The sequence below is a fragment of the Chitinophaga varians genome (assembly GCF_012641275.1).
GTDB lineage: Bacteria > Bacteroidota > Bacteroidia > Chitinophagales > Chitinophagaceae > Chitinophaga > Chitinophaga varians_A.
This window is the reverse complement of record NZ_JABAIA010000001.1, coordinates 1,038,084-1,153,426: the sequence shown is the minus strand read 5'-3', so window position 1 is coordinate 1,153,426 and position 115,343 is coordinate 1,038,084. Positions and strand designations below refer to the sequence as shown.

Here is a 115,343-nt window from a genome sequence, read left to right as displayed (position 1 = left end):
TCGTATTGCACGAGTTAGGCCACTTTATCCCCGCCAAATTGTTTAAAACAAGGGTAGAAAAGTTCTACCTGTTCTTCGACCCCTGGTTTTCTCTCTTTAAAATAAAAAAAGGGGAAACAGAATATGGTATTGGCTGGCTTCCGCTTGGCGGATATGTGAAAATATCCGGCATGATCGACGAAAGTATGGACAAAGAGGCGATGTCCCTTCCCCCGCAGCCATACGAATTCAGGTCCAAACCCGCCTGGCAGCGGCTGATCATTATGATTGGCGGCGTGACGGTGAACGTGATACTGGCCTTCTTTATTTATGCGATGATCCTGTGGCACTGGGGCGAGAAGTACCTGCCCACAGATGCCGTGAAATATGGTGTTACCGTAGATTCCCTCGGGCAGAGCATTGGTCTGCGCGACGGTGATAAAATCGTCAGCGTAAACCATCAGAAAGTAGAGCAGTTTGGCGCAATCACCGGACAGGTGATCCTGCATGAAGCCAAAAGCATTGAAGTGATACGTGACGGACAGGAACTGAGCATCCCTATTCCGGAAGGGTTTATCCGTTCCCTGCTGAAACAGAAGGAGCCTTTTGCCTACATCCGTTTTCCGTACTACATAGACCGGTTTGAGAAAGGTTCCCTGGCCGAAAAAAGCGGTCTCTTTAAACCCGGCGACCAGATGGTGTCTATCAATGGTCAGGTGCTGCCTTACTTCACCGACTTCGCCAAAGAAATGCGCAAGCATAAAAACGAAGAGGTAAAGATCGGCGTGGTAAGAGGCAAAGACTCGCTGGTGATCCCGGTCAAGCTGGATGAAACGGCCAAGCTGGGCATTTATCCACAGGACCCTGACAAATTCTTTGCTTACAAAACCAAGACCTACACCCTGCTGGAGGCCATCCCGGCCGGTTTCAGCATGAGCGTGGACAAACTGGTGAAATATGTACAGCAGCTGCGCCTGATCTTTGTTTCCAAAGAAGTGAAGGTGAGCGAATCGCTGGGTGGTTTCATGAGCATCGGTAACCTGTTCCCCGAAGCGTGGGACTGGCTGACCTTCTGGGAGATGACGGCTTTCCTGTCCATCATCCTGGCGTTTATGAACATCCTGCCTATTCCGGCGCTTGACGGCGGGCACGTGTTATTCCTCCTGTATGAAATTATTACCGGCCGCAAGCCCAGCGAGAAATTCCTGGAATATGCGCAGATTGCCGGTATGATCGTGCTGTTTGGCCTGCTGCTGCTGGCCAACGGTCTCGACTTCTGGCGGAACATTATCAGCAAATGGTTCTAAATCATATGATTTTATGAAGAGTATGGATTACGGGATTTCCGTAATCCATATTTTTTTCGTATATTTGTGGTTCTAAAAATCGGGGATGCCTGGTTTTGACAGCATAGGTCTTTGAAAGTGTAAGCATGTCGTGCGTTGGATAATTAGCACGTTAATCTGAATATTCAAACTTTAATTGGCGAATCTAACTACGCCATGGCTGCCTAATCAGCGATTAGACACCCATTATAGCCGCCTGGAGTTGTCGCCTTATGCGACTCCCGCCGCTGAATCATCAAACCCATAGGGATAGGTGCTCATGGTTTCTGTGAGTGAGTACTGAAGCTAAACGGATAAGGACAAGGTTGGTTCGTTGTGCCCCTGCCAAGTCCCGACAAATCAATGCATAAATAAGCATGTAGAAAGCTTTTGAGGAATATGTTTGGACGCGGGTTCGATTCCCGCCATCTCCACCGATAAGTGTAAAAGCCGCTATTATAGCGGCTTTTGCATTTTTATAACACGTTATAATTATCTTTCACTACGCTTCCGCGAGTACAGGAAGTGGTTGTGCTTCCACTGTGTCGTTCCTTTCCTCCTTCTCCCTCCATTTCGTCCTCACCAAAAACAAAAACGTAATCACCGCCACCATACCATAAGCCATGCCCAGGGTTGCCTGATTGGTAATGGAGATAGTGTTTACCATCAGAGAGCTTAATATTGAAGTCACCACAGCAAAACCGCCGCCTGTTAAACCGCTTGCCTTGCCTGCATATTGAGGGAAACGGATCAGGCAATATGACATCAGGTTGTTGAAGATAAAACCTGAGGTGCTGTGCAGCAGGAAGACGTAGGTCAACAGCGTATATAGATTGTGGTAGTTGCGTGTCAGCGGTACCATCATGGCTACTACCAACAATTGCGCTACACTGGCCACCATCAGTTTTTTACCCATTGGTTTGTTCACCAGTATTCTTGATATCGTGCCGCCGATCATTACTGATACGCCGGAGAACAACGAACAATACCCTGTTACCGCGGCGGAGAAATGCAACTGTTGTTCGATCAGAAACGGGCTGCACATGCCGTACAGTAATATCATGTCATAGGCCAGTCCGAGTATGATCATGCCAGATGTAAAGTCCGGTGTTTTGACCATGGTGCCATACGCTTGCGTCATTGACCGTAGGCTGAATGGCTGCGCGGCTTTCATCGATTCACCGCCAATGATCAGTTCAATCACAAAGAAGGCCAGGCCGAAATAACCCAGGAACATGAAATTGGAAGACCAGCCCCACGTTGTCTGGAAAAAGCCTCCCAGGAAAGGCGCTACGATTGGTGCAATGGCCCAGATCACCGAGAACATGCTGGTATATTTCTTTAGTGCTTCTCCTTTATAGAGGTCTATAAAAAACGCGCGCTTGCTGATGGCAATGACTGCGACTGTAAACCCTTGTAGTATGCGCATGGCGTAGATCATCTGCAGACTGGTGCTGTAGGCAATGATAAAGCTGGCCGCACTGAATGCCAGTATGGATATCATATTGGGCAGATAGCGGCCGTAGGCGTCAATCAGTCCGCCTACGATCAGTTGTGAGATACCATAGCTGATGATGAAGATTGAAAGTGTAAACTGAATTGAAGCGGGTGAGGCATGTAACTGCACCGCCATATCGGGCAGAGAGGGGATAAATATGTCCATGGCGAATCCTGATAACGGTATCAGGCATAGCGACATAATGGTATTCCAGCCTGCCCTTGATTCTTTGATCGTTCTCATAGTAGTTGCTTTAAATTAGCACTGTAAAGGTAGGACGGCAGGCGACTACCGCGATTACATGCATCAAAGGGATGGTTATATAAATCAAAGGTGGAGATTAGGAGAGCTTCGCGGACGCCGCCGTTTTTGTTCCGAGACGAAACTCCAGGGGTGTTTGGCTGGTGAATTGTTTAAAGTACTTATTGAAATGGGAGGGGTATTCAAAGCCCAGTGCATAGGCGATCTCTGAGATGTTCCAGTTTGTATTGCGCAGTAAGGTCCTTGCTTCGGTGATCACGCGTTCGTGGATAATTTCACGGGTGGTTTTATTTGTATGTTTTTTTACGACGCTGTTCAGATGGTTGACATGCACATGTAGCAGACCGGCGAAGTGGGCCGGTGTTAATAATTTGAGAGGAGCTTCGGGTGAATCTACCGGGAACTGTTGGTTCAGCAAGGCGAGGAAATCTTTCACCAGCCGGTCGCGCCCTGTGGCGGCCGGTGTTTCCCGGCTTTGCTGTAAACGGATGCCTTCGTGAATAACCAGTTGCAGGAGGTGGCGTATCATATCCCATTTTAGCGGATAGTCGGAGTCCTGCAGCATCTGCATTTGCGTAAAGTAGGTGCTTATCCGTTGCCTGTCTTCCTTTGTGATCGGTATCACCGGCATCAGAGAAGGATTGAACAACGGGGAGGCATATTGTACATCAGCGGGGATACATCCTTCGATAAAGGGCGTGTTGAACAGGCAATAAAAGCGGTTGAACGGAATGTTCACTTCTATGGAAGTGGCCACAGCAGGATTGGTAAAAATCAGGCAGCATTGATTGAGCGGTATTTCCTGGTCATTATACAGCAGTATGCCACTAGCCTTGGCCGGTGTCTGGCTCATGCATATTTTGAAATAGTCGCGTCGGTTGAAGGGTGTTTTGCGGGTGGCGGTAAAGGTTTCCCGGACATTAAAATAGGCTTTGCCATAATCGCGGAGAAGTTCTGATGGAATGTCCTGGCCGGTACGAGCGTAAAACTGCACCAGTGATTCAGTGGGAATGAGTTTGTCTGCCATCGTTTTCATCCTTATATAATTCAAAGGTAGCAAATTTAGTGCAGGTTATATACCCGAAAACAGGAACTGCTACCTCATTACCGCCATAAGCCGTAGTTTCAGTGAAGCAATTTTTATTATTTAACCCAAAATCTGTAGCATGAAACATTCTAATGGACTCCGCATTAGCGCTGCAACCTGTTTGGCAGCTTTAACCATCCTTTTTTCTTCCTGTTCAAAGAACGACAAAGACCTGAAAGACCCATCCCCGGTCCCTAATGCAAAAGAAGAGATGACCAATTACCTGGTAAGCCAGGGAGTTGATCAGCAACACATTGTCTTCGACAAAGACCGTGTTGTTATTGAAGGGGATATTATTATCACTGTTCCTGAGCTCAAAAAACGTGTTGAAGATTGGAAAGCGGCACAAAAGTCCGGCGTACCGCAAACAGAACAACGAAGAGGCACCTATATTGTAGGGAATGCCTATAATACCAATATCAAGTTCTTTCTCGATCCTGCTGTACCCACCGTGTGGAGAACAGCGATCCAGGGTGCGGTGAACAATTGGAACGCCGTGAACGGCACCCGTTTGGGAATGTCGATTGTAACCAATCAGGCCGATGCCAACACCCGGGTTTTTATGGGCTATGAAGATGCCAACTGGATCGCCAGGGCCTATCTGCCGGGATCAGACAGCAGACCAGGGGTAAGTGTTGAAATTAATTCCAAATACAACACTATGTCCGCCAGCCAGCAACTGTTTGCCATCACCCATGAATTTGGCCACACGATAGGGTTCCATCACACCAACCAGACCAATGGCACATGGATATCCGGAACACCTACTTCCGATCCGAATTCTGTGATGAATTCCACTGTACTTCCCTGGAACGGATTTACAGCAGGGGATATCAAGGCAACACAGATATTATATCCACAATAACGCAGGTGGGAAGAAGGTCTTTTAGGCTGGCTGAAATTGTTTTCAGCCAGCCTTTTAATTTTCAGATGAACCGCTTATTTCACGCTTTTAAAGAACGCGTCCACTTCCCCGGCCCATTTTGAAAGGTTTTATGGTGGACATACGGTCGTTTTTTTGCAGGTTGTGAATATGTGTTGATAGCTAAAAAAATGACAGTGAATGACAGAACGACTTGTTTCATAGTGATTTATGCTTAATGAAACAAAGATCTAACGGGGAGATGGCAACCTCATGTCAGCAGTAGCCGACCTCAAAAAATAAAAAATCTTTTTAGGAAAGATTAGTATTCCATATTAAAGTTCTGTTATCTGTATAATAAATTTCCCGGGATCCCATGTTGGTACTTATAATTTTCTTATCTTAATGTCCTGTTTGTTAGCTTAACCCTGCTTGCCCATAAACCGTTAATCCTTGTCAGGGAGGGAGCTATACCATATCAAACCGCATTCTTATGGCCTTGTATACCGTCACCACCGTATCTATTGAAGAAGAGCAATTCCGGCAATTCCACTCTTTCCGCCTTGAACAGACTATTTCCGGGCATCACCATTTTGAATTGAAAATAGGCTACGAATGGCTTTCCAAGTCAGGCAATAATCCTATTTCAGCCGGTAAATCATTGTTAGGCAAGGAAATCCGTATCTCCGTCCAACCGGTGGAAGCAGCCGGCGGTTTCCGACCGATGCTGTTTAACGGCATTATTACGGCAGTCAGTGCCGGAAAGGAAGACGACGGCACCAACGGCAGCTGCATCTTCAAAGGCAGCGGTCCGTCCGTATTACTGGACGCGGACCCGCACATCCGGGCATATGAGCAACAGGACCTTTCCGCCATCGTTAACACCGTGCTGAAAGCCTGTAACCCTTTTGCCAGCCGCCCGGAAGTAAAGCCCGCCACCAGCAGGCAGCTGAAGTACATCGTGCAGTATAAGGAAACGGGTTTCAACTTCCTGCATCGCCTGTCGCAGCGATACGGCGAATGGTTTTTCTACAACGGCCAGCAGCTGATCTTCGGACAGTATACCCCGCAGAAAACCACGCTGGTGCACCAGGTAGACCTGATCAGCTTTGATCTGGAACTGCAGATAAAGCCCAACAACCAGGCCACTAACGGGTACGATTACCGCCAGTACCAGATAGTAGACGACGGCACCCAGCAGAAGACGGCAGGTAAAACAGATCCGTATACAGATCATACACAGTCCCTGAGCGAGAAATTATACCATCAGGCGTCACTTTATAAAATACCATTTGCGTTTACCAGCAATGCGAAAGCAGAGATGGATGAACTCACCCTGCGTCAGAAAAAGGCACGGATGGCACAGATGGTGCGTATCAAAGGACGCAGCAAAAACACCAGCCTGCGGCTGGGCGATACCATCGAAATACAGGAAAGCGTGCTGTCCAGCGCTACACATGGCGAGTTTATGATCACTTCGCTGGAACATCACTGTAACGGCAACGGCGACTATTACAACCTGTTTGAGGGCATTCCTGCTGCGGCAGCGGCGCCCGACCTGGAACTGGGGTATGTGCCTTACTGTGAGGCCCAGAGCGCCGTGGTGACAGACAATTTCGATCCTAAAGGACTGGGCCGCATCAGGGTGCGGTTCAACTGGCAGAAAGGACAGACACCGTGGATACGCCTCATGCAGCCTCACGGCGGCGCCGATAAAGGGTTTTACTTTATCCCTGAAGTGGGAGAGGAGGTGTGGGTGGACTTCGAAAACGGTAACGCCGAAGCGCCTTATGCCATTGCAGCGGCCTATAACGGTAACGCCAAAACGGGCTACGGCGATGCGCAGAACAACCTCAAAGTCATCAAAACACGCAGCGGTCACACTATCCGGCTGGATGACACTACCGGACAGGAAAGCATCACCATCCTCGATAAAGGCGGCAACATTGTAGTGCTGGACACCAACGGCAGAAACATCACCATTACCGCCCCCGAAAATATTAAGATCAACGCCCGGAATATTATCATGGACGCCCGCGAACGCGTGGATGTAAACGCCGGCACCAATATGACACACGTCGCCGGTATGAACATGAGTCAGATAGCTGGTATGAACATCCTCCACAATGCCGGTGATTCCATGAACCAGTTTTCGGTAAATGACTATAAACTTACTGCTACCAATATCACCAAAATAGCCATGGAAGGGATGGATGTACAGGCAAAGAAAATTGAAAAAACAGCGGAACAGATAAAAGTGGAAAGTTCAAAAGATGAGATGACCTTTAATTCCGGTAAATCGGTAGAGGTAAAAAGCGCAGAGAAATCAAAATTGTTCTGATATCCCATCCACCATCTTTAAATTGAAAACCAATGGGAGAGAAAAATTCAGGTAACATCGTCCTGATCTCCAAAAAATATACGGAAAACGGCGAAGGCGTGCGCTGGAACAGCAGTGCGGAAACCACGCTCAACGCCGCCAAACACGTAAAAATGCACGGCCAGGAGTCTGGTGTGCGCTTCGGTACCTACGAGGCCACGCAGAAAAACACGCTGCTGGTGAAAAAAGTGGAAGGCCCCTTTGATGAAGACGGTAAACTGGTGACCGTGATGTACAAGGAAAAATGGTACACCTTTAAAGCATCACAATTCAGCCGCAAGCCTACTGAGAAGGAGCTGCAACAAGTGCAATGGTCCAAGCAACTGGACGACCAGCCTATTGCACATATCCACACCGGAGGGACCGTCAAAGACGGGACGGTGCAGATTCAGTATAAAGTCAACGCACATACGCCCGTACAGCAGACGAAGATATTTGCCTATTTCCAGCGGCCAACCAAGACCGTGAGTGTAGGCGCCACCGTTAAAGAGACGGAGCCGGTGATATTATTTGTGAACGGGTATTGGAACAAAGACGTGCCTTACGCCGGACCGGATGCCGGTGAGCAATACTGGGGCAGAGGGTTCCGGGCAGCCGCTAAAAAATACTTCACCGCCCAGAAAGAACTTTTTATCAACGGGTCCAATACCATGTTTTCTTCCGGAAAGCTGCGGTTCAACGAAGGGAGAAAACTTGCCCTCGAGAGATTTAATAATCCGAAGTCTAATTTTTACCAGGCTGTTTTTAAAGAGAAAGGAGGCGACGACCAGTTCCTGACGCCTGTGTGCGTGGTGTCGCATAGTATGGGCGCCGCTTACGCAGAAGGCATTGTGAGCGTGTTAAAAGAAAAAGGCGTGCCTGTAAAAAAGGTGGCGCACTTCTCTCCGGCCGATGCCAGCGACTTTTCTGTTAATATTCCCGCCCGAACCTTCCAGATCGATATCAGCGTAGATCCTGTACTGACATTTAAAAATATGAACGACAGCCTTTTTATAAAAGGCATCGTGCTGGCAGGTCAGGTAGAGAATCCCGCTAAGGATGTCTACGGACATATGTACACGAAAACAGCAGCTTACGTATGGGACTGGCTGGAAGACCTGGAAACGATACAGCTCAGCTATACCGGAATGGTAGAGGTGACAGAAGCGGTGCCCAGCCTGGGGGGCGGAGCTATGGCCGTTACACATCAAAAAAAGAAACAGTATCATGCCTCCAACAATAAAAAAGGCACCCAATTTCGGATATTGAAGACTAAAGATGGCCGATATAAACACTTTCAGGGAAATGATTATGTAAATTGGTAACTTATTGATCCATATCTGGTTTTAAAAAAGAAAGCATAATGGCCCTCCGCAAAAAGCATAAAATACTGATTTTCGTTTCCGTCCTCATTGTGGCAATTGTTGGCGTTTTATATTACTATGGTTTTGCTATCGTGTTGTGGATGTTTACGCCACCGGTAAGTAAGTTGCAGCCTAAAGAAAAACAATATATTGATTCGCTGCGTACTGTTTATAACTGTCGGTCTATTTGGAGGGAACCTAAATACTTTATGAATGATACTTCCAAAAAAGATGAATACTTTATTATTATGACGTTTGCTAAAAGCCCGGCCGGGCTGGAAACAGATAGTCTCCAACAAGACAGTCTCAGGCGGGAAGCATTTAAAATCGCTCATCATGCCTATTTCGATATAATGGACAAGAGCCCCAAGTTTCCCGGCTACGGTGTGAGTTTTTCTTATGGTGACCTCATGAGGAGTTATGATTTCGAATTCAAAACCGGAGAACTGGAAGATACTTCCAACAACCATATCGGTCATTAATGCTGTAAAAAAGTATGGCCTTCTTCTCTTTTAAAAAACCATTGGCTGATAGCCCAGGCTGGCAATTAACGCCGGCCCAGCCTCCCTGTATCCATGCCGTTACCATTGTCTTTGAAACAGCGCAGCCGCAGACGGTCCGGTACAATGCCACCGTACAGCGGATGAGCAATCCCAAAGACACCTCACAGGTTTTTTTCAGTATCACGCGAACGGATGTACTTATCAACGGTTCACCGGCAGATGATTACCTGGCCGGAGACCTGGCCGCCCAATGTGGCAGCGTGGTGTATCCGCTGCAGGTGAAGTTGGAGCATGGCGGCCGTATCGCCGCTGTGGCCAATTACAAGGAGATACTGCAACGATGGACCGTCAAAAAGGAAAAGCTGGAACAGTATTACACCGGGGAGATCGCAGAGTCTTATATACAACATACAGATGCCACGCTGCGCGATGCGGAAGCTTTGCGGAAAACCTTGTCCGGGGACATTTTCCTGGGCATGTATTTTCCCTTGTTGTTTGCCAACTATAAAACACAACGGGAGATGGAATATCCTGTGGTCCCTTTCTCCGCGCCGGTGACATTCGATATTCAACAGGAAAGAACGCCTTTCGGCAGTATACCGGATGTAATTACACAGAAAGGTATTTTGTCGGCCGGCGCATCGCCGGCATATAGCCGCGGCCTGATCGATGTGACCTGTACCCTGACACCTACCCGTAATTATGTGCAGCAGTTAAAAGGGAAATGGGAGATCAACGAAGGTACCCAACAACATCAGATATCTGTCAGTATTGTTTGTCTGGAAGAGCATACTGTCAACAAGAAATAAAATTGTTTGTAATTAATCAGGTAGTAACATGGCTGATAAACATTTTGTAGTGCAGGGAGCCACCTGTCGTTGTAAGTTTGGAAGCTCCATTGACAAATTGAAGGTGACCGGTAATGAAAAGGATTATATCAATGACAACGATGGTAATTCGAAACCTATTGCCAGCACCAAAGACCTGGGGAAACCTTTTGAGGCGGGGACCTTTGGTAACTGCTCTATCACCAAAGGGGCTTGCAGTCCAGGTGTTACTGCATGGAAAGATTTTTACGAAAAAGTAACCCTTACCAATGGCGGTAAAATCCTGACGGAAAGCAGTACCGCGGCCTGTGCTACCGGCGGCCCTGGTTCCATCACCATTGAACATCACGGACAGCAGGCTGCTGTATCACAGGCGCATTTCGACAAGGTGGAGGTAGAGAGCCTTTCTGTGCTGAACCCGATGGCGCCCAAGCCTGATTCCAAAAAAGAAAAGCCGCAGGTAAAACAGATCAAGGTAAAATTAGATAAGCGTATACCGCCTGAGCTGATGAGTGCTTCCGGGAAATCGGCCCCGGTGCCGGTGTTGCGCACCAGGCCTAATGAATCGCTGAAGTTTGAAGTAGTCAGTTACTATAACGCCGCCAAGGCGGATAAAGATAAAGTGGGATGGAAGGTAAGCGGCGGCAGTGCCCAGGTGTTTGAAGAGATAGGCCCTTCGTTCAGCATGAACTTCGATGAAACGGGCAGCTATCGTGTGATGGCTTTCGGCAATCCTGAGGCGCAGGATGATGTACGTTGTGCCATTGACGTGTCTGTGGTGCATAACCAGCTGGCAGAGGAACTGGAGCTGGGTGCAGGCATGGGCCGCGTCATTCCCGGTTTGCCGGGAAAAAATGCTAAACCGGAGCAATACCGTGTGCGTAGGGGCGTACCTGTTACTGTCAGCGCGAAGTATGAGATGTCACCGGCTACGGATGAAGAGAAAAAGCGTGTATTCATGAAGGTGACTGATGCGGCCGGCAATACCATTGCAGGCCCCACAGACCCCGGTACGGATACAATTACCTTTACGCCGGCCAATACCGCCGCTACCTATACCGTGACGGCCACTATGCTGCCTGCCACGGAAGAAGGATCTCCGCAGGAAGTCAGCAAGGAGATGGTATCTGAAGCCAATAGCGTGGTGAGCGTCACCAACGATCAGGGCACGCATGTGGTGCGCCCCGGCACGACCATGAGTTTTAAAGTAAGTAAGATGTCTTACGCCACGCCGGCGCAGGACTTTGAACAGGCGGCCATCAAATGGCAGCTCAACGGCAAGGAGGTGGGAAGTGGTGCATCGCTGTCGCTGGACGGCAACACTTATTTTGCCGCTCCCGGCAGTTATGTGGTGGAGGCATATGTATCCCATGCCGATGCGTGGGACAGTAAGAAGGGTAAGCCCAGCGCAGGCGCTGCCAAATCGGAAGATGACTGGTGTTTTGACGTAAAACACAACGAAATAACAGCTATCCGCGTTAAAAACGGGGATACCCAATGGGTGGTAGGTAAGCGCTATACGTTGACCGCCGATTTGCTGATGCCCTATGACCAGGCGAAGGACGGGCCCATTACCTGGGCGCCTGCCGGAGGAGACGGCGCTACCCGTGACGGCATCTACGCACCTGCTAAAGGAAAGTTCGTGGTAACCGCCCAACTGCGGGGATCTTCCAAGAAGCTCGATATCAATGCCGACCTAGCGGAGGTGACCCGTTGGTGTTTTACGGACGCGGAGGACAAGTATAAAGCGAAGGCCGGATGGAATGAAACCATCAAGGCGCTGATCGTCAGTCCACAGTCTGCCGGCGTATCGGTGAACCTGCATGTACTGGAATCCGACGGAGGAGATGATTTTAACTATATCAAGGACCTGGGCAACGTCGCTTTCGACGCTAAAGGAGAAGCCCGGCTGGATGTTAAAACCAACGACCTGAAGGAAAAACTGCAGGCATTATGGTGGCAGGGCGATTATTACAAAGTCCTCTTTGGTGTACTGCAAAAGCCCGACGGGATACAGTTCCAGGGGATGAAAACGATTGTCTCCGATGGAAAGAAGTTCTGGTTCCCGGTGAAGCCCAGCCGTCTCACCGATAATGAAAAAGGTAATTTTATTTATATCAACAAAAAACCGGAGATCGTTAGTGTGTCTTTCTTTGACAGTACCAACTATCCGGCGTACAAAGTTTACCCCTACGGAGAGAAAATAAGGATCCATATACAAACCAAAAACCTGGCGGGCGAAGAACTGATATTCCAGTTGTGGGAAAACAAGTATAAGGCAGAAGATAAGCTGGTGCAGCAGTCTAAGTTCAAGGTGAAAGACAACGAAACGCTGCCTATTGACCTTGATACAGCTAAACTGAAGTCAGGCGTGGCAGCACTGGATAATATGCTGCGTAATTTCTACGTGGTGCTGCGGCATGAAAAAAGCAAGGACAATGAAACGATAGTCAATTATATGTTTCCCGAAAAAGTGGCCGATGCCAATGCGTACAACCCGGGCGACGTGAATTTCTACCATCACATCAAATTGTCCGCCTTGCTGGCAGATAAACTGAACGATGCTGCCAGGCCCATAGCCCCGGCGGTGCTTGGGGAACCCATGGAAAGGGCCGTCACAGAGTGTCTCTGCAAAAAATATGACCTGGTATGGGGAAATAAGGTGAGTTGCGAATTCCGGAAGAAAGTGGTACAGATTGCAGCCAAGCTGGGCCTGCCAACCAAAGACAATGAAGGCGCCAACTGGCTGATGACGGTCATGGCGCTGGAAACGGGCAGGACTTTCAGCCCTACCTGCGGTACCTTTGCCAAACATAAAGATGACTCCAAAAACGGTTACGTGGGATTGGTGCAAATCGGTAAAGCGGCCGCCCAGGACCTTGGCGTGCTGCGTTCTGAGCTCATCAAGCTGACAGCAGAGCAGCAGCTCGACTATGTGGAGAAATTCCTCACCAAAAATAAAAGCAAGTTCAAATCCAAAACGGACCTCTATCTGGCCATCAACTATCCTGCTGCCTGCGGTCACGGTGATGAACCTGATTATGTGGTGTATGACAGCAGCAATGCCGCTTATGACGATAACCCGTTATTCAAACGGGAACCTACTGAGTACTGGATAGATAAAAAGGGAAAGAAACATTATTATACCGGTCAGCAGGGCTCCTCCAAAGTGTGGGAGTTTGAAGCGGCGATCAATGATATCTACAATGAAGGAAAGGCGCAAAAGGCCACAGACTTCAGCTGCCAGCAGAAGGCCAGTGCTTTTGAGGCCAAAGAGATCGTTACCTACCATATCTTTGCAGATGGCCGTCTGGAAAGGCATGTGCCCAAAGAGATCAAGGAGGAGTACAAGAAAAAGTACAAATATGTTTACCATGATAAAAATTCCAAGGAACATATTCTGGGATTATTTAACTTTAAAACCATTGACAATAATTACGGCGCCAATTACGGCGGTGCCACCGTTGATCTGATAGATATCAGGGAGTTGAAGGATTACGCCAGCGGTGATGTGAAATTCAAGTTAACGTTGAACACCGTACGTAATTTTGTGAATGATAAAACGCTCGGCAGCCTGCTGGGCGCTTTGCTGGAATGCGGTTATGAAGATTATACCTTCAACGGGTTTAGTCATGCAGATGGCAGCTCCGCACCCAGCGTATCACATAAAAACGGCTACAATGGCGACTTACGTTATCTTCGTACCGATAAGGCCATTGCCAGGCTGAACCTGTTTTCTGATTCCGAAACAGAAGGCTGGAAAGCACTGGATACAGACAGGCAAACCAAATTTAATGACGCATTGTACAAATTTGGCTGGAAGAGCATGTTGTCGCAGACATATAACGAGGACAAAATTTTGAATCATTGTTCTCCCGACCCGGACGGGCATCATAATGACCACTTACACGTACAAGAGTACAGCCCTAATTATAAAGAAGTAAAAGAATGAGAAAGTTACTATCGTTATTAATTCTCCTGTATGCCTGCAACGGAGCGGTGCAAAATAAAGCAGCTGCTGACAGTACGGTAACAACCGTAAAGACCGACAGTGCGGCTGTTGTGGCGGCTCCTGCCACTAAACAACTAAAAGTGGAAGTGACGGGCATTACCCAACAGGAGTTTGATCAATATAAGAGCGCCTACCATAACCAGATAGAATGTGATTCACTGAAGTTCCCGGTGGTAAATGGCCAGATCACCATTACCACAGATGGCGGAAAGGTGGTGTTAAAAAACAACCCGGGCGTGCCACATGATGAAGACCGCCTGGATTACCATTATGCCGGATATCTGCAACCATTGAACAGATACCTGGTGCAAGTGAACGGGTATGAACACGGTTATTGCCTCGCCATAGATAAAGCCACCGGAAAGCAGGACACGCTGAGCGATATGCCGGCAGTATCGCCAGACGGCAAATTGATATTATGCAGTAAGTCCAATCCATATGAGGAGTATGAGCATATTCCTCCGCCAACGCAGGATATCACCATCTATACAGTTGAAAACAACGTCATTAAAAAAGCATTTCTGCAGCCTTACCGCTGGCTGGAAAAGGAATTGTACTGGAAAGACAATCATACCGTTTATGTCAAATCCACCCGCGGCGAAGCGGCGAATGCCCCTGTGGATTATCTGCAGCTGGTGGTAACAACCGGAACGGATACACGTCCGGCAGCCGGGACGGCTGTCAGCGCCGCCTGGAAAGGCACTTATTCAACGGTACTGAACAAGGACAGCAAAGATTCCAGGGACCATATCAATGTGGAACTTAAAGTGGATGGCGATTCTGTGATCTATACAGAAAGCGGGTTTCAGGTATACAGTAAATACGCGCTTACCGGCACTGAAAAAGATGGCATGCTGTCATTCGCCTTTAAAAAAGTATTGGATGGTGGAAGTGCCGTGCTGGAAAAGGAAAACCGGTTTGGGTACGTACGGAAAGAAAACGGAAAATACGTTTTGGAGTGCCCTTATCTGGATGTAAGGACAGGCGCCACAAAAAAGGAGATTTATCCATTGGATAAGAAGTAGCGGACATACGGATAAAATATTTGTGAGAGTAATAGCATGTAAATATTCCTTATATTCACTCTATTCCTTTCAATCAAAATAACTATCTTTTATGTTACCCTATAATGCCATCTTCAAAACGCTACTGCTGTCTGTTTTCAGTGTACCGCTGTGTTCATTTGCGCAGCAACGTGATACCATCAGATACTCTCTCATTTTAACAGGAAATATCAAAGGTGAAAAAAAGGTGATTGAAACGTCGCCCGGAACGTTTGAAACCTGGTACCAGTACAATGATCGTGGCAGGGGTGACAGCCTGCATACTATCTATCGCCAGGATAATGAGGGTTTTCCTACCTACGTGCGTGCGGTCGGAAAAGACTACTATAAAAAGCCGATATCGGAAGACTTCCTGCTGGCAGACGGTGTGGCCAAATGGAAAAACACCGCTGAAAATGAAACCCAGGCAGTCTCCGGGAAGGCCTTCTATGTCTGCCTCAATGGTGAGAGCGGAAATATTATCAAGGCGATGAAAGCCAATCAAAACAAAGTTAAATTACTGCCCTTTGGGGAAGCCTCGATGGAAGTAGTGTTACAGCATAAGGCGGGCGACCGCCAACTGCAGCTTTGTAAAATTTCAGGACTGTCTTATACGCCGGAATATATCTGGGCGGACGACCACGACGAGACATTTGGATATATAGGGGATTGGTTTGCGATGGTCCCTAAGGGTTATGAAACATATGTAAAGGAGCTGTTGGCAGAACAGAAAAAAATTGAGCGGCAGCAGGACAACCGGCTGGCCAAAGAGATACCGGAGAAAGTGGCGGGAAATATTCTGATACGCAACGTGACGCTTTTTGATGCGGAAAAAGCCCGGCTGCTGCCACGTACAGATGTGCTGATAAGGGAAGGAAAGATCAGGGAGGTATCAGTAGGAAAAGCCATTAAGGCAAAAGCCGACAGGATCGTGGATGGCAGCGGGCAAACATTGCTGCCCGGTTTCTGGGACATGCACGTACATCTCGGCGACGGTCCTGAAGGCATTATGCACGTCGCTGCCGGCGTAACCCACGTGCGCGACATGGGCAACGATACCACCCTGTTGGACCTCAGAAAAGAAATTGACAACGGTGAACTGATAGGACCACACCTGGAAGTCATCAGCGGACTGATTGACGGCGCCGGTCCGATGGCGGCGCCTACCGGTATATTGATCAACAATGTTGAAGAAGGCAAACGGTTTATCCGCATGTTTGCCGACAAGGGGTATGACCAGATCAAGTTTTACAGTTCCATTAAGCCGGAATGGCTGAAGCCACTAATAGCGGAGGCAAAGAAGTACCATATGCGTGTATGTGGTCATATCCCTGCTTTTATGACGGCAGCGAAGGCCATAGATGCCGGCTATGATGAAGTGACGCATATGAACATGCTTCTGCTCAACTTCTTCGGTGATACCATCGACACCCGTACGCCGCAACGGTTTGCTATCCCAGCGCAAAGGGCGGCGTCATTGGATTTGAACAGCCCGCAGGTGAAACAGTTCATCGCCCTGATGAAAGCCCGTAATATCGCCTCTGACCCCACACTGGTGGCATTTGAGCCGATGTTGACCGGCAGGGAGGGCGTACTGGAAGAAAAAAATAAAGACATCATCACTCATTTCCCGTTGCAGGTGCAACGCAGCATGCGCGCAGGAGGCCAGGGCATACCTGTTCCGCCGGGCATGGACTCTACTTATATTCAGTCCTTCGCCGCCTTTTTGAAGCTGACGAAGCTGCTGTATGACAACGGCATCCGGATTGTTGCCGGTACAGACGGTACGGCGGGATTTGACTACCAGCGGGAGCTGGAACTATATGTGAAAGCAGGTATTCCGGCTGAGAAGGTATTACAGCTGGCCACCTTCGGCACGGCGGTATACACCGGGAAAAGTAAAGACCTGGGAAGCATTAAAGCGGGGAAAACAGCAGACATGGTACTTGTGGCCGGAGACCCGGTGAAGAATATCAGTAATGTCAGGAAAACGAAACTTGTTATCAAGAACGGCGTGATCTATGATCCTGCTAAGTTGTACAAAGCCATTTCGGTGGTGCCGTTTTAGTGTATGTTAAGGATACTTTTTTTCACCCCAAAAAAATATCTGAATGAAAAAGCTATTTTCAACTTCAACCAGAATCATCGCAATTATAGCGCTGGGCGCTATAGTATTTGCATCTTGTCAGAAAAGTATGATCAAACCGGAAGATGGCGCCACCACTAAAAAGCTGCCGGACGAAAAACCCGCTGTCGCTTTGACAGCAGGCACCATTAACTTCAGCGGCTATACGTGGACAGTGCGTGCTACTTCCTCCGGCACCCAGGGCCCGGGCCCTAACTACTGGAACAGCAATAATGCGTGGCTGGACGCAAATGGCTACCTTCACCTTAAAATGCAGAAGGATGCGCAGGGACGCTGGAGCTGCGCCGAGGTGACCAGCAACAATAACTTTGGTTACGGTACCTACCAGTGGAAAATTGAATGTGATCTGAATATTATTGACAGGAACATCGTATTGGGACTGTTTAACTACTCCGGACAAGATGGCTACGATGAACAGGATGTGGAACTTTCCCGGTGGGGTAACCCCTCTGCCGGACAGTTCAATTACACTGTCTATCCGGCACAATCTGGTGTACGTTATAAAAATGTTCACTGGGAATCGCCCAATATTACGATGAACGGTACCTATACTACGCACCGGTTCACGCGTTACAGGACAGACAGCATCGTGTATGAAAGCCAGTTCGGGCATTACGATGCGGGCAGCACTATTGCCAGGAAAAAATTCACGTCTTCAGATATTAAGCTGTCGGCACTGAATATGCCCATACTCATGAACCTTTGGTTGATGAATGGTACTGCACCTGTCAATGGCCAGTCATATGAAGTGATCATTCACGAATTTAAATTCACGCCTCTGCCCTGACAGGTAATATACTTGAAACATAGAGGGACGTCTCATTTGTTTGAGACGTCCCTTGTTTATTTTAGGGCTTCAGCATCCACATCACGTCATTTCGGGTGTCGGAGCCGCCAAACTGCCGTTTCAGCGCCTCTTGCAGGTTGGCCTTGTTGTTCTGGTATTCCGATTGAGAGTAGGTGAACCGTACCGGTATTTTTCCGCCGTTCTGGTTAGACGGGCCCACGGAAAATACGGGAACGCCTGTACGACGATAATTGTAATAGGCCTGCCATCCGGCGTTGTTGAAGAAGGCCACATATTTTTGTGTGAGTATCTGCTTCAGACCTGCGTCGGTGTTGCCGGCATATTGCAGGAGCGGTTGCGCGAGGAACGTGGCGATATCTGCGTCGCTGACGCCATAGAACTTCATAGAGGCGGTGATGCCGTCTTTGTAGTGCTGTGCGGCGTCGCCGCCAATCCAGCCGCGGTTGATGGCTTCTGCGATCAGGAAATGTGTTTCCGCCGCGCCCAGCTGGATGTTGGGCACACCGGCCGGACTGCTCAGCCAGTAGCTGATATTAAATGTGCTGTATTTGCCTTTGTTGATATCGATATAGATCTGGTCCTGACGATCGCCGGTATTGGCGCCTTTGTAGCGGGCAAACGGATTGCCGGGGACAGCAGGCAGTGAATCTGCCGGAGCGGCCACAATGAACACACGCGGGTCGCGCAGCGAATCGAGGATGTTGATATAAGTGCTGCCGAGCGCGTTTCTTTTGGCCGACAGGATACCCACTTCCATGGGGTATAACGGATAGTTGTTGCTTTTCTGCGTGGCGTTATAGTTCATCTGCAGATTGTCCGCGTTGTCCAGTATCAGCGGATATTTCTCCGGGTTGCTGATGATACGGTTAAAGCGCCCTTTCAGGTCGAGGGAGGGATCGTTTTCTTTAACGCTCAGGTTCATCAGCTCACGCAGATAGCAGGTGTTGATGGCCTTTCTCCATTTCAGCAGGTTGCCGGCATAGAAGATGTCACCGTCGACGGTGGCTTTGGCATTGCGTTGGGTGATGGCGGCAAGGGAGTCGTTGGCTTCTTCCATCCATTTGAAACATTGCAGGAACACATCTTTCTGCGCATCATAGCGCGGCGCGTAAATGCCGTCGGTAGCGCCTTTGATGGCCTCCGACATAGGGATGTCGCCCATCTGCGAGGTCATGGACAGGAAGTAGAAGGTGCGGATGAACTTATTAACGGCATAATAAGGTGCTGCCAGCGCGGGACCTTGTTTGGCGGCTTCAATGTCCAGCTGTGCAGCGTTGCGGAGACTGCCATAGTAGCTGGAACCGCCGTCCCAGGCGTAGTCCTGGCTGCCGTAGTAGTCGTGGCCGAGTACCAGGAACTGATTGCTCATATGGGTGTAGTTCCATGGACTGTTGCTCATATCGCCGCTGAGGTCGCTGCCGGAGCTGAACCCGCTTTTAGCGGACCCCTGTCCGCCGATCATATCCATTTCAAGCCCTGTCAGCAGTAGTTTGGGAGTACCTACCACAGACACGTTGGGGTTTACCCGCAGGTCGTCAAAGTTTTTACAGCCTGTCATGGCCAGTGGCAGCAGGCAGGCGGTGAGTATATTTCTGGTTGTACGGTTCATGTCTGATTTTTTAGAAAACAAGGTTAATGTTGAAACCTACGCTGCGGGTGGAAGGCATTTCCAGTCCTGCGTTCTGGTCTATCCATTGGTCTACGTCGATATCTCTCACACCTTTATGTGCCAGATAGTACAGGTTTCGGCCTACAACAGAGATGCTGGCCCTGTTGATGATTTTGGCCTGTTTCAGCAGGGAGGATGGCAGATTGTAGGTCAGCACCACTTCCCGTATTTTCAGGTAGGAGCGGTCGTACAGGTTGGTGATGGCATTGCCATAGTAGTTTTTAGACCATGTTTGCCAGAGCACCGGGGTGGTGTTGGGAGCGAACTTGCGGGTATCGGAAATCACATTGCCGTCGCCGTCTACCTGCAGGGAGCCACCGGTCACCTGCATGCCGTCCGGTACGTAGGTGCCTTTATAACCGGTAGTGTTGCGGTTGTCCCAGTCGGCCTGGCGGTATTGGTTGGCGGACAGCGGATGATTGCCGCCCTGCCACATTTTCTGATCGAGGTAGTTGATGATCTTACCACCATAACGACCATCCACCTGTATTCTCAGGGAGAGATTTTTATAGGAGAAGGTGTTGATGATGCTGGCTACCCATTTGTCGTTGGCATATCCTACCATAGAAAGATAGGAATTGGAACGTGGCTGACCGTTGGAACCCAATACCAGTTTACCGTCGGGCGTACGCTGGAAGTCGGTCATGAAGATCTGGTCCATACGTTCGCCGATTTTTACACGATTGTATACATTGAGCGTGTCGTATACTTTGTTGAGATACTTCTGGAAAGTAGACCAGTTGACGAGCACGTCCCAGTTGAAGCCGCCTGCGGAGCGTACAGGCGATGCGTTTAGTGATATCTCGATGCCTTTGCGCATGGTCACCAGTCCGTTCATCTGGCGGGTTTTGAAGCCGGAGCCTTCGGAGATGGCCGGGTAGAATATCTGCGGGCCGTCCAGTGTTTTGTAAACGGACACGTCGAGACCGAGGCGGTTATTGAGCAGGCGGATATCGGTACCTACTTCATATGATTTACTGAATGCCGGTTTGATATTGGGATTGTAGAGAATATCCCCGAATACTTCGGCAGGATTGCCATCCCAGCGGCTGCCCACGGAATAGCTGGGATAGAGGTTGTATTTGGCGGTGCCGTCATCGTTCACCATATCGCCGCCCACGTTGGCATAGGAGGCACGCAGTTTCCAGAAAGAAATGGCTTTCGGCAGGTGCAGGATGTCAGACATCACGGCACTCAGGGACACGGACGGGTAGAAATAGGCGTTCTTGTTGGCCGGTAAAGTGCTGGACTGGTCCATACGGCCGGTCATCCCCAGAAAAAGATAATCACGGAAAGAGAAATCCACGGAGGCATAGGCGCTCTTCACCTGGCGGCTGTTTTTGGTAGAAGTGGCGCCTGGCGGGTCTACGCTGTTGTCTACGGTCCACAGCTGCGGCAGCAGCAAACCGTTGTTCGTATGTGCATACAGGCGGCTGTATTTCACAGTGCGGAGGTTGCCGCCTGCGGAGGCTTTCAGATCGAAGGCCTTACCGATTTTATTGTTGTAGCTCAACAGCACGTCGGTATTGTTGTCCCAGTACGTTTCGCCCGATTCATTGTAGCCGCCTTTGATGAAATAGCCGCCATCGCCGGAACGGTACGATCCGGAGATCGGGTAACGTTTGTTTTCCGAAAGATCATAGGAGCTGACGTTGGTACGGAAGTAGGCGCTCCAGTGGTCGTTGAAGGCGTAGTTCAGTTTGATGTGGCCGTACAGGTCATTTTTGTAATAACCATGCAGTGCCTCGTATGCGGTGAGGTACGGGTTGGTATACTGGTACGATTCAAAGTTGCGTTGTTGTATACCTTCTTTGCCGGGCATCCAGTAGTTTTTGAGATCGCGGATGTCATAGTCGGCGCCGCTCCACAGCATCAGCGTGTAGATAGGGCTGGACGGCTGATAGGTGGCATCGGGATAGTTGGGCGTATACTGTTTATCGTAGTTGATGGCGGTAGACAGCGTCATTTTTTTATTGACGTTCAATGTACCGGAGAAGTTCACGTTGGTGCCGCCCAGTTTGGTGTTGGGCACGGCGCCTTTCTGGTACAGTTGCGTTACCGACATACGTATATTGCCTTTGTCATTATTGGCAGAGATAGCGATGTTATTGGATGACAGCAGGCCGTTACGCAGGAAGTTGCGGAGGTTGTCATGGCCGCGGCGCTGCCACGGGATAGGCACTAATTTGCCGGTTTGCGGATTTATCGGGCTGTTATACTGGGTAATGAGCTGGCCTTCAAATTTAGGGCCCCAGATGTCGTAGTCGGCGTCATTGGTGCCGCCGCCCATGCCATCTACATATTCATACTGGAAGTTGGAGCCGGGGCCATACTCTTCCTGTTTGGTGGGGATGGCGAGGAACCCCATCTGGAATTGAGTGCTGGAGTTCAGTTCCACAGAGATGCCTCTTTTATCGGTGGTACCTTTTTTAGTGGTGATGAGGATGGCGCCGTTCTGTCCCTGGGAACCGTAGAGCGCTGCGGCGTTAGGGCCTTTCAGCACGCTGTAGGACTCGATATCATCGGCGCTGAGGTTCCATGAGTCGGAGTTGATGGGCACACCGTCTACTACGATCAGTGGTTTCACGCCTCTCAGATAGATGCCCGGGTTTTGAAATAAGCGTGTAGGCGTGGTGATGACAAGTCCGGACACTTTCCCGGCGAGGGAGTTGACGGCATTGGGCTCGCGGGCTTTCACGGCTGTTTCGCCTTTTACTTCCTGCACTGCGTAGCCGAGGGCTTTTTTCTCTTTTTTGATGCCGAGGGCTGTTACCACTACTTCGTCCAGTTTTTTCTGGTCGGTCTGTAATTGCACATGTACGGTGGCGCTGCCTTTAACGGCTACTTCGCGTGGCTCATAGCCGATGAAGCTGATGAGCAGCACGGCATTTTTGTCGCTTACCGCGAGGCGGAAACGGCCGTTTTCATCGGTGCTGGTACCGTTGTGGGTGCCTTTTTCCAGTATGGTAACACCGGGCAGGCCGTTGGTGCCATCAGTCACATTTCCGGTGATGACAAATTTTTCCTGTGCGGTGCTGCTGCTGTTACTATTGCTGCCGGCGGTTTTGGTGTTGCGTGAGGAGATGATCACCTGGTCGCCTTTGAAGGTGTACTCAAACCGGTCGGTGGGAAATAGTTTGGTCAGCACTTCTTTCAGCGGTTGGGCATCGATGTTCAGGTTGATTTCCCGGGGCGGGAGCATACTGACATCATAGGCGAAGGAGAGGCGCGTTTGTTTTTCGATCTGCGAAATCACTTCCGCCATGCTGGCCCTGGTCATATGTAGTGACACCCTTGGATTTTCGGGGTCCTGTTGGCGGGTGGTGGCGCCGGCATACGCCAGTTGGTGCCATGCCAGCAGGGAGCCGGTCAGTAACAGGCAAAGGAGTTTCCTGCCTCCGCGGCGGCGCGGTTGCATGCTTAGTAGCACTCTTTTCATTAGAGCTGTTTTTTTAAGTGAATAAGGTCCCACCGGATGCTTTTTCAGCGCATCCGCAATGGTTTGGAATGACAATTAAATGGTTGCTGTTTGTTGATGCCGGATAGCAGGAATTTGTTCACTGTTCGTTGCTTCGGCTGTAATTTTGGTTGCGTTTTTTACTGATGGAATTCAAGTGTTTTATGCTTTTTGGTAATGTTGACATTTAATGCTTTTCCGATTACGTCCAGTACTTCGTCCAGTGGTTTATTGTTAAAAGTGGCCTGTAGCACTTTATGTGACACTACGCTGTCTGTCACCACCACGTCCAGCTGATAATAGTTGGCCAGTACGACGGCCACTTCGCTGAGTGGCATCTGGTGGAACACGAGGCGGTTGGTTTTCCAGGCCAGCACATTGTCGCTGGAGGTGGCTACCGGTTTGATGTCCGGGGTTTTGTCCGATGTGGTGGCCTGTGCGCCGGCGTGCAGCAGCATGCTTTTACCGCTTTTATTTTCCGCTTTCACGCTGCCGCTGGTGACGAAGATGTCCACCTGTCCGTTGGCCAACCGGTGTACATTAAAGGCTGTTCCCAGTACTTTAATGTCTACTGCTGCGGCATGTACGGTAAACGGATTGTTCTGTTGCGGCGCTACTTCAAAATAGGCTTCTCCACTCTCCAGCATCAGTTCCCTGCTGCCCTGACCGTAATTGCGTGCGTAACGCAGGGTGGTGTTGGCATTGAGGAATACGCGTGAGCCGTCTGGCAGCAACAGGCTGTCTTTGGCGTTGGTGGTGGCCAACGTTTTCCAGGTGTTGTGCTGCCACCAGTTGTAGGATAACAGTCCCGCTACCAGGATGGCCGCGGCCCAGCCGGTACGGATTAACAAACGACGGATGTTGTTCCGGGGAACGGGAGGCGCCTCATCCAGCTGCGGTTGCAGCTGTTGCCAGCTATGCGTACGCATCTCATCTGCTGCCGCTTCCATCTCCGGTGCCAGCTGCAGCGCATCGACCACCAATATGGTTTTCAACAGTTCCGGGTGCTGGCCCAAAAGGGCCTGTAACTCCTGTTCTTCTGCTTCGGAGGCTTCTCCGGACTGAATCCGGGCCACTAATTCCCAAATATTTTCAGGCAACATATCCTTGGTTCTGATAGCTCTCAAAAAGATGCCTCTGTGTATAAGGCAACCTGTTTATTCAAAAACCCCTAAAAGGGGTGAAAAAAATTTTCAGTTGTTTTTAGGCACGGTCATATCATGCAGCTGCTCGTGCAGTTTTTTGAGGGCGATGGCCATCTGGGCTTCTACCGTTTTGACGGAGATGTCCAGTATCTCTGCCACTTCCCGGTACTTCAGTCCGTCTTCCCGGATCAGTTTAAAGACAAGGCGGCAACGGCCAGGCAGGGCATTGACGGCTTTCTCTATCTTCCTGACGGCTTCGGTGGAAAGATGTAACTGCTCAGGGGAAGGGGAAAACTGCAACAGCTCTGGCTGGATACCGTCCAGCGGATCGGTAGTGCTGCGTGCATTTTTTTTCAGGTAGTTATACGCGGTATTTCTGGTGGCAGTATAGAGGTAAACGCTTACTTTTTCCACTGCCGGCAGGGTATGCCTGTTTTTCCAGGTCCAGAGCATGACGTCATTCACCACTTCTTCTGCCTGCTCCCGCGCACCCAGCAAGGTGCTGGCAAAGTGGAGAAGCCGGTTGGCATAGTGATGGTAAAAATTGGCAAAGACAGACTGATCACCCCCGACCTTCATCTTTTCCCATAACTCTTTTCCCCTGTCATCCGGGGCGTCACGATTTGGTTTTGGCATCTGGAACTCCATTTCACAAAGCCAAAATAGGGATTTTAGTTAAACAGGTGCCCTTTTTTTACCTGCCGGTGTACCGGAAGAACCTTTATTTATACCATTTGCCCCTGTTGCTCCCGTGCTACCTTTGATCATCAAAATGATCTCATATGAAAGTAAAAGAATTGCGGCTCGTATTGACTGTTGATAACCTGGAAGAAATCATTCAATTCTATCGCGATACGGTGGGCCTGCCTGTTTCCAAGGCATGGGACGAGGAAACCGGCCGGGGAATAATCCTCGAAGCCGGCAGAGCATCGCTGGAACTGATTGATGCCAGGCATGCCGCCACTATCGACGCGCTTGAAGTGGGCCGCCGCGTAGCAGGACCTGTGCGCCTGGCCCTGAACGTGGGAAAAGATATTGAAACGGCCACGGCTACACTGGCGGCGGCAGGGGCGGAGGTGATAAGCCCCGTCACTACGGCGCCCTGGAGCCGGGTGTCACGGTTGAAAGATCCGGCGGGCATGCAGCTCACGCTGTTTGAAAAATCGACATTGTTGGAGGAATAACTGTATCTTGCGGCGTATATCCCTGACAGTATGCAAACAGCCCGTCATTTTATCATTGGAGATATCCATGGTTGCTTTGATGAGTTGATGATGTTGACCCGGAAAATGGGCCTTACGGCCGATGATATGTTAATCTCCCTGGGCGATATTGTGGACCGCGGCAATAAATCAAAAGAAGTATATCATTATTTCAGTAACAGGCCCCGTTCGGTGGTGTTGATGGGGAACCATGAACGTAAACACCTGAACGGGGTGCTCAACTATGCGCAGGACATCGTGAAACTGCAACTGGGACCGGAATATCCGGCGTTCCTGGAATGGTCGGCGCAACTGCCCTACTATTACGAAACCCCGGAGGCTATCATTGTTCATGCGGCGATGGAAGACGGCGTGCCGTTGTCAGCGCAGCGGGAAGACGTGCTGTGTGGCGCTACCGCCGGAGAAAAATATCTTGAAAAAAAATATCCCGAAGGAACTTACTGGTCGGACCATTACACCGGTGAAAAACCGGTCATCTACGGGCATCACGTAGTGGGCGATCAAATCAAAATAGCGAACAATACCTACGGCATTGATACCGGTTGTTGTCATGGTGGCTACCTTACAGCGATAGAACTGCCTGGCTTTATTGTGCATCAGGTGAAATGTGAAACAGATTACTGGAAGACAGCGCAAAAGGAATGGCAGGTGCCGGTGTTGCAGGCGAGAGACTGGGCGGACATGGACTTTACCGCTATCCGGCGGCAGCTGGACAAACTGGCTTATATAGAAGAACCGGCAGCCAGACAGTACCTCGATCAGCTGCACCACGGCCTCGGCAGGCTGGAGGCGTTGTTCCCGGTGCTCAAAGAAAAGCTGGACGCTTTTGCCGCACGGCTGTTGGAGAATGGCCGGGAAGTGTTCAGCCGGGAGGCGAACAGTTATCCATTCAAAACATATTTATTTAAAAGCAGTAATCATAACCTGAAAGTGGAAGACCTGCAGAAAAGCCTGCTCACGCCGCAAAAGATCAATCAGCTGGCGGCAGCATTGGGAGTGGCCCCTGTTGAATTTCCTCCTTTCATTAATACAGTAAGATGAAATATATCGGCGCGTTGATGCTATTGTTAACGGGAATGCAGGTGCGGGCCCAGTTTGGTATCATCCAGGATAAGGACGGTTATACCAATGTAAGAGAGGGCGCAGGCATCTCCCGGAAAATAGCAGACAAGGTATTGAACGGCGAAATCGTATATGCGTGGGAGCGCGAAGGGGAATGGTGTGACATCAATTATCGCCGGAATGGTGAGATACAGGGTGGATTTGTACATAGCTCCCGTATTAAAATGCTGGAAGATGTTTTTGAGAAGATCAAAGTAAGACGGCAGGATGAGACCAACGCCGTGTTTCAGCAAGACTCGGTGACGGTCATGTTTACTACCAGGCCTTTTGTTGAAAAAGCCCATCAGATTGGCCGGGATAAGAGTGACAGTAACTATCCTATTGTGAATAAGATCGACGGCAAAGAGTTTTACGGCTGTGATGGCGGCCTGCCTACCCATGAATATAACACGTTCACCATACAAATCGGCAACCGCGCCGTAGTGGTACCGGACAAGGCTATACGTGACCTGTACCAGCCCAATCCCGAGCTGACCGTCGTGTATTACGACCGTAAAAACGACCGGCTCTATATCACAGCTACCAACAGCGATGGGGCCGGCAGCTACGAAGTGTTGCTACAATTTGATCATGGTGTGTATACCAAAAGAGCTATCTTCTACGGATTTTAGTAGTCAGGCTAACCGGAAAATTCAGGATCTTTACCGCGGACCAAACCGATAGCCATGGAAAACAGAACGATCATCGTAGTACCTTATACCACTGCATGGGCAGAGACTTTTGAACGACTGGCCGGTATTTACCGGGCACAGCTGGGTGAACTGGTAACCGGTATTGAGCATGTAGGCAGCACCTCCGTGCCCGGACTGGCGGCAAAGCCAATTATCGATATTGATATTATTATACAGGGGCCTGCGGGCTTACCATCCGTGGTGGCTGTTTTGGAGCGACTGGGCTATACCTGGAGAGGCGATCTGGGCATTCCCGGCAGAGAGGCTTTTGGCAGAAATGCGGACACCTCTCCGCTGGATGGCAACGGCACTTCATGGCCGGCGCATAATTTGTATGTCTGTGTAGAAGGATGTACCAGTTTGAAAAACCATTTGCAGCTGCGCAATTACCTGCGGCAACATCCCGATGCGGCCAGGCAGTATGGCACGCTCAAACAGGAGCTGGCAGCAAAATATCCCAACGATATTGATAGTTATGTGGAAGGTAAAACAGCCTTCATTACGGCGATACTGGCGCACACAGGCATGGAAGCGGACGATCTGAAAAACATTACGGCGCAAAACAAGGCTACAAAGTAAGGATATGGCGCCTCATAAGATGCTTATATTTTTCACTATAAAACAGCTTATATGAGAACATTATGCCTTCTTTTATCTTTCCTGTGTGCCTTTGCAGTCATCGGGAAAGCGCAGGACAACATCCGCGGCGCCTGGAAATCGGCTCATGGCGGTGTGAACAGCATCCTGTTGATCACGCCGAATTATTTTTCCATCACCAGTTACGAGGACACCAGTTTTATTGATACCATGGGCGGCACCTGGAAAGCCGATGGCGGCAGTGATGTGTCCGTAAAAATAGAATTCAACACAGAAGAGCGTAATCAGATAGGCTGGGAAGGCACTGTGCCTGTTTCATATGAAAACGGGAAACTCGTTACTACCCAAAGCGGCGGCCAACGGGTGGAATGGACCCGCGTTGACAACGGTGACGGCCCCCTGGCCGGCAGCTGGAAAATCACCGGCCGGGAACAGGCCGGAAAAATGAACACCATCACGCCAGGTGCCCGCAAGACGGTTAAAATCCTTACCGGTACCCGCTTTCAATGGGTTGCTATCAATACTGACACCGGCGAATTCTTTGGCACCGGCGGCGGTACCTATACCTTCGAAAATGGCGTGTACACAGAGAAAATTGATTTCTTCTCCCGCGATAATTCCCGTGTGGGCGCTTCACTGAGTTTCAAAGGCAAAGTGGACGGCAATTCCTGGGACCACAGCGGTTTAAGCTCCAAAGGAGAGCCGATACATGAAGTATGGACGAAATAATTGTTTCGCATAAAAAAAAGAAAAGGCCGTATCATAAATAAGTGATACGGCCTTTTCTACATTTTAAAGGTATTCTAAGCGGGCAGGGGGGGCCTGTCGCCCTCTTTTTCCATTACTATCGTTTGAACTGTTACACATCAGGCCGTTGTTGCCATGGCTGGATGTTTTCCGGTTATAGTTTCCCCAAAGTACCGGGCAAGCTCTCCGGCATAAACTTCCGGCTGTTCCATGGCAGCAAAATGACCTCCCTTATTCATTACATTAAAGCTTACGACATTTGCCTTCCTTTGTGCCCATTCCAGTGGGAACTGGGCTTCTTTTGGAAAAAGGGATACTCCTGTTGGTACCTCCACCTTTTGGGAAGATTGTAACCCGCCCATATATGTCGCGCGTGCATTTTCGGCATATGTCCTTATCGTTGAATTGATCGATTGGCTTACCCAGTAAATCATGATGTTGGTAATCAATTCATCTTTTGTGAAACTGTTTTCCAGATTGCCGCCGTTGTCACTCCAGGCATAAAATTTTTCAATTATCCACGATGCCAGGCCAACCGGGCTATCGTTGAGGGCATAACCGAGGGTTTGCGGTTTGGTTGACTGGATCATATTAAACGCCCCTTCTGTAAAGAACCAATGTTGTATTTGCTGTCCGAACGCCTGTTCTGCGGGAGTCATTGTGCTCCAGTCTTCGTGGCCTTCAGGATAGCCAACATCCGTCAGATGAATTGCTTTCACCTTGTCTGGGAATTGCACCGCGAGCGATTTTGTAATCAAAGTGCCCATATCCCCCCCTGCGGCAAAATAGCTGGAATAGCCCAATACTTCCGTCATCAGCTTATTAAACAGGATAGCTGTCTTATCGGAATTTAAAGCCGTTTGCTCAGAGAAGCCAAAACCGGGTATGGAAGGGATTACCAGGTCATAAGCGTGGTCGCTGTCTGGTGCCCCGGTCAGCATAGGAATGATCTTGATAAACCGGTAGAAGGAGTCGGGCCACCCATGGCTCAGGATGAGAGGGGACGTCTTTTTTCCATGGCCTTTTACATAGATAAAATGAATGGTGGTCCCGTCGATCTCGGTTTTGTATTGAGGGAATTTGTTGATCTCCGCTTCATGGGTCCTCCAATCGTACGCTGTCTGCCAATAGTTCACCAGTTCACGTAAGTACCCGGGGTTGGTGCCGTAATTCCAGCCGGCATTTTCAGGTTCATCCGTCCATCTGGTCTGCTTTAATCTTACAGATAAATCGTTTAATACTTCTTGCGGTACGTCGATCTTAAAGGATTTCATAATTGTTGTATTTATTTTGTTGAAACAAAGGTAGAAAACAGCGACTCCCCCACATTGTAAAAAATTTACCTATCGGCCAGTCAGCGATAAGTATCACTCCGTACCACCGTCATCAGGAATTTGCAGAATCACATCGGGGACCAGCTTATTTGCGTCCAATGCCAATTGCGATCCCAGATATTCCATTGGTTTTAAACCTGTAAAATGGGAGAAGTCCTTTATAAAATGGGCCTGATCAAAATAGCCATACCGATGAATGATGGCAAACCAGTCAATATGGTCTTTATTCCTTTGAATTTCTGTCACCACCTGATTTAATCGATGGATCCTTTGCAGGTATTTGGGGGAAAAGCCGGTATATGTTTTAAGCAGATGTATGACATGTTTTTGTGAATAACCCGATTTTTGTATTAACCAGTCGAGAGGCTTGTCTATATGCTGGTTTATAAATTTCACAATATGATCGCCCATATTCTCCTCCACCGAATATTGTAAAAAATAGCGCTCAATCATTGCAACTCTTTCAGCAAAGGAACTGGCATTGAGCAATTGTTCATGTAACCGCATAAAGGAACTTCCGAAAACCTCTTCTGCTTCAATACCCACCTTATCCAATACTGCTACAGGGATCCTGGTCAGCGAAAAAAAACCACCGGCCGTAAAGCGGATCCCCATGATAGTAGAATTCGGATTGTTTTTGTACATAATGGCCTGTTTCTGCGTGCCGGAGATCCAGGCATTCTTTACCACCTTCTTACTGCCCATCATTATTTCCGGATAGACAGTATTTACAGCATTTTCATTCAGCTCAATCACCAGATTTATCCCCCCCTGCGGTAGTTCCCGCAGGTAAGGGATCGGTAATGCGCCGCTTACGTAAACGATGTGTTGAATAAAGTTGCATAGCGGATATTTTGGGATATGCTGTTGTACCTGCATCATTGGTCTAAAGTTACGTTAGAAAAGATTTATAAGCAGGGAGGAAAAAGTGGAACTGCAAAAAGATATTGATTTTTTAATGTTTATTTCAAATCGATAAAATATATCGATAAAAAGAAGAGGCTACATCATTTATTTTATGATACAGCCTCTTCTTTTTTTTACAATGTGGTATTACCAGCCTATTCCATAATCTTCTCCATGGTTGCTGCTGCCTCCCCACAGGGTGCCATGCTTGCGGTCCAGGTAAATAGCATTGATGGGACCACTGGTACGTTGTTCAAAACTGAGGTGATATCCCATGCCTTCCAGTATGCTGCGCGTTTTTTCGGGCGTATTGCTGTTGAGCAAAAGGCTTCCCGGCCGCGGCATACGATCGCTGACCTTACTGCCGCCGAGTGACAGCCATAACTGGTTGGTATTGATATTGGCCGCTTCAGTGGCCTGCTGCACGGTCATGCCAAAATCCACGACATTCAGGAAGAACTGTAACAGGTTCTGGTCCTGCGTATCGCCGCCCTGTACGGCAAAGGAGAGGAACGGTTTACCGTCTTTCAACGCCATGGACGGCGTAAGGGTAACGCGTGGCCTTTTGCCGGGTGCTATCACGTTAAACGGGCAGATGGCGGAATCCAGCACAAAGCTCTGCAGGCGCTGGCTCATGCCGATACCGGTACGGCCTGCGATGCATGCGGGCAGCCAGCCACCGCTGGGCGTAATAGATACCACCCATCCGTCTTTGTCGGCTGCTTCCACGCTGGTGGTGCCGCGCCACAGGCGGTCGTGGTAGGCACTGTCTGCCGCCTGTTGTGCGTACAGCTGGTCTGTTCCGGCCCTGAAAGTGGTAGCATCGTGTTTGGGCACAAAACCACCGGGCTTGCGGCCGTTGGTGGTGTCCATGTAACCTTTGCGTTCTTCGAGGAAATGCAGATAGGGGTTGGTTTTACCGATATAAGGATACGGATCGCCCGGACCGGCGGCAGCATCGTTGCGGTCAGGCAGTATTTGTTTGGCCCGCGCTTTTGCATAGTCTTTATGCAGCAGTCCTTCGATAGCCCTGTTCTTATTGAAATATGGGTCGCCATAATAAAAATCGCGGTCCGCAAAAGTGAGGTTCATCGTCTGGTAAAGCGTATGGATGTATTGCGGAGAATTATAGCCCATTGCTTTGAGGTCGAAGTTCTCGAGGATATTGAGGCTTTGCAGCAACATCGGTCCTTGTGTCCATTCCTGCAATTTGTATACGTCAATGCCGCGATAGTTGACATGCAGCGGTGTTTCTTCTATCGGTTTCCAGCGTGCCAGGTCTTCGAGGGTGATAAGGCCGCCCTGTTCCTGGCAGCCGCGTACAAACTCCTTCGCGATATCTCCTTTGTAGAACCGGTCATATGCCGCCATGATGGCTTCTTTGCGGTTTTTATGTTTTTTCAGTGCTTCCTGTTCGGCTTCCACCATTTTGGTGAGTGTGGCCAGCAGGTCTTTCTGAACGAACATTTCCCCTGCTTCGGGGGCTTCTCTTTTTTCACCGGGATGTGTCAGGAAGACGGCTTTGCTGTAAGGCCATTGCTGGATATATTTTTTGCCGCGTTCTATGCTGTTGGCCGTCTGTGCTTCTATGGGATAGCCGGAAGCCATGTCCATAGCGGGGGCCAGCACTTCTTTGAGGCTCATGGTGCCATATTGTGCCAGCATATAACATAGACCGCCTGCGGTGCCGGGGGTAACAGCCGCCAGCGGACCGTATTCCGGTGGAAAATCATATCCTTTCGATTTGAAAAATTCCGGTGTGGCGCCGGTGGGCGCTACGCCCAGCGCATTGATGGCTATCACCTTCCCGGTTTTGGGATTGTAGATCAATGCCTGTGTTTCTCCACCCCAGCTTAATACGTCCCACATGGTACAGGTAGCTGCCAGCATGGCGCAGGCGGCGTCTACGGCGTTACCGCCCCGCTGGAAGATCATGGCGCCGGCAGTGGCGGCCAGCGGTTTACCGGTAACGGCCATCCAGTTTTTTCCGTGTAGTGGCGGCTTCTGCGTTTGTTGCGCCTGTACGCCGGTCCAGATAAGGCCGGCGGCCAGCCATAAAAGAAGATGTCTCATAAAGCAAATTTGCGATTTTGGATACGGATTTTGATTGCGGGCAACACATGACTGTGCCGCCGGTGGACTAAAATTAATAAAGTATCCCTGATTGTACCAGCCCCTGTTGCACCGGAAGGTTGTTTTTATTATTTAACTTTTAAAAGCATGCAGACTTCTATCGGCCATGATCAAACCTACCTGGCTGCTGATAGCTTGTTTGTTAATTGCAGAGAGTGTATCCGCCAACGTTACCTTATCGGCATTTTTGGGGCGACGGTGATCGGCTTTTCAATATCTATAAAACGGTTAGTACACCTTGGTCAGAGGCAGAAGAACTAAGAAGAACCAAGGATTCTTACCGTCACCAATAACTGCCCCGTATGCCGCATCGTATGCTCCGCGGCATGGAACAGCAGTCCCTGTACCGTAGACGGCAGCTGTTTGCGGCCTACGCCCCTGAAATCATTCAGTGTGGCGGGATCTGTCTGCGACAGCTGTGCCAGCGCTTTGTCCACCTGCTGGCTGAATGCTTCCAGCAGGACTGTAGCCGTAGCGGCGGGCTTACCTTCTGCGGCCAGTTCCTCCAGTTGTTGTGGTGACAGGAATTCTCCCCGGGCATAGGTGAAGAGTCTGTCCAGCACGCCCCGCAGGTGTTGCAGGTGAAAGCCGGGAGCAGCCACCCCCGCGGGCTGTTCCCACAGCCGGTCTTCGGGGAAGCCGTTCATCAGCGCGTTGATTTCGGCCCGTGCCTGTAACAGCGCATGGGCCACCGGTTGCAGCAGAGCAGGGATGCCCGCTACAGGTCCCTGCATCCAGTATTCTGTTGCCATGATATAGGTGTTTTATACTTCCTGCATATCGTATACAACCACCTTTTCCCACAGTGAACTGTAGTTTTTAACGAAATCGAGGTGAATGGGATGGGTCTGATATGCGGCCTGCGAGGCCAGGTCCCGGAAGAAAATCAGTTCAGATACGGCCCAGCTGGCATCTACCACGTCCCGTTTTTCCGTGCCGGCAACAATACCCACATGCAGTTGGCCTACAGCTGGAATACCGGAGAGCGTTTTAATGCCTTCTACCAGTTTATCGCGGTCAGCAGTAGACCCGGGGTTTTTCAGCCAGAAAAACACATGGTGTACAATAGGGAATTTACGGTTGCCGGCGGGCAGTGGCATAGCGGCTGCGGCGCTGCCTGCACATAAGGCTGCGGCGGTGCCGAGAAATTTTCTTCTGTTGGATGTTTTCATAAGGTGTAAATTTGAAGTCCTGAAAATAATAAAAAGATCAGGATTCATCCCATAATCCGGCCTTTTCATCCCATTTTGGCCGGCTGCACCTTTTCAATGGCTAATATTGCTGTAAATATTCCCGCTTATGGACCAGTACAGGAAATTAGAGTTTGGTTTGGCATCAGGGTTGGCCCTGCTGCTTTTGTTTGGCCTGCTCTATCCCAGTGTTATCTACAATGTGTTTGAGTTACAGCAAATCTATGGACGAAAATTCGCCCGGTACGATCAGGTGTTTGACTATTATATCCATTACCTGCTGCCGTCTATGGCGCGTATTGTGCTGGTGTATGTCAGTTTCCTGGCGGTAAATTTTGTGATCGTTCCCCGTTTCCTGGAGCAGAAAAGATGGTGGGGCGGTATTTCCCTGCTGGCGCTGACAGGATTAATATTTTTCCTGGGGATGATGATCGCCGGGTCTTATTACAACGGATACCTGTTCGGTGTGTATAGCACGGTACAGGGAGCTCATACACATTTTGCGAAATCGGCTTTCATTACCATGATCTTCAGCGGGGTGTTATATGTCGTGTATTATTTTCTGAAGCAGACCTATTTTAACTATCTGCATGAGCGCATACTTCTCAATCCCCACTACCGGAAAATAGCCCGTGAGGTGTTGATCATCTCCGGTATACTGCTGGCCATTATGGCGCTTGTTTTCAGTGATTCCAGGGATGCTTTCTGGTTGATGTTCTACTTCGGGCCCATTATCATTAGTGTTGCTTTCATCCTTTATTATAAAATCATCCCGGATTTTAAACTCGTACATCACAACCAGCGTGTAATGATCCGGGATGTTGCGCTGCTGGTGCTGGGGACAAACTTCCTGATGGGCCTGATCATCAGGGCTATCCGCCATGGTGGCGCCGGTACATTCGTGCCCCTGATCGTTTTTGGGGTGCTCATATGCATAGGTATTGTGCTGCCGGTTACCTGGTTTCTTTATATGTCCCGGCAGAAGCAGGTGACCACCGTAAAAAAATTGCAGACGGCGCTGGGCCACTCCGCCGCCAACCTGGATTTCCTGCGGGCGCAGATCAATCCCCACTTTTTGTTCAATGCGCTGAATACCTTATATGGCACTGCTTTACAGGAAGAAGCACCACGCACCAGCGAAGGTATCCAGAAGCTCGGCGATATGATGCGGTTTATGCTGCATGATAACCATCTGACTAAAATACCGTTAGACAAAGAAGTGGCGTACCTGCAAAACTATATCGATCTGCAACGGTTGCGGGTGATGTCTTCCCCTGATATCCTGATCGAAGTGAATATTGATGACAGCCAGTGCCAGCACGAAATAGCGCCGATGTTGCTCATTCCGTTCGTGGAAAATGCATTCAAACACGGTATCAGCCTGCGTAACCGGTCACGCATCGTGATTTCACTCAGCTGCAACAGCGAACAACTTTTCTTCGATGTATACAACAGCGTGCATCAGCGCCCGGAGAATGATCCTGAGCGCGACAGCATGGGCATTGGGCTCAACAATGTGAAAGAAAGACTGGCACTGCTGTATCCTAACCGCCATGAGTTAAGCATACGGCATACGACGACTGAATTTTTTGTACACCTGACCATAGATGTTAAAGATTAATTTGTAAGATGTTAAAGAAAGATCTCCATTCGAAAGACGAAGTAAAGCCGCTGCCGGCGCCAGACGGCATCACCCGGTTCCTGTGGTGGCTGGCGGCCGCTGATGCTGATATCCTGGCAGAATGCCGTACAGAAAGAGAGCGGTACCGTATCATCGGCCTCTCCGTATTCGTGACCTGGATGTTTGCCACACTGGCATGGGGATATTTTTTCTCCACTATCGTGAAAGATGATATGATCGTGCTGGCGTTGGCGTTATTCTTCGGTTTCGCCATCCTGTCCATCGACAGGACCCTGATAGCAGCCATGTCCCGGGGTAACGGTAATATGCGGTTTATGCCGGTGGCATTTCGTTTATTGCTGGCCGTTACCATCGGGCTTTTTATATCCCAGCCGGTAGTGCTGATGTTGTTTAAGAAAGATATTACGGCCCAACTGGAGCTGAGCAAACAAACCAAGCTCGATGCCTATCGTAAAAAACTGACGGCCATGAATGCCGGTCAGCGGGCGGAACTGCAACAGTCGCTGGACCGCGGCCGGCAGCAGCTGCAACAAAAAGAAAGCGAACTGAAATTTTATAAAGACGCCTACATCAAGGAAACAGATGGTACCGGCGGCTCTGGCAGGATAGGGGAGTCTTCTATCGCCAAGGTAAAAAAATCGGCCTACATGAAGTCAGAAGAAGAGCTGGCCCTCATGAAACACGAATGGGAGCCGAAGGAACAACAGTTGCAGGTGCAGGTGGCCGCCATGCACAGCGCCGACAGCCTGAAAGAAACCATCTACCAGGGTACGCTGACAGATGGTTTCCTGGCGCAGATAGAAGCCCTGCACGAGCTGACGGATGAACACCCCGCCCTGCAGCAACGGTACCGGCTCATCGTATTTATCATCACGCTGATAGAAATTATGCCACTGCTCAGCAAGGTACTGATGCCTAAAGGCGAATACGAAGAAAGGCTGGCCAGCGCCACTACGCAGAGCACCGCTGCCGCCAGGCTGGAAACGGAAGCCGGCAAAGAGCTGTTGCAGCATTACCAGGAGGCCGCGCTGACAGCTGACAAGGAAATTGTGGACGAAGTGTTTGAAAGTACCCGGGAACTGCGCCGCGAAGAAGCTGCGGCCATCGTAAAGGACTGGCAACGCCGGGAAAACCGGCAGTACCGCCACTTGTGGCAACAGATAAAGGACCTGTTGCTCGGTAGAATTTCGTAAATCCCTATCTTATTACAGGAAAATGAAGTGTTATGAAGCTTGCCGCCATTGCAATTGATGATGAACCAGTGGCCCTGGCCGTGATAAAAAATCACGCTGCCATGGTGCCCTTCCTGGAAATGAAAGGCTATTTTACCAACGCTTATGAAGCGATGGAGTTTCTGAGCAGAGAGAAGGTAGACCTGCTTTTCCTCGATATAAAAATGCCTGATATCTCCGGACTGGATTTTATTTCCAGTCTGCCGCAGCCGCCTATGACCATCTTTACCACCGCCTACTCCGAACATGCGGTTAAAAGTTTTGAGCTGGACGCGGTAGATTATCTGCTGAAACCTTTTTCGCTTATCCGTTTTATCAAAGCGTGCAACAAGGCCCACAGCCTCTGGCAGCTGAAGCAAAAGAACCCGCCTCAGGCAAAAGAAGCGCCGGCCTATATCTTTCTCAAAAGCGGATACGAACAGTTTAAGATAATGCTGGAAGATATCTTATATCTGGAGAGCGCCGGCAATTATGTAAATTTTATCCTGAAAGACCGTCGCCTGATCTCCCGCCTGTCTATGCAGGAGGCGATGGACCTTTTGCCAACTGCCCTTTTCACCCGTGTCCACCGTTCTTATATTGTGGCCAATGATAAGGTAGAACGTGCTGACCGTACTTCACTGTACATCCGCAATGTGGCCATTCCCATTGGGGCGGCTTATGGCACTGCTGTGGATAACATACTGGGCGCCACCGGCCGTTAATAGTAATGGCTTGCTGCCACATTGCTCCTGTAAAAAATGACGTCATCCGCCCGCTGAAAATACTCCTGCTCCATTACTTCAGACTTCATACTTAAAGACTTTTCATAAGATCGTTGCCCCGGGCGTAAGCCCGGGAATTTCTGCGCCCTGTTATTTTTATTTGTAAAATTAGACCGAAAGGTCTAATTTTAGTATCATGAACAAAGCAGCGAGAACGAGGCAGTTTATCATTGAAACAGCGGCGCCCATTTTTAACCAGAAAGGTGTAGCGGGCACGGCTATCAGCGATATCATGGAAGCTACGCGGCTGGCTAAAGGCGGCCTGTATGGCAACTTTTCCTCGAAAGAGGAAATGGTGGCGGAAGTATTTGATTACATCGCGGAGCAGGAAAAGCAAAGGCTCAAAACGGTCACCGGCCCGGAGCCTACGGCCCTGGCCAAGTTTGAGGCCCTGTTCTCGTACTATGCGCGTTACCCGCTCAATCGTAGTATTGCCGGTGGCTGTCCCATGCTCAATTTCGGCGTGGAAGCAGATGATACTAACCCGGTCCTGAAAAGGAAAGTGCAGGAACTGGTGCAGTATTTCCAGGAGCGCATCCGGCTGCTGGTGCAGCTGGGCAAGAAAAACGGGGAATTTAAAAAAGACTGGGATGAAGATAAGTTTGCCGTGTTGATGTTCTCTATGCTGGAAGGCGCCATTTTTGTCACCGGTATCATGAACAGCAACAGCCAGATGCTGGTGGTCATAGATTTTTTAAGAAAGGAAATCAAACGTCACTGTAAATGATGCTGCGCATCTTCTTCGGTGACTTTTTTAGTTTTAATAATAAACCAATCGGTCTGAAAGATGCAACACCAGGTTTTACCGCTGTCACTGCGGATGACAGCCTTCCTGCTATCCGGTATGAGTAAACCCTTTCCGGGGCTTACCGCCCGCCTGTTCTATCGCCTGTACTGTACACCGCCAGGCACTAAAGTGCGCTCATCTCATCTGGAACTGCGTAATTCGGCACAACTAAACCAACTGACCGTTACCCGTTATCCTTTTGATGAACGGCCTATGACCATCACTACCTATCGCTGGGGAAGTGCTGATAAAAAAATATTGCTGCTGCATGGCTGGGGCGGCAGCCCGTTCCACTTCAAAAAACTGATAGACACACTGCTCCGGCAGGGATATGAGGTGATTGCCTATGATGCGCCCGCACATGGCGATTCAGACGGTAAACGGACCAACCTGGTACAATGGAGCCACGTGCTGGAACAGGTGATCGTCCGGGAAGGTCCGCTGTACGCCATTATCGGACACTCACTGGGAGGGCTAAACGCTGCGCTGACACTCTCCCGCAGAACGGTGCAGGTGCCGCGGCTGGTCATGCTCAGTTGTGCCCTGAGCGCGCCCGTGTTTTTTAACGAGGCCCTGCAATTGTTCCGGATACATCCCGTCGTAATGCCGCCACTGCGGCAACTGATACATCAACGGCTACGGGAAGATCTGGAAGAGCTGGACCTCCACCGCTATATCAATCAGATCAAGGCAGAGAAAATATTTTTTGCTTACGACACCACAGACACGCTGGTGGACGAGAAGGAAGTCACCGCCTATGTGGAGCAGTATCCGTCCATTCACGCCATGCGCATCACCGGCGAAGGACATTTCCGTATCATGCGCCAGGAGCCGGTGATCAGGGAAGTCATGCAGTTCCTCGAAAAATAAATTGTTATCATCTTTCAAATAATAACATCGCCCGGGGCCAATGCTCCGGGCTTTTTTGTCATTTCTGGCAACAAACTTGCTTTACCCCGCTGAAATCAATATTTTTAGTCAAGCTTAATTTTTAAAACCCACGTTATATGAGTAACATCAACAACCGCCGTCAGTTTTTGCGCCAAATGGGGCTGTACACGATGGGCATCGGTTTCCTGCCTTCTGTATTGGCAGCCTGTAATGAAGGTAAATCCACCAAAGGCACAAAAGACAGTACCGCTCAACCAGGCGCCGGTGCCGGTACTGAAACAGCCAAAGAACTGTTCTTTAAAATCTCCCTGGCAGAATGGTCTTTCCACAAGGCGCTCTTCGCCGGTAAAATGAACCACCTCGACTTCGCCGCGCGCGCTAAAAATGAATTTGGCATCACCGGTGTAGAGTACGTGAACCAGTTCTTTAAAGACAAAGCAAAAGATCAGGCCTACCTCGCGGATATGAAAAAACGTGCCGACGACAACGGCGTACGCAGCGTCCTGATTATGTGCGACGGAGAAGGGGAAATGGGAGACCTCGACGCCAAAAAACGCATGCAGGCAGTGGAAAACCATTACAAATGGGTGGAAGCGGCACAATTCCTCGGTTGCCATGCCATCCGCGTAAATGCGGCCGGTGAAGGTAAAGCGGAAGATGTAGCTAAAGCGGCCATCGAATCACTCACCAAACTGTCCGGCTTCGGAAAAGAACACGGCATCAACGTGATCGTGGAAAACCATGGCGGTTTCTCCTCTGACGGAAAATGGTTGAGCAATATCATGAAAACCGTGAACATGCCCAACTGCGGTACGTTGCCGGACCTGGGCAATTTCTGTATCAAAAGAAGCAAACCGGAAAACAATACGCCGGAAGCGTGGGCTAAAACCACCTGCCTGGAAGAATATGACCGCTATGAAGGCGTGAAGGAACTAATGCCTTTTGCTAAAGGTGTCAGCGCTAAAACATATGACTTTGATGATGCCGGTAATGAAACCACCATCGACTACAAACGTATGTTGCAGATCGTAAAGGATGCAGGATACAAAGATGGCTTTATCGGTATTGAATATGAAGGCAACCGCCTGTCCGAGGAAGAAGGGGTGAGGAAGTCAAAAGAGCTGCTGATGCGCCTCGGGACCATTTAATCATTGTATTATTTTTTTATTGAAAAATGCAGCGAAGATCACCTGACAAAACATGATCTTCGCTGCATTTTTCAATAAAAAAACTAAATAATTACTTGAATCTTTCCCTCAGAAAAGCAATGGTATGCGTATAGGCATCCTTCGTGGCTTCGCTGTTATAAATTGGGTTGCTGGGGTTGGCGAAGGCGTGTTCTGCATCATAACGTTTAACCGTTAACGTTTTACCTGCTTTTTTCATGTTTTGTTCAAACTCGTCCACTATCTGTGGGGTGATGCCTTTGTCTTTGTTGGCGAACAGGCCCAATACCGGACCATGCAGCTGCTTCAGGGCATTCACATCTTTTTCCGGCATGCCGTAATACATCACACAACCCATGTTCCTGTCACCGTTAATCAGTGCTGATTGCAGCGCGATGGCACCGCCAAAGCACCAGCCCAGCGTTACGATGCTGGCTGATTTGCCTGCGTAATTGCGGGCGGCTTCCATGATCGCTTTCAGCCGCTCCCTGGGCACCGACTGCATGGTTTTAGCTGCTTCCTCCCGGTTGGTGGCCACAATCTTGTCGTACATGTCCACTGCCAGCACGTTTACCGCGCCGCCGAGATCGTTGTATAGTTTTTCGGATTCCTTTTTCACATAGTCATTAAGTCCGTACCATTCCTGGAATACAAACAGGTATTTGTTGGTAGGTTTCTTTGCCTTAAACAGGAAACCGTTGGCTGCTTTGCCGTCAGGGGCGGGGAAGCTTACTTCAGTGCCGGCAGTTCCCTGGTAGGTGTAGGGGAGCGGGTCTTTGTGCGCCATCCGGAAATCTTCCCGGTTAGCGAGCCCGGTAAATTCTGTCACGGCGTCTGTATGGCAACACGGCGCTGTTTGTGCGTACAGCCCGAGTGCGCTGCCTAATGTCAGCAGCAGTAAGGATAGCTTTTTCATAAATGGAGCGCTTTAATTGTATTAAAATTACAAAAAATGTCGCGTGAATCGGTAAGGGGTACTATGAGCCGGCGCAGGTTGTTACAAGACAATAAAAAAGCCTGGCGTGTACACACACCAGGCTTTTATAACGTTAATGGATATACTAGAAATTGAGTGTCACTTTGTTCTTGTCAATTTTGTACTTAAATCCTTGCTGGTCGCTAAGATTGCTGAGCACATCATCGAGGGAGGCGTTGAAGAAGAGTGCTTCTGTAATAACACGGGCCTTGGAGGCGTCGCCACGCATTTCCACTTCCACGCCGAACCAGTCTTCCAGTATACGGGATACGGCCATCGGATTGGCATTCTGGATGCGAAGAATATCAGACAGCCAGGTTTCCAGCTCTTCAGGATGGTATGTTTCTTTTTCCATCAGGTCTATCTCGCGATTGGCCAGTACCATCTGGCCGCGCTCCAGTACTTCCGGTTGATTGTCAGTAGCAGAATGATAGGATTTGCCCACCCGGCTGGAGCCTTCCAGTTGATAGCAGGTGGCGCCCTGCTGGCTGGAAAAGGACCGCATCCGGAAAGAGGTGCCCAGTACGGTGGCCTTGAGGATGGCAGTGGTCACGGTAAAACTGTCTTTGCCGGGCTTTACGTCAAAAAAAGCATCGCCGTCAAGGATAACGGAACGGTTGCCGGAAGCGTAATCTGCCGGAACATGCAGGACAGAGGCGGAGTTCAGGATAACGGTGGTACTGTCAGGCAACGTGATTTCAGTACGGCTGCCGGTCTTGCCCTGGTGCTCCTGGTATTGCACGCCCGCCGCCTTTAATTCGGCAATGGTGTACCCCGGTGTTTTCGGTGACGCAGGCTCCCGCAATTTCCAGGTCACTACAACAATAACGCCTAAGGCCACTAAAATCAATGCATAAAGCCATGTACGGGATTTCTTCATATTTCCGGGTGTTTGTCAACAGAAAAGCCTAAAAATAAACAAAATAAACTGCCCGGGACAAGAATTCCATCGGCTCACAGGCCCTCCTTTTATCGTTCTCCCAAATATTTTTCTGTATGGTGTTTAGATATTATATGTAGATAATAATATATTTGATAGATTGATGCCGGATAAATTTTACCTTGATACAGCCCACATTTTCCCGGGCAGCAATTTTTGAAAAGCAATAGACAATATCGGTTTATGCTATTAAAAATATCTCCTGATATTATAATGATTTTTGTTTAGGATGCAGGCGCACCCTAACTTTGCGCCTCATGGAAAAGCAGCTAACTTTATCATTCGATAATACGGCTATTGCATTTGAGGCAAAGACCGACAAGGCGTTAAAAAAGGCCAACTTTCTGTTCAGCAACATCGGAAAGCCGTGGCTGGTGAAAATGGGCGCAGCACTCACTCCGCTGGCGTTCAAACTCAGACTACCGATCAAAGGCATTATCAAAAACACAATATTCTCCCAGTTCTGCGGGGGCGAAACCCTGGACGAAGCGGCACACACGGCGCTGCAACTGGGCAATTACCATGTGGGTGTAGTGCTCGACTATGGCGTGGAAGCCATGGAAGGCGAAGAAAGCTACGATCATGCGGTGCCTGAATTTATCCGGGCTATCCAGTATGCAGCCAACAAACCGGATATTCCTTTCATCGCCATCAAGATCACCGGTTTTGCACGTTTTGAACTGCTCGAAAAAGTACACCGTGGCGATACGCTCACACCACAGGAACAGCAGGAATATATCCGTGTCCGTTCCCGCGTGCATTCAGTGGCGGAAGCGGCTGCCCAGTACAAGGTAGGCCTGCTCATCGATGCGGAGGAATCCTGGATACAGAATCCGGTTGACGACCTGACGGATGAAATGATGTCGCTGTTCAACCGCAACCAGGTGATCGTGTACAATACTTTTCAGATGTATTGCCATGACCGCTACCCGTTCCTGCAAAAATCGCTGGAAAAAGCAACGAAAGAAGGTTACCTGCTCGGTGCCAAACTGGTGCGCGGCGCTTACATGGAAAAGGAAAACAAACGCGCGGCGGAAAACAACTACCCAACGCCCATCCAGCCCAGCAAGGAAGCCACAGATAAAGACTACAACGCTGCCGTTCAGTTCTGCCTGGAGCATCTCGATAAACTGGGGGTGTTCATCGGCACACACAATGAAAACAGCTGCATGCTCGCTGCCCGTACCATGGACGCAAAAAATATTCCGCACAACCACCCGCATGTGAGCTTCTCACAGCTGCTGGGTATGAGCGACAATATCACCTTCAACCTGGCGCATGCCGGCTATACCGTCACCAAATACCTGCCATATGGCCCGGTAAAAGACGTGATGCCCTACCTGATCCGCAGAGCACAGGAAAACACGTCCATCGCCGGCCAGATGGGCCGCGAACTATCGCTGATAAGAAAAGAAATGAAAAGACGCGGCATATAATCGTGTCCTGATCATAAGATAAAAAGCGAAAACCGCCTGATAACATATCAGGCGGTTTTCGCTTTTTTATACCCTTTAATACGGATTAATTATTGATTTGTTTCGCTCATAGGCAGCGGATACCGTGACCATACATCGTCGCCGGCGCGGTCTATTGGGAGCTGGTTGAGCCGGTTGTACCTGCGCATGTCTATCCAGCGGTGGCCTTCCATGAACAGGGAATAGCGGCGCTGATAGAGCAGCTCGTTGGTGAGGGCGTCTGCGGTGACAGCGCCGGGGTATACAGGCAGGTTGTGGCCGGTCCGGATCCTGTTGAGCGCTACGATGGCATCCGGGAATTGTCCCAGCTGTATTTTGGCTTCGGCATAAATGAGGATCAGCTCTTCATTCCGGATGATGGCGATAGGGCTGCTCAGCGTAGGCCAGATGGCCAGATCACGGTTACCGGTAAGTCCTACGCTGCTTACAGGAGAGGTACGTAGCGTTGTTTTGTTGATTCGGTCATCGGTGCCGATGATGTCTGTGGCAAAAGAAGGATGCGCCACCCTTACTTCCCCGGTTGAATTAGGCTGCAGGTACATAGGGTTGATCAGGTCGCCGCCGTTGGTGGAGAAAGCGCTGTATATGCCTTTGGTGAAGGAACCATTCAGATCAAAGAAGGATTCGTTCAGAGCTGTCAGTGCGGCGGCCCAGTTTTTACGGTAAATATGTACCCTGGCGGCAATGGCCCGGTTGAACTTCAGCAGGCCAGCGGCATCTTTAAAACCGGCGAAACCGTCAGAAAGCGGGAAAAGCACATCAGAACCGGTGAGGTCCGCTTTACCGGCGTCGAGGAACTTCAGCACGGAGTCCATCACGATGCCCGGATTAGTGATGATAGGGCCCAGGTTGGCATTATCGGCCACCGGAATTCTGGCGCCGTTGGAATCCGTCATGTTGATGTTCAGCAGCAGCTGGTAACCGATAAGTGTTTCGGCAAAGCCCTGGAAGGCTTTTTTCTGCGCATCGCTGGCTACTTCGGTACGCGTGGTTTTCAGCGCCTGCATCAGGATAAAACACTGACGGGCCACCTGGTAACGGGCCGCAAAAGGGTTGGTGATGTAGAATGTGTTGTTGTCCAGTTCTTTGGTGCCACCACCCAACATATCGGTCGTCCAGCGGGGCTCGGAGCCTGAGAAGCGGTATTGCTCACGTCCCAGTACGCCTAAGCCATCGAGATAGGTGCCGGTATTGTTACGCAACCCGGATTCCGCACCGGTGACAAGGTTAAAAAGATCGCTCCGGCTGGGATTGACGACAATGCCGCCTACGACCGGTGTATTCAGACTGTTGATTTCTCCTTTCTGGCAGGCACTCAGGGCGAGCAGGGCGCCGGACAGGTATATAATAAGCTTTTTCATTTGTTTCAGTTTTAATAGTCAGATGATCAGAAATCGATGCCTAAATGGAAGCTGGCCCTTTTGTTGGAGGGGAAAGGCATTACGTCCACACCGGTAGACAAACCGTTGCTGCCGCGGCTCTGCGCAGTGGTAATGGTGTTACTGCCGAAGTTGGAAACTTCCGGATCATACCCCACATATTTTGTCCAGGTGAAAAAGTTATTGGCGGAAATGCCCAGCCGAATACCTTTAATGGTTTTGGTATTTTTCAGCGGAACATTGTAATAAAGGCCGATCTCACGGATACGCACATAGGAAGCGTCCTGCACATATACGCCGGCACCGGCCCCTGGCCTGTATGCACCGGCTTTCACGCCGTTGATCAGATCATCATAGTCGGGAGAAGTGGCGCCGCCATCATTGAGCAACTGGCTCAGGTTGATGTTATCGCCGCCTTTTTTCCAGTGAATGAGGAAACGCAGGGAGAAGTCCTTCAGGAAAGTAAGGTCATTGTAAAAACTCATCTGGAATTTCGGTTCTGAATTACCAATCAGCACCAGCTGTTTGTTCACAATACCTTTGATCTGGGTCACCGGTTGCCCTTCTTCCAGATAGAAAGTGCCCAGTGATGCGCCAAACGCGCCAATAGCATAAGGCGGAATAATCAGCTTGGTCATCTTGGAACGGTTTCTCCACCAGTTGATGTTAGACGTCCATTTGAAATTTTTGGTATTGACAGGGATAACGGTCAGACCCAGTTCCACACCGTTGTTGGTAAGGTCGCCACTGTTCTTCCATTCTGTTGCGTAACCGGTGGAAGAGGGGATGGCATGTCTTAACAATACGTCGTAGATGCGTTTGTTATAGTAAGTGGCTTCGAGTGACACACGGCCGTTGAACAGGCTGAAGTCGATACCGGTTTCCAGTTCGGACTGTCTTTCCGGTTTGATGTTGGGATTGCCCAGCAGGTTATCTACCAGTACGCCGGGGAAACCGCCGATGTTGCTGCCCAGCATGCCGGTGAACTTACTGCCGTAAGGCGGTACGTTGCCGGACTGGCCGTAGGCGATACGCACTTTCAGGTTGTCTACTTTGTCCACATGCCAGAAAGGCATTTTAGAGATGTTCCAGGAGAAGGCGCCTTTGGGGAAGACGTAATATTTGAGATAGTCCCCGTTGTTGGTGGACCGGTCAAAACGCACGCCTGCACTGAGCGTGAAGGCGTCCATCAGGGAGAGGTCTTCCTGGATGAACATACCGTTGTCACGGTATTTCTGCCGGAACTGACGGGTGCTGGTGTTACCACTGGCATCGAGGTTGGTTTGACCAGATACCAGGTTGGTGGCCACGGTCACGATATTGTCCATATAGCCGGTTTCCAGTGTAGCGCCGGCGGTGCTGGTGAGACTGAGTTTTTCGTGTGGTGTCCAGGTATTGGCAATGAAGCCCAGGAGGTTGGTGTTGAGGTTATTGGTATTTCCCTGGATGGAATGGCCTTGCTGGGCCTTTTCTTCAAACTGAAGATCGCGGGGGAATACAGCGATGGTTTTCAGGTTGAAGTAGTCCACGCCCGCTCTCACAGCTACTTTCGTGGAGGAGTGGTTGCTTTGCTGGATGCGGTATTCAATATTGCCGCCGCCTACAAAACGGTTTACGCCTTCGTTGTTGATCATTTTGTCGCGCGTTTCTATCGGGTTGGAAGCGGCGAAGGCATTACGGGGATATTCACCGAGAGAGTTGGGATGCAGTTCCACAAATCCGGGCGTGGTGGAAAGGGCCACGCCAAGTGATACGCCGTTGTTGTCGTTGTTGGTGACACCTCTGTCGGAAGAGGAGTTGATAAAATTGGTAGTAACGCCAACGGATAAACGATCATTTATTTTATGATTGACGTTCAGACGGAATGAATTGTTGAAGTAGCCGGTATGTTTAACGATGCCGTCTTCCTGTCTGCGGTTGCCAGCCATGTAGAAGGTGGTTTTCTCTGAACCGCCGCTCATGGAAACGCCGGTATTGAGAATAAGGCCGGTTTCACCAAACAGTTCTTTTTCATAGTCATAGATTTTACCGGCAGCCTGGGCGGCTTCAAACTGGGCTTTCATGGCTGCGCGGGCGGCGATCACATCAGGGTCGGTGCTGGTGGCGCTGCCTCCCAGATCGGCGGCTGTTTCGGCGGTAAATTTCCGCACGCCCACCAGGTGGCGTACTTTCGCAAAGCCCACTTCCTGGTTGAGGGTGACCTGCGTTTTACCGGATTTGCCTTTTTTAGTGGTGATAATGATAACGCCTGCCGCTGCTTTGGCGCCGTACATGGCGGCCGCGGAAGCGCCTTTGAGCACTTCTATGTTCTCAATGTCTTCCGGGTTGAGGTCAGCAATACGGCTGGACGGGTTGTCCTGGTTGTTGGGGTTGCCGGCAGTGGCGGCGCCGGTGACATCGTTCAGGCCGGCAGGAATACTGCTGTTATTGAAGAAGACGCCGTCCACTACGTACAGCGGCTGGGAGTTGCCGAAGACGGAGGTGATACCGCGCAGCTTCACGGAGATGCCGCCACCGGGGGCGCCGGAGTTGGCGGTGATCAATGCGCCGGGCACCTTGCCGCTGAGGGCGGCGTCGAAGGTCTGTGCCGGTGCCACGCCGTTCAGTTCCTTGCCCGAAATGGTGGCTACGGCATTGGCCAGGTTGCTGCGTTTGATATTGGTGGCCAGGCCGGTCACCACGATCTCATCGAGACGGGCAAGGTCTTCTTCCAGTGAGACATTCAGCGTGGTGGCGCCGGGAGGGATAGATACGGTCTGTGTTTTGTAGCCGGTATAACTGATGATCAGCTTTGACACGGAGGCCGGTACACTGATCGTGTATTTACCGTCTATGTCCGTCATGGTTCCCTTGTTGGTGTTTGGCACGCGCACAGTGGCGCCGGGGATAGCGTTGCCGTGGGCGGCATCCTTGATCCTGCCCGAAATGTTTTGTTGCGCAAATAAGGCAAGTGTACTGCATAAGCACAGCATTACCAGCATACTGGATTTTGGTAGAAGCATAGCACGAAAATTGGTTTAGATTAAAATGAAAGTGGCGTAATCACGATAGCGTAACTAAGATTTTGGTGAACGGGGAAATATGGCGTTTGAGTTCAAGTTCGATTTTGGTTGAATCCATCTTATCTTCTGCTACCGGCAATGGCGAATATCAGGCTTTTCAAATCGTGGGCACACCTTCCGATAGTGGTCTTCGTAGTCGTCTGTTAAGCTGTTGTTGTAACTTTTGGCTATTTTGAATGTCAGTTTACGAAAAATCAGGCTGACTTTCACTTTTTTTGTTTGACTTATTTAGGTTATATTTTTCTCGTAACTTGCCGCCTGATTATGGAACAATATCTCACTTTATTACAACATATTATCAAGGAAGGCGCTGTTAAAACTGACCGCACCGGTACCGGTACCACCAGCTGTTTTGGTTATCAGATGAGGTTCGATCTTAGCAAAGGCTTTCCATTGGTGACAACTAAGAAATTACACCTGAAGTCCATTATATATGAACTGCTGTGGTTCCTGAAAGGCGATACCAATATCGCCTGGCTGAAAGAACACGGCGTCAGCATATGGGATGAATGGGCAGACGCAAACGGCGACCTGGGCCCGGTATACGGTAAACAGTGGCGCAGCTGGGAAACCACTTCCGGTGAAACGATCGATCAGATCACCATCGCGGTGGAAACGATCAAAAAGAACCCGGACTCCCGCCGCATTATTGTGAACGCCTGGAATGTGGGCGACCTCAATAAGATGGCGCTCAGCCCCTGCCACTGCCTGTTCCAGTTTTATGTGACACCTCCCGATGCTTCCAAAGGCGAAACCAGGGGCAAACTCAGCTGTCAGCTCTATCAGCGCAGCGCAGACGTATTCCTGGGCGTGCCTTTCAATATTGCCTCCTATGCGCTGCTCACCATGATGATGGCGCAGGTGTGCGACCTTGAAGCGGGCGACTTCATCCATACTTTCGGTGATGTGCACCTGTACAGCAACCATATGGAACAAGCGCAGCTGCAGCTGACCAGAACACCTTTCCCGCTGCCGGTCATGAAAATCAACCCGGCGGTGAAAGACCTGTTCGCATTTAAGTATGAGGACTTCGAGCTGGTGGATTATCAATTCCATCCTGCTATTAAAGCACCCGTAGCCATCTGATATGAGGGTATCTATTATAGTGGCCGCATCAGAAAACAATGTGATCGGCATCAACAATCAACTGCCCTGGCGCTTGTCTACCGACCTGAAGTACTTTAAAAGCACTACGCTGGGCAAACCCATTGTCATGGGAAGAAAAACGTTTGAGTCGCTTGGAAAACCACTGCCGGGAAGACCTAACATCGTCATCACGCGGCAGACGGATTTTCGGCCGGAAGGCGTATATGTGGAGGCTTCCATCGATGAGGCCATTGCCAAAGCAAAAACATTCGAAGGCGAGGAGCTGTTTATCACCGGCGGTTCCCAGATATTTGAACAGGCCTGGCACCTGGTAGAGCGCATCTACCTCACACGGGTATACGCAGTAGTGCCCGGAGACGCCTTTTTCCCGGCCATCCATGGCAGCGAATGGACGCTCGTACGCGATGAACGCCACGAAGCAGACGAGAAAAACGACCATGCCTTCTCTTTCCAGGTATGGGAACGCAATCAGTAAAATTTATTTGAAAATAACGGTACCGAGGCCCTGGGTAAGCTCCTTTTCCAGGGCCTTCAGGTGTACCTGCATCTCCAGGCAGCGCATCACCTGGTCCATTTCGGTGGCTTTCTCCGCTTCCTCCTGGTTTTCGGTGATCAGCTTTTTGATCTTCCGGAGAATAAGATAATTGGTGGTGGATATCGTGTCTTTCAGATAGGCATTATCTCCATAAACAGTATCGATCTCGAAACGCTCCTTCCAGTTAACGCTCAGTTCCGCTTCCTTGTCTTCCAGTATCAGCGCAATAAACTTGCTCACATCAGGGTCCTGGTGGTACAGGAACCATTTTTTGTCGGGCAGGCTGCCTTCGTCGTACAGCTGTTTGTATTCCCGCAGGATACGTTTCACCATCTCACTGTCTGCCAGCGATTCAAAATCATAGGGGAGATGGAAAATATAGTCGGCTACGGTATTGTTTTCTTCCTCGCTAAATGGTTTATCGCCAAAACGCAGCAATATTTTCACCAGTTCCTTCTCCTGCTTTTCATCTTTGTTGAGCAGCGAGGAAATGGAAACGCCGGTTTCGGCGGCTTCCATGGCGGCAATGGCTTCATCGCTCAGGGCGTCGTCCTGCTCTGCCGGTGATGGCGCATTGCGGGCAATGGCCTGCTCCCGTTTGACCAGCCTTTCCCGGATGAATTTATTCACCAGCGCGATAAGCCCCTGTTCATCGATTTTGAGCAGCTGGCTGCACTGCCGGATATAGTCCTGCTGCCGGGTGAAGTCTTCAGCCTTGTCGATCTTGGAAATGGTTTCCGCGATCTCGTTGACCAGCTGCGATTTCTTTGTACTGTCGTTGCCGGCTTCCTGCATGCTCAACTGCAGTTTGAACAGCACAAAGTCCTGCTTGTTTTCTTCGATGAACGTGCGGAAAGCGGCGGCGCCAATGCGCTGCACATAACTGTCCGGGTCTTCTTTGTCGGGCAGCAGCACCAGCTTTACGTTGAGGCTTTCCTCCACGGCCATGTCGAGGCCGCGCAGCGCTGCCTTGATACCGGCGCTGTCACCATCGTAGATGATGGTGAGGTTGTTGGTGTATTTTTTAATGAGCCGGAGCTGGTCCTGTGTAAGAGAGGTGCCGCTGGAGGCGACCACGTTCTCCACGCCTGCCTGGTGCAGGGATATCACGTCGGTATATCCTTCTACCAGCAGGCATTCATTGAGTTTATCAATGGCATGCCGCGCAAAATAGGTACCATACAGTACCCGGCTCTTCACATAAATCTCGTTCTCGGGGGAGTTGATGTACTTGGGCGCCCGGTCTGATTTGACGAGGATACGCGCGCCGAAGCCGAGGATCTTGCCCGACTGGTTATGTATCGGGAAGATGACCCTGCCGCGGTAGTTGTCGGCCGGTTGCTCGTTACGGATGGTCACCAGCCCCGTTTTCTGAAGGTATTCGAGGTTGTAGCCTTTTGACAGTGCTGTCTGAGCAAAGGTGTCCCGCTGGTTAAGGCAGTAGCCCAGCTGGAATTTACGGACGGTCTCTTCGGTGAAGCCACGTTCTTCAAAGTAACTTAACCCTACGTTCTGTCCTTCGTCTGTATTAAAAAGCGTGTCGGTGAAATACTCCCGGGCGAAGCTGTTGATAATAAACAGACTGTCAGACATCAGCTGATGCTGCCGCAGCTCGGGGCTTACCTCTGTTTCTTCGATCTCTACCTGGTACTTCTGTGCCAGCCATTTGATGGCTTCCACATAGGAGTACTTCTCATGCTCCATGACAAAGCTGATAGCGTTGCCGCTTTTGCCACAGCCGAAGCATTTATAGATCTCTTTGCTGGGTGATACGGTGAAAGAAGGGGATTTCTCGTTGTGAAACGGACAAAGGCCCATGTAGTTGGCGCCCCGCTTTTTCAGTTTCACAAAAGAACCCACAATCTCCACAATGTCAATGCGGCCAAGGATCTGTTGTATGGATTGTTGAGATATCACGGTTTGATCAATGCAACTGCAAACATACGGTAATTTCTCCGGAGCGGGAATATGCCAACTTATCAGATGGTAATAAAAGATAAATTTTGTTTAAAATATATATAATTTTATACGATTTTTTGTTTACCTATACCGGTCCCTATATGAATAGATTTTTACTATTGTTTGTTTTATTATTTGGGTTGATCCCTTGGCATGCTTCGGCAGCAACGCCCAAAACACCTGCTAACACGATCGTCCTCAACTGGTCCCGCAGCATAGATTGTTTCAGCAACAGGGCTATGTTTCAGTTTTATGTGCCCTATGCCTACACTGATGTGGACAGTTGCGCCGTAAACCTGGATGATGGACTGGGATGGCAAGGCTACCTGCCCAACTGGACTTATAGCGCCAGGTACCCCACAGACGGAGATAAAGCCATCCGGATTTGGATTAAAAAGAAAGACGGGAGCTACGATTCCCTGACGACCCCCATTAATATTGTGGACACACGGGTGTTGTTTGGATTTCCGCCGAGAGATAAATTTGTGTCCGCTGACGCTTATCCTTTTACGGAATGTGCGCCTACGATGGAAAATACGGTTGTCAGTCATCGCTGGGAATTTCAGCAAAGAACATTCGATGGTGATTGCATAGAAGTGAAATCTCCGGGAATGTACATCCGGCAAACCACTTCGGCAAACTGCGACCGTTATATCCGGGATACTATCTATATAAAAACGGAAGACTATTTGAAAGCTGACTTTAGAATAGTTGATTCGTCAACGGTGAATTGTGGTGTAGCCTATCTGGAGAGTATGTCGCATGGAACAGGTGGAATAGTTGACACCAAATGGGTATTGAATAACAATATCACGTCGTCGCAATTAGTTCCGCCATCGTTTTATCTTCAGGAGGGTCCTAATCAGGTAAAGTTAATTGTTACCAGCCAGTCTGGCCGGAAAGATTCAGTGGAAAAAATCATTTTCTATGAATCTTTTCTGCCCGACAGGGTAAGACTTATAGAAGATTCGGCTATCCATGTGGGAGATGTATTCAGGGTATCATATGACCGGTCCAAAGCTTTTCGCCCGCCTTATCTGATGCCGCCCGCTAAAGTAGAATGGTCTACTGGTGCAACCACCGAGGAAATAGACATTACGGAGCCAGGCAGGTATTGGGTAAGGGTAACCCCTTGCTCTTTAAACCCGTCCTGGACCTATTCTGATACGCTGGTATTGGATAAGTTTCGTATGAATATCGTGGAGCGCCACGACGAGAACAGTCTGACATACATTTTTGGCACTCAGAGCAATTATTATAGCCCCAGCACATACCGATGGGTTTTTAGCGACAATACTACATTTACAGGAGACTTTGGAACGCATGTTTTTCAGCGCCCTGGTACTTATCTGGTAACAGTTTATCGGGAAGATTCAAAAGGCAGGCGCGATTCAGCGCAGCTGTCCGTTGTTGTGACCGCACCGGTCCTGAAAGCCGCTTTGACTTATCAACAGGAAGCAGGGCGCATTGTCCGCTTTACCGCCACGTCCACAGGTACTCCCGGCAAGACACCGCTATATAGCTGGAGTTTTGGTGATGCTACCGGTGAATCCGGTATGAACGTCAGCCACACCTATGCAGCTGCCGGAAAGTATTGGGTCACACTGACAGCACGCGATACTGCTACCGGCATGGTGGATTCCGTAAGACGGCAAATAACTGTATGGCCAGACCTTGATCTGGGAAAGGACTTGGTTTTCAGGGGCATGCCGATTATATTAAGGCCTAATGCGCCTTTTTATGGCGATACCAGTGTACACTGTTTTTGGCAGCCCGGAAACCTGGACATGCCCGAGCTGAAGGTAGTGGGATATGGTACCTACGCCGCCAAAGTTATTACAGCTGACGGCTTTACGACTACAGACACCCTTGTGGTGCTGAAAGACAATACGCCCTTCTCTGATTTCTTTAATACAGGCCGGAGTACAGATGGTAAACTCACCATGATATTTGCCGCCGGCGAATCTGTAAAATACCAGGGTGCAGCGCACTGGGATTTCGGAGACCGTTCTCGCATTGACACGGGCCTGAACCTGCCGCATACTTATGCTGCTCCCGGGTATTACGATGTGAAAATGTGGAGAGGCCTTTATCCGCTGGACACTGCCCGTAAAAGAATATACATCGCTCCTCCTGTAAGGATAGACCTCGGACCTGATGTAGTAATGCCAGCCAGCCAGCAGCTTACGCTGGACGGTGGCCAGGCGCTGCTGGACTCATTTTACCGTACCAGCAACGAGGTAAACTGGAAATGGTCTACCGGCGCTACCAGCAGGAGCATTACGGTTACCTTGCCTGGCGCTTATTCGGTTACAGCCTCTGCCTATGGTTTTTCCTCTACAGATACCATCATGGTGTTGCCCACCGTTGGCACTAACCCTGAAGGGACCATGAACTACTACGCAGCTGAAGGAAGTGCCACAAAAATATACTTTGAAAACACTTCACAAATGCCGTTGCTGGACAGCACCATTTGGCTGATGGGCGATGGCAATATGGTAAAACTGGGCGGTGTCGAAAAAAGAAAAATGTCCTACTCCTATCAGGTACCTGGAACATATGAGGTAACTATGTTGTCAAAAACATCAGATGGCCAGTTACATCAAATCAAAGAGCAGGTGAAGGTATGGCCGGAGCTGGACCTTGGACCGGACACCACATTTATGGGCCCGACCATCGCTTTAAAACTGAATGCTCCCTATCTCAATGACCCCGCTGTTAACTGCGTATGGTACCCTGGTATTGTCAGCGGCCATCAGTTGAATGTTACTGCGCCGGGCACCTACTATGCCAAAGTAACCACCAGTCACTATACCGGTGTGGACACAGTACATGTAAAGGATGGCGGCGTATGGGATAATTTTGATTTTGCACAGAATAACGGACGGTTCCTGGTCCGTTTTGTGACTTATCATTTCAGAGGCTACAGAGGACCAACCCATTGGTCTTTTGGCGACGGACCTGTTACAGATACTTCCCTTGTGGTGGACCATCAGTTCCCCGGGCCTGGTACCTACACCGTGAAAATGTGGAAGGGCTTTGATCTGAAGGACACTATCTACACAATCACCAAACAGGTAACCCTGTTGCCGTTAGTGACAGTGGACCTTGGCCCCGACCGGCGCATGAAAGATTCCTCCGGTATCACACTGGATGCGGAAACGGCAGTAGACCCTGTATTTAAGGGAGACAGAGAGATCTCATGGAAATGGTCTACCGGGGAAACAAGCCGCGTGGTAACGCTCAAACTGCCGGGCGTATATAGCCTGACAGCTACACGTTATGGCATCAGTTCAGTTGATACGATCGAAGTACTGCCACCGTTGTCAAATAATCCAACAGGTAGCATGACATATACCTCTAAACCAGGGGATGCGTCCAAGCTTTATTTTGAAAACACCTCACAGATAACCGGACTAAGTGACACACGTTGGTCATTTGGAGACGGAACAGGAGATTACCTTACGTCCAGCCGGACTATAGAACACACCTTCGCACAAGCTGGTACCTACACGGTTACCATGCAGTCACAGACCAATGACGGTTATCGTTTCACCATTACAGAACAGGTGAAAGTATGGCCTCCGCTGGACCTTGGCCCGGATGTGACCTATAACGGCCCCACCATCGAACTGAAAGTAAACGATCCTTATTTCTATGATCCCGCTGTCAATGTGGTGTGGTACCCGGATGTCGTGAGCGGAAAATACCTGCGTGTCAACAAGGCAGGCACTTATTATGCAAAAGTTACAGCGCCTCATTATGAAGGTGTAGACACCATCCACGTGCTAAAAGGCACTTTTGTGGACGACTTTAGTTATGCCGTAAACACCGGCAACCGTCTCAGCTATAATTTTGCGCCATACGTTGCACCTGGTGATGCCCGCACCCCTTACTGGCTGTTTGGGGATGGCTCTCCGAAGGACAGCGGAACATTTGTTACGCATGTGTTCCCGGCATATGGCGACTATCGGGTGAAAATGTGGAAAGGTGCCGGTAACGGAGATACGATCATCAAGATAGTAAAAGTAATGCCAGTACTGGTGCCGGACTTTAGTTATACCGTTAATGCCAATACAAAAGAAGTCACCTTCACCAACGTTTCCCAAAATATGGATGAAGGACAATTCCGCAGCGAATGGGAGTTTGGCGATGGGGCTACCGGTGTCCTGGATGGCAAAAGCAATCTTACTATAACACATAGATATGCCGCTACCGGTAGCTATCGTGTCAGAATGAAAGTGCGTGACAACATTGCCGGCACTGGCGACACTACAAAACAGATAACCATTGCAGGACTGCCGTTGCCGCCCACGGCCGGCTTTACGGCCATGCGTGCCATCGACGGGAAATACACCATGAATTTCACCAATACCTCCGTTGTTAAAACCGGCAATGCCAGCGCTTTCTGGACTTTCGGCGATGGAACTTCGGCTGTCAGTTGGAATACAGCACATACCTACGCTGCGCCGGGCAGTTATCTGGTGAAGCTGCTGGTGACAGACAGCCTGGGCATCAGGGATTCTGTAATTAATACTGTCTATATCCGTCCACGTATCAGCATCAACCTTGGCCCTGACACCGTGCTGCGCGACGGCCAGCCGATTCTGCTGGAAGGCTACGATGCTATCGGCGGGGCGATGAATGACATTTATTGGTTATGGTCCACCGGCGACACGACGCACCGGCTGCAGATCAATACGCCGGGCACTTACTGGCTGCGTGCTACTATGTATGGTCAGACTGTTGCAGATACAATTGTGGTAACGCTTCCGCACGTAGGGCCGACAGCGGGTTTTGAGGCCAAACGTGCGAACGATGGTTTATACACCATGAACTTCACCAATACGTCTATCGTTAAAACCGGCAATGCCAGCGCGTCCTGGAGCTTCGGCGACGGAACTTCGGCCGTCAGTTGGAATACAGCACATACCTACGCTGCGCCGGGCAGTTACCTGGTGAAGCTGCTGGTGACAGACAGCCTGGGCATCAGGGATTCTGTAATTAATACTGCCTATATCCGTCCACGTATCAGCATCAACCTTGGCCCTGACACCGTGCTGCGCAACGGCCAGCCGATTCTGCTGGAAGGCTACGATGCTATCGGCGGGGCGATGAATGACATTTATTGGTTATGGTCTACCGGAGACACTACGCACCAGCTGTTTGTATCTGCGCCGGGCACTTACTGGCTGCGTGCTACCATGTACGGCTATACGGTTTCCGATACGGTTATAGTGAAACTGCCTGCGGCCTTACCGCCGGTGGTGGACAGCAATGCCGCCGTGGTGCAGGTGAAAGACAGTGTGCCGGTGACAGTAACATTCCCGGTGGCACGTAATGCAGATAACGTATATACCATACAGTTAGCCAATGCCGACAACGGCCCGGTACCTGGTGCAAGGGCAGAAGCGCCGGTCGTGACGGATATCGTCAGCTTCCCGTCGACTAGTTCGCGGGTGTCTGCCAATGTTAAACTGCCGGACAATTTGCCTTGCGGAAAACAATACCGCATCAGGGTAATGTCCAGCAGCCCGGCAGAAAGCAGCGCCTGGTCACAGCCTTTCGAAGTGAAAAATATGCCGGCGATACCATTGATAGCGCAACGTGGCGATACGCTGGAATCATCTGTGGCAGGCGCTTATCAGTGGTACAGGAACGGTCTTCCGGTGCAGGGCGCTACCAGCAGGGCTATAAGGGCCAAAGCAGATGGCAGCTATCAGGTACAGGTAAGCGCCGGTGGCGATTGCAATGCAATCTCTGCGCCGCTGGCCATGGTGATCACCGGCCTGGAGGAAGCCAGACTGACAGCCAGCGTGCTGACGGTCTATCCCAACCCTTCTTCCGGCGCGGTATACCTGCAACTGGAAAAGCAGCCTGCACAGCCATTATTGATCCATGTGTACAACACTTCCGGCAGGATCGTTCACAGCCTGTTGATGAAAGACAAACAGACAGTGATGGACCTGGGCCATATGCCGAAAGGGTTGTATTATGTGCAGGTGAGCGGCAGGGAAAAACAAAAGCCGGTGCTGATAAGTATTCAATAAAATCAATAAAAACAGGCATTTAAAGCAGGCGGATAACGAATCCCGGGCGATACATTAAACAGCTTTCAGTATTTGCTGTTTTTCGCTCAAAATTCGTTATTCGCCTGTTGTTTTTTCCAAATCAGCTTTCCTTATATTTGGTAGATTATCCAAACAAGCCAAACAATCTTAATAAACAGATGAAAGAAGTTTTTATAGTAGCCGCGGTCCGTACACCTATTGGTGGTTTCAACGGTACACTGGCCGGCGTTTCGGCCGTAAAGCTGGGTTCTGCCGTTATTAAAGCTGCATTGGAGCGGGCAGGAGTAGATGCCGCTAAAGTGAATGAAGTATATATGGGCAACGTGATCAGTGCGAACCTGGGGCAGGCACCTGCCACACAGGCCAGCCTGGGCGCAGGTTTGCCGAATACAGTGCCCTGCACCGGTGTCAACAAGGTATGTGCTTCCGGTATGAAAGCCATTATGCTGGGCGCGCAGAGCATCCTGCTGGGGGATAACGATATTGTAGTGGCCGGCGGTATGGAGAATATGAGCGGCGTACCATATTACCTGGATAAAGCCCGTACCGGTTATAAACTGGGCCACGGCACGGTGACAGACGGCATCATCCGCGACGGCCTCTGGGACCCCTACAAAGATTTTCACATGGGCAATGCTGCAGAACTTTGCGCAGCAGAATATAAGATTACCCGGGAAGACCAGGACGCCTACGCCATCGAAAGCTACCGCCGTGCTGCTGTTGCCTGGGAAAAAGGCTACTTCAAAAAAGAAGTGGTGCCGGTGGAAATACCCGGTAAAACAGTGGTGACAGTGTCCGAAGACGAAGACTATAAAAAGGTGATCCTGGAAAAAGTGCCTACACTGAAACCCACTTTCCAGAAAGATGGTACCATCACCGCTGCCAACGCGTCCAACATTAATGATGGCGCTGCTGCCGTGGTACTGGTAAGCGGAGAAAAACTGAAGGAGCTGGGCCTGAAGCCGCTGGCTAAAATTATCAGCTTTGCCGATGCCAACCAGGCGCCGGAATGGTTTACCACTACCCCGGTGAAAGCGGCGGAAAAAGCGCTGGCCAAGGCCAACCTGAAAATCACTGACATGGATTTCGCGGAGGTGAACGAAGCCTTCTCCTGCGTGCCCATTGCCAATGCGAGAGACCTGAACATGCCGCTGGACAAAGTGAATGTATGGGGCGGAGCAGTCGCTATGGGACACCCGATCGGTTGCAGTGGCGCCAGAATAGTGGTGACCCTCAATTCCATCCTGCATGAAAACAATGCCCGCTATGGCCTGGCTGCCATCTGTAACGGTGGTGGCGGCGCCAGCGCGATGATCATAGAAAAAGCATAATTTGATTTACGATTTTTTGATTTTGGGATTTTGCGAACATCTCCCGAAATCCCAAAATCAAAAAATCGTAAATCAAAAAATTTATTCCAGCGCCAGCAGCGTGTCTTTCCGCATCTTCCCATAACCCCATTGCACCAATACGCTGTCTTCTCCCTTTTTCTTTAACCGCAGGTTGCTTACGGCCTGACGAGGTTTAATCACATCAGGTGTAATTTCTTCAAACAGCCAGTATTTGTCTGTGACCATGCTGTAGGCAGGCGTTACCGACAGAATGCCGCTTGTTTTGCTCTGCAGGGCGTGGTCATCATCGATGGTGTACCGGCGAAAGTCGCTGTCAGACAACAGGGTGAGCGTTACCACCAGTGTCAGGATACGCAGCGGCGGGATAACGAGGCCCAGCAACAATACAAACGGGAAACTGAAGAGCACTGTCAGATAGGCGTGCCTGGCATCGGTACCGGGCTTGCTCAGTCCATACAGGACCATGCCGCTGCCGGCATAAAGCGTGAAGAAGATGCGCTCCGTTTGGGTGCCTTTAAATCCATATCCGTTGATCATCAGCAACAGGCAGATCACCGAAAAGAATAGGAATATGATATGGACATACCAGGTGAGTGCCAGTGCTACCGGTGATTTTACCTTCTTGATTTTGCAGGATATCGCGGTGAGAAAACTGATCGTGAGAATGGTCAGCGTAACCATAGGATAAGGTATATGTTTTAATATTTTAATATTTAAACGAGATGGAAATAACCGGTAACCGACATTAATTAGATAAATATAAATTTAAATATAAAATTAATTAAATGTTTAAATAATCAAATAGTTAAATATTTATGGGCTGGCTGTCATATTAATTATTAATCCTTTGCTTTTTCACCAACAAACAATATTTTTGCCCTGCCTTACGACAATCAGGCACTTAAACTTTCAAACTTTATTAAGAATAGCATGCGTCAGATAGCTTTCAGACAAGCCTTAAGAGAAGCCCTGCAGGAGGAATTTCGCCGTGATGAACGGGTATTACTGATGGGGGAGGAAGTAGCCGAATACAATGGTGCTTATAAAGTGAGCCAGGGAATGCTCGATGAGTTTGGTCCAAAACGTGTGATTGACACGCCGATCGCTGAACTTGGATTTGCTGCCATTGGCGTTGGTGCTGCACAGAACGGCCTTCGCCCGGTAGTGGAATTTATGACCTGGAACTTCGCAACACTGGCTTTAGACCAGATCCTGAATACGGCTTCCAAAATGCTCGCCATGAGTGGTGGCCAGGTTGGCTGTCCGATCGTTTTCCGCGGGCCTAACGGCTCTGCCGGTCAGCTGGGCGCTCAGCACTCTACAGCTTTTGAAAGCTACTATGCTAACATCCCCGGCCTGAAAGTGATCTCCGTGTCCAATCCATATGACGCGAAAGGTTTGCTCAAAGCGGCTATCCGCGATGACGATCCGGTTGTTTTCATGGAAAGTGAAGTGATGTACGGCGATATGGGCGAAGTACCGGAAGAAGAGTACATCATCCCTATCGGTAAAGCTGACATCAAACGTGCCGGTAAAGATGTGACCATCGTTTCCTTCAATAAAATGATGAAAGTGGCCCTCGGCGCTGCGGAAGAACTGGCGAAAGAAGGCATCGAAGCGGAAGTGATCGACCTGCGTACTATCCGTCCGCTGGACTGGTTCACCATCCTCGAGTCTGTTAAGAAAACCAACCGCCTGGTGATCGTGGAAGAACAATGGCCGTTCTCCAGCGTTTCTTCTGAAATCGCTTACCGCATCCAGAAAGAAGGTTTCGACTACCTGGACGCTCCGATCCGCCGTATCACTGCTCCTGATGCTCCGATGCACTACGCTCCCAACCTGGTGAAGCTGTACATGCCGGATGTTGAACGCACCGTGAAACTGGTAAAAGAAGTAATGTACATGAAGAAATAATTCCCCTTCGGAACATAAAAAAACGGCGAAGATATCCTCTTCGCCGTTTTTGTTTTTATACAGTAGTTCAGGCAAACAAGTCGCTCGACAGGTACCGGTCGCCCCGGTCACAAATAATGCCCACGATCACGCCACCAGTCAGTTCCCGTGAAAGCCGTAAAGCCGCTGCCATGGCTCCGCCGCTGCTCATACCACAGAAAATGGCTTCTTCCTTTGCCAGTCTTTTGGTCATCTCCCTGGCCTCTTTTTCATCGATCTCCATGGTCACATCCACCCTCGATTTATCAAATATTTTAGGGAGATAGGCCTCCGGCCATTTACGGATACCCGGTATTTTGGAGCCATCGGTAGGCTGACAGCCCACAATCTGCACCGCCGGGTTCTGCTCCTTCAGGTACTTTGATACGCCCATAATGGTGCCTGTAGTGCCCATGGCGCTCACAAAATGGGTGACCTGGCCGGCCGTGTCCCGCCAGATTTCAGGGCCGGTGGTTTTATAGTGCATGCCGTAGTTGTCCGGATTGGCAAACTGGTTCAGCATCACATAGCCGCCTTTGGCCACCTGTGCATTGGCATAGTCAATGGAGGTCTCCATAGACTCTTCCAGCACCACTCTGGCGCCATAGGCCTGCATGGTCTGTACCCGCTCCAGCGTGGAGTCGGCCGGCATCACCAGGTCTATCTCGATACCGAACAAATTGGCGATCATCGCCAGCGCTATGCCGGTATTGCCGCTGGTGGCTTCTATCAGCCGGGTGCCCTTGCGTATCTCACCCCTGTCCAGCGCTCCCTTGATCATGCCATAGGCGGCCCGGTCCTTCACACTGCCACCGGGATTGGTGCCTTCCAGTTTAGCATATATTTTAACGTCCGGGTTCTCCGGAATCCGTTGTAATTCCACCATTGGCGTATTGCCAACGAGGTCCAGTATTGTCGCCATAATCGGTAGTTATTCGTGATTGCTCTCCAGGTACTTATGCTCTGCTTTGTAATAGATACGGGAAAAAGGCTCAACGCTCCGTATCAGCCATACGTTGCCGCCTATAACACTGTGATGGCCTATTACCGTGTCGCCGCCCAGGATGGTGGCGCCGGCATAAATCACCACATGCTCTTCGATGGTCGGGTGCCGCTTGCTGCGCGCCATCGTCTTTTCTATACTCAGGGCCCCCAGCGTTACGCCCTGGTACAGCTTTACATGCTGACCAATAACGGTGGTTTCTCCAATAACAATACCGGTACCGTGGTCTATGCAAAAAAACGGCGCTATCACCGCTCCCGGATGAATGTCAATACCGGTGCGGGCATGCGCCAGCTCCGTGATCATCCTGGGCAGCAGCGGTATCTTCAGTTCGTACAGGGCATGCGCCATACGGTAAGACGCAATGGCATAAAACCCCGGATAGGCACGGATCACTTCATACAGGCAGGTCGCTGCCGGATCGCCCTGGAAAATGGCGTTTGCGTCTTTGGTCAGCTCATCATATATCTGTGGCACCCTGCTCATGAAATCCCGGCTGATATGGCCGGCTTCTGCGGGCAACTGATGCTGCATCGGCAGCAACAATGTCTCCAGCTGTTTCTCCAGTTTGCGCCCGTACTCTTTTAATAGTACGGGATCGGCCATCACCTGGCCGGTGTGTTCGGGGAATAACCAATTAATCAGACTATTGGCAAAATCACTTACAACACTTGTGGCGGGATAAGCATTTGCGGCAGCCAATTGGTGTCTCCGCTTCAGTTCTTCCAAAAAATCGCTCATATGCGGAAGGAATTACAGATCTGTATTCGTTTGTATTATAAAATTACACATATTCCCTGTAAAGTTAGTAGACTTTTCATTTGGGAATTTTAACATCGGATATTTTGATATTTATCTGCCGCGAAGATAGTCATCTGTTAATTTACGTAAATTGAATGCGGTCATTCTTCGGAGTAAATTGTCAAATAACTACCTAACAAAGTGGAAAATAGCCAAATCTCCGTTATTTTTGGCGCTGATTACTACCGGGCTATACCGGTATTATAAATCTCAAATTCGCTATGGCTAACATTTTAATTATTGACGACGAAAAAAGCATCCGTAAAACACTCACTGAAATTCTGAGCTATGAAGGGTATAAGGTAGACGAGGCTGCGGACGGCTTGGAAGGATTTAAAATGTTCCAGGCAAAACAATACGATGCCGTATTGTGCGATATCAAAATGCCTAAAATGGATGGCTTGGAATTTCTGGAGAAAGCCCGGGAAATCAACCAGGACGTGCCCATCATCATGGTGTCCGGCCATGGTAATATCGATACTGCCGTTGACGCTGTGAAAAAAGGCGCCTATGACTATATCTCCAAACCACCGGACCTGAACCGCCTGCTGATCACCCTGCGCAATGCCATGGACAAAACCAAGCTGGTGACAGAAACAAAGACCCTGCGCCGCAAGGTCAACAAAGTGCCGGAAATGATCGGTTCTTCTGCGCCCATCCTGAAAATCCGTGAAACGATCGAGAAGGTGGCGCCCACCGATGCCCGTGTACTGATCACCGGTGAAAACGGGGTAGGGAAGGAACTGGTGGCCCGCTGGCTCCACGAGCGCAGCAACCGCGCCGCCGGCCCGATGGTGGAAGTCAACTGCGCGGCCATCCCCAGCGAACTGATAGAAAGCGAACTTTTCGGCCATGAAAAAGGCTCCTTCACCTCCGCTGTTAAACAACGCATTGGTAAATTTGAACAGGCGAGCGGCGGTACCCTTTTCCTCGACGAAATCGGCGATATGAGCCTCAGCGCACAGGCTAAAGTGCTCCGTGCCCTGCAGGAAGGGAAAATCACCCGCGTGGGCGGCGACAAGGAAATCAGCGTGGACGTGCGTGTGGTGGCCGCTACCAATAAAGATCTGCTGAAAGAAGTGGAAGACAAAAACTTCCGCCTCGACCTCTACCACCGCCTGAGCGTCATCCTTATTCACGTGGCGTCCCTCAACGACCGCCGCGATGACGTGCCACTGCTGGTCGATAACTTCCTCGATGCTGTGTGCTCTGAATACGGCATCGCCCGCAAAGGAATTGACAAGGAAGCCATGAAAGCGTTGCAAAACCACAACTGGTCAGGTAATATCCGCGAACTGCGCAACGTGGTGGAAAGACTGGTGATCCTCTCCGGTAAAACCATCACCACAGAAGATGTGGAAGACTTTGTAGTACCTAACCGCGAAAGAAAAAAAGCAGGTTCCTGAATCTGAAAATAATATGTCCAGACAGCTGTATCTCATCAGTGGCCTCGGGGCTGACGAACGCATCTTCAACAACCTGCGTTTCCCGGCCGGCTATGACATACACCACCTGAAATGGATTGACCCGCTTCCCGATGAGCCCATCAGCAGCTATGCCACCCGTATGGCGGCCGGCATTACCGCTGATGGGCCCATTTCTTTGATGGGCGTGTCTTTTGGCGGTATCATGAGCCTGGAGATAGCCAAGGTGCGGCCCATTGCCCAGAACATCCTGGTGTCCAGCATCAAACACACTACTGAAAAGCCGCCATATTACGACTGGGTACGCAAGCTCCGGCTGCACCAGTTGCCGGACGCCGTCATCTACCGCCAGCGGGGCCTGGTAGTAAAGAAGTTCCTCAATATCGAAAGCAGGGAAGAAGATCAGCTGGTAAAGGAATATCTCAATAAGAGCGATTTCACCTACACCCGGTGGGCCGTGAACACTATCCTGCACTGGAAAAACGATACCGTGCCGCCCAACCTGGTACATATCCACGGGGCCAAAGACATGCCCTTCCCCATCCGTTTTGTAAAGCCCACTCACGTTATTCCCGATGGCGGCCACTTTATGGTGCTCAACCGGGCGGCGGAAGTCAATCGTATCTTAAGCGAAACGCTGCTCAGCTAAGACCAACCGCTTATCAGCCACCCGCGCCCTCCAGGGATTTTCTACTGCTGCTTTAAAACATTATTTTTAATTTTAATAGTTATAGCGGTATTATTTAAGCTATTTTTAAGAAAACTTTTCCATGGGAAAAGCTACTCACTAACAACAGAATATTATATTTGCCTTTTTAAGCATCTAATAAGCGTATCTGAATGAATCTGGCATTTTGGAAAAAAAATAAAGAAGGTCAGCCAAAGAAAAAGAAATCTACGGCGAGAGAATGGTTAGACGCTGGCATCTTTGCTATTATAGCAGCCACGCTTATCCGCACTTTTATTTTTGAGGCCTATACCATTCCTACACCTTCCATGGAAAAGACCTTGCTGGTAAATGACTTCCTCTTCGTCAGCAAGATCAGTTACGGTCCCCGGATTCCCATGACGCCGCTGGCCATGCCTTTTGTGCATCATACCATGCCGTTCACCAAATCCACCAAAGCTTACTCTGAAGCCATTAAATGGAAATACAAACGCCTCCCCGGTTTCTCCGATATCAAAAGGTATGACGTAGTGGTGTTTAACTTCCCTGAAGGAGATACAGTGGCTATCGACGCACCTGATCCAAGTTATTACAACATGGTGAGACAGAACGGTTGGGCGGCAGTCAACAATTCCTATCAGATCATTCATCGCCCGGTAGATAAAAGGGAAAACTATATCAAACGCTGTATGGCGGAAGCCGGCGATACCATCAAAATCGTACACGGCGCAGTATATGTGAATGGTCAGCCGGCACCGGTGCCTCCAGGCAGCCAGCATAAGTACGTGGTGGAAACAACCGGCGATCAGCTCAACGCCAGCCGTCTGGAAGAACTGGGCATTACCGGCCCGGAATATACGTTCGACAACAACAAATACGTGTACAACCTCACACCGGACAATGTGGCTGCCCTGAAACAGTTCCCGATCGTTAAAAACATCAGTGTATACGAGGAGTCCAACTATGTTGATTTTAACTACAACATGGTGTTTCCGCACGATACTGCGCACTTCAAATGGACAGAAGAGAACTTCGGGCCGCTGTATATTCCGAAGAAAGGCGCTACCGTTAAACTGGACGACAGCAACATTGCCATATATGACCGCGTGATCCGTGTGTACGAAGGCAATACGCTGGAACGTAAAGATGGCAAATTCATCATTAACGGCCAGCCTGCGGATTCTTACACCTTTAAAATGAACTACTACTGGATGATGGGGGACAACCGCAACAATTCCCTCGATTCCCGCTTCTGGGGCTTTGTACCGGAAGATCACGTGGTAGGTAAGGCATGGCTGATCTGGATGAGCTATGGCGACAACGGCATCCGCTGGAGCCGCTTGTTCAGGGGTATCAAATAAGCACTGGCTGAAAATATTTTTTAAAGTAAATTACGGACTGGCATATTGCCGGTCCGTAGTTGTCTTTACCCCCTTACAGCCCCGTTTGCAGGCGTATCCCGGTAAAGGCTATACGTAACAGCTTCACACTTTTTTTATGGAGAAACAATTACAACAATTTGAGTTTTTGGTATATAATGATATTACCGGTCTGGATGATAAGGACGCGTGGTTACTGAAAGAGGCCCGTGATGTGACCCGTCATGCCTATGCACCCTATTCGCATTTCCAGGTGGGTGCGGTGATACGGCTGGTCAATGGCGAAATTGTGGCCGGTTCCAACCAGGAAAATGCCGCTTTCCCCGCCGGCCTGTGTGCGGAAAGAGTGGCTTTGTCTGCTGCCTCCTCGGCCTATCCGGACGTGCCGGTAGACACTATCGCTGTCAGCTATAACAATATGCACGGCGACAGTAACCATCCCATTTCGCCCTGTGGCGTTTGCCGGCAAACGCTGGCAGAATATGAACTGCGCCAGGAAAGCCCGATACGCCTCATCCTGGGTGGACTGAGCGGCAAGGTGTATGTTATCAATAAGGCCAATGACCTGCTGCCGTTAGGGTTCTCTGCATCCGACATGACTGAAAAATAATCCAACTTGTTGATTATTAAATTATTATCATCTTAATAATAAAATATATAAATATTTAAATAATATTATCTTTGTAGGGAAGCCTACACATGATGACCTATCGCCTTGTCCTATGTTTGCCTGTTGTGATGCTCAGCATGGCCATTCACACTGTTACCGCGGTGCCGTTAACCAAATGGTACGATAAAGCCCGTGATCTTTACCGCGAAGGTATTGCCTTCAGAAAATCCGGTCAGCATGAAGCTGCCCGCCTGCGCTTTGCTGCGGCCATTAAGGCAGACAGTGCTTTTACTGCTGCCTATAGTGCCCTGGGAGATATTTACTTTGAGAGAAAATCATACGCGGACGCCCTGATCTGTTGCCGTAAAGCACAGCAGCTGGGAGCGGTCAATATGAGCCGGCAGATAGGACTGAGTTATTACTACCTGCATCAGTATGAAAACGCGCTGGAAGCGCTGCAACAGGCCCTGAACGAAGAACCAGGCAATAAAATGGTGCCTTACCAGCTGGCACAGCTTTACGCGCAGCTGGGCAACTACCGGGAAAGCATACACTATTATCAGGAAGACCTGTTGTTGGACAGCACGCATATCGCGGCCTGGTATGAACTGGGCATGATGTGGTTTAATGTGACCGAACCGGCGAAAGCGGTACAGGCTTTTGAAAAAGCCGCCATACTGGGATGCAAACAGGACGCGCTTTTTCTGTTCAACACCGGCGCTGCGTGGTTGCAACTGCAGGAAACAGAGAAAGGCATTGCCTGTCTGCTGAAAGCACAGCAACTGCAACCAGATGATGAACAGGTGGGCTTCAATCTTGCGCAGGCCTTTTATGGAAAAGGAGATTTTGAAGCGGCTGTTGCCCAGTGGGAAAAGGTGTTGTGCTTGCAGCCAACAAATGCATTTGCTATGTTTATGCTCGGAAAGTCGTATATGGGTAAGGGTGAGACGGAGAGAGGCATGGCCCTGTGTGACAAAGCGACGGCTACAGGCACTATCAGATAACATTGAACAAACATTATTTGCCACAGTGAGGAAGGATTAAAAACAACGTATCAAGGATTGGCAAGCTCCTTTTTCGTTGCTGCTAGCTGTGGTATTTTCTTCGGCAGTTTCGGCCACGGCGGCCGTAAGCTGCTAACGCTGCGGCCCGTGAGGACCGCAGCGTTTATTTTTTATATGAAAAAAGGCAAAGCTTTCCGGCTTTGCCTTTTCATATTTTTATGCCGGGTAAGATTACATCCGCTCCGGTACATTGATGCCCAACAGCTTCATACCCTGACGGATAGTGTGTGCGGTGAGGGTGATCAGTTGCAGTCTTAATTTTTTCTTGTCTTCATTTTCTTCCCGCAGTACGGAGTAAGTATATACGCCGTCTACTTTGGCAGCATAGAAGGAGTTGAACGTCTGCGCCAGCAGGAACACGTAGTTGGCGATAACAGACGGGCTCATTTCCCTGTGCGCTTCTACTACAGCACCTTCGAACTGTTCGTTCAGCACAATCAGTTCTTTTTCCAGCGGCAGCAGTTCGCCGTGGTAGCGGAAATTCTCAAGACCTTCCACAGGACCAACGTCCCGCAAAATAGACTTGATACGGGCATGCGCATACTGGATAAACGGACCGGTAAAGCCGTGCAGGTCGATGGATTCTTCCGGATTGAAGATCATTTTTTTCTTCGGATCTACCCGCAGCAGGAAAAACTTCATGCCACCCAGGCCAATGGTTTCATACAGCTCATTCAGTTCCGCTTCCGTGATATCGCTATGCTTTTGCAGGGCTTTTTCGGTGGCTTCTTTCGCGGTATTTACCATCTCTTCAGCCATATCGTCCGCGTCCACTACAGTGCCTTCCCTGCTTTTCATCCGGCCGTGGGGCAGTTCCACCATGCCATAACTGAGGTGGTAGATACCTGCAGCAGAAGGTTCGCCCAGTTTTTCCAGGATCAGCTGCAGTACTTTGAAGTGGTAGTTCTGTTCATCGGCTACCACATAGATGCTCTGTTCCATGTGATAGTCGTTGTACTTCAGCCGGGCGGTGCCCAGGTCCTGCGTCATATACACAGAGGTGCCATCGCCACGAAGCAGCAGCTTTTCGTCCAGTCCGTCAGCGGTGAGGTCTATCCATACGGAGTTGTCATCTTTTTTAAACAGTACACCTTTTTGCAGGCCGTCTGCCACGAGGTCTTTGCCCAACAGGTAGGTATCGCTTTCATAGTACATTTTATCGAAGTCGATGCCCAGCCTTTTATACGTGGCGTCAAATCCTTTATATACCCAGCTGTTCATGGTTTCCCACAGGTGGCGTACTTCCGGATTACCGGCTTCCCACTGTTGCAGCATGATTTTAGCCTGCTGCATGATCTCCGTTTTATTACGGGCCATCTCTTTGATGTCGCCCATAATTTTGGCGGTTTTATCTTCGTCGGCTTTTACTTCCGGCTTGTGCAGGGCGGTTACCAGTTTTGTCAGTTTTTCCACGTCGGCGCCTTCGAAGTCCTGGAAATCGTTTTCCAGTACCCGGTCGATGATAGGCTCGGCCTGTTCTTTTACTACGCTTTCAAATTTCACGTAGTAGTCGCCCACGAGGTGATCGCCTTTGATGCCGGTCGATTCCGGGGTATCGCCGTGTGCAAACAACTGCCATGCGAGCATGGATTTACAGATGTGAATACCACGGTCGTTCACGAGGTTTGTTTTAATGACCTCGTATCCATTGGCTTTCAGGATTTCCGCAATGGAATACCCCAGGAAGTTATTACGCAGGTGCCCGAGGTGCAACGGTTTGTTGGTATTGGGGGAAGAGTATTCCACCATGATCCTTTTGCCGTTGGCGGGTTGTATGCCGATGTTGCTGTTGTTATGGTTTTGCTGCAGGAAAGCAGTCCAGTAGTCCTGGTTGATGTCCAGGTTGAGGAAGCCTTTTACCACGTTAAAACCGGCGATCAGTTCCGGTTGGTTGGCAGTGAGCCAGGTGCCGATGTGCTGAGCGGTTTCGTCGGGTTTTTGTCGGCTGAATTTGGTGAACGGGAAAACAACAATGGTATACTCACCCTGAAACTCAGGCTTGGTCACATTGATCGAAACGTCGGCCAATGCGATGTCCTGGTTATAAAGTGATTTAATGGCAGCAACAGCCGCCGTTCTGATTGATTGTACAACACTCATGCTGAAAATGATTAATGCGAGGAGCAAAGATAGTTGAATTACGAATTACGAGTTACGAATTACGAATTAAGGGCTTCTTTATGGGAAGTTTATTTACTGACCTCTCCATAAAAAAGCCCTTAATTCGTAATTCGTAACTCGTAATTCGTAATTCGTAATTCGTAATTAGAACATATAAAACAGACCGATCTGTGCTACGGAATTTTTGTTGGTGGTTTTATCGGAGTCATAGATGTTGGTCAGTCCAAAGTTGTAACGGCCGGATACGCCCAGGCCCATGTCAAACTTGTAACCGAAACCTACGCCGATGCCAAAGTCCACTGTTTTCATCTGGTCTTTGATATCTACAGACACGTTGCCGCCTTTCACTTTGGCACCTGCCAGGATGCCCAGCTGCGGGCCTGCTTCGAGGTAGAAGGCCGGAACGATGGAGTATTGCACCATGACAGGGATATTGATGTAATCTGTTTTCAGTGTGCCTTCTGTGGTGATCAGGCCACCGAGGTAGCTGGACTTCAGTTTGGCGCCTTGTCCGGAGTACAACAGTTCCGGCTGGATAGCCCAGTTCTGGTCCAGTGCGATGTTTACGAGACCGCCGGCATAGAAGGAGGCACGGGTTTTAGCGGAGCTTTCGTTGGTGATTTTAGCGAGATTGAGGCCGCCTTTTACACCAAATTTCACTGTTTGTGCTTTTACTGCCAGTACAGTACCAATGGCGAGTATACCAGACAGAATAAGTTTTTTCATGATATGTATTTTTTGCTTCGCCCCTCATCCCAAGAAATATGCCGGATTTAATCAGTCCATAAAAAACTACGGAACGGGGAATCCTTATAAATCCTTCAGCATCCAGCTATCACAGCCAAAATGGCCGGTATTGCCCATGGGGCCTGTCAGGTACCTGAAACCGAATTGTTCATATACCTGTCTTGCCCTGGCCAGCCGGGGATCTGTTTCGAGATAGCACTGGGTGTAACCGTTGGCTTTGGCATATTCGAGGCTCAGCGTGATCAGCTTGCCGGCGAGGCCTTTGCCTCTGGCAGCGGGGAGGAGGTACATCTTCTGCAGTTCGCATACATGGTCTTCACCGCCATCGAGCGGATGAATACCGGCGCCACCGAGGATAACCCCGTTTTCTTCTGCTACAAAATAGGTGGCCCGTGGTTTATTGTAGATGTCGGACAGGTGATCGGTCGTAGGATCGGTATAAACGGTCCCGGGCACGTCCATTCCGAATTCTGCGAGGGAGGTCCTGATAATGTTGGCAAGCGTTGGGTTGTCGGCAGGCGTGATTGTTCTGATTGTCATAGTTTCCATGTCAAAGTTTCCTAATCCTCTAAATTACAAATTAGGCTATAAAAAAAGCGAAGGTTGATGAAACCTTCGCTTTTTCCGGAGAGATGATCAACAAATATTAGAAGATGGTGAATTCGACCCTTCTGTTTTTCTGTCTGCCGGCAGCGGTTTTATTGCTGGCAATGGGCTGTGTCATGCCATAACCCACGGCTTCAATTTTAGAGGCGTTTACACCTTTGGCTACCAGGTAGGATTTTACGGATTCTGCTCTTTCTCTGGACAGGGCCAGGTTGCGTTCCTTGCTTCCCACGTTGTCTGTATGGCCGCTGAGTTTGAGGTTCAGGTTTTTACGTTTGAGCAGTTCTGCCACCCTGTCAAGCGCCGGGTAAGAATGTGCTTTAATAGTGGCTTTCGCGAAGTCGAATTCCAGGTTCTGGATTGCTTCCTTCACGATACGGGTATCTTCTTCCGTGATGACCACCTTTTCTTCCTTCTTCTCTATAACCGGGGCCGGCAGCGGACATCCGGCGCCATCTACAGCGGTGTTGGCCGGAGTGCCGGGGCATTTATCGAAGAAGTCGGAAACGCCGTCTCCGTCGCTGTCTTTGGTCAGTTTGTCCACGTCGGCTGTCAGCCTTGCATTAGCCTGGTTGGCAGCGTCGAGGGCTGTGCGGAGGGATGCTTTTTGTGCTTCCAGCTCATCGTAGGTGGCGGCAGCAGGGTTATGCCACTGCAGCTGGGGCTTGCCTTTTTTGCCAAGGGCAAACTCCAGTCCGGCGTAGCCATAGGAGTATTTGTCCTTGTTGGGCCCATAGTTGCGGCCGTCGAGGTTGTCCGCATCCACATAATTCATAGTATAACCGAGGTCGAGGTTGATGAATTCAGATAATCTGAACTTCAGGCCGGCGCCTACCGGGATGATCAGCTCCTTGATGGTGCCATCGGGTTTATAATCGAAGGAAGTGTTGCTGCCGGTGGGAGTGAGCGTAGGGCTATAGCCGGCGATACCGCCGCCCACAGAGCCATACAGCATGACAAAGTTTTTACGGAACAGCCAGTTGACCGTTGTGATATTAAATACCGCGTTCAGGGAAGCGGACCATTTGAGTTTTGTTTCAAAGGAGCTGTAAGGACTAACAGGCGGCTGGCCATTGCCCCAGTTTTTACTGTTGTCGGCTTTTAATTTACCGCCTACATAATCGGCTCGCAGGGCCATAAAGTGCAGTATCTGGTATTTTACATAGGCGCCATAACCGCCGGAGGCCTTCCATTTGGTAAAGTCGTTACTACCGCCGGTGGCAGCCACTGGGGCCAGCAGGCCGCCATTGATACCGATTGACCATGTTTTGTACTCCTGGGGGCCTTTAAATAGCTGTACGGTGGGAACAGCAGACGTCGTTGTTTGGTCCTGGGCATTGCTAAAGAGGGGCAAAAGGGCCATAAGGGCACAGGATGCCCGCCAGATAATGGATTTGTTCATAAGAAAACACTTAAGTGATACAATTGCTTTTGTCTGATAAAATGATACAAATACAGGTAAGAGACGAATAGGCTGCTAAAGAAAGGCGAGGCTAAGAACGGGTAACAGAACTACACAAATGGCGATGCTGCCTGGCCATTTTGTCGGGTCTTACAAATGACTAAATAACCAAATAATCAACTCACTTGTTCAAATATAGGACACCTGACTGACATAATTTCATATTTTTTTGCTTGGCATAATCATTGACAAACCTAAGACAAATACGACTTTTAACTTACAACTAAAGGAGAATCTTAATACTATGGGAAAAATAATAGGCATTGACTTAGGAACTACCAATTCATGCGTTGCCGTTATGGAAGGTAACGAACCGGTAGTGATTGCCAATGACGAGGGAAGGAGAACGACCCCGTCAGTAGTGGCATTTTTGAAAAACGGAGAAAGGAAAGTAGGTGACCCCGCAAAGCGTCAGGCTATCACTAACCCCGTTAATACCATTATGTCAGTGAAACGTTTCATGGGACGTCATTTTGACGAAGTATCCAACGAATTGACACACGTTAGCTACAAAGTGGTAAGAGGTGATAACAACACCACCCGCGTTGATATTGACGGCAGATTATATACGCCGCAGGAGATTTCCGCGATGATCCTGCAGAAAATGAAAAAAACGGCCGAAGATTACCTGGGCCAGGAAGTAACCGAAGCAGTTATCACTGTTCCTGCTTACTTTAACGACGCTCAGCGTCAGGCTACCAAAGAAGCCGGTGAAATTGCCGGTCTGACTGTACGCCGTATCATCAACGAACCTACTGCAGCCGCCCTGGCTTACGGTCTCGATAAAAAACATACCGATACCAAAATCGCTGTATTTGACCTCGGTGGCGGTACCTTCGATATCTCCATCCTGGAACTGGGTGACGGTGTGTTTGAAGTAAAATCCACTAACGGTGACACGCACCTCGGTGGCGACGACTTCGACAAGGTGATCATGGACTGGCTGGCCGACGAATTCAAAAAAGACGAAGGTGTAGACCTGCACAAAGACCCGATGTCCTGGCAGCGTCTGAAAGAAGCGTCCGAAAAAGCTAAAATCGAACTGTCTTCTTCTGCTGAAACAGAAATCAATCTTCCTTATATCACCGCTGTTGACGGTGTGCCTAAACACCTGGTGAAAAAACTCACCCGTGCTAAATTTGAGCAGCTGAGCGACAGCCTGGTGGAAAGAACACTGGAACCTTGCCGCAAAGCCCTGAAAGATGCAGGCATGAACACCTCTGAGATCGACGAAGTTATCCTCGTAGGTGGTTCTACCCGTATCCCGAAAATTCAGGAAGTGGTAGAGAAATTCTTCGGTAAAAAACCGAATAAAGGTGTAAACCCTGATGAAGTGGTAGCCGTAGGTGCTGCTATCCAGGGCGGTGTACTCACCGGTGAGGTGAAAGATGTACTGTTGCTCGACGTTACACCACTGTCCCTCGGTATCGAAACCATGGGCGGTGTGATGACCAAACTGATCGAATCCAACACTACCATCCCGAGCAAAAAATCCGAAACCTTCTCTACTGCCGCTGACAACCAGCCAAGCGTGGAAATCCACGTACTGCAGGGTGAAAGGCCAATGGCAAACCAGAACAGGACCCTCGGACGCTTTATCCTCGGCGATATTCCTCCGGCTCCGCGCGGCGTTCCGCAGATCGAAGTGACCTTCGATATCGACGCCAACGGTATCCTGCACGTAACTGCCAAAGATAAAGGCACCGGTAAAACGCAGAATATCAAAATCGAAGCTGGTAGCGGTCTGAATAAAGACGAGATCGAAAAAATGAAAGCAGAAGCGAAAGCCAACGAATCAGCCGATAAGGAACAACGCGAAAAAATCGAAAAGCTCAATAAAGCAGACAGCCTGATCTTCCAGACAGAAAAACAACTGAAAGAATACGGCGATAAAGTTCCTGCTGATAAAAAAGCAACCATCGAAACAGCGCTGAATAAACTGAAAGAAGCCCACAAATCCCAGGACAGTGCACAGCTGGATGCTGCTACTACTGAACTGGAAGCTGCATGGACCGCTGCTTCTGAAGAAATCTACAAAGCAACGCAGGGCCAGCCGGAAGGCGCTGCTGCAGGAGGTGCCGGCCAGCAACAAGGCCAGCCTAACGCAGGCGCAGACGGTGTTACCGATGCAGAGTTTGAAGAAGTGAAATAAATCCATTTGCGGATTTTTTGATGTACGATTTTCTGATTTCGTACATTGATAAACAAAAAGACCGAAGCGAATAACTTTCGCTTCGGTCTTTTGGCTTTTATGTGGTCCAATCGCTTTTGTCATCCCCGAAATCAGGAAATCATACATCAAAAAATCCCTAAATATCTTTATTTTGTTCCCGCTTAGCCAGGGAACAGATGCATCAGAAATTACGGTTTAACCTTCGGTACCACACCCATTACGGGCAGGAAATTTACCTGCTGGGAAACATTCCCGCACTGGGCAACGACGTGCCGCACCAGGCCCTTCGCCTGCAATGGGAAAATGACGACTGGTGGAGCGCTACTATCCATATTACCGCCGACACCCCTGTTGTTCTCCAATATCAATACATACTCAGGGAACTGGAAGAAGTGACCTATGAAGGCGGTATCCGGGAAATACCGCTGGAGCCGGCCCGGGAAACGTACCAGTTCACCGATACCTGGAGCTACGCCGGAAAGCCGGAGCATGCCTGGCAAACAGCCCCGTTTACAAGGGTGTTTTTCCGACATCCGGTACAACAGCCTGACATTCGTCACGCTACGCACCTTTTCCGCGTACAGGCCCCGCTGTTGCCCGCCGGCAAAACCGTATGCCTGCTCGGCAGCATCCCGCAGCTGGGCGGCTGGAACATCGAAACACCACTGCTGCTGCAATATGATGCCCAGGGATGGTTTACCGCCGCACTGCAACTTCCGGCCACCGCTGCCACGCCTGTGCGGTACAAATATGGTATCTACGATCTGGACAACCATACTTTCGAATATTATGAAAACGGCCCTGACAGAGAACTGCCTCCTTACGATACCAGTGGCCTGGCGGTGCTGCATGATGACTTTGTGCGGAGAGATTATCCTCTCTGGAAAGGCGCCGGTGTAGCCGTGCCCGTATTCAGCCTGCGCAGCAACGAGGGCTTTGGCACCGGCGAATTCGCCGACCTGGCGCCGCTGGCGCAATGGGCGCGGCAGGGCGGCCTGCAACTGATACAGCTGCTGCCGGTCAATGACACGATCAGCACCTGGACGTGGCGCGACTCCTACCCGTACGCCGCCATCTCCTCCTTTGCCCTGCACCCGCTATATATCCGTCTGCAGGACGTAGGCCGGCTGCCAGACAGCCATCCGCTGCAACGGCAGTTCCATTCCTTACGGCAATGGCTCAACGAAAAAGAGGACGTGGATTATGAAACCGTACTGTCCTATAAACTGGCCTATCTCAAAGCCCTTTATGAGGCGGAAGGTGAGAAGCTGCAAACCCGCGCCTACTGGCAATGGTTTGCCGCCAACGAACACTGGTTGCTGCCTTATGCTGTTTTCTGTTATCTGCGTGATAAATACCATACCAGCGATTATTCCCGCTGGCCTGAATATAACCAATACGACTATACGGCTATCAACCAGCTGGTGATAGCAGACAGGGCTGCCGCAGATACGGCACACTTTTATTTTTTTATACAGTACCACCTGCACCTTCAGCTGCAAAGCGCTGTAGAAGCCGTACACCGGGAAGGAATAGCCCTGAAGGGGGATATCCCTATCGGTATTTCCCGCTACAGCGCAGATGCCTGGATGAATCCCGGCCTTTACCATCTGAACATGCAGGCCGGTGCGCCTCCCGACAGCTTTACGGCAGAAGGGCAGAACTGGGGCTTTCCTACCTATAACTGGAAAAAAATGATGGCCGACGGCTGCGACTGGTGGCAGCAACGGCTCCGGCATATGTCCGTTTATTTCGACGCTTTCCGGATAGATCATATCCTGGGCTTCTTTCGCATCTGGCAGATACCTCAACACGCCGTACAGGGGCTGTTGGGACATTTTCATCCAGCCATTCCCGTTAGCCGGGAAGAACTGCTGCAGAAAGGCATCCCTTTTGAAGAAGAGCGTTTTTGCCAGCCATGGGTGACCGACGCCATATTGGACCAGATCTTCGGCAGTTATGCCGGGATTGTCAAAGACCGTTATCTGTACACCTTGCCCAACGGGCGTTATGCTTTTCAGCCGCATTGTGACACGCAGCGTAAAATCAGGGAGCTGCAGCTGCCGGAAGCTGTGGAGTCGGCGCTGTTCAGCTTGATCGCCGACGTATTATTGATAAAGGTCGCCAAAGGGGAAAGGGTGATGTACCACCCCCGTTACGACCTGGCCGGCACTAACTCATTTGCAGCATTGGACGCCGTTACACAACAACGGTTGCTGGCATTGTACCATCATTATTTTTATGTTCGGCAGGAGAGCTGCTGGCGCAAGGAAGCCATGCATAAGCTGCCTCTCATCAGAAGGGCCACCCGTATGCTGATCTGTGGGGAAGACCTGGGCATGGTGCCACATTGCGTGCCGGGCGTGATGCAGGCGCAGGGCATCCTGGGACTGGAAGTAGAGCGCATGCCCAAAAGGAGCGGACAGGATTTCGCCGCTATTTTTGAGGCGCCCTACCTGTCAGTGCTGACCCCGGCCACTCACGATATGAGCACGCTGAGAGGATGGTGGGAAGAAAACGCAGGCATCTCCCGAAAATATTATCAACAGGTATTAAAACATCCAACACCGGCCCCGCTACAGGCCAATCCTGTCCTGATAAAGGAAATTATCGGTCAACACTTGCAGGCTAATGCCATGTGGCGTATCTTTCAAATACAGGACCTGCTGGCAGCGTCGGGCTATATGCCGGACCAGCACCCCGATAAGGAAAGGATCAATATTCCCGCGGTGACACAACATTACTGGAGATACAGAATTAATAAACCAATTACGGATTACGAACTACGAAAGTTTTAAAATGAAACTCACACTTTATCCTTTTGAGCTGAAATTCCGCCATACGTTCACCATTTCACGCAAATCGAAAGACGTACAACCCTTACTGGTAGTGGAACTGCAACAGGATGGCCTGTCGGGCCTCGGAGAAACGGCCGACAATTCCTATTACAATATGACCGTGCCCCGGTTGATGGAATCCATCAACGCTCACCGCCCCTTTATCGAGAACTATACGCTGGACAAGCCGGAAGCATTCTGGCAGGACATGTTCCCGTTATTGCAGGATAATATGTTCGCCCTCTGCGCGCTGGACCTCGCGGCATGGGACCTCTACGCCAAACGGCAAAACAAAAAGCTCTATGAAGTGTGGGGGCTCAATATTTCCCATAATCCACTGACAGACTATACCATCGGCATTGATACCATTGAAAATATGGTGAAGAAACTAAAGGAGTTTCCCTGGCCGATCTATAAAATTAAACTGGGCACCAAAGAAGATATCGCGATTATCACTGAGCTGAGAAAGCACACCACGGCGGTATTCCGCGTAGATGCCAACTGCGCCTGGGGCGTAGAGGAAACGCTGCAAAATGCCGCTGCCATGAAACCACTGGGCGTGGAATTCATTGAGCAGCCGATGGCGGCAGCTGACAGAGAGGGTATGAAGAATGTTTTTGAACAGTCGGTACTGCCCATCATTGCAGATGAAAGCTGTATCGTGGAACAGGACGTGGCCCGCTGCCATGGCTATTTCCACGGGATCAATATCAAACTGACCAAATGCGGAGGCATTACGCCGGCGCTGCGTATGATCAAAGAAGCGCGGCAATATGATATGAAGGTAATGACCGGCAGCATGAATGAAAGCACCGTCGGTACATCCGCTGTGGCGCATCTGTTGCCCTTACTGGACTATGTGGATATGGACGGGCCGCTGCTGCTGGCGGAAGATACCGCCGATGGCATCCGTATCGACAACGGCCGTATTATTTATGCCGACAGGCCTGGTGTGGGCGCTGTGCTGCGGCAGGAAATTATTCGATAAAAACATGATTGAGGGCTATCGGTTTGTATGTTAATCCCGGAAGCTGTCATAAAACCCCGGCCACAGCAGATTGGCGTAGTTGCCAAGAGCGGCTTTCACGGCGGTCATCACCGTGGGGTTACTGCATCTGCCGGTGTCTTTGCTGGCGATGACACGGTCTGTATAAGCCAGCAACAGCGAAGGGTGTCCGGTGATGGCGGTCAGGGGTGTCACCGGGAAGATGTTCATACCGGTGGATGAGAACGGCCATTGAGCGGCTGTTTCGTTGAGGCGTTGTACCAGCGGGTCTGCGGGGGCGAGGTCTCTGGCCATGCTAAGCAGGTCTGGCAGGTAACGCAGGCACAGGTCGGCGGAATAAACGGCTTCCGGTCCGGCGGCCCCGGGATGTTTAGGCAACCATTGATCGATGCCGGCGTTGTCGATATGCCGGAGTTTGATCAGTTGTGCTGCCCTGTAGAGGAAGCCTGCAGCCCATAGTGCGGCATCACTGTCGAAAGCGGGTGCCTGTCCGGGCATATCGGTAACATCATGCTGGTAGTAGTTCAGCAGCACCTTCCGGGTCTCCGTCAGGTCATCCTGGGAAAAGGGATGGGCCACAGTGGCTACGGTCACTTGTCCATCGCGGACCAGGGTAGTTACAAAAGAGGATAAGTTCATAGGTTGCTGTTGTCATCTATGCGTGCGGGATGGCATCAAACGCCAAAGTAATAAAAAACCGCTAAATAGCAGCATCCGTGTGGGGATCTTCTTCTTTCCATGAGCGCGCCAGAAATACGTAGTCTACAATATACCCTTCGGCGGTGACGGTTTTCCCGGCCATTTTCATCAGCGGGTTATCCATGAAGGGATTGGCGCCGGCAGGGCGTATCAGGTAGTCGCCCTGGTCGGTGACCAGATATACGCCCAGGTGCTCACTTTTGGAGCGCTGGCCGAAGGTCCGCAATACCAGACGGCCGGTAAGGCGGATGATATTTTTTTCGTGATGATTATCTGCTGACATATTCACGGTAGCCCAGTATTTGATTGTTTTTTTCTTTTACGACCAGCACTTTGGTGCTGGTGCGCTCTCCACTGACTGCTGATTCCGAAAATACGTGAAATTTTACAGATGGTATGGACGCGCCTGATGCCGTGTTCGTCAGCTGGCTTTTCCGCTGACTGATAAATGTTTTCGCCGGTGGGGGCGAGGTGAACTGCTTTACGCCTAACAGGGAGTGTATGGCCGCTTCCAGAGCGGGGTCTGTGGCATGGGTGTCTGTAGTGTGCTCTGGTGGTGAGAGGAAATCGTCCAGCATTTTACCACGGGCTTCCAGGTTGTCGCGGCGGTTCTGAAGGGTGTTTACAAAAGGTTGTGTTACACCATCGGTGCTGGGGTCTCTGTCGTTGATGACCGGTTGCAGCGACGGGTCGCCCAGGAGATAGAACTGGGCCGCTGTTTTGAGCTCAAAAGGATCGAGGGTGGGGCCCATTTCATGCAGAAAACGTTGACGGGCTTCCAGCAGCGCTCTGCCGGTAGATGCGCCATTGAGCACGTTGATCAGGAAAAACTGTGTCAGCAGGTCGGCCAGTCCCTGGCCGGTAGGCGGGCCGTAGGCGATATTGGAAGCGCCTACGAAAGCGATGGCATGGTTCAGCAGATAGCTGTTGGCCATGCTCATCAGTTTGGCCGCATTTTTCTGCGGGTCGTACAGCTGGCCGCCATAGCAGCATTCGGCCGCCACGATGGTGCCGGTGCTCAGTTTGGCGGTAATGGTGTCTGACCGCATGGCCAGCGGGAAATCGGCCGCCTTCTGGCCATAGTAGCCGGGGTTGTATATCGCACCGTGGCAGTTGATGAAATGTGTTTTAGGCATCATCTGGGTAGACCAGTTGGAGCCGTTGAGTGCGTCCGTGCCGGGGAAAACCAGCAGGCCGTTTTTATCGCCAAATATGTTTTGCAGGCTGTTCTGTGTAGAGTCCTGCCAGTCAAATGTGCTGGCAGCAAAATAAGGCCTGTACACCTGGGCTGGCTGTGATACCGTGTCCAGTATGTCTTTGATGAGTGACCGCAGATAGGAAGGGTCAGCAACTCCCGGGATGTCCGGCACGCGGCCTACCACCCGTGTGGGCGCAATGAATTTGCCGGGATCGGTATCGTATGGCGCGTCACAGGCATATGGCAGATCACTGGGGATAAGGCTGTCAGGGTCGTTATCTTTCAACAGGTTCTTTAACCGCTGAAAGGGAACGATGTCCTGCGCGCCTACCAACATGATATAACCGGGAGAATAAAACCGGTACAGGTCATCGATCGCTTTTTTATGCTGGGCCTCATCTGTCACTTCCGTCACCGGGGTGGACTGGCAGGCCTGCATCTGGGCGGCGTCATCCAGGAAAATCACCCGGGTGGACAACTGCCTGCCGGCATCCGCCGCCTGCAATGAGGCAAGGTCGTCCAGTAGCGCCTGGTGCTGGTCTCCATACTTCTTTTGTAAGGCCGTTTTATTGGTTATAATGAGTTTCGTCGTCAACATATGAATCGCAGGGCTTGCCATATATTCTTCGTTAAGCGCTAAAAGTATTAAAATAAACGGATAACAGGCAAGGTTCCCGTAACAATATTAACATACCATCACGCAAAGTATTTGCATAGTGAAAAAGTAAACCGTATTTTGTTGCAAACGATTGCAGATGAAAACATATTTCCGCAGCTTCTGTCTCCTTGGCGGCCTGCTGGCCGGCCAGCAGACTGCCGCACAGGTCATTGCCCGTTATACCGTACAGGCAGGCGATATCGAGCGACATAACAGCATCGTGCATATACGGCTGGAGCAACCGGCAGACACAGAAAGCCTGCTGCTGGAAGAAGTGACCGGGAAAAAACGTGTGCCCGTCGCCGTTACTGCGGCGGAAGGAGCGCTCTGGTGGGTACTGGAAGGCCGTACGCCCGCAGGCGCCCAAAGATCGTACGAACTGAAAAAAGCCAACCGGAAAACATCCGTGGCGCCGGTCATGCAGGTCACCGATAATCACAGCGCCCTGGTACTGCAACAAGGCCTGCAAAAAAATCTGCAATACAACTATGCTACGGTAGAACCACCTGCCGGCAGCGATACGGTATATCGCCGCAGCGCCTTTATCCATCCGCTCTGGGCACCTAACGGCGCCGTGCTCACCAACGCGTTCCCCAACGCCGGCCATCGGCACCATATGGGCATCTGGAACCCCTGGACACATACCAGCTTTGAAGGAAGGGAGACAGACTTCTGGAACGTACAGAAAAAAGAAGGCAAAGTACGTTTCGTGAAAATGGAATCCGTCACCGTCGGCAACGCCTGGTGCGGCTTCAGCGCCCGCCAGGAACATGTGGCGTTTCTGAAAGACGGCACGGAAAAAGTAGCGATCAATGAAACCTGGGAGGTACGGGCCTACCCGGCTACTGACAACGGCAAACGCCGCCTGTGGGACATCACCTCGCTGTTCACTCCTGCAACAGCTGACGGCATCACATTGCTGCAATACCGCTACGGTGGCGGTTTCGGGCTGCGCACCACCGCGTCCTTCACCGCCAGCACCAGCCAGGTGCTTACCTCCGAAGGCAAAACCCGCAAGGACGCTGACAGCACCCGTGCCCGATGGGTCAAAATTACCGGCACCACGCCACAAGGCAAAGCCGGACTGTTGATCATGAACGCACCGGCCAACTATGACTCCCCGGAACCACTCCGCGTATGGCCTGAAAATATGGAAGGCGGTGAACTGATGCTCAACTATTCTCCCACTAAAATGAAATCCTGGACGCTAACTAACGGAAATGAATATACGTTAACCTATCGCGTAATGGTGTATGATGGCGACATCACGCCGGCAGAAGCGGAAGCTGCCTGGAAGGACTTTGCCTTCCCGCCGGTAGTCAGGAAAGAATAAGGATCTATTTTGTGATGTCATGCTTTTTACTTTACTTCGTCACTGAAAAGGTTGACCCATCCCCGGATTTCCTGATATTGAAAAACTAGCTACCATATGAAAAGTCTACAGGACCTGAAGGCAACGTTGACGGCCATCCACGAGAAAGATAAGAAGCAGATATTTCAGGCGCTGATCACCGCGGAGATACTGGCATTGCTGTTATTGGCAGTGGTCCTTACTTCCGTTCTCAAAAGCAGTGCGGAAATACCACCCTTACTGATACTGATTTTCTGCTGCATCGCTGTGGGGCCGGTGATTCCATATGCTATCATGCTGATGCAGGCCAACAAACGCCGGCAAAAAATTGACGAGTTCGTAGAATGCCTGCGGAAAGGAGAAGCTGTCAGCAACCTGAACACTTATACGGACTATAAACTCATTCTGCCATTGCGCCTTATCCGCATACGGCTGTTCCCTATGGAATACGCACAGGTCGTGGTAGGTCCTGGCAGAAAGGCTTATAAACTGCCGCTTTCCGAAGAAAATGTACAACCTTTCAGGGCTTTTGTGAGTATGGCCGGGACCAGCACCATTGCCGGCAACAACCCCTCCGCCAACTGGTCCGCCAATTAAACAACCATGCCGCAAGGCTGTTATAACTGTATGAAGACATTAGCCGAATTTAATACGTTTGTAGACCAACAACTGGACGCGCAGCTACAGCAACTGGAGCAGCAGCGCAAAGCCGGACAGGCATGGGTACGTCGCATGCGTGTCCTGGGCATAGTGCCGGTGATTATCTTTTTTATCTTCCTGATGTGGGTGGTCATCCCCCGGCAGGAAAGCAGCGGCACCAACAGCTTATCTGCCTTCCTGGTTTTGGGCGCAGGGGTGATTCTCACGCTGGGACTGAGCTTTGCGTTCCGCCGTTATATGGCCAAACAAAAAGGCATGCAGGAAATGGTGGATTATAAACAGGATTTTAAAAACAAGGTGATACAACCAATCGTCCGTTTTATGGACCCGGCTTTTACCTATCAACCCCTGAACCATGCCAGCTATGAGGAGTTCATTGAAAGTGGCCTGTTTGCGCGCAAGGAGTATAATATTACAGGCAATGACCAGGTTTTTGGTAAAACGGGCGACCTGAATTTTCAGTGGTGTGACCTGAAGGTTACGCACATGCCTGTTGTTACGCTCCGTGGACTAGGCCCTGACGTGGTCTTTGAAGGCACTTATTTTGTGGCGCAGTTCCCGCGTTATTTTAATACACCGGTGTACATCGTACCGCGTGTTACGATGATGGAGAACCTTACATCAGCTGGGCAGACGGACACCGATTATATTGAAACCTGGAACCTGGGGAAAAAAGTAACAACGGCCGATGCGGCTTTTAATAAAGTCTTCATGGCATATGCCAAAGATGCAGATGAAGCGCAACAGCTGCTGACATTGCCTTTGCTGGAAAAGATCGCCCGTTTGCAGGAACGTTCACAGGCGCCGTTGTTCATCTCATTTTACAACAACCGTATCTATATCGGTATCAGCCATGGGGAAGATTATTTTGAAGCCGGGCTGCAGGATTCACTGACAGACAGGCGGACGCTCACTAATTTTTACATGGACTTTACCGGTCTGCTGGAGATCCTGGACGACCTGCGGCAGAATGGCAGTATCTGGACATCTGTGGCTTTCTCCCGTTCCTGAAGGCTTATCATTTTTCTGCGGGAGCGTTGGCTGTTTCTTCGGCTTCTTCCTCTTCTTCTTCGCTCAGCTGTGGTTGCATCAGTGACTTCATTTTCGATTTCTTCAGTTTGTCCACTTCCACTTTCCATTCCCTGCCAAAAACACGGCTCATTCGTTCATCTATTTCTTTGATAAGCGCCGTTTGTTTATTCGTATAGGCGTAATCGTAATAATCTGCCGCGAGGAAGCTGTAAACGGAAGAAGAAATTTCATCGTCCGTCATGGGGATACCACATTTGTAGGCCTGTTCCAGCAGCGTGCGGTAACGGCTGCTGTCTTTCCGGCGGCTCAGTTCCACCGCCTGGTACCAGGACATTACCGCCTGGGACAGGTATTGGTGCTGTTCTGCCAATGCCGCCTGTTGCAGGAACCATTCAATGGCCGGGCCATAGTTGCGCCGTACCTGGGCGTAGGCGCCCTGGTAGCCGTATGCCTGGATCAGCAGGGAGATGCAGGCGTTGTCGCCCATCTGTATGCCCTGTTTGGCAATACGGGTGGCTTTTTCCAGCAGCAGCGGTAATTGCGGGTCACGTTTGAAGTTGAACAACATGCCGGCGTAGGTGAGGTGCGCCGTAGCAAAAAGTCCTTTGTTGCCGCTCCGTTGCGTCACTTCCAGCATACGTTCGCCCCAGTAATGCAGCCGTTTGATGTCTTTGTCTTTGGCGGCATTGCCCATTTCAAACAGGCATTTGCGATAGGCTATTTCCGGATCATTGGGATTGCCGGAAGTAGCGAGGCGTTGTATCGCGTCTGCCAGTTGCAGGGGGACATGAAACGATATGATCTGTCCGGGAAACGGGCGGTCATTGATCAGCAGGTAATCTTTTCCCACATGGTCCACCACTGTGATGCGCACGCCTGCCGGAATGCCCAGCTTGAGCAGCCGCGTAAGCCAGCCGGCGAAACTGCGGGTATCGCTTACCTGCCATGGCAGCAGCGCCAGCACCAGTGTGGCTGGTTGATGGGGCAATGCCTCGCGGAAAGACTGTAACAGTTGCAGCAGCTGCTTGTCCTGTGGAACAGCGGCGGGCAACTGTCTGAAGGGTGCTGGGTCCCACATCAGCTTACTGTTTTTGGCTTCCATTTCCTGTAACAGCGTAGCGCTGTTGTCGTAGGTAGCCAGCCAGTCCCGGATGATGGCCGCGCTGAAGGTGTCTTCCCCTTCAAATGGTGTCAGGTGTGTGACAAATATTTCTTCCAGTTGGCCGTGAGGAGAGGACTCCAGTTTAAAAAAACCTTCATAGAGCCTTGCTTCTTCGGGCAATATCATGAGGCGTACCAGGCGCAGCGGATCATTACCGCTGACAGCCTTGCGCCAGTGTGCCTGAATTTTATTAATCTCCAGTGCTATCGGATTGTGTTCGTTCATTAGCAGTTCAGGTTTACCATGCCTCCTTTAATGTCTGTTGTGGTGCCTCCGTCTACTTTAATGGAGGTGCCTTTGATTGATACCTGCGTATTGCCTTCTGTTTCGTGATGGAGAGCGCTCATTTTCATATTGGCAAGGCTTTTCAGCTCATGCAACGTATCGGCGGTCGCCGTTATTTTATCGGCCCCGCTGGTGATTTTATTGGATTCGTTGTCCACTGTGATTTGAGCTGCTCCTTCTCCAATGATCACTTTTTTGGTGCCTTTCAGATGAATTTCCTTAGAAAGGAATTCTATCTGGTTGGGAGCGTCTACCACGATTTTATCTTCGGTTTTTACGGTGACCAGTGTTTGTGATTTTACGGTAATATTGCCTGATCCGTCCATGATCATGGTACTACCGTTTTTGTCGGTCACGGTCACGCTGCCGGAATTATCATCCAGCTGTATCAGGTTGCCACTGCGTGTTTTGATGGCTTTCATATTGTTTTGCGCGTCGCCGTAACCGCTTTTGGATTTGCCGTTGAACTTACTGCCCAGTACGAAAGGCATTTCCGCGTTGCCGCCTTCAAAGCCGATCACGACTTCTTCCCCTACTTCCGGTACAAAATGAAAGCCGGTGCCACCGCCGGCGGCAGGTGAAGCCTGGCGTATCCAGGGGCTCATGTCATTTTGTTGCTGCCAGAAGAACTGCACCCTTACGCGGCCCAGTTTTTCCGGGTCGTTGTTGTCCTTTACGATGGCGCTCTGCATATCTGCTTTAGGCACCAGGTGGGGATTGCTGTAGGGGGGCACCTTCACATCGGCGGGAATGGCCGTAAAGGAGCAGTGATAGTTGCCGGGGGTGCTGGCGTAGTGTGTTGCGGAGATGACCGTGTAGGCGCTTTGTCCGGAGTCGCTGGCGATGCTGATTTGCTGGCCGGGCATTACCGGCAGTTCGCTGATACCGCTGACGCGGACAAATGCGGCGGCGTTGACTTTGTTCTGCACTTCCTTTACCTGTTTCAGTTCATCCTGTGTATAACCGTGATGCACAAACGTTTGTTTCTGGGAGGAAGAGCTGTACAGGTCGTCTGATGCAGCAGAAGACAGGTGCATCAGCGGGTGGGAGCCGGCTTCCGCTTTTTGCGATTTTTCGCTCAGCGGAGAGGCTTTCATCATATCGTACGATACATAGTTGATCCGTTGCGGTGTCACGGCGGCCACGGTTTTCAGCTGGTGCAGCGTAACATTTTTGGTGAGTTTCACTTCGCCTTTCTGGGTGTCGCCGATCACGAGGGCGCTGCCGTCGTAGTACATCCATTCGCCGTAGCGGGCGGATATGCGTGCGAGGAAGTCGAAGTCAGTCTCGTTATATTGTACGCAATAGGGGAGGGTGCCTTTATGGGCCGGTACCACCTGTGTTTTCAACAGGCCGGAGCCGGCGTCCTGCAGGGCGCCCTGCATCACCTGTTGCAGGGATTTCTGGTAGAAGGACGTGCTTTGCGGGACATCGTCCAGCAGGATGGTGGGGCTTACACCTGACACCTGAAAACCGATGGCGGCGCCATCTTCCTCTATCACGGCCATGCTGGTGATGAGGCCTTTGAAACGGAAATCGTCGAAGTTGATGGAGATGCCTTTACCGATATATTTTTCAATGATTCCCTGCTGATAGGAGAGATTGCTGCTCAGGCTGCCGGGGCGCCACAGAAAGCTGAAATAATGGTGGCTGCCGACAGCCTGTTCCAGTGTCACATTTTTAAACTCTACCGGTCCGGCATAGCCTTCAATGCCTATTGTTGACTTATTCAGAAATTTATCGTCGCCCATAGTATTCAGGTTTAAAAATTTTTGTCAATGAATGAGTGTGTGGTCAGTCTTTTGGGTTGACCTTCATCACGCCTATTTTTTGAAAATCGATATCGCCGCCTTTGACATCTTCTACATGCATGTAGATAAAATATTTATAAAGATGCCCGGAAGCGTCCCTGGGGTTAAGGTCAAAGTGGCTGGTATAATGGCGGGTCAGTGAGCCCGGAATGGTTTTATTGTGCAGTGCCTGCTGATAGGCGTCTTCCATGAGATAGAGGCCTACGAACTCCGTGCCCCAGTGCCTGTTATAGGCGTCCATCATTCTGGTGAGGGGGCCGTATCCGCCACCCTGGTCGGCCGGGGCCTTCTGCGCCATGTTGATGTTTTCCAGGTCGGCATCTTTAAATTTATCATTGGCCATGATGTCCAGCAGCTGGGTGGCGCCGGGCACATAGTCGATGCCCGGGAAGTTGCCTTCCCCTGCTTTTTTGGTGCTCAGGTCGGCCATGATTTCGCCGGGATTTCCTGCCAGTACGCCTTTTACCAGGTCTCTTTCTTTGAAGAGGCCTTTGTATACATCATGCACGCCGCCGAAATGTTTGATCTGTGATCTGAATTTCATGAGGTTAACGCCGGCAGGTGCTTTGGCGAAAGCTTTTATTTTGTCTTGTATGGCGTCTTTTGCCTTGTCTTTCAGGAACCCTGCGTCGCGGCTGATGCGCCCGTCCATGTCAGCGTTTGTATGAAGCCGGTAACGGGAAAGGCTGTCCGTTGCAGGGGCTGCCGTTGTTTTATCTGAGGCGACTGTCGGCCACATAAAGGTGACCATTCTGCCATACTGTATGTCGAGTATAAAAGTGCCTACTTCCTGCACATATACGCCCAGCAGGTTGTTTTGCAACTGGCAGTAGATGCGGGAGGCCGGTATGAGTGTTTTGGTGAGCCCTGCGTTATATAATACCACCGGCAGATGATAGGTCATGGCTGTCAGTCCCTGGTTGAGGTGCTGCTGCTCTGCCTGGCTAAACGAGATGTCGGTATTGACATTTTCCAGGAAGCTTTCGTTGTACCATTTCTGGTGGTCACGTTCTTCCAGGTGTTCGCTCATGTGGATATCCGCCAGGGTACGTTGTAGTGACAGCAGGATAAAGCGGGCCACCACTTTGATATTTTCGGGGATATGCTCCATGGCTTAGTCCTCCCATTTTCTTTTATAGGCAACGTTGCCGATTTTAAGTTCCCGGGCAGAGATCACGATATGGGTGATCATGGGGCTGTTGCCGGAGTGATGATAACTTTCGTGGAACTGTACGCAGATGCCTTCGGTAAATTCCACCGTGCGGAGGCTGGAGTCATGATCGCGGCGTTTAAAAATGATGGTGCCGTCACGTTTTTCCTCCGGGGAGATCATCCACTGCACCAGGTCGGTGTCGCGGGCCGATTCCAATACCAGGGAGATGGTACCGCCGCGGGGCATGGTGCTGGGTTTACCGATGGCGTCGGTACCCTGGGAGAAACCATAGTTACATTCCAGCACATTGGCTGACTTTCCAGCTATAATCAGTTCTGCCTTAAAAGACATAAAAAAAGCAATTTTTTAGTGTTAACAATCCCGTTGTCCTGTGACTATACGCAGATAGGCGCAGTTATAACAGGTGATATACGAAATTTATATGGTCGTTGTGGTACTCTTGTTGGAACGGGTGAATGAAATGTTATGAAAGCTAATGGTGACACATGTTTCCGGGCAAAAGGTCGTTCTCACGGGTCTCTTGTTCATGGATGTTTCAGGTTTTTTCTCTTTCAATAAAGGTTGATACGAAAGTAATTATTCTCGTGGATAAATGGTGTGAAGCAGTGATTTATTTTCGATCATGAATATTACCCTGTCCTATTTAATAGGTAGACATCCTTTCGATTTTTAATGATTTTTTTGTCAAGTAAAAAATTTATGTATTAATTTTATGTTTAAAATATTTTTTGATTTTAATGAGATAAAATAGCAGTAGATTGTTTGTAATGTATACTGGTATTGCATTTCTAAAGACTTCAAAATCGTATACGGATAAAAGTTGCCCCCATAGTAAATATTTAGGAAAAAACTAATGTTAGCCTCCGGTAAGAATTTCTTGCAGATTCAATTTTATGTAAATGTTTTCGCAGTATCTTTACCCAACTGCTTTTGTTAAGCAGCTGCGTTGTTGTAACTGTTAACTGATTAGAAAAACCTTGAATCATCCAAATGACCCTTTCAACATTGACCATATTCAGCGTTGAACTGCAATCTGCTCTCAGGATTGCCCAGGCAATTGCAAAAGATCACCATCATGTGCAGTATTCCCCTGCTCACCTGCTCCGTGCCGCCCTGCATAAGGAGGTGGGACTGGCTCCCCTGCTGCATCAGATAAATATAGACGTATACTACCTGGAAGAATGGGCCGAAGTAAGGCTGGACGAGCTGCCCCGTACGTCCCGCACCGTAGACGAAGCTGAACCCGACGATGCCGCTGCCACTGTATTGCAGGAGGCCATCAGTATAGCCCAGGAGGCAGATAAACCGGAAACGGATGCCTGGAGCCTGCTGATTGCGTTATGTACCCCCGGGGTGGGCTTTTCGTACGAGCAGTTAAAATCGTTCCCCTTTACCCGTGACCAGCTCATTGCCGCCAGCGAACAGGGCCGCAGCAGACCGGAAAACACGGCTAACGGCAAAACCGCCACAGCGGCCATCAAACCGGCATCGCTGAAATATGTGTACCGGATGACAGACCCGCAACTGTTGCAGACTTATCACCCGGTCATCGGCAGAGACGGCGACATACGCGCGCTGTCGGAGGTGCTTACCCGTAAAGACCGCGCCAGCGTGCTGGTGATCGGTGAAGGCGGCGTAGGCAAAACAGCACTGGTGGAAGGACTGGCACGCGCAATTGCACAAAAGCAGGTACCGCTGCAGTTACAGCAATCTGATATTTACGCCCTCGACTATGGCGCCTTCATCGCCGGCGCTGCGTATAAAAATGAGCTGGAAGACAGATTGCTTCAGATCATCCAACAGCTCAAACAAACGGGCAGGCATATACTCTTTATTGACAATCTGCATACCCTTCTCGATAAACAGTCCGGTGGCGGCATGGCCAACGTCATCAAAGCCGCACTTGGAAAAGGAGAGATCATCCTCATCGGTACCACCACGCCGGAAGGTTTCCGCAAACTCATTGAGCCGGACGCCATCCTGCGGCATCGTTTTGAGACCATCACGCTCGGCGAGCCCGACGAAACACAGGCTGTCCGCATGATGAGCGCCGTAGTGCCGGTATATGAAAGCTTTTACCAGCTACAGGTCCCCCAGGACGCCACCCGTGAGGCTATCCGCCTCTCCCGGCGCTACCTGAAGGAACGTTGCCTGCCGGACAGCGCCATCAACCTGATGGACCGTACCATGGCCGCTATCCGCACCATGCAGGACACCGGCGCGCCACTGCTCGTGTCCCTGCGGGAAGAACTGGAAACGCTGCGTGGTAAGGAAGACTTACAAAGTGAAGACCTGCATTGGTTTTACAGGCAACTGACTGACAGACTGGGCGCACTGCTGACCGGTAAATTGCAGGTAGAAACTGAACTGACCAAAATAACAGATACCACCGTACTGCTGGACAACCTGCAACAACTGCTGGACCAGCTGGCCGGCGTGGTGTCCGTGCAACATAAGACCGTAACGCCTGTTGACCTGGCCACCATGATAGCCGGCATGACAGGCGTGCCGCTGGGCAAAATCCAGTCACAGGAAAGAGAACGCCTGGTGGCCATGGACCTGCACCTGCGTAAAAGGGTAGTAGGACAGGACCATGCCCTGAAAGCCGTATCCGACGCCATCCTGGAGTCACGGTCCGGCCTCAGCAGACCGGGGCAGCCAATTGGCTCTTTCTTCCTCCTGGGACCTACCGGTACCGGTAAAACGGAGCTGGCGAAATCTCTGGCAGACTTCTTGTTCCAGGACGAACGCTGCATGATCCGCTTCGATATGTCCGAGTTTAAGGAAGAACATGCTGCAGCTCTTCTGTATGGTGCGCCTCCGGGATATGTAGGATATGAAGAAGGCGGCCTGCTGGTCAACAAAATACGGCAACAACCCTACGCAGTAGTATTATTCGACGAGATAGAAAAAGCCCACCCGTCTGTATTTGATATCTTTTTACAGATCATGGACGAGGGCAAATTACACGACAGACTGGGGAAAACAGGAGACTTCTCCAATGCGCTGGTGCTCTTTACCTCCAATATCGGTAGCGACGCCATCGCCGCTTCCTTTGAGGAGGGGGTGATACCACCGTCACAGCAGCTGATGGAACTGATGACCCGCCACTTCCGGCCGGAATTTCTCGGAAGGCTGACGGAGATCGTTCCCTTCGGTCCTATCCGGCAGGAAAATGTGGAGAAGATATTCGATATCCATCTGCAACACCTGTTGCACCTGCTGGAACAGCAGCAGATCACGCTGACGGTTACACCGGCAGCCCGGCAACACCTCGCCATGATGGGCTATTCGCCCCGTTATGGCGCGCGCCCGCTCCGGGAAGTGATCCGTGGCCAGCTCCGCAAACCATTGTCACGCATGATCATAGATGGCAGCCTTAGCAAGGAGATGTCCGTAACGCTCGACCTGAAAGAAGATAAACTGGACTGGTCTATCAACAAGTAAAAAACCTCAAACAATAAAAAGGGACAGGGAACATATCCCCCGGCCTTTTACTAATTTGGAAAATCTCAAAATGTTTTGTTATGAATGACAACTACGGAATTGGTGGCACAGAAGTCAAACTGGACGCCAATGAAGCCATTGTGGAAATATCACATAACCGTACATTGTTTGCTGAAAAACTCACGCAGCAAGCACCTGTAAAGCCTGAAATCGTGGAAGGGCTTACTTCCGTGGAAGCCGTTTTTGAACACTTCAAGCCCAGCCTCAACGTGAGCTTCCATGATGCGGAAGGCCGTCCGGTGCCGGAAAAACTGCAGTTCCATCACCTCGGCGATTTTGGCGTGAAAGGTATTACCGAACAAAGCGCTTTCCTCAACGACCTCGCCACAGAGAAGGAGCAATACCTGAAAATCATGAAAAACCTGAAGACCAACAAGATCCTTAAACAGGCGCTCGCTGATCCGGAAGCCAGACAGGCCATGCTGAACGCTATACGCGGCATGCTGAAAGACCTGAACACAAAATAATTAAACGGTTCCCCTATCCCGGAACATAATATCATTTCTTATGGCAGAATTACAGAAAAACGAGGAGCTGCAGGACCTGCAAAATGCGGGACAACAACCGTCAGCCAAACCAGAAGTTAACCTCGCCCAAAATATTGAGAGCCTGGTCAAATACGGCGGCTTCGATCTCATCGAAGCTGCGGTGGAAGGCGCTCAAAACCTTAACCCGGACCGCAAAGCACGCCGTAATATTTTCCTCACGGAAGCAGGAAAAAAATCGGAAAGAGATAAACTCAGGAAAACACTGTCCCTCTGGGAAAAAGTGCTCTCCGAAGCTACAGAACTGCCGGACATGGTGGACTTCTGTAACGAACACGCCGCCGAAGCTGAACAGGTGCTGAACAAAAACCTCGCTGAAGCCGTGGAAGGCACCCGCGAACTGGAACAGTCCTACCGCAATGTGGCCCTGTTCTTCAAAAATACCGAGTCCGACAAAGTGAAGAACATCTCTTTCATGAATGTGGAACTCGAACAACTGAAAGACCTCGATAACACCCGCTTTATTGACGCTGTCCGTGAGGAACTGGTGGCCAACTACGACCGCCTCGATCTGCGCGATAACTACAGCCTGCTGGTTATTCCGGGTTATCTCGGTTCCAACAAGGTGCTGGAAAAATGGGCTAAAATAGCACATGAAAACAAAGCCATGCTGGTGACAGACTTCGCTCACCTCGACGCTCCGGACGACGTGATGGAAATGTTTGAACTGGCGAACCTCACCGGTGGCGAAATACATCGCTCCAATGTGATCATGTCCTGTAACTGGCTTGTTGGCCGTGGCAAATTCGATGAAGTAGGAGAGGACGATAACCTCTATGTGCCGCCTTCCGGTGCATTGGCAGGTAAAATCTACAAAACCCTCATGTCCCAGGTTACAGCCGGTAAAAAATTCGGCGGCATGAACGAAGTAGACGGTGTACGCTTCGAACTGAAGAAAAGCGAAATCGCCAGCCTCGAAAAAATGGGCCTCGTGCCCATGGTGAAGGAATATGGCAAAGTAATGGCCTTCAGTGCCAAAACACTGTTCAATGGTGATAACCTTGGCCTGCAGACTTACTCCGTAGTACGTGTGTTCGACTTTGTGACCAAAGTGCTGATGGACTTCCTGAACCGCCGTGCTTTTGAAAACTTCAACGCCAATACCCGTAAAGACCTCATGAAGCAGATCATCCGCTTCCTCGATGGTATTACCGGTCCGGATAAACTGATCGAAGATTTCAACATACGCCGTTTTGAACAGGACCCGATCCAGAAAGACCGTATCCACCTGGATATTCACCTGAAGCCTTATTTCCCTGCCAAAAACTTCCTGATTAAAATGGAAGGCCAGAAAGGAGATGATGCAGCTGAGTGGGATACCAAATATGAGCAGGATAAATAAACAGGTAGTCAGATCAATTACATGCTGGCAGTGATCATCGTTGAACAACCGGCAAGGCCCTGTACAACGTTGATCATTGCGGCACGACATAATTTTTATTACGGTTGTTTTTCAGGTAGATAAAACAACCTGAGAGCCAACTCAACTGTTAAGTGTAAATACAATGAAAGCGGTGCGCAGTATTTTATTTTGTTTGTTAATTGGAACGGCCCCCACAGCGATGGCGCAGCAAGTCGGAAGGACCGACACTGTGCTGACAAAAAGAGGCGCTTCTACCCTTATTACCAGTGGTTCCCCTATCACCACGTTCCAGATCGGTGATGGAAAAAACACCGATTATGATTACCGGATCGTAGACGGCAACATGGCGGTGGTAAGAGCGGTCACAGCATCTCCCAAGCCTACCAATCTGATTGTCCGTGAAGGCGACAATATTCACTACATGATCCTCACCTACCGTGAGAATGCAGATCTGGCCAAACTGAAGTATGTGTTGTCGAAGAAACCCGGAGGCGGTAAGGAAACCGTCATGGCTGGCGGCACTCCTGAGCCCAGGCATGGTGACAAGGATTCCGGTAATAAAAATCCCAATACCCTTCAGCTGCCTGTGGAAGATGACAGCGCTCCACTGATCAGCGTGGATACTGTTACTGTCAGCGATCTGGCGGAAGACTTCAAAAAAGACAGTAAAGTAAATCACAACTATGAAGTGAAAATAGACGGCGTGAGCCTCGGTTACGCCAAAGCGATGACACTTAGTTCACTGAACTACTTCTGCTTCCACATCCGCAACAAAAACAAGGAACCTTACGAGTTTGTGAAAGCTACGCTGATACACAAAGAGAAAAAGGACACCGCGGTGCTGCATACCATGCCTTTGCTGTACAAGAAAGGCCCGGCTGCCATTGAAGCCCACGGCGAAGCGCAGGAAGTATTTGTAGTGCCTTCCAGGACTTTCAAAAAGGAAGATGAGATCATCATCGTGCTGGAGCCTGCCGACAACAAGCCGCAACTGGTGCTGTATGTGCCTGCCAGCACATTGCCCAAGTATATGTTGACAAAATAGGAAAACGTGCCATGAGACACTGGTGCCTTATAGGGTTGTTCGTCTGCCTCCTCACTGTTCCGGCGATGGCGCAGCAGGTTGACTTCTGTGGCGAAGTAGTGCCTATGGAGCGGGACTTTGTATCGTTCCGGCTCATGGACGTCATTAAAAGAAATCTCCGTTATCAGGGATATTTGCCGGCACTTCGTTCCAAAGCGGAAATGTATTTTCCGGTGATAGAACCTATCCTGCAACAGTACCAGGTACCGCTGGATTTTAAATATCTGCCTATTGTGGAGAGCGGCCTTACCAACGCCACCTCTCCCGTAGGGGCACAGGGCGTATGGCAGATCATGCCGGGTACCGCAGCAGAACTGGGGCTGACCGTAGCCGGCAGCTATGATGAGCGTAACCATCTGATCAAGGCCACGCATGCCGCCTGCCGGCTGATACGCATGTTGCACGATCAGCTGCAGTCCTGGACACTGGCCGCAGCTGCCTATAACTGCGGGGCTGGCAATATCTCCAAAAATATCCGCCGGCAGGGTAGCCGTGATTATTACCAGCTGATGCTGAATAACGAAACGGCCCAGTATATCTACAAAATCATCGCCATCAAACAGCTGTTTGAAAGTCCCGAGCTGTATCTGCCTGGCTTTGGCTATAACGTCTTTGCCAAAAGAGACAGCAAAGGCTCTGTATTTGCCAATCCGCAAACACCGCCTCCCGGCAATATCCAGGACTTTAATACTATCCGTATCAACGTAGGGAGAAAAGCATTGCCCAAACAATCCACCACAGTATATACGGCCCGTTTACAAACAAATGCCGCTTTCCGGGACGGAGAGCTGGTCAGCATTCATATGCTCGACAATATGCAGGCCAATGGCGTGTACGTAGGACGTAACGCCAGTTTGTCCGGCAAAGGGTGGATTGTGAGCAACCGGGTATATGTAGACCTCGGCTTTGGTAATACCGTAGTGCTCTGCGCCACAGACGGTAAAAAAGGAGTGCCGCTCGATCTGTTAAAGACCGGCGGCGAGGTAAGGTTACTGAGTACAGATGCTCACATCAGTACATCATTGATGAATACACGGAACGGGAATGTATTGGCGGATTTTTCTTCCAGCTGGAGCAGCAGTTCCTCTTTTAAATAATGCAGATTGGCGGACGGATATTTGGCAATGGGCTGTAGCAGTTGCAGCTTGATGTCCATAGTCCTTACATACCCCGCATTGCCGCCAGGCTGAAGGCTCACGCCTTTGCCCACCGTAGTTGCTTTCAGCTCTTTGCCGAAAATGGTACGGCACAGCGCCTTGATATCTTCCGGCGTTACAACCCTGTTATGTGACAGCAGGTGAGCGCGATAGAGGTTGATTTTCTCATCGATGTTCAACCTGTCTTTACCGCCTTGCGTATTGGTCAGCAGCGTAATGCTGCCTGGTTTGGTTTGTATGCTGCCATATTCCAGCAATTTGCTGCCCATGCGGATGTTGTTGGCAGCAGTACCGTTGGTGGAATAGAACTCGATGAAGATATAAGCCGCATTTTCTTTGGGCTTCACCATCACGTACGGAATATTCCCTTTATTTGAACCGGGTTGCAGTTGCTCTTCCAGTGAAGCGATCAGCTGATGCAGTTCCCGCATGCGGTTGGTGACGTAGTCGTTTTTCACTTCTTCAAACAGCGAGCTTTCATCCCGTATCACTTCCATGAGATAGGCGATCACTTCTTTGGCCTCGCGGGTGTCAAAGCGGCCGATGCCGCTGCTGCGGACTACCAGTTCCCCTTCCTGCATCTGTCCCGCAGTGGCGAAGTTACGTACATAATAATCGGTGCCTTCCAGGTCGTATACCCTTTTGATATCGAAGAAGATGTCCGGTGTCTGGAGGGGGATGATATTGAGATAACGGTTCAGTTTCAGGGACTGTTCGTTGTTCTTTTTGTTGATAACGGGGAAGCAGTTGATGCTGCAGTATAAATCCTCCAGCAGGGTGTGGTGAAGCGCTTCGGGGAATTCGATGCGGACCCATTGTATTTCTTTCTGCAGTTTCTCGGCTTCCTGTCCGAAGGTGCTGACCAGTATGGCCGGCAGCGGTGAAGCGCCTGCCTTGTGGGTACGTGTGTCCGTAATCGTGAGGAAGTGTTTACGGAAGCGTTGCAGTATATGCTGGCTGTAGCGGGCGTTGGTGTCCACCGCCACTTCCACCATTCTTTCAATTTCTTCTTCGTCAACAGGGCGGCTCTGATGGTAGCCGGCTTTTACGGTCACTTCTGTATCGTTGATAAAGAAACGGGCCAGTGGCAGGTAGTGGTAGAACATTTCCTGCTGGTGGATATTGCGCAGGTCAAAGAAGAAGGACATGCCTTCGTAGCTGAGGCTGGCGTCCTCGAGGGAGAGGCCCAGCCACAGGTGGTTGGGGGCCGCATCGGGGAGGGTATGGCCTTGCAGTATTTGTTCCTTGAACCAGTTATCGCGCGTTTCATATAGTTTACTGCCGATGCCCAGGTATTGCACATGGCCTTTGAAGAGGCGATGTGTGGTGACCGGGGAAAAGAACAGGTCCTGGCTGTTGTGCCCGGCTTTTGTATGATGATAGAATTGATGATCGGCCTGGACGTCAGCGATGGTTTCGGTAGACATGGCATGGAGGATACCGAAAGCAGGCTGGCTGCTGGTGATGGGCTCCGGCATCATGATCTGGGCCAGTCTTTCCACCAGGCGGGCGTGCGAGACGTCCACTTCGCCTGATATTTTTTCCAGTTCGCTGGCACAGGCTTCCAGCAGGAGTTGTACTATGGGGTCAAAAGAGGTTTCCACTTCCGCGTCGGGGTATCCCCACAGGCGGGCAGCGGTTTTCAGCATACGGTCTTTTATCCTTTCTTTTTTTTCTTTCATGTATCAGATGGTTTCGCGCAAAGGCGCTAAAATTCCTGGACAGTTGTTAATCATACGACAGCGGGCTGATATAGAAATAGCTGGTGTACTGGAAGGGGTTGTTGTTTTTTGCCAGTGTGCCGCTAACGGTGACCCGTATCTTCTTTTTCATTTTGCGGGCGGGTGTCATCAACAGTTCTTCCTGGTTGACGGCCGCTACCACCCGGATTTGTGCCAGTCTTTTTTCATATCGTGATACGGCTGTTTTAACCGCATTTTCGATCTGTTCCTTTACTTCGTTGTTGGAGGCTTTGATATCAAAATCGCTGTCCCACCACTGACAGCCGTACTGGGGGTCGTCTTTGTTTTCCCCCAGTACAGTGGTGATCAGCAGGTGAATATGTTGTGCTACGGATTCTTCCAGGTTGACAGCGGGCACATCTTTCTTTTGCAGCAGCTGGGAGAAGTCCATGGGTAGCTTATAATACTTTCCTTTCATGGGAATTGCTTAAAAAATACCCAATAGTTTTTTCCTGTCATACATGATCCTGATTTCTTTCACGCATCCGTTGGCGTCTTTGATCAGGTTCACTTTTTCTATTTTGAATTTCTTTTTGCCGTATATGCGTGAGCAGAAGTGGGCGAAATTATCTGTTTCCTTGTCATTGAGCAGTACGCGTGCAGACAGGTTATCGCACAGGTACTTGGAGAAGTCGCCGGCGCTTTTCTGTTTGGTGGTCACCTGGGTGAGCATGAACAGGAATTCGTCGTCTGCCACGGCTGGCGCGGTGGGGCCTTTGGGTTTTTCAGGCTCAACGGGCGGCGGCGGTGGCGGTGGCGGGGTGAATCCCGGATCGGGGGTCGGGTCTACAGCCTGCGGCCTGGCCGGGAAAACGGTGATACGTTTCATCACCATATGGGCCGTGTCGCCATTGACGATGAGGGACAAGGTCCTTTCGCCGGGCGAGGAGAACGTGTAGGTAACGGCCGACTGGGAGTGGGCCTCAGCGTTGTCCTGCAGGAGGCGCCATGTCCAGCTGTGTGCACCCGGTGTTTTGTTGGAGAAGGTTACCGGTCTGCCGGCAAACACTTCACCCGGGCCGTCTATCACGGGGAAGATATCAGGATGTGCTTCCGTTGGGGCGGCTGGTGCAGCGATGATGATAATTTCCTTGTTCCAGGCGCATTTGCCGGAAATGAGCGTCACCATATAACTGCCGGGTTTGTTGAACGAGTGATATACCTGCGCGCCGGTTTGCCGGGCGGAGGAGTCACCAAATTCCCAGGAGAAGTTGTTTCTTTTCTTGTCCTTGTTGTCGGCATTGAAGGTAATGACTTCGCCTACCGTGTAGGCTTTGCCGGAAGTATGTTGTTTGTTGCTGAGAACAATATCAGTGGTGGTGCAGTCTTCCTTTGAATCCAGCTGGAATGCAAGCAGCACGATGCTGACCAGGAATAAGCCAAAGAAAGTCCACAGTACCATGGGGTCAACATGACTGGCAATTTTCCCAAAGGGTCTGAACGAATTTACCTTATGTTCATTTTCGGGTTTACGGGGGGCCATTGGTTTTTCAGGTTTTACAATTTCAGAATCACAATTTTACTGTTTTTTTGGATAACTTGCCTATGTAGCCGCAGCGTTTTTTCTTTTTTCAAAATTTGAGTCACATATAAATGTAATATATTATTTTTGGGGCAGATAGTTAGCCCGGATAACCATAGGAACAGTTGAGATTAGATAGTTATGCTAACGACGGTGAGCCCGAAAAACCTAAAATAATAACCTCATGGTAAATAACGCCCAGAAAGCGGTGGTATTGGAAGAAGTGATCACACATGTTGCAGCGTTTCCTTATGATGTAAGGGCGGAAGTGGTAGTGGGCGAGCTGCTGGATAATCAGGTACGCAGGGATGAAGTGGTGGTACAGTTAAAGAACGTGTTTACCCGGTCATTTAATAAAGATATTCTCCATGTAAAACTGGATGACAGTCAGCCATATCAACCATATGTGGTGATGTCGCTATCACGGGATGGCATATATGACCGTTTGCCGGAGGGTTTGTTTCATGAATTCTCTGAGCAGCGCGGTAAAACGCGGGGAACGGTGGACATGGTGGCCCGTTATAAGCGGCAGCAGCAGGAAGAGTTGCAGGCGCGGCGTTTTTTCCAGCCATTGGAGAATGAGTTTTTTCTGCAGCGGGTATTTCTGGAGCAGCGGGAGAAACATTTGTTGTTTGATGTGTTTGGTAAAGATGCCGACATGTTGTTCAGCCAGTTCTGGGATTTGCCTGAGGGGCTGCCTGGCGCTGCGGCCAACAGGCTGGTGAAGCTGTTGCCATATATGCACCGTATAGCCGGCAATTACCGGATGGTCCGGCTTTGTCTGCAGCTGGTGTTGGAGCAGGAAGTAGAGGTAAGCGTGGACCATACGCCGCAGGCTGTACGAACGGAGAGCGGTGTGCCGCTTGGTGAATGGCGGCTGGGGGTTGACAGTATGGTGAGCCAGGTGTTTTATACCGATATGCCCAGGGCTACGGTGACCATCGGTCCGCTGCAACGCCAACGGGTATATGACTACCTGCCATGGCAGCCTTATGGCCGCTTGCTGGAAACCTGCTACGGGTATCTTTTTCCGGCGGATATGGATATTAACACCGTACTGGTGCCTGATCCGGCCGACAAAAAGAAGCCCCTTTCCGATCAGCATGCGGAAGACGGGCTTATGGGATATAATTTTTTCCTGTAGACACCTTTTTTGTGCTGATGTGGAATTATTTTTGTTAACATTGTTGACGCGTAAAAAAACGCTGTTATGTTAAAAACCCAAAAAAAAGAAAAACCTGACATACCGGAAGAGCTATGAGATACACCGCTAAATTCTATTTGATGTTGGCCGGCGTTATGGCCGTAGGATCAATCATAGTGGCTTTGCTCAGCAGATACATTAAAAATTTCAGTCTTTTTAAAAAGAAGGCACTGTGGTATTTAGCATGTATGACGCTGGTATTTGCCGTGATTAGTTCCATCCCTTTCCTATTTACCCACAAGAACCTGATGGACCAGTATCTTTTTTACCAGGTATGGTTTCTCGGGCTGGGGATATTGCACTGTCACTTTATGTATACCCGCTTTTGGGCCAATGAAACCACGTTAGGGTCTGAACTGGCCTTTATTGTTGCGATCTGGTTGTTTGGCGGTGTCGGATTTGTACTGGTGAACCGTTTCCTGGACAAAGACGCCTTTCTTTATTACCCCATGCTCACCAGTATGTTTTCATTTGTGTTGCCCACTTTTGTTTACAAGACATTTGAGCGGATGATGGCCATCCCGGTGAAGGTGCACAAGTGGTGGCAGTACCCGATGTATAAAGAGGTGCCGGAGGTGAATGACGACGATATGCGTGATCTGATCGTTATAGGGCTGGAAATGGAGAAGGGCAATGGTGACCGTAACCGGACCTATTTCAGGGCCCGTACGCCTATTAAAATGGACCTTGGCGACCTGTTTTATCATTTCATCAATGACTATAACGACCGTTACCCGAATACGCCGATTGATTTTGTGGACGATAACGGGCAAGCCTATGGCTGGGTGTTCCACCTGAAGCCGAGGTGGTTTGGCGCTGCCAAAACACTGGACCCTCATAAGGCCGTGTTTATGAATGGGATCAAAGAGAACAGCGTGATCATTTGCAACAGAATTATGTTATCCTAAACGTATTATTATGGCTGAGCCGTTGAAACATTTTCCCGTGAACTGGGTGGACGGGATGAAGATAAAGAAGCAGCATTTTATCGACACTGAAAATGCGTTGCTGGACCAGATCAGGGACGCCCTTGCCTGTGGAGTGAATGCCATTAACTATGGACTGTTGCCCCCCAAAGCAGAACATAAAGAGTCCCTGCGTTGCTGGTTTGTGACCGACAATCAGCACCTGTGGCGTATTAAGCTGACAGAATGCAGGGCGGTGACTCCTGGTGGCGCCCGTATTGAGATACCGGAGCATACCGTGCATTCGTTGCGTTATGCCACCACTTTCCCGGAAGCTACTTACACCTGGGAGCCGGAACATACAGAGAGCACCTATTATGTGCTGATCCAGATAAATCCGTTTAACCGGCAGCCGAGCGGTGAGCCGTTGCTGGAAGAGGAGCCGCCACGCCTGCCATATGCCACGCCTGAATACAGCCTGTACGTATTGCCTGCCTCACAAATGCCGCAGGGACAGCTGGGCAGCTATCAGGCCGTACTGGCCAAGATAACGGTAGCAGACGGACGCCCGCAGATGGACGATGATTATATCCCGCCATGCAGCATCGTGGTTGCGCATCCGGCCCTTGTGGACCTGTATCACGAACTGGACCAGTTCCTGGGTCAGATGGAATTGTATGGCGTGCACATTGTGCAGAAAATCTATGGCCGCAACCAGAACAACGACCTGGCACTGGTGGTATTATACATCACGGAGAAAATGGTACAGTTCCTGGGCACACGCATCACGCAGTTCCGTTGGCTGGCGCTCAATCAGCCACCGGCACAGATGCTGGAAGTAATAGCCGGACTGGCACGTACCATGAAAAATGCGATCGACCAGCGGGCCGGCGCGGGTAAGGAAGAACTGCTCAATTACCTGTCTGAATGGTGTGAACTGCGACAGGGCGAACTTGAAAACCTGATGGTGAATTGCGCCAATATCCGGTACAAACACCTGGACGTGCGGGAGTGCCTGCAACCCATGATCCCGTTTGTACGGGCGGTGAATAAACTCTTTGAAAGCCTCAGCAGGCTGGATTATATCGGCCGCAAACAAGACAGCAATATCTTCGTGAAAGAAGAGTCTGCGGAAGATTCCGAATACCTGCGTAAACACAAAACCAAACGCTGGTTCTTTACGGACTGATAATAGTAGTTGCAGGCTTTTGGCAGACAGCTTTTGGTGTTTTCATTTACCGGGTAGTGAATGGGTTTCGCCGGAAGCTGCGTCCAGAGCCGGGGCCGGCAACTTCCATGATATTAAACTTATCTAAACCAATAACAGCCTAAAAGCTCAGATTCGTATGCAAGTATTAAACAAGCAGGAGAGAACAACGTCCTTCCTATGGTTCCTGTTATTTTTTGTGGTCACGGTAGCACTGTTTGTGCTGGCCATCTTTTTTAATTACCAGGTGCCATCCAGGGAGAACGCCTCACTTCGCAAGGAATTGACTGCTTTCCGCCAGGAGCAGGCGTTTCAGGCAGAGTTTCTGCAAAAGCTGGATAAGGTAAAACATAACCTGGACTCCATCAATCTTCCTAACCAGAACGCTAACTATATGGACCAGGTGATAGCTGGTTCACTCGCAGAAATGCGTAATTCCATTCCAAAAGATGTGGTAACACATTATGCATTGTATGACAACATCGTGCAGGCATGCCTGTCATTGCAGCAAACCAAACAACAGCTGCGTGAGTTGCAGAATGCGCAACAGAATATAGCAGGACTGAAAGAACAGGTGCTGGACCTTACCAGTAAGCTGGAAAGCAAAAGCAGGGACCTTGATAACTGTCGCCAGATGATGTTGCTCAATAGCCGTACGCACTAGTTACAGGCGATTGTTCTCTTGAAAAAAATTATTGTTAACGCTGAAAAAAAATGGTTAGGACAGTTGACATAAAGAAAAAATAACCGTACATTTGAAGCTCATACTTTTTCCTTTTTAATAGGTATTTTTCTTTATTGTAACCTTAAAAATTAACCCGACATGTCCTTCAAGTCAGTCTTTACAGTAAATGGAGAGAACTACAATGTTCAACACGTCTCCTACGACCTCAGCCAGGAAACAGATGCAACAGGCCGCCCTTCAGCGATCACTCGCGGCGGACGCATCAGAATGACCGTAGAGTCAACTGGTAAAACAGAGCTCTTTGAATGGATGGTAAACAATTTCGAAAGAAAAGACGGTACCATCACTTTCTACAAAAGAGACACTGATTCCAAACTGAAAACGTTGGAATTCAAAGAAGGTTACCTGGTTAAGTTTGAAGAGTCTTTTGACTACGAAAACAAAAACCCGATGGTTATCACCTTCACCATTTCCGCCCGTGAAATTAGCATGGGTAATGCAAAACATGTTAATGAATGGGTGTGATAAACTCCAGACATTATTGAATTAGCAGGAGGGGCTTTCTTAGGAAAGCCCCTTTATATTTTAGGAGAATTTCTTAGCCGGCTTTTGATGCCTGTATCACCTGTGTTACCTGCTCCCTATATTGGCCCCTGACAGTGAGCAGGATAAGCTGTCTGCATTATGCCCTCCCTGATTATTGCAAACTACCTACTGCCATAAGGTAACAGTAGACAAGATAAATTTACTGCGGCATGCCCTCTTTGGTTATTGATAAGCATTAACTGCCATAAGGTAACAGTGAACAAGATAAGTTGTCTGCGGCGTGCCCTCTTTGCTTATTGATGAGCATTAACTGCCATATGGTAGCAGTGAACAAGAGGATGTCTGCGGGCATGCGCTTTTCGTTTATTGATAAGCATTGACTGCTATAAGGCAGCAGTCAGCAAGGCTCCCTCATTTGTTAAACATTGACTACTATAAGGAGTAGTAAGCCAGTGTTGGTGTTTGCATCTTTCCTTGATCATTGACTGCCTTAAGAGAATAGGAGACAGGAAACTACCTGTCAGGCCTATATGAGGTTGCTGAGAGCGGATGGTGATAGGAGTGTCTTCTCTGGCATTAATATGCCTGTTGGCAATAGTCATCAATTGCCCCATACAGGTACGAGAGTTTATTAAATACTGCCGGTATTTCAATTGTTTTCGTATAGCCGGTGTAGTTAGTGCGAACATGTGGTACGATTGCCTGCCATTTGTTTGCCAGCAACATGAGGTAGAATAAATCATTACAGAAGTGGGATAATTGTGTATATTTCTGCATGATTTATACATCACTAGCAGAAAAGGATATCCTGGATTTATTATACCAGTTTGAGACGGGTACGCTGCCTAAGTCAGCATGGACGCATGAAGCGCACCTTATTGTGGCTATTGCATACAACGTGCTTTATGGAAGAATAACGGCATTGGACAGAGCAAGGATAAACATCCGTCGTTATAACGAGGCGGTAGGCACACCTAATACGGACCATGGCGGTTATCATGAAACGATTACCTGTTTCTGGATCTGGCTGGCAGACTGCTTTTTACAGGCGCAGGAAGATCAATCAATAGAAACGGTTTGTAATACGTTTATGCGTTCACGTTATACGGACAAACAGCTGCCACTACGGTACTATAGTGCAGCGTTGCTTTTCTCCACAGCCGCAAGGATGGCCCTGGTGGAACCTGATATATCTCCCCTTTATATAACGGACGTAACCACAGAAAAATAAATCATGTATAGATCGACGTTATAATATTTAAAAAGCTGTGTTGTCTGTAATTGGCTGCTGAAGCCTGTTTGCGGGGCTGGGTGTGGAGGGTCAACGCCCCAATCTGTGTATGTGTTAACCCGTCGTTACACATGGGTGGATGTTTTAGGGAGGTGTGTAAGTGCTCTGAAAAACAATCGTTTAGGTGTTTTGTTAGGAACTTTGGTATACCAATTGCAAAATGTCGGTTAACCAAAACTGATATTATGAAGTCAATGCTTAAAGTTGTTAGCCTACTGCTGTTAGCCGTTTTATTGTTTGCCTCTTGTAGCAAAAGTACTGACCCTGCTGATGTAGATATTTTTGCGGGGACTTTTAAAGGAAAGATCAGTTACAGCGATGGGACAACAAATGTCACAAAATCGGATGGAAGTGTTTTTGTGACAAAAGTGGGTACGCGTTATGATTTCCGGTTCTCTGACGGCATCCCCGATCTTACCGGCGTTGAATTTGAGAAAAAAGATGATAATACCATGGTGAATATTGGATCTTCCGGAACAGGTGTCATTACCATTAACAAAGACAAACTGGTGATCGGATTTACCAGAAACAACCAGGTATGGGGAGCAGATTGTACGAGATAGGTTTCCGCATAATAGTTGACAAAAAGCAGCCGGATATTAACTATCCGGCTGCTTCATTTTAATTGACAGCATTAGTCAGCTCTGTTAAGAAGTTGCGCATGTGCGAGGTAGCCGTCGACGCCTGGAATCGGATAGACATCTTTTCCTGTGGCAGACGTTTCTTCGTATTTGGTTTTAATACGCAGGATAAAATCGCCTGAAGCGGGATTTCTGGCACTGAGCAAGGCCCCGAAGCCCCGTTCAATATACACTGTTTTGGTAAATGTGCCTTTACCACTGATTGCCCAATCTTTGAATTCCGTACCATGATTTCCCGGTCGGTCTTCATGCATCTCGTTGTACCGAACGGTGGCAAATTGTACATCAGTAAATGATTGGACCTCATAGGTGACAGCTACCATTTCAGGTTTGGTGGGTTGTTCTACCGGCGCTATCTTGTCATTTTTTTTGCATGCTATTGTCAGTGCCATGGCTGACAGCAATAAATACTTTTTCATGGTTTCCTTGTGTTGTGATGTTAATTGGTTGAGACTGGTTGTCTCACCGAAATTATGCCAGAACAACACCGGCTTTTCATGTAGGGCAGTTAAATCTGAGACAGGATAAGATGCTATCGAATGGTATGACAAAAAGAAAGGCTTTCCGTAATATTGACTGAAACCTTTCTTTATCGCCTTATTTTTCCGCGTTTTTCTGTAACCAGTTTAATCGACGCTGATCGGGGAGATGAGTAACCGTAAAGTTCTCAAACTTCGCCTGGAATCCCTTGCCATCAGGCGATGCGGCCATTAAGCCGATCATCACGGGATGATTGTCTTTTAGTGGTGCATTGCGGGTCATGACATAGTTTTTGTCATCATAAGAGTAATAGATCTCTACGGCGTCCAGTTTTCTGACGGCTTTTATCCAGATGAACGGCGGCGTTTTATCCAGTGGCAGCACGCTCCAGTCGCTGGTTTGGTTGGTGACCACCGTGCTCACATTAAACTTGCCGTCATAAAACTCTATGCCTGTTTTGATATAGTGTTCCTGATCAATCCTGATCATCATCCCCATCTGATCGAATCTTGCCTTGTAGTCGCCGGTCAGTTTTACCTTCGCTTCAAACTCGCCCCCGTAGGTAGCATAATAAAAAGGGGCATCATCTACCGTAAAACCATAGTGTGAGATACGCCAGTAGTCCGTCTGGGCAGTAACAAACATGGAAAGGGAATTTTGTTTTATTTCCCATTTGGCGGGCTCGTTAAACCACTGCATTTTCTCCAGGGTTTGCGCTGAAAGCGTGTGCAGCGCCGTCATCATCCACACACTCAAAATTAGTTTCTTCATACTTTATTACAATTTGGATCGGTTTCCGCTGGTACCGGTTATTGCTGTTTGCGCAAAGGTAAAATCCTGTAAATGAACAGACAATGGTTAAAAATAACCATCTTTGCTTATCATGAACATCCTGGACACGCTCAACGACTATTTACTGCTGCAAAATTTTGATGACAGCGATGCGTCTGTGAAACTCTCCCGCTCGCAGATGATTGCGAAGGTGTATGCACAGGTGGAGAATTCCATCAGTGTATTAAGTGACCTGAAGCGCAATAAAAGCTATATCTATACCGGTGGAGCGGCTGTAGCACTGGGCATCGAAAGCGTAACAGGCATGAAGGAAATCGGGTCTATCTGGGAGGAAGAGATCCTCCGGAGAATAAAAGAAGAAGACCTGATAGAAAAATATGCGCTTGAGCTGCGTTTTTTCCACCTGCTGAAAAGCCTCCCTGTAGCGGAAAGGTCCGATTATCAGCTGGTAAGCAATCTCCGTATGTTGGACAAGGACAATGTTTACGTAGCGGTGAAGCATCGCATGTTTTATATCCAGAGCCTGGAAGACGGCAGCATCTGGCTGGCTTTGTGCCTGTATAACCTTTCATTTGAACCCAATGGGGCTGCGGCTTACCACGGATCAATTGTCAACACCAGAACAGGGGAAACGGCGGGAGATGGCATGTATGCGGTGAACGATATACTGACCAGCCGGGAGAAAGATATATTGATGATGATCAAAAAGGGAAAGAAAAGCAAAGAAATTGCGGAGCTGTTTTCTATCAGCGTAAATACAGTACACCGCCACCGGCAGAACATCCTGGAGAAGCTGCATGTGACTAATTCCATGGAAGCCTGCAGGGTGGCGGAGTCGCTAAAGTTAATCAGTTAACCTTCTTTAGCCAGTATGATGATGTCTTTGGCTTCAATGGTAGGCGTGGTGTAGCCGTTGATCGTAACGTTGATCATGGCTTTTCCCACTTCTTCCAGTGTAATGAAATAGTAGGGAAAGATAGCCCTGAACACATACAGAAAACTGAAGGCCCTGTAAATAGGTTTGAGGTTCCTGGCGCCTTTGGTGGCTTTCATAAATGCCGGGCGGAAATTATAGACTGCTTTGAACGGAAGTTTGGTCAGATCGTTTTCTGTTTTCCCTTTCACGCGTGCCCACATTAGTTTTCCTTTTTCGGTGCTGTCTGTCCCGGCGCCGGACACATAACAGAAGGTCATGCCGGGGTTAACGGCTGCCAGGCTGCCGGCGAAATTCAGCGTGAGCGTATAGGTGACAGCGTAGTAAGCCTCTTCCTTCATGCCCACAGATGAAACACCCAGGCAGAAGTAACAGGCATCGTATCCTTTCAGTTGGTCGACAATGGGAGATATATCGCTGAAGTTGTTGTGAAGGATTTCTGTCACCTTCGGGTGAACAACCCCGGAAGGCTTTCGATTGATCAGTAGAATTTGCGCTACCGCAGGATTGGCGATGCATTCCTGCATTACTCCTTCTCCCACCATACCGGTAGCCCCGGTGATGATTACTTTTAGTTTCATGGATGACAGTTGTTAGTGTTGTAATAATTTCTCCCACCATTTTTCCCAGGCTTTGACGGGATGATCGAGATCTGCTATTTCACCGATTTGCGGCGTAACGACAGGTATATGCGCCGCTTCCGCCAGCAGTGTTACCTGATGAAGAGGCTCGTACCACGGATGCTGCGCCAGTTTGAATTTGGAATGATGTACCGGCATGAAGGCCGCGGCGTTGAGTTCCCGGGCCTCTTTGACCACTTCTTCGGGAAGGGAGTGGATGTAAGGCCATCGTTCATTGTACTGTCCGCATTCCAGTATGGCCAGATCGAAAGGGCCGAAGCGTTCCCCGATTTCTTTGAACTGGGGACCGTAGCCACTGTCGCCGCCCAGGAAAAGCTTTTTGGAAGGTGTCTGCAGCACGTAGGATGTCCACAGGGAGATGTTGCGATTGAACAGCCTGCCCGAGAAATGCCTGGCCGGTGTCAGGGTAACCTGGAAGCCTTCAAAGGGGCTGATGCTTTCATACCAGTTCTTTTCTGTCAGTTTATTTTTATCCCAGCCCCAGTATTCAAAATGTTGTGCAACGCCCAGCCCGCAGATTACTTTTCCTGTTTTGGGTTGTAGTTGTTGAATGGTTTGATAATCCAGGTGGTCCCAGTGATCATGGGAAATCAGCAGCAGGTCTATGTCCGGCAAGTCATCGACCTGATAATGATTGGAGCCGGGAAAGGCTTTTACCGATCCTCTTACCGGCGACGCGTTGCCGCTGAACACAGGGTCTATCAGTAATTTCTTTCCATCTACCTGAATAAAATACGAGCTATGCCCAAACCAGACCAGTACATTTTCCTCCGGCCGAAGGCGTTTGAGATCTGTTTGAATAAACGGGATGGGTGATGTTGGCTCTGTGTCGGTATGTTTGCCAAAGAAATGCCAGAGCACTTTCAGCATGTTTTGTCCTTCTACCAGCGCCGGTGTGAGCAGCTGGTTGAGGAACTGTCCGTTTTTGTAATTGGAAAGTGTGCCGAAATATGCTTTCCTGTTGTTGTCTGGCGCCTGGCCATATTTTTTCTTCATTAATCCAGTTTTAGTTTTTCTTCTTCCAGATCGATGTGATGCAGGAATTTCCGGATGATCTCTTCATCTATCCGTGCTTCTGTTTTGTTTTTGTTTAACAGGAACGTGCGTTGTTGTTCCAGAATATTTTTATAGATCGATTTAACGTTTTCCGGCACGACCACCGTTTTATTGAACTGCAACTGGTTTTGCCATTGGAGTGCCTGTTGTTGCAGATGGAGGTTTTGTTCCATGTCTGCCGGGTGATGTTCCTGTAAATAGGCCAGTGAGGCACGGGCCAGCTCTTCGCGGATCATGATTTCCGTTTCCTCTTCCGGCAGGTGGTCGTTAAAATCCGGGAGCTTTACTTTCCTGATCAGTATGGGGAGTGTGAGGCCTTGCAGCACCAGTGTCACCAGGATCACGATGAAGGTGATATACAGTATCAGGTTGCGTTGCGGGAAGAGGACGCCGTTGTCGAATGTTACCGGAATAGACAGCGCCGCAGCCAGTGACACCACGCCCCGCATGCCGGTCCATCCCAGGAGGAGCGGTGCTTTAAAGCCGGGGTTCCTGTCGGCCACCGTAATAAAGCGGCCGGCTACGACAGAGGTGACGGCTGCGCCGTAACCTGCCAGCATCCTGCCTATGATTAAGGTCGCGGTGATCAGCAGTCCGTACCCGGTGGCCTGATAAAAGCTGATACCTTCCGCTTTCAGGCCTGCCGTTATTTCGGGCAGATCGAGGCCGATGAGGATAAACACCAGTCCGTTCAACAGGAATACCAGGCTTTGCCAGACGCTTTCGCCTCTTAGGCGGGAAGCGCCGCTCAGGAAGCGGTGCCGGTGATAGGAAAGGAAAAGGCCGCCGCTGACAACCGCCAGTACGCCGGAAGCATGAGCAGCTTCCGCGCCGATGTACATAGCATAAGGCGTGACGAAGGTAAGGATGATGTCCATGTTCACGTCCGTAGGCAGCCATTTATGGAATTTGATGAAGACCAGTCCAATCAGCAGGCCGATGGCAACGCCGCCGGCTATCATCCATACAAAGCTGAGGGCTGCCTCGTGCAGCACAAACTGGCCGGTGGCCACCGCCACCATGGCAAACCGCATAATGATCAGGGAAGAGGCGTCGTTGAGCAGGCTCTCACCTTCCAGTATAGAGGCCATTCTTTTCGGTACTTTGACGAATTTCAGGATGGCGGCGGCGCTCACCGCATCGGGCGGAGAAACGATGCCGCCCAGCAGGAAGCCGAGCGCCAGCGAGAACCCCGGGATGAACGCATTGGAGACCAGCGCTACCGAAATGGCCGTGAGGAAAACGACCACAAAAGCAAAGCTGCCAATGATCCTCCGCCAGTGCCACAGCTCTTTCCAGGAGTTGGCCCAGGCAGCCTCATACAAAAGCGGAGGCAGGAAAATAATGAAAATCAGCTCAGGGTCTATTTTGAGGACGGGGATGCCGGGGATGAAACTGATGGCGAGGCCGGCCAGTACCAGCAGTACCGGGTAGGCCACTTTGATACGGTTGCCCAGCATGATTAATAATACTATCAGAACGATAATAGCCAAATAAAAAGGAAAATGATCGAGCATGCAGCGTTTATAGTTAAAGGTTGATTAAAGCACTCTCCGGATTAAGATTACATATATTAAATTTAGTGCTTTAAATCGTTTCTGATAGTGATAATTTAAGTTTAACACATGGATTGCCAGATTGAGGACGAATGAGGGAGCGGGATATTTTAATTGATTTTACTTTTTATCACTAAGGGCCGGCATAAGCCGGCCCTTAGATTTCGGAGAAACCTTAATGTATATATTGTAACTGATGAAAATGCCGTGTATACATGACAGTTACCCTATCATGCCTGCTGCCTGGTGGGTTATTGATACAGGTATCTCAATGCAATGATGTCGTTAGCATTGAAAGGACGGTTTACGCCGTTAGGAATACACGCCAGCATCCAGCTGTTGGGATCTCCGCCGGTGGGAGTGCCCGGGATGTTGATGGCGCCTACGCCGGCAGTACCTTCGTTGCCGCCGGAACCGCAGCTGTAGGCACGGTTGAAGTAGTCGGTATGTCTGAAGCCGATAGTGTGGCCGATTTCATGGGCAATAACGGTAGCCAGATAGTTCTGGTTTGGATTGCTGCCCAGGGCATTGGCATCAGAGTTCAGCAGGATTGGGCTGGGAGGGTTGCCGGTAGAGCAGTTGGGGAAGCCGGCAGATTGTCCCAGGACACCGGCGCCCAGGCTGGCATACCGGATCTGGACCTGACCACCGCTGGCTACGCGGGTAAACTTCAGCCGCAGGTTCAGTGCGTTGTAACGGGCGATCGCAATATCTGTTGCGCTGGTATAGCCGGATGGCAGGCCACTCACCGAAACGGTGATGGTCCTTGGCAGGCCGGTGATCAGGCAGCTGGTGCGATATTGCTCGTCATTGGCAATACGTAATACAGGAGAATTGGGTTTGTAATTCAGTGATTCGTGTGTCAGGTAGATATCACCTTCTACTACGTAACCACCTTCTACAGTGCGAACATTATCGGTGTTGTATCCGAGGCTGGCAATCTGATTTTTTACGGCGTCGGAGACTTTTGATTGTTCTTGCTGAACAAGATCCTGGTTGTTATCTCTTTTACAGGAATACACCACTCCACAGAGAATGGCAACCATCAATGAAAGGCCGGCGGCCTGTTTAATAGTAATTTTCATTTGTCAGGGTTTGAGGGTTTGGGTTTACATCAATACTGAAGCAGGTTGACAGATTTTGGTTGCTATCATTGAATTGGGCTATCGATTTTAGTTCGCTACAGATATATGTATAAGGGCTCTCGTTGAAATGAAGATAGACAGTGTCACTGCATTGTGTTTGCAAGGCAACTGTTTTTTTGTTTTCCTGTAAAGGAGTAATGTTATTGTTGGAAGGAGTGCGAATGTTCGTTAACAATTCGTTTGGTTATTCAATTGTTAACGGATGGTTGTCTGTATATTGGCCGTGGTGGCTGTTTTAGAAGTATTTTAATGATGTAGAAAGTACCCTTTTTTTGATCACTGACGGCGATCGTTATACGTTAAACCGGTAAAATTCCACTTTCCCTATCTACTTTTAATAATTGACAAAAAGTTTTCGCATCGGGTGAAAAACAGTGTTAACTTTATTCAAGATTCAGATACGCTACCAAGAACATTTCCATGTTGTAAATGCTGGCAACGTTAATGACCAAACCGAATACTTTGACTTCTTGTATGCAGATCGATAGTTGGGCAACATTTGCCAATTCATCGAATTTCTTAACTACCTCCGGAGGTTAAAACAGGTAGTACTAAAATCAATCATAACAATGGTATTATAGTCATGTGTCGGCGACGCTAACATCCCTCATGTGCACCGGGAAATATGCACGCCCCTCGTTCTAACCAATGCCAACCTGGCTTACTTTCTTTTCACCATGATCGCATAATGACAGCATTGCCATCAGGCAGTGTATTGCCCTCCTACCGTCATGGTATACACTCTTCATGATTGCTTACAGCTAAAGGGTCACGCCCTTTTATCCTTATACCGTTTATTTCTAAAATGTGTGTTTATGAAGCGTTGGAGTTTTACTTTGTTGGTGTTTTTTACAGGCCTCTCTGCTGCATTTGCTCAACTCAAAGTTGGGTCTAACCCCAGTCAGATCAATAAGTCTTCCATCCTTGAACTGGAAAGTACCCGGCAGGGTCTTTTGCTGCCAAGGATACCAGGCGCCAATCTTACCGCGGCGCCATTGAACACTGCGCCTGATGGTATGATCATTTATGTGACTGATTCTGCCAGTCTTTTTATCAGGAAATACGGGCAGTGGCAGCGTATGTCTGCAGACAGCATCAGCACCTGGAACATTACCGGCAACGCCGGAACAGATTCCACCAAAAATTTTCTGGGTACCACCGATCAGCAACCGGTGATCTTTAAAACCGGTAATACAGAGAGAATGCGCCTTACGGCAGGTGGCAGTTTTACCATGAGCGCCGGTACCATACCAGCGGGTACCAATCAGCTGCAGGTACTGGTGATAGAACCCACCACAGGACAGGTATTACAACGTACCATATCGGCAGCTGCCTTCAGTAATGCCATTGCCTCGCTGAACGGGTTAAGAGACACTGCTCAGACATTTGCCGTGGACAGTGCTGTAAGTAAAGATTTTACCATTAGTTCCGCGAATGGTGTGCACACATTTAACATACCAACACAGACAGGCACCGGTGCCACCTCACGCGGGTTATTATCTTATGGAGACTGGCTGCGGTTTGATTCCTCTGCCCGATTCCAGATACTACACACCTTATTTGCTGTTACACCCGATGCTAACGGAATCAGTGTCAGTAATGGAACCTTAACGCTGCATGCAGCAGACGCCACTAATCCTGGTGGTGTTTCTATAGCGGACCAGACTTTCGGCGGTAATAAAACTTTCCAAAACAATCTGCATATCATACAAAATACTACTGTTGACGGTAATCTGCTGCTGACCACCATCGGTACCGCGGCGCCAACAGACAGCAACAATGTGCTGATCCGGCGGTCGGATGGCACAGTGGTGCAAAGGTTTTTGAACAATAGTGCTTTCAAAACACTGGTCACCGGTAAAAGCCCCGGAT

General features: G+C 49.8%; 92 protein-coding genes and 1 other RNA gene (2 of these 93 cut by a window edge). 53 read left to right on the top strand and 40 right to left on the bottom strand.

Going from position 1 to position 115,343, the window contains the following annotated elements; translation table 11 throughout:
• Both rseP and ssrA read left to right on the top strand, forming a co-directional pair.
• On the top strand, window positions 1-1,286 hold the 3' portion of the coding sequence (gene rseP / locus HGH92_RS04635; RefSeq protein WP_168869582.1) for an RIP metalloprotease RseP. Its footprint begins 61 nt before the window's first position; the window shows 1,286 of its 1,347 coding nt (coding positions 62-1,347); its start codon lies off the left edge, out of view; its stop codon occupies window positions 1,284-1,286.
• Window positions 1,287-1,367: 81 nt separating this feature from the next.
• Window positions 1,368-1,741: a transfer-messenger RNA gene (ssrA, locus tag HGH92_RS04630) on the top strand.
• A 65-nt stretch (window positions 1,742-1,806) separates the two neighbouring features.
• Here the strand turns inward: ssrA and HGH92_RS04625 are convergent.
• A complete protein-coding gene (locus HGH92_RS04625) occupies window positions 1,807-3,045 on the bottom strand; it encodes an MFS transporter (RefSeq protein WP_168869581.1) in 1,239 nt (412 codons plus the stop codon).
• Window positions 3,046-3,142: 97 nt separating this feature from the next.
• On the bottom strand, window positions 3,143-4,099 hold the full coding sequence (locus tag HGH92_RS04620; protein ID WP_168869580.1) for a helix-turn-helix domain-containing protein: 957 nt from the start codon (window positions 4,097-4,099) through the stop codon (window positions 3,143-3,145).
• Window positions 4,100-4,229: 130 nt separating this feature from the next.
• Here HGH92_RS04620 and HGH92_RS04615 point away from each other — a divergent pair, with 130 nt between their 5' ends.
• From HGH92_RS04615 to HGH92_RS04575, 9 genes are all read left to right on the top strand, one after another.
• Window positions 4,230-5,015 carry a M57 family metalloprotease gene (locus tag HGH92_RS04615; RefSeq protein WP_168869579.1) on the top strand — a complete coding sequence of 262 codons (786 nt, stop codon included), beginning with the start codon at window positions 4,230-4,232 and terminating at the stop codon, window positions 5,013-5,015.
• Window positions 5,016-5,505: 490 nt separating this feature from the next.
• Complete coding sequence (locus tag HGH92_RS04610) at window positions 5,506-7,353, top strand: type VI secretion system Vgr family protein (RefSeq protein ID WP_168869578.1); 1,848 nt, start codon at window positions 5,506-5,508, stop codon at window positions 7,351-7,353.
• Window positions 7,354-7,385: 32 nt separating this feature from the next.
• The gene (locus tag HGH92_RS04605; RefSeq protein WP_168869577.1) at window positions 7,386-8,696 is read left to right on the top strand and encodes a hypothetical protein; all 1,311 of its coding nucleotides are present in this window, start codon (window positions 7,386-7,388) and stop codon (window positions 8,694-8,696) included.
• A 38-nt stretch (window positions 8,697-8,734) separates the two neighbouring features.
• A complete protein-coding gene (locus HGH92_RS04600; protein ID WP_168869576.1) occupies window positions 8,735-9,217 on the top strand; it encodes a hypothetical protein in 483 nt (160 codons plus the stop codon).
• A gap of 14 nt (window positions 9,218-9,231) precedes the next feature.
• Window positions 9,232-10,047 (top strand): hypothetical protein, encoded by an 816-nt coding sequence (locus HGH92_RS04595; RefSeq protein ID WP_168869575.1) that lies wholly within the window; start codon window positions 9,232-9,234, stop codon window positions 10,045-10,047.
• 28 nt (window positions 10,048-10,075) lie between these two features.
• Window positions 10,076-14,017, top strand: a complete 3,942-nt coding sequence (locus HGH92_RS04590) for a DUF4280 domain-containing protein (protein ID WP_168869574.1) — start codon at window positions 10,076-10,078, stop codon at window positions 14,015-14,017.
• Complete coding sequence (locus HGH92_RS04585) at window positions 14,014-15,102, top strand: hypothetical protein (RefSeq protein WP_168869573.1); 1,089 nt, start codon at window positions 14,014-14,016, stop codon at window positions 15,100-15,102. The genes HGH92_RS04590 and HGH92_RS04585 overlap by 4 nt, the downstream gene beginning before the upstream one ends.
• Before the next feature lie 91 nt (window positions 15,103-15,193).
• The gene (locus HGH92_RS04580) at window positions 15,194-17,188 is read left to right on the top strand and encodes an amidohydrolase family protein (RefSeq protein ID WP_168869572.1); all 1,995 of its coding nucleotides are present in this window, start codon (window positions 15,194-15,196) and stop codon (window positions 17,186-17,188) included.
• Between the two features lie 43 nt (window positions 17,189-17,231).
• On the top strand, window positions 17,232-18,053 hold the full coding sequence (locus HGH92_RS04575) for a glycoside hydrolase family 16 protein (RefSeq protein ID WP_168869571.1): 822 nt from the start codon (window positions 17,232-17,234) through the stop codon (window positions 18,051-18,053).
• Between the two features lie 61 nt (window positions 18,054-18,114).
• Here the strand turns inward: HGH92_RS04575 and HGH92_RS04570 are convergent, their stop codons facing one another.
• From HGH92_RS04570 to HGH92_RS04555, 4 genes are all read right to left on the bottom strand, one after another.
• A complete protein-coding gene (locus HGH92_RS04570) occupies window positions 18,115-19,683 on the bottom strand; it encodes a SusD/RagB family nutrient-binding outer membrane lipoprotein (protein WP_168869570.1) in 1,569 nt (522 codons plus the stop codon).
• 10 nt (window positions 19,684-19,693) lie between these two features.
• On the bottom strand, window positions 19,694-23,182 hold the full coding sequence (locus HGH92_RS04565) for a SusC/RagA family TonB-linked outer membrane protein (protein WP_168869569.1): 3,489 nt from the start codon (window positions 23,180-23,182) through the stop codon (window positions 19,694-19,696).
• A gap of 158 nt (window positions 23,183-23,340) precedes the next feature.
• Entirely contained in the window at window positions 23,341-24,327 is a 987-nt protein-coding gene (locus tag HGH92_RS04560; RefSeq protein WP_168869568.1) for a FecR family protein, read from the bottom strand.
• Window positions 24,328-24,393: 66 nt separating this feature from the next.
• The gene (locus HGH92_RS04555) at window positions 24,394-24,981 is read right to left on the bottom strand and encodes an RNA polymerase sigma-70 factor (protein WP_168869567.1); all 588 of its coding nucleotides are present in this window, start codon (window positions 24,979-24,981) and stop codon (window positions 24,394-24,396) included.
• A gap of 146 nt (window positions 24,982-25,127) precedes the next feature.
• On the opposite strand from HGH92_RS04555, the gene HGH92_RS04550 reads away from it, so the two are divergent.
• Genes HGH92_RS04550 through HGH92_RS04530 form a run of 5 tightly spaced genes read left to right on the top strand, consistent with a single transcriptional unit; the run spans window position 25,128 to window position 28,687 of the window.
• Window positions 25,128-25,529 (top strand): VOC family protein, encoded by a 402-nt coding sequence (locus HGH92_RS04550; RefSeq protein WP_168869566.1) that lies wholly within the window; start codon window positions 25,128-25,130, stop codon window positions 25,527-25,529.
• A gap of 30 nt (window positions 25,530-25,559) precedes the next feature.
• Window positions 25,560-26,609 (top strand): metallophosphoesterase, encoded by a 1,050-nt coding sequence (locus HGH92_RS04545; RefSeq protein WP_168869565.1) that lies wholly within the window; start codon window positions 25,560-25,562, stop codon window positions 26,607-26,609.
• The gene (locus HGH92_RS04540; protein WP_168869564.1) at window positions 26,606-27,301 is read left to right on the top strand and encodes an SH3 domain-containing protein; all 696 of its coding nucleotides are present in this window, start codon (window positions 26,606-26,608) and stop codon (window positions 27,299-27,301) included. The genes HGH92_RS04545 and HGH92_RS04540 overlap by 4 nt, the downstream gene beginning before the upstream one ends.
• A 54-nt stretch (window positions 27,302-27,355) precedes the next feature.
• The gene (locus HGH92_RS04535; protein WP_168869563.1) at window positions 27,356-27,940 is read left to right on the top strand and encodes a GrpB family protein; all 585 of its coding nucleotides are present in this window, start codon (window positions 27,356-27,358) and stop codon (window positions 27,938-27,940) included.
• A 51-nt stretch (window positions 27,941-27,991) separates the two neighbouring features.
• Window positions 27,992-28,687, top strand: coding sequence for a membrane or secreted protein (locus HGH92_RS04530; RefSeq protein WP_168869562.1), 696 nt, complete (start codon window positions 27,992-27,994; stop codon window positions 28,685-28,687).
• A gap of 137 nt (window positions 28,688-28,824) precedes the next feature.
• On the opposite strand, the gene HGH92_RS04525 is transcribed toward HGH92_RS04530, so the two are convergent.
• From HGH92_RS04525 to HGH92_RS04505, 5 genes are all read right to left on the bottom strand, one after another.
• Complete coding sequence (locus tag HGH92_RS04525) at window positions 28,825-29,979, bottom strand: epoxide hydrolase family protein (protein ID WP_168869561.1); 1,155 nt, start codon at window positions 29,977-29,979, stop codon at window positions 28,825-28,827.
• 93 nt (window positions 29,980-30,072) lie between these two features.
• A complete protein-coding gene (locus HGH92_RS04520; RefSeq protein ID WP_168869560.1) occupies window positions 30,073-30,921 on the bottom strand; it encodes a helix-turn-helix domain-containing protein in 849 nt (282 codons plus the stop codon).
• A gap of 171 nt (window positions 30,922-31,092) precedes the next feature.
• Window positions 31,093-33,018 carry a gamma-glutamyltransferase family protein gene (locus HGH92_RS04515; RefSeq protein ID WP_168869559.1) on the bottom strand — a complete coding sequence of 642 codons (1,926 nt, stop codon included), beginning with the start codon at window positions 33,016-33,018 and terminating at the stop codon, window positions 31,093-31,095.
• Window positions 33,019-33,335: 317 nt separating this feature from the next.
• The gene (locus HGH92_RS04510) at window positions 33,336-33,830 is read right to left on the bottom strand and encodes a DinB family protein (protein WP_168869558.1); all 495 of its coding nucleotides are present in this window, start codon (window positions 33,828-33,830) and stop codon (window positions 33,336-33,338) included.
• A gap of 12 nt (window positions 33,831-33,842) precedes the next feature.
• Window positions 33,843-34,250, bottom strand: coding sequence for a Dabb family protein (locus HGH92_RS04505; RefSeq protein WP_168869557.1), 408 nt, complete (start codon window positions 34,248-34,250; stop codon window positions 33,843-33,845).
• 127 nt (window positions 34,251-34,377) lie between these two features.
• On the opposite strand from HGH92_RS04505, the gene HGH92_RS04500 reads away from it, so the two are divergent.
• The 6 genes from HGH92_RS04500 to HGH92_RS04475 all read left to right on the top strand — a co-directional run bounded on the left by HGH92_RS04500 (window position 34,378) and on the right by HGH92_RS04475 (window position 40,732).
• Window positions 34,378-35,889 carry a sensor histidine kinase gene (locus HGH92_RS04500; RefSeq protein WP_168869556.1) on the top strand — a complete coding sequence of 504 codons (1,512 nt, stop codon included), beginning with the start codon at window positions 34,378-34,380 and terminating at the stop codon, window positions 35,887-35,889.
• An 8-nt stretch (window positions 35,890-35,897) separates the two neighbouring features.
• Window positions 35,898-37,103, top strand: a complete 1,206-nt coding sequence (locus tag HGH92_RS04495; protein ID WP_168869555.1) for a DUF4407 domain-containing protein — start codon at window positions 35,898-35,900, stop codon at window positions 37,101-37,103.
• Between the two features lie 32 nt (window positions 37,104-37,135).
• The gene (locus HGH92_RS04490; protein WP_168869554.1) at window positions 37,136-37,846 is read left to right on the top strand and encodes a LytR/AlgR family response regulator transcription factor; all 711 of its coding nucleotides are present in this window, start codon (window positions 37,136-37,138) and stop codon (window positions 37,844-37,846) included.
• A gap of 196 nt (window positions 37,847-38,042) precedes the next feature.
• Window positions 38,043-38,633: a TetR/AcrR family transcriptional regulator gene (locus tag HGH92_RS04485; RefSeq protein ID WP_168869553.1), complete on the top strand. Its 591-nt coding sequence runs from the start codon at window positions 38,043-38,045 to the stop codon at window positions 38,631-38,633.
• Between the two features lie 60 nt (window positions 38,634-38,693).
• Entirely contained in the window at window positions 38,694-39,563 is an 870-nt protein-coding gene (locus HGH92_RS04480; RefSeq protein ID WP_168869552.1) for an alpha/beta hydrolase, read from the top strand.
• Between the two features lie 137 nt (window positions 39,564-39,700).
• Window positions 39,701-40,732, top strand: coding sequence for a sugar phosphate isomerase/epimerase family protein (locus tag HGH92_RS04475; RefSeq protein WP_168869551.1), 1,032 nt, complete (start codon window positions 39,701-39,703; stop codon window positions 40,730-40,732).
• Between the two features lie 91 nt (window positions 40,733-40,823).
• On the opposite strand, the gene HGH92_RS04470 is transcribed toward HGH92_RS04475, so the two are convergent.
• Window positions 40,824-41,666, bottom strand: a complete 843-nt coding sequence (locus tag HGH92_RS04470; RefSeq protein ID WP_168869550.1) for a dienelactone hydrolase family protein — start codon at window positions 41,664-41,666, stop codon at window positions 40,824-40,826.
• Window positions 41,667-41,811: 145 nt separating this feature from the next.
• On the bottom strand, window positions 41,812-42,606 hold the full coding sequence (locus tag HGH92_RS04465) for a FecR family protein (RefSeq protein WP_168869549.1): 795 nt from the start codon (window positions 42,604-42,606) through the stop codon (window positions 41,812-41,814).
• Between the two features lie 317 nt (window positions 42,607-42,923).
• On the opposite strand from HGH92_RS04465, the gene HGH92_RS04460 reads away from it, so the two are divergent.
• Entirely contained in the window at window positions 42,924-44,102 is a 1,179-nt protein-coding gene (locus HGH92_RS04460; protein ID WP_168869548.1) for a proline dehydrogenase family protein, read from the top strand.
• Between the two features lie 89 nt (window positions 44,103-44,191).
• Here the strand turns inward: HGH92_RS04460 and HGH92_RS04455 are convergent, their stop codons facing one another.
• Both HGH92_RS04455 and HGH92_RS04450 read right to left on the bottom strand, forming a co-directional pair.
• Complete coding sequence (locus HGH92_RS04455; protein ID WP_168869547.1) at window positions 44,192-45,502, bottom strand: RagB/SusD family nutrient uptake outer membrane protein; 1,311 nt, start codon at window positions 45,500-45,502, stop codon at window positions 44,192-44,194.
• A gap of 26 nt (window positions 45,503-45,528) precedes the next feature.
• Window positions 45,529-48,522: a SusC/RagA family TonB-linked outer membrane protein gene (locus HGH92_RS04450; RefSeq protein ID WP_168869546.1), complete on the bottom strand. Its 2,994-nt coding sequence runs from the start codon at window positions 48,520-48,522 to the stop codon at window positions 45,529-45,531.
• Between the two features lie 324 nt (window positions 48,523-48,846).
• Here HGH92_RS04450 and HGH92_RS04445 point away from each other — a divergent pair, with 324 nt between their 5' ends.
• On the top strand, window positions 48,847-49,668 hold the full coding sequence (locus HGH92_RS04445; protein ID WP_168869545.1) for a thymidylate synthase: 822 nt from the start codon (window positions 48,847-48,849) through the stop codon (window positions 49,666-49,668).
• Between the two features lies 1 nt (window position 49,669).
• Complete coding sequence (locus tag HGH92_RS04440) at window positions 49,670-50,164, top strand: dihydrofolate reductase (protein ID WP_168869544.1); 495 nt, start codon at window positions 49,670-49,672, stop codon at window positions 50,162-50,164.
• Between the two features lie 3 nt (window positions 50,165-50,167).
• Here the strand turns inward: HGH92_RS04440 and dnaG are convergent, their stop codons facing one another.
• Window positions 50,168-52,141, bottom strand: coding sequence for a DNA primase (gene dnaG, locus HGH92_RS04435; protein WP_168869543.1), 1,974 nt, complete (start codon window positions 52,139-52,141; stop codon window positions 50,168-50,170).
• A gap of 143 nt (window positions 52,142-52,284) precedes the next feature.
• Here dnaG and HGH92_RS04430 point away from each other — a divergent pair, with 143 nt between their 5' ends.
• Together HGH92_RS04430 and HGH92_RS04425 are read left to right on the top strand one after the other, a co-directional pair.
• Window positions 52,285-58,233, top strand: a complete 5,949-nt coding sequence (locus HGH92_RS04430) for a PKD domain-containing protein (protein WP_168869542.1) — start codon at window positions 52,285-52,287, stop codon at window positions 58,231-58,233.
• Between the two features lie 179 nt (window positions 58,234-58,412).
• Window positions 58,413-59,585 carry an acetyl-CoA C-acyltransferase gene (locus HGH92_RS04425; protein ID WP_168869541.1) on the top strand — a complete coding sequence of 391 codons (1,173 nt, stop codon included), beginning with the start codon at window positions 58,413-58,415 and terminating at the stop codon, window positions 59,583-59,585.
• Window positions 59,586-59,666: 81 nt separating this feature from the next.
• Here HGH92_RS04425 and HGH92_RS04420 read toward each other — a convergent pair whose 3' ends face one another.
• A complete protein-coding gene (locus HGH92_RS04420) occupies window positions 59,667-60,287 on the bottom strand; it encodes a hypothetical protein (RefSeq protein ID WP_168869540.1) in 621 nt (206 codons plus the stop codon).
• A 249-nt stretch (window positions 60,288-60,536) separates the two neighbouring features.
• On the opposite strand from HGH92_RS04420, the gene HGH92_RS04415 reads away from it, so the two are divergent.
• The gene (locus HGH92_RS04415; protein WP_078672086.1) at window positions 60,537-61,520 is read left to right on the top strand and encodes a pyruvate dehydrogenase complex E1 component subunit beta; all 984 of its coding nucleotides are present in this window, start codon (window positions 60,537-60,539) and stop codon (window positions 61,518-61,520) included.
• Between the two features lie 67 nt (window positions 61,521-61,587).
• Here the strand turns inward: HGH92_RS04415 and cysM are convergent, their stop codons facing one another.
• Window positions 61,588-62,460 (bottom strand): cysteine synthase CysM, encoded by an 873-nt coding sequence (gene cysM / locus HGH92_RS04410; RefSeq protein WP_168869539.1) that lies wholly within the window; start codon window positions 62,458-62,460, stop codon window positions 61,588-61,590.
• Window positions 62,461-62,469: 9 nt separating this feature from the next.
• Window positions 62,470-63,282: a serine O-acetyltransferase gene (locus HGH92_RS04405; protein WP_168869538.1), complete on the bottom strand. Its 813-nt coding sequence runs from the start codon at window positions 63,280-63,282 to the stop codon at window positions 62,470-62,472.
• A 281-nt stretch (window positions 63,283-63,563) separates the two neighbouring features.
• Here HGH92_RS04405 and HGH92_RS04400 point away from each other — a divergent pair, with 281 nt between their 5' ends.
• From HGH92_RS04400 to HGH92_RS04380, 5 genes are all read left to right on the top strand, one after another.
• Window positions 63,564-64,748, top strand: a complete 1,185-nt coding sequence (locus HGH92_RS04400) for a sigma-54-dependent transcriptional regulator (protein WP_168869537.1) — start codon at window positions 63,564-63,566, stop codon at window positions 64,746-64,748.
• 13 nt (window positions 64,749-64,761) lie between these two features.
• Window positions 64,762-65,415, top strand: coding sequence for an alpha/beta fold hydrolase (locus tag HGH92_RS04395; protein ID WP_168869536.1), 654 nt, complete (start codon window positions 64,762-64,764; stop codon window positions 65,413-65,415).
• Window positions 65,416-65,606: 191 nt separating this feature from the next.
• A complete protein-coding gene (gene lepB, locus HGH92_RS04390; RefSeq protein WP_168869535.1) occupies window positions 65,607-66,794 on the top strand; it encodes a signal peptidase I in 1,188 nt (395 codons plus the stop codon).
• A gap of 136 nt (window positions 66,795-66,930) precedes the next feature.
• Window positions 66,931-67,422, top strand: coding sequence for a cytidine deaminase (locus HGH92_RS04385; RefSeq protein WP_168869534.1), 492 nt, complete (start codon window positions 66,931-66,933; stop codon window positions 67,420-67,422).
• Window positions 67,423-67,511: 89 nt separating this feature from the next.
• Window positions 67,512-68,426 (top strand): tetratricopeptide repeat protein, encoded by a 915-nt coding sequence (locus HGH92_RS04380; RefSeq protein WP_168869533.1) that lies wholly within the window; start codon window positions 67,512-67,514, stop codon window positions 68,424-68,426.
• A gap of 231 nt (window positions 68,427-68,657) precedes the next feature.
• On the opposite strand, the gene argS is transcribed toward HGH92_RS04380, so the two are convergent.
• The 4 genes from argS to HGH92_RS04360 all read right to left on the bottom strand — a co-directional run bounded on the left by argS (window position 68,658) and on the right by HGH92_RS04360 (window position 73,362).
• Complete coding sequence (argS, locus tag HGH92_RS04375) at window positions 68,658-70,586, bottom strand: arginine--tRNA ligase (protein ID WP_168869532.1); 1,929 nt, start codon at window positions 70,584-70,586, stop codon at window positions 68,658-68,660.
• A gap of 165 nt (window positions 70,587-70,751) precedes the next feature.
• Window positions 70,752-71,333: a porin family protein gene (locus HGH92_RS04370; protein ID WP_168869531.1), complete on the bottom strand. Its 582-nt coding sequence runs from the start codon at window positions 71,331-71,333 to the stop codon at window positions 70,752-70,754.
• Between the two features lie 84 nt (window positions 71,334-71,417).
• A complete protein-coding gene (locus tag HGH92_RS04365) occupies window positions 71,418-71,894 on the bottom strand; it encodes a GNAT family N-acetyltransferase (RefSeq protein ID WP_247654825.1) in 477 nt (158 codons plus the stop codon).
• A gap of 106 nt (window positions 71,895-72,000) precedes the next feature.
• Window positions 72,001-73,362 carry an OmpA family protein gene (locus HGH92_RS04360; RefSeq protein WP_168869529.1) on the bottom strand — a complete coding sequence of 454 codons (1,362 nt, stop codon included), beginning with the start codon at window positions 73,360-73,362 and terminating at the stop codon, window positions 72,001-72,003.
• Between the two features lie 304 nt (window positions 73,363-73,666).
• Here HGH92_RS04360 and dnaK point away from each other — a divergent pair, with 304 nt between their 5' ends.
• The 3 genes from dnaK (at window position 73,667) to HGH92_RS04345 (ending at window position 79,420) form a co-directional block, all read left to right on the top strand.
• On the top strand, window positions 73,667-75,574 hold the full coding sequence (dnaK, locus tag HGH92_RS04355) for a molecular chaperone DnaK (RefSeq protein ID WP_168869528.1): 1,908 nt from the start codon (window positions 73,667-73,669) through the stop codon (window positions 75,572-75,574).
• Window positions 75,575-75,771: 197 nt separating this feature from the next.
• Entirely contained in the window at window positions 75,772-78,393 is a 2,622-nt protein-coding gene (locus HGH92_RS04350; protein ID WP_168869527.1) for a 4-alpha-glucanotransferase, read from the top strand.
• A gap of 1 nt (window position 78,394) precedes the next feature.
• Complete coding sequence (locus HGH92_RS04345; protein ID WP_168869526.1) at window positions 78,395-79,420, top strand: dipeptide epimerase; 1,026 nt, start codon at window positions 78,395-78,397, stop codon at window positions 79,418-79,420.
• A 30-nt stretch (window positions 79,421-79,450) separates the two neighbouring features.
• On the opposite strand, the gene HGH92_RS04340 is transcribed toward HGH92_RS04345, so the two are convergent.
• The 3 genes from HGH92_RS04340 to HGH92_RS04330 form a co-directional block, all read right to left on the bottom strand.
• Window positions 79,451-80,077, bottom strand: a complete 627-nt coding sequence (locus tag HGH92_RS04340; protein WP_168869525.1) for a hypothetical protein — start codon at window positions 80,075-80,077, stop codon at window positions 79,451-79,453.
• Between the two features lie 61 nt (window positions 80,078-80,138).
• Window positions 80,139-80,420 (bottom strand): hypothetical protein, encoded by a 282-nt coding sequence (locus HGH92_RS04335; protein WP_168869524.1) that lies wholly within the window; start codon window positions 80,418-80,420, stop codon window positions 80,139-80,141.
• Window positions 80,407-81,954, bottom strand: coding sequence for a C25 family cysteine peptidase (locus tag HGH92_RS04330; RefSeq protein WP_168869523.1), 1,548 nt, complete (start codon window positions 81,952-81,954; stop codon window positions 80,407-80,409). Before HGH92_RS04330 ends, HGH92_RS04335 begins: the two co-directional genes overlap by 14 nt.
• 136 nt (window positions 81,955-82,090) lie before the next feature.
• Here HGH92_RS04330 and HGH92_RS04325 point away from each other — a divergent pair, with 136 nt between their 5' ends.
• The 3 genes from HGH92_RS04325 (at window position 82,091) to HGH92_RS04315 (ending at window position 85,015) form a co-directional block, all read left to right on the top strand.
• Complete coding sequence (locus HGH92_RS04325; protein WP_168869522.1) at window positions 82,091-83,326, top strand: PmoA family protein; 1,236 nt, start codon at window positions 82,091-82,093, stop codon at window positions 83,324-83,326.
• A 96-nt stretch (window positions 83,327-83,422) separates the two neighbouring features.
• On the top strand, window positions 83,423-83,941 hold the full coding sequence (locus tag HGH92_RS04320; RefSeq protein WP_168869521.1) for a hypothetical protein: 519 nt from the start codon (window positions 83,423-83,425) through the stop codon (window positions 83,939-83,941).
• A gap of 30 nt (window positions 83,942-83,971) precedes the next feature.
• Window positions 83,972-85,015: a DUF3137 domain-containing protein gene (locus HGH92_RS04315; protein WP_168869520.1), complete on the top strand. Its 1,044-nt coding sequence runs from the start codon at window positions 83,972-83,974 to the stop codon at window positions 85,013-85,015.
• Window positions 85,016-85,022: 7 nt separating this feature from the next.
• On the opposite strand, the gene HGH92_RS04310 is transcribed toward HGH92_RS04315, so the two are convergent.
• From HGH92_RS04310 to tssD (HGH92_RS04295), 4 genes are read right to left on the bottom strand one after another with little or no spacing between them, the layout of a single operon-like run.
• Window positions 85,023-86,423 carry a hypothetical protein gene (locus HGH92_RS04310; protein ID WP_168869519.1) on the bottom strand — a complete coding sequence of 467 codons (1,401 nt, stop codon included), beginning with the start codon at window positions 86,421-86,423 and terminating at the stop codon, window positions 85,023-85,025.
• The gene (locus HGH92_RS04305; RefSeq protein WP_168869518.1) at window positions 86,423-88,234 is read right to left on the bottom strand and encodes a type VI secretion system Vgr family protein; all 1,812 of its coding nucleotides are present in this window, start codon (window positions 88,232-88,234) and stop codon (window positions 86,423-86,425) included. The genes HGH92_RS04310 and HGH92_RS04305 overlap by 1 nt, the downstream gene beginning before the upstream one ends.
• Before the next feature lie 43 nt (window positions 88,235-88,277).
• Window positions 88,278-89,405 (bottom strand): hypothetical protein, encoded by a 1,128-nt coding sequence (locus tag HGH92_RS04300; protein WP_168869517.1) that lies wholly within the window; start codon window positions 89,403-89,405, stop codon window positions 88,278-88,280.
• A 3-nt stretch (window positions 89,406-89,408) separates the two neighbouring features.
• The gene (tssD, locus tag HGH92_RS04295; RefSeq protein ID WP_168869516.1) at window positions 89,409-89,798 is read right to left on the bottom strand and encodes a type VI secretion system tube protein TssD; all 390 of its coding nucleotides are present in this window, start codon (window positions 89,796-89,798) and stop codon (window positions 89,409-89,411) included.
• 660 nt (window positions 89,799-90,458) lie between these two features.
• On the opposite strand from tssD (HGH92_RS04295), the gene HGH92_RS04290 reads away from it, so the two are divergent.
• The 5 genes from HGH92_RS04290 (at window position 90,459) to HGH92_RS04270 (ending at window position 97,064) form a co-directional block, all read left to right on the top strand.
• Window positions 90,459-92,915, top strand: coding sequence for an AAA family ATPase (locus HGH92_RS04290; RefSeq protein ID WP_168869515.1), 2,457 nt, complete (start codon window positions 90,459-90,461; stop codon window positions 92,913-92,915).
• An 80-nt stretch (window positions 92,916-92,995) separates the two neighbouring features.
• On the top strand, window positions 92,996-93,442 hold the full coding sequence (locus tag HGH92_RS04285; protein ID WP_168869514.1) for a hypothetical protein: 447 nt from the start codon (window positions 92,996-92,998) through the stop codon (window positions 93,440-93,442).
• A 40-nt stretch (window positions 93,443-93,482) separates the two neighbouring features.
• A complete protein-coding gene (locus tag HGH92_RS04280; RefSeq protein ID WP_168869513.1) occupies window positions 93,483-94,862 on the top strand; it encodes a DUF5458 family protein in 1,380 nt (459 codons plus the stop codon).
• Window positions 94,863-95,082: 220 nt separating this feature from the next.
• Entirely contained in the window at window positions 95,083-95,928 is an 846-nt protein-coding gene (locus HGH92_RS04275) for a hypothetical protein (protein ID WP_168869512.1), read from the top strand.
• Between the two features lie 11 nt (window positions 95,929-95,939).
• Window positions 95,940-97,064 carry a lytic transglycosylase domain-containing protein gene (locus HGH92_RS04270; RefSeq protein ID WP_168869511.1) on the top strand — a complete coding sequence of 375 codons (1,125 nt, stop codon included), beginning with the start codon at window positions 95,940-95,942 and terminating at the stop codon, window positions 97,062-97,064.
• On the opposite strand, the gene HGH92_RS04265 is transcribed toward HGH92_RS04270, so the two are convergent.
• The 3 genes from HGH92_RS04265 to HGH92_RS04255 are packed head-to-tail and all read right to left on the bottom strand — an operon-like array spanning window position 96,974 to window position 100,349.
• The gene (locus HGH92_RS04265) at window positions 96,974-98,806 is read right to left on the bottom strand and encodes a type VI secretion system baseplate subunit TssF (protein WP_168869510.1); all 1,833 of its coding nucleotides are present in this window, start codon (window positions 98,804-98,806) and stop codon (window positions 96,974-96,976) included. The two genes, HGH92_RS04270 and HGH92_RS04265, sit on opposite strands and share 91 nt — an antisense overlap.
• A gap of 46 nt (window positions 98,807-98,852) precedes the next feature.
• Window positions 98,853-99,284 (bottom strand): GPW/gp25 family protein, encoded by a 432-nt coding sequence (locus tag HGH92_RS04260; RefSeq protein ID WP_168869509.1) that lies wholly within the window; start codon window positions 99,282-99,284, stop codon window positions 98,853-98,855.
• Window positions 99,285-99,293: 9 nt separating this feature from the next.
• Complete coding sequence (locus tag HGH92_RS04255) at window positions 99,294-100,349, bottom strand: PKD domain-containing protein (protein ID WP_168869508.1); 1,056 nt, start codon at window positions 100,347-100,349, stop codon at window positions 99,294-99,296.
• Window positions 100,350-100,572: 223 nt separating this feature from the next.
• On the opposite strand from HGH92_RS04255, the gene HGH92_RS04250 reads away from it, so the two are divergent.
• The 5 genes from HGH92_RS04250 (at window position 100,573) to tssD (HGH92_RS04230) (ending at window position 104,914) form a co-directional block, all read left to right on the top strand.
• Window positions 100,573-101,532 (top strand): hypothetical protein, encoded by a 960-nt coding sequence (locus HGH92_RS04250; RefSeq protein WP_168869507.1) that lies wholly within the window; start codon window positions 100,573-100,575, stop codon window positions 101,530-101,532.
• A 113-nt stretch (window positions 101,533-101,645) separates the two neighbouring features.
• Window positions 101,646-102,500: a TssN family type VI secretion system protein gene (locus HGH92_RS04245; RefSeq protein ID WP_168869506.1), complete on the top strand. Its 855-nt coding sequence runs from the start codon at window positions 101,646-101,648 to the stop codon at window positions 102,498-102,500.
• Between the two features lie 10 nt (window positions 102,501-102,510).
• Entirely contained in the window at window positions 102,511-103,686 is a 1,176-nt protein-coding gene (locus tag HGH92_RS04240; RefSeq protein WP_168869505.1) for a hypothetical protein, read from the top strand.
• Window positions 103,687-103,843: 157 nt separating this feature from the next.
• Window positions 103,844-104,368: a type VI secretion system TssO gene (tssO, locus tag HGH92_RS04235; protein ID WP_168869504.1), complete on the top strand. Its 525-nt coding sequence runs from the start codon at window positions 103,844-103,846 to the stop codon at window positions 104,366-104,368.
• 159 nt (window positions 104,369-104,527) lie between these two features.
• Window positions 104,528-104,914 carry a type VI secretion system tube protein TssD gene (gene tssD, locus HGH92_RS04230; protein ID WP_168811288.1) on the top strand — a complete coding sequence of 129 codons (387 nt, stop codon included), beginning with the start codon at window positions 104,528-104,530 and terminating at the stop codon, window positions 104,912-104,914.
• Between the two features lie 597 nt (window positions 104,915-105,511).
• Here tssD (HGH92_RS04230) and HGH92_RS04225 read toward each other — a convergent pair.
• Window positions 105,512-105,712, bottom strand: a complete 201-nt coding sequence (locus HGH92_RS04225; RefSeq protein WP_168869503.1) for a hypothetical protein — start codon at window positions 105,710-105,712, stop codon at window positions 105,512-105,514.
• Between HGH92_RS04225 and HGH92_RS04220 the strand changes: the two genes are divergently transcribed.
• Together HGH92_RS04220 and HGH92_RS04215 are read left to right on the top strand one after the other, a co-directional pair.
• Complete coding sequence (locus HGH92_RS04220; protein WP_168869502.1) at window positions 105,711-106,166, top strand: hypothetical protein; 456 nt, start codon at window positions 105,711-105,713, stop codon at window positions 106,164-106,166. The genes HGH92_RS04225 and HGH92_RS04220 overlap by 2 nt on opposite strands.
• A 245-nt stretch (window positions 106,167-106,411) precedes the next feature.
• A complete protein-coding gene (locus HGH92_RS04215) occupies window positions 106,412-106,789 on the top strand; it encodes a hypothetical protein (RefSeq protein WP_168869501.1) in 378 nt (125 codons plus the stop codon).
• Between the two features lie 71 nt (window positions 106,790-106,860).
• Here HGH92_RS04215 and HGH92_RS04210 read toward each other — a convergent pair whose 3' ends face one another.
• Window positions 106,861-107,286, bottom strand: coding sequence for a hypothetical protein (locus HGH92_RS04210; RefSeq protein WP_168869500.1), 426 nt, complete (start codon window positions 107,284-107,286; stop codon window positions 106,861-106,863).
• A 178-nt stretch (window positions 107,287-107,464) separates the two neighbouring features.
• Entirely contained in the window at window positions 107,465-108,118 is a 654-nt protein-coding gene (locus HGH92_RS04205; RefSeq protein WP_168869499.1) for a DUF1349 domain-containing protein, read from the bottom strand.
• Window positions 108,119-108,230: 112 nt separating this feature from the next.
• Here HGH92_RS04205 and HGH92_RS04200 point away from each other — a divergent pair, with 112 nt between their 5' ends.
• Entirely contained in the window at window positions 108,231-108,995 is a 765-nt protein-coding gene (locus HGH92_RS04200; RefSeq protein ID WP_168869498.1) for a response regulator transcription factor, read from the top strand.
• On the opposite strand, the gene HGH92_RS04195 is transcribed toward HGH92_RS04200, so the two are convergent.
• The 4 genes from HGH92_RS04195 to HGH92_RS04180 all read right to left on the bottom strand — a co-directional run bounded on the left by HGH92_RS04195 (window position 108,992) and on the right by HGH92_RS04180 (window position 113,411).
• Entirely contained in the window at window positions 108,992-109,654 is a 663-nt protein-coding gene (locus HGH92_RS04195; protein ID WP_168869497.1) for an epimerase, read from the bottom strand. The two genes, HGH92_RS04200 and HGH92_RS04195, sit on opposite strands and share 4 nt — an antisense overlap.
• A gap of 12 nt (window positions 109,655-109,666) precedes the next feature.
• Window positions 109,667-110,710 carry an MBL fold metallo-hydrolase gene (locus HGH92_RS04190; RefSeq protein WP_168869496.1) on the bottom strand — a complete coding sequence of 348 codons (1,044 nt, stop codon included), beginning with the start codon at window positions 110,708-110,710 and terminating at the stop codon, window positions 109,667-109,669.
• Window positions 110,710-112,263 carry a Na+/H+ antiporter gene (locus HGH92_RS04185; protein WP_247654824.1) on the bottom strand — a complete coding sequence of 518 codons (1,554 nt, stop codon included), beginning with the start codon at window positions 112,261-112,263 and terminating at the stop codon, window positions 110,710-110,712. Before HGH92_RS04185 ends, HGH92_RS04190 begins: the two co-directional genes overlap by 1 nt.
• A 314-nt stretch (window positions 112,264-112,577) precedes the next feature.
• Window positions 112,578-113,411, bottom strand: a complete 834-nt coding sequence (locus HGH92_RS04180) for a M57 family metalloprotease (protein ID WP_168869494.1) — start codon at window positions 113,409-113,411, stop codon at window positions 112,578-112,580.
• 875 nt (window positions 113,412-114,286) lie between these two features.
• Between HGH92_RS04180 and HGH92_RS04175 the strand changes: the two genes are divergently transcribed.
• Window positions 114,287-115,343 carry the 5' portion of a hypothetical protein gene (locus HGH92_RS04175; protein WP_168869493.1) on the top strand. The gene runs 494 nt beyond the window's last position, so 1,057 of the gene's 1,551 nt are visible here — the first part of the coding sequence; its start codon is at window positions 114,287-114,289; its stop codon lies off the right edge, out of view.

What these genes read in the sequence shown, in the direction of transcription:
- HGH92_RS04215 (WP_168869501.1), top strand. Translation starts at nt 106,412, where the DNA reads ATGAAGTCAATGCTTAAAGTTGTTAGCCTACTGCTGTTAGCCGTTTTA.
- HGH92_RS04620 (WP_168869580.1), bottom strand. Translation starts at nt 4,099, where the DNA reads ATGAAAACGATGGCAGACAAACTCATTCCCACTGAATCACTGGTGCAG.
- HGH92_RS04415 (WP_078672086.1), top strand. Translation starts at nt 60,537, where the DNA reads ATGCGTCAGATAGCTTTCAGACAAGCCTTAAGAGAAGCCCTGCAGGAG.
- tssD (WP_168869516.1), bottom strand. Translation starts at nt 89,798, where the DNA reads ATGTCTTTTAAGGCAGAACTGATTATAGCTGGAAAGTCAGCCAATGTG.
- HGH92_RS04580 (WP_168869572.1), top strand. Translation starts at nt 15,194, where the DNA reads ATGTTACCCTATAATGCCATCTTCAAAACGCTACTGCTGTCTGTTTTC.
- HGH92_RS04575 (WP_168869571.1), top strand. Translation starts at nt 17,232, where the DNA reads ATGAAAAAGCTATTTTCAACTTCAACCAGAATCATCGCAATTATAGCG.
- HGH92_RS04530 (WP_168869562.1), top strand. Translation starts at nt 27,992, where the DNA reads ATGAGAACATTATGCCTTCTTTTATCTTTCCTGTGTGCCTTTGCAGTC.
- HGH92_RS04210 (WP_168869500.1), bottom strand. Translation starts at nt 107,286, where the DNA reads ATGAAAAAGTATTTATTGCTGTCAGCCATGGCACTGACAATAGCATGC.
- HGH92_RS04405 (WP_168869538.1), bottom strand. Translation starts at nt 63,282, where the DNA reads ATGAGCGATTTTTTGGAAGAACTGAAGCGGAGACACCAATTGGCTGCC.
- HGH92_RS04505 (WP_168869557.1), bottom strand. Translation starts at nt 34,250, where the DNA reads ATGAAAACATCCAACAGAAGAAAATTTCTCGGCACCGCCGCAGCCTTA.
- HGH92_RS04565 (WP_168869569.1), bottom strand. Translation starts at nt 23,182, where the DNA reads ATGAAAAGAGTGCTACTAAGCATGCAACCGCGCCGCCGCGGAGGCAGG.
- HGH92_RS04600 (WP_168869576.1), top strand. Translation starts at nt 8,735, where the DNA reads ATGGCCCTCCGCAAAAAGCATAAAATACTGATTTTCGTTTCCGTCCTC.
- HGH92_RS04180 (WP_168869494.1), bottom strand. Translation starts at nt 113,411, where the DNA reads ATGAAAATTACTATTAAACAGGCCGCCGGCCTTTCATTGATGGTTGCC.
- HGH92_RS04555 (WP_168869567.1), bottom strand. Translation starts at nt 24,981, where the DNA reads ATGCCAAAACCAAATCGTGACGCCCCGGATGACAGGGGAAAAGAGTTA.
- HGH92_RS04225 (WP_168869503.1), bottom strand. Translation starts at nt 105,712, where the DNA reads ATGCAGAAATATACACAATTATCCCACTTCTGTAATGATTTATTCTAC.
- HGH92_RS04385 (WP_168869534.1), top strand. Translation starts at nt 66,931, where the DNA reads ATGGAGAAACAATTACAACAATTTGAGTTTTTGGTATATAATGATATT.
- HGH92_RS04465 (WP_168869549.1), bottom strand. Translation starts at nt 42,606, where the DNA reads ATGAAGAAATCCCGTACATGGCTTTATGCATTGATTTTAGTGGCCTTA.
- HGH92_RS04330 (WP_168869523.1), bottom strand. Translation starts at nt 81,954, where the DNA reads ATGGCAAGCCCTGCGATTCATATGTTGACGACGAAACTCATTATAACC.
- HGH92_RS04250 (WP_168869507.1), top strand. Translation starts at nt 100,573, where the DNA reads ATGGTAAATAACGCCCAGAAAGCGGTGGTATTGGAAGAAGTGATCACA.
- HGH92_RS04220 (WP_168869502.1), top strand. Translation starts at nt 105,711, where the DNA reads ATGATTTATACATCACTAGCAGAAAAGGATATCCTGGATTTATTATAC.
- HGH92_RS04380 (WP_168869533.1), top strand. Translation starts at nt 67,512, where the DNA reads ATGATGACCTATCGCCTTGTCCTATGTTTGCCTGTTGTGATGCTCAGC.
- HGH92_RS04335 (WP_168869524.1), bottom strand. Translation starts at nt 80,420, where the DNA reads ATGTCAGCAGATAATCATCACGAAAAAAATATCATCCGCCTTACCGGC.
- HGH92_RS04510 (WP_168869558.1), bottom strand. Translation starts at nt 33,830, where the DNA reads ATGGCAACAGAATACTGGATGCAGGGACCTGTAGCGGGCATCCCTGCT.
- HGH92_RS04265 (WP_168869510.1), bottom strand. Translation starts at nt 98,806, where the DNA reads ATGAAAGAAAAAAAAGAAAGGATAAAAGACCGTATGCTGAAAACCGCT.
- HGH92_RS04320 (WP_168869521.1), top strand. Translation starts at nt 83,423, where the DNA reads ATGAAAAGTCTACAGGACCTGAAGGCAACGTTGACGGCCATCCACGAG.
- HGH92_RS04200 (WP_168869498.1), top strand. Translation starts at nt 108,231, where the DNA reads ATGAACATCCTGGACACGCTCAACGACTATTTACTGCTGCAAAATTTT.
- dnaK (WP_168869528.1), top strand. Translation starts at nt 73,667, where the DNA reads ATGGGAAAAATAATAGGCATTGACTTAGGAACTACCAATTCATGCGTT.
- HGH92_RS04545 (WP_168869565.1), top strand. Translation starts at nt 25,560, where the DNA reads ATGCAAACAGCCCGTCATTTTATCATTGGAGATATCCATGGTTGCTTT.
- HGH92_RS04340 (WP_168869525.1), bottom strand. Translation starts at nt 80,077, where the DNA reads ATGAACTTATCCTCTTTTGTAACTACCCTGGTCCGCGATGGACAAGTG.
- lepB (WP_168869535.1), top strand. Translation starts at nt 65,607, where the DNA reads ATGAATCTGGCATTTTGGAAAAAAAATAAAGAAGGTCAGCCAAAGAAA.
- HGH92_RS04625 (WP_168869581.1), bottom strand. Translation starts at nt 3,045, where the DNA reads ATGAGAACGATCAAAGAATCAAGGGCAGGCTGGAATACCATTATGTCG.
- HGH92_RS04440 (WP_168869544.1), top strand. Translation starts at nt 49,670, where the DNA reads ATGAGGGTATCTATTATAGTGGCCGCATCAGAAAACAATGTGATCGGC.
- HGH92_RS04585 (WP_168869573.1), top strand. Translation starts at nt 14,014, where the DNA reads ATGAGAAAGTTACTATCGTTATTAATTCTCCTGTATGCCTGCAACGGA.
- HGH92_RS04285 (WP_168869514.1), top strand. Translation starts at nt 92,996, where the DNA reads ATGAATGACAACTACGGAATTGGTGGCACAGAAGTCAAACTGGACGCC.
- HGH92_RS04500 (WP_168869556.1), top strand. Translation starts at nt 34,378, where the DNA reads ATGGACCAGTACAGGAAATTAGAGTTTGGTTTGGCATCAGGGTTGGCC.
- HGH92_RS04275 (WP_168869512.1), top strand. Translation starts at nt 95,083, where the DNA reads ATGGCGCAGCAAGTCGGAAGGACCGACACTGTGCTGACAAAAAGAGGC.
- argS (WP_168869532.1), bottom strand. Translation starts at nt 70,586, where the DNA reads ATGAGTGTTGTACAATCAATCAGAACGGCGGCTGTTGCTGCCATTAAA.
- HGH92_RS04300 (WP_168869517.1), bottom strand. Translation starts at nt 89,405, where the DNA reads ATGGAGCATATCCCCGAAAATATCAAAGTGGTGGCCCGCTTTATCCTG.
- HGH92_RS04610 (WP_168869578.1), top strand. Translation starts at nt 5,506, where the DNA reads ATGGCCTTGTATACCGTCACCACCGTATCTATTGAAGAAGAGCAATTC.
- HGH92_RS04260 (WP_168869509.1), bottom strand. Translation starts at nt 99,284, where the DNA reads ATGAAAGGAAAGTATTATAAGCTACCCATGGACTTCTCCCAGCTGCTG.
- HGH92_RS04315 (WP_168869520.1), top strand. Translation starts at nt 83,972, where the DNA reads ATGAAGACATTAGCCGAATTTAATACGTTTGTAGACCAACAACTGGAC.
- HGH92_RS04270 (WP_168869511.1), top strand. Translation starts at nt 95,940, where the DNA reads ATGAGACACTGGTGCCTTATAGGGTTGTTCGTCTGCCTCCTCACTGTT.
- HGH92_RS04445 (WP_168869545.1), top strand. Translation starts at nt 48,847, where the DNA reads ATGGAACAATATCTCACTTTATTACAACATATTATCAAGGAAGGCGCT.
- HGH92_RS04485 (WP_168869553.1), top strand. Translation starts at nt 38,043, where the DNA reads ATGAACAAAGCAGCGAGAACGAGGCAGTTTATCATTGAAACAGCGGCG.
- HGH92_RS04475 (WP_168869551.1), top strand. Translation starts at nt 39,701, where the DNA reads ATGAGTAACATCAACAACCGCCGTCAGTTTTTGCGCCAAATGGGGCTG.
- HGH92_RS04540 (WP_168869564.1), top strand. Translation starts at nt 26,606, where the DNA reads ATGAAATATATCGGCGCGTTGATGCTATTGTTAACGGGAATGCAGGTG.
- HGH92_RS04535 (WP_168869563.1), top strand. Translation starts at nt 27,356, where the DNA reads ATGGAAAACAGAACGATCATCGTAGTACCTTATACCACTGCATGGGCA.
- HGH92_RS04525 (WP_168869561.1), bottom strand. Translation starts at nt 29,979, where the DNA reads ATGAAATCCTTTAAGATCGACGTACCGCAAGAAGTATTAAACGATTTA.
- HGH92_RS04360 (WP_168869529.1), bottom strand. Translation starts at nt 73,362, where the DNA reads ATGAACAAATCCATTATCTGGCGGGCATCCTGTGCCCTTATGGCCCTT.
- HGH92_RS04245 (WP_168869506.1), top strand. Translation starts at nt 101,646, where the DNA reads ATGAGATACACCGCTAAATTCTATTTGATGTTGGCCGGCGTTATGGCC.
- HGH92_RS04305 (WP_168869518.1), bottom strand. Translation starts at nt 88,234, where the DNA reads ATGGGCGACGATAAATTTCTGAATAAGTCAACAATAGGCATTGAAGGC.
- HGH92_RS04280 (WP_168869513.1), top strand. Translation starts at nt 93,483, where the DNA reads ATGGCAGAATTACAGAAAAACGAGGAGCTGCAGGACCTGCAAAATGCG.
- HGH92_RS04495 (WP_168869555.1), top strand. Translation starts at nt 35,898, where the DNA reads ATGTTAAAGAAAGATCTCCATTCGAAAGACGAAGTAAAGCCGCTGCCG.
- HGH92_RS04365 (WP_247654825.1), bottom strand. Translation starts at nt 71,894, where the DNA reads ATGACAATCAGAACAATCACGCCTGCCGACAACCCAACGCTTGCCAAC.
- HGH92_RS04590 (WP_168869574.1), top strand. Translation starts at nt 10,076, where the DNA reads ATGGCTGATAAACATTTTGTAGTGCAGGGAGCCACCTGTCGTTGTAAG.
- HGH92_RS04430 (WP_168869542.1), top strand. Translation starts at nt 52,285, where the DNA reads ATGAATAGATTTTTACTATTGTTTGTTTTATTATTTGGGTTGATCCCT.
- HGH92_RS04420 (WP_168869540.1), bottom strand. Translation starts at nt 60,287, where the DNA reads ATGGTTACGCTGACCATTCTCACGATCAGTTTTCTCACCGCGATATCC.
- HGH92_RS04450 (WP_168869546.1), bottom strand. Translation starts at nt 48,522, where the DNA reads ATGCTTCTACCAAAATCCAGTATGCTGGTAATGCTGTGCTTATGCAGT.
- HGH92_RS04400 (WP_168869537.1), top strand. Translation starts at nt 63,564, where the DNA reads ATGGCTAACATTTTAATTATTGACGACGAAAAAAGCATCCGTAAAACA.
- HGH92_RS04480 (WP_168869552.1), top strand. Translation starts at nt 38,694, where the DNA reads ATGCAACACCAGGTTTTACCGCTGTCACTGCGGATGACAGCCTTCCTG.
- HGH92_RS04615 (WP_168869579.1), top strand. Translation starts at nt 4,230, where the DNA reads ATGAAACATTCTAATGGACTCCGCATTAGCGCTGCAACCTGTTTGGCA.
- HGH92_RS04255 (WP_168869508.1), bottom strand. Translation starts at nt 100,349, where the DNA reads ATGGCCCCCCGTAAACCCGAAAATGAACATAAGGTAAATTCGTTCAGA.
- HGH92_RS04350 (WP_168869527.1), top strand. Translation starts at nt 75,772, where the DNA reads ATGCATCAGAAATTACGGTTTAACCTTCGGTACCACACCCATTACGGG.
- HGH92_RS04470 (WP_168869550.1), bottom strand. Translation starts at nt 41,666, where the DNA reads ATGAAAAAGCTATCCTTACTGCTGCTGACATTAGGCAGCGCACTCGGG.
- HGH92_RS04490 (WP_168869554.1), top strand. Translation starts at nt 37,136, where the DNA reads ATGAAGCTTGCCGCCATTGCAATTGATGATGAACCAGTGGCCCTGGCC.
- HGH92_RS04345 (WP_168869526.1), top strand. Translation starts at nt 78,395, where the DNA reads ATGAAACTCACACTTTATCCTTTTGAGCTGAAATTCCGCCATACGTTC.
- HGH92_RS04595 (WP_168869575.1), top strand. Translation starts at nt 9,232, where the DNA reads ATGGCCTTCTTCTCTTTTAAAAAACCATTGGCTGATAGCCCAGGCTGG.
- HGH92_RS04455 (WP_168869547.1), bottom strand. Translation starts at nt 45,502, where the DNA reads ATGAAAAAGCTTATTATATACCTGTCCGGCGCCCTGCTCGCCCTGAGT.
- tssD (WP_168811288.1), top strand. Translation starts at nt 104,528, where the DNA reads ATGTCCTTCAAGTCAGTCTTTACAGTAAATGGAGAGAACTACAATGTT.
- tssO (WP_168869504.1), top strand. Translation starts at nt 103,844, where the DNA reads ATGCAAGTATTAAACAAGCAGGAGAGAACAACGTCCTTCCTATGGTTC.
- cysM (WP_168869539.1), bottom strand. Translation starts at nt 62,460, where the DNA reads ATGGCGACAATACTGGACCTCGTTGGCAATACGCCAATGGTGGAATTA.
- HGH92_RS04395 (WP_168869536.1), top strand. Translation starts at nt 64,762, where the DNA reads ATGTCCAGACAGCTGTATCTCATCAGTGGCCTCGGGGCTGACGAACGC.
- HGH92_RS04570 (WP_168869570.1), bottom strand. Translation starts at nt 19,683, where the DNA reads ATGAACCGTACAACCAGAAATATACTCACCGCCTGCCTGCTGCCACTG.
- HGH92_RS04240 (WP_168869505.1), top strand. Translation starts at nt 102,511, where the DNA reads ATGGCTGAGCCGTTGAAACATTTTCCCGTGAACTGGGTGGACGGGATG.
- HGH92_RS04515 (WP_168869559.1), bottom strand. Translation starts at nt 33,018, where the DNA reads ATGAGACATCTTCTTTTATGGCTGGCCGCCGGCCTTATCTGGACCGGC.
- HGH92_RS04425 (WP_168869541.1), top strand. Translation starts at nt 58,413, where the DNA reads ATGAAAGAAGTTTTTATAGTAGCCGCGGTCCGTACACCTATTGGTGGT.
- HGH92_RS04605 (WP_168869577.1), top strand. Translation starts at nt 7,386, where the DNA reads ATGGGAGAGAAAAATTCAGGTAACATCGTCCTGATCTCCAAAAAATAT.
- HGH92_RS04290 (WP_168869515.1), top strand. Translation starts at nt 90,459, where the DNA reads ATGACCCTTTCAACATTGACCATATTCAGCGTTGAACTGCAATCTGCT.
- HGH92_RS04370 (WP_168869531.1), bottom strand. Translation starts at nt 71,333, where the DNA reads ATGAAAAAACTTATTCTGTCTGGTATACTCGCCATTGGTACTGTACTG.
- HGH92_RS04190 (WP_168869496.1), bottom strand. Translation starts at nt 110,710, where the DNA reads ATGAAGAAAAAATATGGCCAGGCGCCAGACAACAACAGGAAAGCATAT.
- HGH92_RS04550 (WP_168869566.1), top strand. Translation starts at nt 25,128, where the DNA reads ATGAAAGTAAAAGAATTGCGGCTCGTATTGACTGTTGATAACCTGGAA.
- HGH92_RS04195 (WP_168869497.1), bottom strand. Translation starts at nt 109,654, where the DNA reads ATGAAACTAAAAGTAATCATCACCGGGGCTACCGGTATGGTGGGAGAA.
- HGH92_RS04325 (WP_168869522.1), top strand. Translation starts at nt 82,091, where the DNA reads ATGAAAACATATTTCCGCAGCTTCTGTCTCCTTGGCGGCCTGCTGGCC.
- HGH92_RS04520 (WP_168869560.1), bottom strand. Translation starts at nt 30,921, where the DNA reads ATGATGCAGGTACAACAGCATATCCCAAAATATCCGCTATGCAACTTT.
- HGH92_RS04310 (WP_168869519.1), bottom strand. Translation starts at nt 86,423, where the DNA reads ATGAACGAACACAATCCGATAGCACTGGAGATTAATAAAATTCAGGCA.
- HGH92_RS04460 (WP_168869548.1), top strand. Translation starts at nt 42,924, where the DNA reads ATGGAAAAGCAGCTAACTTTATCATTCGATAATACGGCTATTGCATTT.
- HGH92_RS04205 (WP_168869499.1), bottom strand. Translation starts at nt 108,118, where the DNA reads ATGAAGAAACTAATTTTGAGTGTGTGGATGATGACGGCGCTGCACACG.